At 50.4% G+C, this 114,334-nt stretch carries 110 protein-coding genes, 10 tRNA genes, 1 other RNA gene and 1 pseudogene (1 of these 122 cut by a window edge); 39 read left to right on the top strand and 83 right to left on the bottom strand.

Annotation, left to right across the window (positions count from 1 at the left end):
• The 6 genes from CWE06_RS00605 to CWE06_RS00580 form a co-directional block, all read right to left on the bottom strand.
• Positions 1-505: the start of an agmatine deiminase family protein gene (locus CWE06_RS00605; RefSeq protein WP_126790378.1), read on the bottom strand. Its footprint begins 575 nt before the window's first position; 505 of the gene's 1,080 nt are visible here — the first part of the coding sequence; its start codon is at positions 503-505; its stop codon lies off the left edge, out of view.
• The gene (gene rluB, locus CWE06_RS00600; RefSeq protein WP_126790377.1) at positions 505-1,626 is read right to left on the bottom strand and encodes a 23S rRNA pseudouridine(2605) synthase RluB; all 1,122 of its coding nucleotides are present in this window, start codon (positions 1,624-1,626) and stop codon (positions 505-507) included. The genes CWE06_RS00605 and rluB overlap by 1 nt, the downstream gene beginning before the upstream one ends.
• Positions 1,623-2,279, bottom strand: coding sequence for an SMC-Scp complex subunit ScpB (gene scpB / locus CWE06_RS00595; RefSeq protein ID WP_126790376.1), 657 nt, complete (start codon positions 2,277-2,279; stop codon positions 1,623-1,625). The genes rluB and scpB overlap by 4 nt, the downstream gene beginning before the upstream one ends.
• Positions 2,239-3,075 carry a segregation and condensation protein A gene (locus tag CWE06_RS00590; protein ID WP_198679023.1) on the bottom strand — a complete coding sequence of 279 codons (837 nt, stop codon included), beginning with the start codon at positions 3,073-3,075 and terminating at the stop codon, positions 2,239-2,241. The genes scpB and CWE06_RS00590 overlap by 41 nt, the downstream gene beginning before the upstream one ends.
• A 93-nt stretch (positions 3,076-3,168) precedes the next feature.
• On the bottom strand, positions 3,169-3,789 hold the full coding sequence (locus CWE06_RS00585; RefSeq protein WP_126790375.1) for an L-threonylcarbamoyladenylate synthase: 621 nt from the start codon (positions 3,787-3,789) through the stop codon (positions 3,169-3,171).
• Positions 3,790-3,836: 47 nt separating this feature from the next.
• Positions 3,837-4,697 (bottom strand): PHP domain-containing protein, encoded by an 861-nt coding sequence (locus CWE06_RS00580; protein WP_126790374.1) that lies wholly within the window; start codon positions 4,695-4,697, stop codon positions 3,837-3,839.
• Positions 4,698-5,181: 484 nt separating this feature from the next.
• On the opposite strand from CWE06_RS00580, the gene CWE06_RS00575 reads away from it, so the two are divergent.
• The 6 genes from CWE06_RS00575 to trpA are packed head-to-tail and all read left to right on the top strand — an operon-like array spanning position 5,182 to position 11,930.
• Complete coding sequence (locus tag CWE06_RS00575; RefSeq protein ID WP_126790373.1) at positions 5,182-6,801, top strand: anthranilate synthase component 1; 1,620 nt, start codon at positions 5,182-5,184, stop codon at positions 6,799-6,801.
• Positions 6,798-7,448, top strand: coding sequence for an aminodeoxychorismate/anthranilate synthase component II (locus tag CWE06_RS00570; protein ID WP_126790372.1), 651 nt, complete (start codon positions 6,798-6,800; stop codon positions 7,446-7,448). The genes CWE06_RS00575 and CWE06_RS00570 overlap by 4 nt, the downstream gene beginning before the upstream one ends.
• Positions 7,441-8,445: an anthranilate phosphoribosyltransferase gene (gene trpD, locus CWE06_RS00565; protein WP_126790371.1), complete on the top strand. Its 1,005-nt coding sequence runs from the start codon at positions 7,441-7,443 to the stop codon at positions 8,443-8,445. The genes CWE06_RS00570 and trpD overlap by 8 nt, the downstream gene beginning before the upstream one ends.
• Entirely contained in the window at positions 8,442-9,896 is a 1,455-nt protein-coding gene (trpCF, locus tag CWE06_RS00560) for a bifunctional indole-3-glycerol-phosphate synthase TrpC/phosphoribosylanthranilate isomerase TrpF (RefSeq protein ID WP_198679001.1), read from the top strand. The genes trpD and trpCF overlap by 4 nt, the downstream gene beginning before the upstream one ends.
• 10 nt (positions 9,897-9,906) lie before the next feature.
• Positions 9,907-11,127 carry a tryptophan synthase subunit beta gene (trpB, locus tag CWE06_RS00555; RefSeq protein ID WP_126790370.1) on the top strand — a complete coding sequence of 407 codons (1,221 nt, stop codon included), beginning with the start codon at positions 9,907-9,909 and terminating at the stop codon, positions 11,125-11,127.
• Complete coding sequence (gene trpA / locus CWE06_RS00550; RefSeq protein WP_126790369.1) at positions 11,124-11,930, top strand: tryptophan synthase subunit alpha; 807 nt, start codon at positions 11,124-11,126, stop codon at positions 11,928-11,930. The genes trpB and trpA overlap by 4 nt, the downstream gene beginning before the upstream one ends.
• A 57-nt stretch (positions 11,931-11,987) precedes the next feature.
• Here the strand turns inward: trpA and CWE06_RS00545 are convergent, their stop codons facing one another.
• Positions 11,988-12,305, bottom strand: a complete 318-nt coding sequence (locus CWE06_RS00545; RefSeq protein WP_126790368.1) for a hypothetical protein — start codon at positions 12,303-12,305, stop codon at positions 11,988-11,990.
• A gap of 160 nt (positions 12,306-12,465) precedes the next feature.
• Here CWE06_RS00545 and CWE06_RS00540 point away from each other — a divergent pair, with 160 nt between their 5' ends.
• Both CWE06_RS00540 and CWE06_RS00535 read left to right on the top strand, forming a co-directional pair.
• Complete coding sequence (locus CWE06_RS00540) at positions 12,466-12,711, top strand: type II toxin-antitoxin system CcdA family antitoxin (protein WP_126790367.1); 246 nt, start codon at positions 12,466-12,468, stop codon at positions 12,709-12,711.
• A complete protein-coding gene (locus CWE06_RS00535; protein ID WP_126790366.1) occupies positions 12,711-13,028 on the top strand; it encodes a CcdB family protein in 318 nt (105 codons plus the stop codon). The genes CWE06_RS00540 and CWE06_RS00535 overlap by 1 nt, the downstream gene beginning before the upstream one ends.
• A 62-nt stretch (positions 13,029-13,090) precedes the next feature.
• Here CWE06_RS00535 and CWE06_RS00530 read toward each other — a convergent pair whose 3' ends face one another.
• The 3 genes from CWE06_RS00530 to CWE06_RS00520 all read right to left on the bottom strand — a co-directional run bounded on the left by CWE06_RS00530 (position 13,091) and on the right by CWE06_RS00520 (position 15,225).
• Entirely contained in the window at positions 13,091-13,393 is a 303-nt protein-coding gene (locus CWE06_RS00530; RefSeq protein ID WP_126790365.1) for a type II toxin-antitoxin system RelE/ParE family toxin, read from the bottom strand.
• Complete coding sequence (locus tag CWE06_RS00525) at positions 13,390-13,671, bottom strand: type II toxin-antitoxin system Phd/YefM family antitoxin (protein WP_126790364.1); 282 nt, start codon at positions 13,669-13,671, stop codon at positions 13,390-13,392. Before CWE06_RS00525 ends, CWE06_RS00530 begins: the two co-directional genes overlap by 4 nt.
• A 432-nt stretch (positions 13,672-14,103) precedes the next feature.
• Positions 14,104-15,225 carry an AI-2E family transporter gene (locus CWE06_RS00520; RefSeq protein WP_126790363.1) on the bottom strand — a complete coding sequence of 374 codons (1,122 nt, stop codon included), beginning with the start codon at positions 15,223-15,225 and terminating at the stop codon, positions 14,104-14,106.
• Positions 15,226-15,336: 111 nt separating this feature from the next.
• Between CWE06_RS00520 and CWE06_RS00515 the strand changes: the two genes are divergently transcribed.
• Positions 15,337-16,242, top strand: a complete 906-nt coding sequence (locus CWE06_RS00515; RefSeq protein WP_126791467.1) for a TIGR01777 family oxidoreductase — start codon at positions 15,337-15,339, stop codon at positions 16,240-16,242.
• 94 nt (positions 16,243-16,336) lie between these two features.
• Here CWE06_RS00515 and CWE06_RS00510 read toward each other — a convergent pair whose 3' ends face one another.
• Both CWE06_RS00510 and CWE06_RS00505 read right to left on the bottom strand, forming a co-directional pair.
• Entirely contained in the window at positions 16,337-18,835 is a 2,499-nt protein-coding gene (locus CWE06_RS00510; RefSeq protein WP_126790362.1) for an ABC transporter permease, read from the bottom strand.
• A complete protein-coding gene (locus CWE06_RS00505; protein WP_126790361.1) occupies positions 18,825-19,505 on the bottom strand; it encodes an ABC transporter ATP-binding protein in 681 nt (226 codons plus the stop codon). Before CWE06_RS00505 ends, CWE06_RS00510 begins: the two co-directional genes overlap by 11 nt.
• A gap of 96 nt (positions 19,506-19,601) precedes the next feature.
• Here CWE06_RS00505 and CWE06_RS00500 point away from each other — a divergent pair, with 96 nt between their 5' ends.
• Positions 19,602-20,213 carry an arylesterase gene (locus tag CWE06_RS00500; protein WP_126791465.1) on the top strand — a complete coding sequence of 204 codons (612 nt, stop codon included), beginning with the start codon at positions 19,602-19,604 and terminating at the stop codon, positions 20,211-20,213.
• Positions 20,210-20,548 (top strand): annotated as a pseudogene (gene folK / locus CWE06_RS12455) (2-amino-4-hydroxy-6-hydroxymethyldihydropteridine diphosphokinase); the annotation flags it as partial. The gene CWE06_RS00500 and the pseudogene folK, both read left to right, overlap by 4 nt.
• A gap of 111 nt (positions 20,549-20,659) precedes the next feature.
• On the opposite strand, the gene CWE06_RS00490 reads toward folK, so the two are convergent.
• From CWE06_RS00490 to gltX, 8 genes are all read right to left on the bottom strand, one after another.
• Complete coding sequence (locus CWE06_RS00490; RefSeq protein ID WP_126790359.1) at positions 20,660-21,382, bottom strand: SDR family NAD(P)-dependent oxidoreductase; 723 nt, start codon at positions 21,380-21,382, stop codon at positions 20,660-20,662.
• 93 nt (positions 21,383-21,475) lie between these two features.
• A tRNA-Glu gene (locus CWE06_RS00485) sits at positions 21,476-21,551 on the bottom strand.
• 29 nt (positions 21,552-21,580) lie between these two features.
• A tRNA-Glu gene (locus CWE06_RS00480) sits at positions 21,581-21,656 on the bottom strand.
• Between the two features lie 76 nt (positions 21,657-21,732).
• Positions 21,733-21,808: transfer RNA gene (locus CWE06_RS00475), tRNA-Glu, on the bottom strand.
• A 30-nt stretch (positions 21,809-21,838) separates the two neighbouring features.
• Positions 21,839-21,914: transfer RNA gene (locus CWE06_RS00470), tRNA-Glu, on the bottom strand.
• A 26-nt stretch (positions 21,915-21,940) separates the two neighbouring features.
• Positions 21,941-22,016, bottom strand: a tRNA-Ala gene (locus tag CWE06_RS00465).
• Positions 22,017-22,167: 151 nt separating this feature from the next.
• Positions 22,168-22,815, bottom strand: coding sequence for a carbonate dehydratase (gene can / locus CWE06_RS00460; RefSeq protein WP_126790358.1), 648 nt, complete (start codon positions 22,813-22,815; stop codon positions 22,168-22,170).
• A complete protein-coding gene (gene gltX / locus CWE06_RS00455; protein WP_126790357.1) occupies positions 22,816-24,225 on the bottom strand; it encodes a glutamate--tRNA ligase in 1,410 nt (469 codons plus the stop codon).
• Between the two features lie 150 nt (positions 24,226-24,375).
• On the opposite strand from gltX, the gene CWE06_RS00450 reads away from it, so the two are divergent.
• Positions 24,376-24,768, top strand: a complete 393-nt coding sequence (locus tag CWE06_RS00450; RefSeq protein WP_126790356.1) for an MAPEG family protein — start codon at positions 24,376-24,378, stop codon at positions 24,766-24,768.
• Between the two features lie 58 nt (positions 24,769-24,826).
• On the opposite strand, the gene CWE06_RS00445 is transcribed toward CWE06_RS00450, so the two are convergent.
• The 5 genes from CWE06_RS00445 to CWE06_RS00425 form a co-directional block, all read right to left on the bottom strand.
• Positions 24,827-24,902, bottom strand: a tRNA-Val gene (locus CWE06_RS00445).
• 39 nt (positions 24,903-24,941) lie between these two features.
• A tRNA-Val gene (locus tag CWE06_RS00440) sits at positions 24,942-25,017 on the bottom strand.
• A 39-nt stretch (positions 25,018-25,056) separates the two neighbouring features.
• A tRNA-Val gene (locus CWE06_RS00435) sits at positions 25,057-25,132 on the bottom strand.
• Between the two features lie 110 nt (positions 25,133-25,242).
• Positions 25,243-27,276, bottom strand: coding sequence for an excinuclease ABC subunit UvrB (gene uvrB / locus CWE06_RS00430; protein ID WP_126790355.1), 2,034 nt, complete (start codon positions 27,274-27,276; stop codon positions 25,243-25,245).
• On the bottom strand, positions 27,266-28,690 hold the full coding sequence (locus CWE06_RS00425) for an MATE family efflux transporter (RefSeq protein WP_126790354.1): 1,425 nt from the start codon (positions 28,688-28,690) through the stop codon (positions 27,266-27,268). The genes uvrB and CWE06_RS00425 overlap by 11 nt, the downstream gene beginning before the upstream one ends.
• Before the next feature lie 194 nt (positions 28,691-28,884).
• On the opposite strand from CWE06_RS00425, the gene CWE06_RS00420 reads away from it, so the two are divergent.
• The 3 genes from CWE06_RS00420 (at position 28,885) to CWE06_RS00410 (ending at position 31,033) form a co-directional block, all read left to right on the top strand.
• Complete coding sequence (locus CWE06_RS00420) at positions 28,885-30,087, top strand: pyridoxal phosphate-dependent aminotransferase (RefSeq protein ID WP_126790353.1); 1,203 nt, start codon at positions 28,885-28,887, stop codon at positions 30,085-30,087.
• Positions 30,088-30,841: 754 nt separating this feature from the next.
• Positions 30,842-30,918 (top strand) — tRNA-Asn (locus CWE06_RS00415).
• A gap of 38 nt (positions 30,919-30,956) precedes the next feature.
• Positions 30,957-31,033: transfer RNA gene (locus tag CWE06_RS00410), tRNA-Asn, on the top strand.
• A 169-nt stretch (positions 31,034-31,202) separates the two neighbouring features.
• On the opposite strand, the gene CWE06_RS00405 is transcribed toward CWE06_RS00410, so the two are convergent.
• Complete coding sequence (locus CWE06_RS00405; protein ID WP_126790352.1) at positions 31,203-31,727, bottom strand: phosphatase PAP2 family protein; 525 nt, start codon at positions 31,725-31,727, stop codon at positions 31,203-31,205.
• A gap of 224 nt (positions 31,728-31,951) precedes the next feature.
• Between CWE06_RS00405 and rsxA the strand changes: the two genes are divergently transcribed.
• From rsxA to CWE06_RS00355, 10 genes are all read left to right on the top strand, one after another.
• Positions 31,952-32,536: an electron transport complex subunit RsxA gene (gene rsxA, locus CWE06_RS00400; protein ID WP_126790351.1), complete on the top strand. Its 585-nt coding sequence runs from the start codon at positions 31,952-31,954 to the stop codon at positions 32,534-32,536.
• Positions 32,533-33,135, top strand: coding sequence for an electron transport complex subunit RsxB (gene rsxB / locus CWE06_RS00395; protein WP_126790350.1), 603 nt, complete (start codon positions 32,533-32,535; stop codon positions 33,133-33,135). The genes rsxA and rsxB overlap by 4 nt, the downstream gene beginning before the upstream one ends.
• Positions 33,132-34,937, top strand: coding sequence for an electron transport complex subunit RsxC (gene rsxC, locus CWE06_RS00390; RefSeq protein ID WP_126790349.1), 1,806 nt, complete (start codon positions 33,132-33,134; stop codon positions 34,935-34,937). The genes rsxB and rsxC overlap by 4 nt, the downstream gene beginning before the upstream one ends.
• Positions 34,934-36,010, top strand: a complete 1,077-nt coding sequence (gene rsxD / locus CWE06_RS00385) for an electron transport complex subunit RsxD (RefSeq protein WP_126790348.1) — start codon at positions 34,934-34,936, stop codon at positions 36,008-36,010. The genes rsxC and rsxD overlap by 4 nt, the downstream gene beginning before the upstream one ends.
• Position 36,011: 1 nt before the next feature.
• Positions 36,012-36,689: an electron transport complex subunit RsxG gene (gene rsxG, locus CWE06_RS00380; protein WP_126790347.1), complete on the top strand. Its 678-nt coding sequence runs from the start codon at positions 36,012-36,014 to the stop codon at positions 36,687-36,689.
• Positions 36,679-37,377, top strand: a complete 699-nt coding sequence (locus CWE06_RS00375; RefSeq protein ID WP_126790346.1) for an electron transport complex subunit E — start codon at positions 36,679-36,681, stop codon at positions 37,375-37,377. The genes rsxG and CWE06_RS00375 overlap by 11 nt, the downstream gene beginning before the upstream one ends.
• Positions 37,378-37,384: 7 nt before the next feature.
• Positions 37,385-38,020, top strand: coding sequence for an endonuclease III (gene nth / locus CWE06_RS00370; RefSeq protein ID WP_126790345.1), 636 nt, complete (start codon positions 37,385-37,387; stop codon positions 38,018-38,020).
• Entirely contained in the window at positions 38,020-38,646 is a 627-nt protein-coding gene (rnt, locus tag CWE06_RS00365) for a ribonuclease T (RefSeq protein ID WP_126790344.1), read from the top strand. The genes nth and rnt overlap by 1 nt, the downstream gene beginning before the upstream one ends.
• Before the next feature lie 79 nt (positions 38,647-38,725).
• Positions 38,726-38,908 (top strand): type II toxin-antitoxin system HicA family toxin, encoded by a 183-nt coding sequence (locus CWE06_RS00360; RefSeq protein WP_126790343.1) that lies wholly within the window; start codon positions 38,726-38,728, stop codon positions 38,906-38,908.
• A 35-nt stretch (positions 38,909-38,943) separates the two neighbouring features.
• Positions 38,944-39,363: a type II toxin-antitoxin system HicB family antitoxin gene (locus tag CWE06_RS00355; RefSeq protein ID WP_126790342.1), complete on the top strand. Its 420-nt coding sequence runs from the start codon at positions 38,944-38,946 to the stop codon at positions 39,361-39,363.
• A 106-nt stretch (positions 39,364-39,469) separates the two neighbouring features.
• On the opposite strand, the gene prpF is transcribed toward CWE06_RS00355, so the two are convergent.
• From prpF to grxD, 7 genes are all read right to left on the bottom strand, one after another.
• Complete coding sequence (prpF, locus tag CWE06_RS00350) at positions 39,470-40,645, bottom strand: 2-methylaconitate cis-trans isomerase PrpF (protein ID WP_126790341.1); 1,176 nt, start codon at positions 40,643-40,645, stop codon at positions 39,470-39,472.
• Between the two features lie 60 nt (positions 40,646-40,705).
• Positions 40,706-43,294 (bottom strand): Fe/S-dependent 2-methylisocitrate dehydratase AcnD, encoded by a 2,589-nt coding sequence (gene acnD, locus CWE06_RS00345; protein WP_126790340.1) that lies wholly within the window; start codon positions 43,292-43,294, stop codon positions 40,706-40,708.
• A gap of 74 nt (positions 43,295-43,368) precedes the next feature.
• Positions 43,369-44,493 (bottom strand): bifunctional 2-methylcitrate synthase/citrate synthase, encoded by a 1,125-nt coding sequence (prpC, locus tag CWE06_RS00340; RefSeq protein WP_126790339.1) that lies wholly within the window; start codon positions 44,491-44,493, stop codon positions 43,369-43,371.
• A gap of 12 nt (positions 44,494-44,505) precedes the next feature.
• Positions 44,506-45,387 (bottom strand): methylisocitrate lyase, encoded by an 882-nt coding sequence (gene prpB, locus CWE06_RS00335; protein ID WP_126790338.1) that lies wholly within the window; start codon positions 45,385-45,387, stop codon positions 44,506-44,508.
• Between the two features lies 1 nt (position 45,388).
• On the bottom strand, positions 45,389-46,069 hold the full coding sequence (locus CWE06_RS00330; protein WP_126790337.1) for a GntR family transcriptional regulator: 681 nt from the start codon (positions 46,067-46,069) through the stop codon (positions 45,389-45,391).
• Between the two features lie 205 nt (positions 46,070-46,274).
• On the bottom strand, positions 46,275-46,880 hold the full coding sequence (locus CWE06_RS00325; RefSeq protein WP_126790336.1) for a peroxiredoxin: 606 nt from the start codon (positions 46,878-46,880) through the stop codon (positions 46,275-46,277).
• Positions 46,881-47,006: 126 nt separating this feature from the next.
• The gene (grxD, locus tag CWE06_RS00320; RefSeq protein ID WP_126790335.1) at positions 47,007-47,372 is read right to left on the bottom strand and encodes a Grx4 family monothiol glutaredoxin; all 366 of its coding nucleotides are present in this window, start codon (positions 47,370-47,372) and stop codon (positions 47,007-47,009) included.
• 279 nt (positions 47,373-47,651) lie between these two features.
• Here grxD and sodB point away from each other — a divergent pair, with 279 nt between their 5' ends.
• Positions 47,652-48,233 (top strand): superoxide dismutase [Fe], encoded by a 582-nt coding sequence (gene sodB, locus CWE06_RS00315; protein WP_126790334.1) that lies wholly within the window; start codon positions 47,652-47,654, stop codon positions 48,231-48,233.
• Between the two features lie 77 nt (positions 48,234-48,310).
• On the opposite strand, the gene CWE06_RS00310 is transcribed toward sodB, so the two are convergent.
• Positions 48,311-50,356, bottom strand: a complete 2,046-nt coding sequence (locus tag CWE06_RS00310; RefSeq protein WP_126790333.1) for a S9 family peptidase — start codon at positions 50,354-50,356, stop codon at positions 48,311-48,313.
• Positions 50,357-50,405: 49 nt separating this feature from the next.
• A complete protein-coding gene (gene fadR, locus CWE06_RS00305; protein ID WP_126790332.1) occupies positions 50,406-51,116 on the bottom strand; it encodes a fatty acid metabolism transcriptional regulator FadR in 711 nt (236 codons plus the stop codon).
• A 138-nt stretch (positions 51,117-51,254) separates the two neighbouring features.
• On the opposite strand from fadR, the gene dsbB reads away from it, so the two are divergent.
• Positions 51,255-51,797 (top strand): disulfide bond formation protein DsbB, encoded by a 543-nt coding sequence (dsbB, locus tag CWE06_RS00300; protein WP_126790331.1) that lies wholly within the window; start codon positions 51,255-51,257, stop codon positions 51,795-51,797.
• Between the two features lie 6 nt (positions 51,798-51,803).
• Here the strand turns inward: dsbB and CWE06_RS00295 are convergent, their stop codons facing one another.
• From CWE06_RS00295 to CWE06_RS00250, 10 genes are all read right to left on the bottom strand, one after another.
• A complete protein-coding gene (locus CWE06_RS00295; RefSeq protein ID WP_241972432.1) occupies positions 51,804-52,307 on the bottom strand; it encodes a YcgN family cysteine cluster protein in 504 nt (167 codons plus the stop codon).
• A complete protein-coding gene (locus CWE06_RS00290; protein ID WP_126790329.1) occupies positions 52,300-53,106 on the bottom strand; it encodes a fumarylacetoacetate hydrolase family protein in 807 nt (268 codons plus the stop codon). The genes CWE06_RS00295 and CWE06_RS00290 overlap by 8 nt, the downstream gene beginning before the upstream one ends.
• A 4-nt stretch (positions 53,107-53,110) precedes the next feature.
• Positions 53,111-54,142 (bottom strand): lytic murein transglycosylase, encoded by a 1,032-nt coding sequence (locus CWE06_RS00285; RefSeq protein WP_126790328.1) that lies wholly within the window; start codon positions 54,140-54,142, stop codon positions 53,111-53,113.
• 27 nt (positions 54,143-54,169) lie between these two features.
• Positions 54,170-54,439, bottom strand: a complete 270-nt coding sequence (locus CWE06_RS00280; RefSeq protein WP_126790327.1) for a YcgL domain-containing protein — start codon at positions 54,437-54,439, stop codon at positions 54,170-54,172.
• An 11-nt stretch (positions 54,440-54,450) separates the two neighbouring features.
• Complete coding sequence (gene rnd / locus CWE06_RS00275) at positions 54,451-55,650, bottom strand: ribonuclease D (RefSeq protein ID WP_126790326.1); 1,200 nt, start codon at positions 55,648-55,650, stop codon at positions 54,451-54,453.
• Positions 55,650-57,305, bottom strand: a complete 1,656-nt coding sequence (gene fadD / locus CWE06_RS00270; RefSeq protein ID WP_126790325.1) for a long-chain-fatty-acid--CoA ligase FadD — start codon at positions 57,303-57,305, stop codon at positions 55,650-55,652. Before fadD ends, rnd begins: the two co-directional genes overlap by 1 nt.
• Before the next feature lie 107 nt (positions 57,306-57,412).
• Complete coding sequence (locus CWE06_RS00265; protein WP_126790324.1) at positions 57,413-58,318, bottom strand: alpha/beta fold hydrolase; 906 nt, start codon at positions 58,316-58,318, stop codon at positions 57,413-57,415.
• Entirely contained in the window at positions 58,315-58,989 is a 675-nt protein-coding gene (locus CWE06_RS00260) for a Slp family lipoprotein (protein WP_126790323.1), read from the bottom strand. The genes CWE06_RS00265 and CWE06_RS00260 overlap by 4 nt, the downstream gene beginning before the upstream one ends.
• A gap of 51 nt (positions 58,990-59,040) precedes the next feature.
• Positions 59,041-59,817 carry a tRNA (adenosine(37)-N6)-threonylcarbamoyltransferase complex dimerization subunit type 1 TsaB gene (tsaB, locus tag CWE06_RS00255; RefSeq protein WP_126790322.1) on the bottom strand — a complete coding sequence of 259 codons (777 nt, stop codon included), beginning with the start codon at positions 59,815-59,817 and terminating at the stop codon, positions 59,041-59,043.
• Complete coding sequence (locus CWE06_RS00250; protein ID WP_126790321.1) at positions 59,814-61,739, bottom strand: DNA repair helicase YoaA; 1,926 nt, start codon at positions 61,737-61,739, stop codon at positions 59,814-59,816. Before CWE06_RS00250 ends, tsaB begins: the two co-directional genes overlap by 4 nt.
• A gap of 18 nt (positions 61,740-61,757) precedes the next feature.
• Here CWE06_RS00250 and CWE06_RS00245 point away from each other — a divergent pair, with 18 nt between their 5' ends.
• The 9 genes from CWE06_RS00245 (at position 61,758) to hisIE (ending at position 71,620) form a co-directional block, all read left to right on the top strand.
• The gene (locus tag CWE06_RS00245; protein WP_126790320.1) at positions 61,758-63,785 is read left to right on the top strand and encodes a YfiR/HmsC family protein; all 2,028 of its coding nucleotides are present in this window, start codon (positions 61,758-61,760) and stop codon (positions 63,783-63,785) included.
• 405 nt (positions 63,786-64,190) lie between these two features.
• The gene (gene hisG / locus CWE06_RS00240; protein ID WP_126790319.1) at positions 64,191-65,087 is read left to right on the top strand and encodes an ATP phosphoribosyltransferase; all 897 of its coding nucleotides are present in this window, start codon (positions 64,191-64,193) and stop codon (positions 65,085-65,087) included.
• A gap of 4 nt (positions 65,088-65,091) precedes the next feature.
• Positions 65,092-66,450 carry a histidinol dehydrogenase gene (hisD, locus tag CWE06_RS00235; protein ID WP_126790318.1) on the top strand — a complete coding sequence of 453 codons (1,359 nt, stop codon included), beginning with the start codon at positions 65,092-65,094 and terminating at the stop codon, positions 66,448-66,450.
• Positions 66,447-67,604 carry a histidinol-phosphate transaminase gene (gene hisC, locus CWE06_RS00230; RefSeq protein ID WP_126790317.1) on the top strand — a complete coding sequence of 386 codons (1,158 nt, stop codon included), beginning with the start codon at positions 66,447-66,449 and terminating at the stop codon, positions 67,602-67,604. The genes hisD and hisC overlap by 4 nt, the downstream gene beginning before the upstream one ends.
• 2 nt (positions 67,605-67,606) lie before the next feature.
• Positions 67,607-68,680 (top strand): bifunctional histidinol-phosphatase/imidazoleglycerol-phosphate dehydratase HisB, encoded by a 1,074-nt coding sequence (gene hisB / locus CWE06_RS00225; protein WP_126790316.1) that lies wholly within the window; start codon positions 67,607-67,609, stop codon positions 68,678-68,680.
• Positions 68,677-69,300, top strand: coding sequence for an imidazole glycerol phosphate synthase subunit HisH (gene hisH, locus CWE06_RS00220; RefSeq protein WP_126790315.1), 624 nt, complete (start codon positions 68,677-68,679; stop codon positions 69,298-69,300). Before hisB ends, hisH begins: the two co-directional genes overlap by 4 nt.
• On the top strand, positions 69,294-70,031 hold the full coding sequence (gene hisA, locus CWE06_RS00215; RefSeq protein ID WP_126790314.1) for a 1-(5-phosphoribosyl)-5-[(5-phosphoribosylamino)methylideneamino]imidazole-4-carboxamide isomerase: 738 nt from the start codon (positions 69,294-69,296) through the stop codon (positions 70,029-70,031). Before hisH ends, hisA begins: the two co-directional genes overlap by 7 nt.
• On the top strand, positions 70,013-70,786 hold the full coding sequence (hisF, locus tag CWE06_RS00210) for an imidazole glycerol phosphate synthase subunit HisF (protein ID WP_126790313.1): 774 nt from the start codon (positions 70,013-70,015) through the stop codon (positions 70,784-70,786). The genes hisA and hisF overlap by 19 nt, the downstream gene beginning before the upstream one ends.
• 204 nt (positions 70,787-70,990) lie before the next feature.
• On the top strand, positions 70,991-71,620 hold the full coding sequence (hisIE, locus tag CWE06_RS00205) for a bifunctional phosphoribosyl-AMP cyclohydrolase/phosphoribosyl-ATP diphosphatase HisIE (protein ID WP_126790312.1): 630 nt from the start codon (positions 70,991-70,993) through the stop codon (positions 71,618-71,620).
• Between the two features lie 79 nt (positions 71,621-71,699).
• Here the strand turns inward: hisIE and CWE06_RS00200 are convergent, their stop codons facing one another.
• The 22 genes from CWE06_RS00200 to CWE06_RS00100 all read right to left on the bottom strand — a co-directional run bounded on the left by CWE06_RS00200 (position 71,700) and on the right by CWE06_RS00100 (position 93,306).
• Entirely contained in the window at positions 71,700-72,710 is a 1,011-nt protein-coding gene (locus CWE06_RS00200) for a type II toxin-antitoxin system HipA family toxin (protein ID WP_126790311.1), read from the bottom strand.
• Positions 72,710-73,060 (bottom strand): HipA N-terminal domain-containing protein, encoded by a 351-nt coding sequence (locus CWE06_RS00195; RefSeq protein WP_126790310.1) that lies wholly within the window; start codon positions 73,058-73,060, stop codon positions 72,710-72,712. The genes CWE06_RS00200 and CWE06_RS00195 overlap by 1 nt, the downstream gene beginning before the upstream one ends.
• Complete coding sequence (locus CWE06_RS00190) at positions 73,053-73,370, bottom strand: helix-turn-helix domain-containing protein (protein ID WP_126790309.1); 318 nt, start codon at positions 73,368-73,370, stop codon at positions 73,053-73,055. The genes CWE06_RS00195 and CWE06_RS00190 overlap by 8 nt, the downstream gene beginning before the upstream one ends.
• A gap of 256 nt (positions 73,371-73,626) precedes the next feature.
• The gene (locus tag CWE06_RS00185) at positions 73,627-76,155 is read right to left on the bottom strand and encodes a DUF305 domain-containing protein (protein ID WP_126790308.1); all 2,529 of its coding nucleotides are present in this window, start codon (positions 76,153-76,155) and stop codon (positions 73,627-73,629) included.
• A 172-nt stretch (positions 76,156-76,327) separates the two neighbouring features.
• Complete coding sequence (locus CWE06_RS00180; protein ID WP_126790307.1) at positions 76,328-77,683, bottom strand: MATE family efflux transporter; 1,356 nt, start codon at positions 77,681-77,683, stop codon at positions 76,328-76,330.
• A gap of 32 nt (positions 77,684-77,715) precedes the next feature.
• Positions 77,716-78,900, bottom strand: coding sequence for an aminotransferase class V-fold PLP-dependent enzyme (locus CWE06_RS00175; RefSeq protein WP_126790306.1), 1,185 nt, complete (start codon positions 78,898-78,900; stop codon positions 77,716-77,718).
• 11 nt (positions 78,901-78,911) lie between these two features.
• Positions 78,912-79,808 (bottom strand): alpha/beta fold hydrolase, encoded by an 897-nt coding sequence (locus CWE06_RS00170; RefSeq protein ID WP_126790305.1) that lies wholly within the window; start codon positions 79,806-79,808, stop codon positions 78,912-78,914.
• Positions 79,809-79,832: 24 nt separating this feature from the next.
• Positions 79,833-80,222, bottom strand: a complete 390-nt coding sequence (locus CWE06_RS00165; protein WP_126790304.1) for an MAPEG family protein — start codon at positions 80,220-80,222, stop codon at positions 79,833-79,835.
• A gap of 154 nt (positions 80,223-80,376) precedes the next feature.
• Complete coding sequence (adk, locus tag CWE06_RS00160; RefSeq protein ID WP_126790303.1) at positions 80,377-81,021, bottom strand: adenylate kinase; 645 nt, start codon at positions 81,019-81,021, stop codon at positions 80,377-80,379.
• A 173-nt stretch (positions 81,022-81,194) separates the two neighbouring features.
• Positions 81,195-83,111, bottom strand: coding sequence for a molecular chaperone HtpG (htpG, locus tag CWE06_RS00155; protein ID WP_126790302.1), 1,917 nt, complete (start codon positions 83,109-83,111; stop codon positions 81,195-81,197).
• A 114-nt stretch (positions 83,112-83,225) separates the two neighbouring features.
• Positions 83,226-83,828, bottom strand: coding sequence for a recombination mediator RecR (gene recR / locus CWE06_RS00150; protein ID WP_126790301.1), 603 nt, complete (start codon positions 83,826-83,828; stop codon positions 83,226-83,228).
• Positions 83,829-83,892: 64 nt separating this feature from the next.
• Positions 83,893-84,225 carry a YbaB/EbfC family nucleoid-associated protein gene (locus CWE06_RS00145; RefSeq protein WP_126790300.1) on the bottom strand — a complete coding sequence of 111 codons (333 nt, stop codon included), beginning with the start codon at positions 84,223-84,225 and terminating at the stop codon, positions 83,893-83,895.
• Between the two features lie 86 nt (positions 84,226-84,311).
• Positions 84,312-86,936 carry a DNA polymerase III subunit gamma/tau gene (gene dnaX / locus CWE06_RS00140; protein WP_126790299.1) on the bottom strand — a complete coding sequence of 875 codons (2,625 nt, stop codon included), beginning with the start codon at positions 86,934-86,936 and terminating at the stop codon, positions 84,312-84,314.
• A gap of 37 nt (positions 86,937-86,973) precedes the next feature.
• Positions 86,974-87,531 (bottom strand): adenine phosphoribosyltransferase, encoded by a 558-nt coding sequence (locus CWE06_RS00135; RefSeq protein ID WP_126790298.1) that lies wholly within the window; start codon positions 87,529-87,531, stop codon positions 86,974-86,976.
• A gap of 10 nt (positions 87,532-87,541) precedes the next feature.
• Positions 87,542-87,922, bottom strand: coding sequence for a response regulator (locus CWE06_RS00130; RefSeq protein ID WP_126790297.1), 381 nt, complete (start codon positions 87,920-87,922; stop codon positions 87,542-87,544).
• A 69-nt stretch (positions 87,923-87,991) separates the two neighbouring features.
• On the bottom strand, positions 87,992-88,117 hold the full coding sequence (locus CWE06_RS12555; RefSeq protein ID WP_275065560.1) for a hypothetical protein: 126 nt from the start codon (positions 88,115-88,117) through the stop codon (positions 87,992-87,994).
• A gap of 148 nt (positions 88,118-88,265) precedes the next feature.
• Entirely contained in the window at positions 88,266-89,588 is a 1,323-nt protein-coding gene (locus tag CWE06_RS00125) for a tetratricopeptide repeat protein (RefSeq protein WP_126790296.1), read from the bottom strand.
• A gap of 3 nt (positions 89,589-89,591) precedes the next feature.
• The gene (locus tag CWE06_RS00120; protein ID WP_126790295.1) at positions 89,592-90,206 is read right to left on the bottom strand and encodes an energy transducer TonB; all 615 of its coding nucleotides are present in this window, start codon (positions 90,204-90,206) and stop codon (positions 89,592-89,594) included.
• Between the two features lie 2 nt (positions 90,207-90,208).
• Positions 90,209-90,610, bottom strand: a complete 402-nt coding sequence (locus CWE06_RS00115) for an ExbD/TolR family protein (protein WP_126790294.1) — start codon at positions 90,608-90,610, stop codon at positions 90,209-90,211.
• A gap of 12 nt (positions 90,611-90,622) precedes the next feature.
• The gene (locus tag CWE06_RS00110) at positions 90,623-91,150 is read right to left on the bottom strand and encodes a MotA/TolQ/ExbB proton channel family protein (RefSeq protein WP_126790293.1); all 528 of its coding nucleotides are present in this window, start codon (positions 91,148-91,150) and stop codon (positions 90,623-90,625) included.
• A 3-nt stretch (positions 91,151-91,153) separates the two neighbouring features.
• The gene (locus CWE06_RS00105; RefSeq protein ID WP_126790292.1) at positions 91,154-92,521 is read right to left on the bottom strand and encodes a MotA/TolQ/ExbB proton channel family protein; all 1,368 of its coding nucleotides are present in this window, start codon (positions 92,519-92,521) and stop codon (positions 91,154-91,156) included.
• A complete protein-coding gene (locus CWE06_RS00100) occupies positions 92,518-93,306 on the bottom strand; it encodes a DUF3450 domain-containing protein (RefSeq protein WP_126790291.1) in 789 nt (262 codons plus the stop codon). Before CWE06_RS00100 ends, CWE06_RS00105 begins: the two co-directional genes overlap by 4 nt.
• 94 nt (positions 93,307-93,400) lie before the next feature.
• Here CWE06_RS00100 and CWE06_RS00095 point away from each other — a divergent pair, with 94 nt between their 5' ends.
• On the top strand, positions 93,401-93,691 hold the full coding sequence (locus CWE06_RS00095) for a hypothetical protein (RefSeq protein ID WP_126790290.1): 291 nt from the start codon (positions 93,401-93,403) through the stop codon (positions 93,689-93,691).
• A 158-nt stretch (positions 93,692-93,849) separates the two neighbouring features.
• Here the strand turns inward: CWE06_RS00095 and CWE06_RS00090 are convergent, their stop codons facing one another.
• The 7 genes from CWE06_RS00090 to CWE06_RS00060 form a co-directional block, all read right to left on the bottom strand.
• Positions 93,850-96,630 carry a TonB-dependent receptor plug domain-containing protein gene (locus CWE06_RS00090; protein WP_126790289.1) on the bottom strand — a complete coding sequence of 927 codons (2,781 nt, stop codon included), beginning with the start codon at positions 96,628-96,630 and terminating at the stop codon, positions 93,850-93,852.
• 388 nt (positions 96,631-97,018) lie between these two features.
• Positions 97,019-97,300 carry a primosomal replication protein PriC gene (gene priC, locus CWE06_RS00085; RefSeq protein WP_126790288.1) on the bottom strand — a complete coding sequence of 94 codons (282 nt, stop codon included), beginning with the start codon at positions 97,298-97,300 and terminating at the stop codon, positions 97,019-97,021.
• On the bottom strand, positions 97,300-98,385 hold the full coding sequence (locus CWE06_RS00080) for a tryptophan 2,3-dioxygenase family protein (protein WP_126790287.1): 1,086 nt from the start codon (positions 98,383-98,385) through the stop codon (positions 97,300-97,302). The genes priC and CWE06_RS00080 overlap by 1 nt, the downstream gene beginning before the upstream one ends.
• Before the next feature lie 125 nt (positions 98,386-98,510).
• Entirely contained in the window at positions 98,511-99,494 is a 984-nt protein-coding gene (locus tag CWE06_RS00075; protein ID WP_157981098.1) for a ketopantoate reductase family protein, read from the bottom strand.
• Positions 99,491-101,179, bottom strand: coding sequence for an AmpG family muropeptide MFS transporter (locus CWE06_RS12450; protein ID WP_420808504.1), 1,689 nt, complete (start codon positions 101,177-101,179; stop codon positions 99,491-99,493). Before CWE06_RS12450 ends, CWE06_RS00075 begins: the two co-directional genes overlap by 4 nt.
• 3 nt (positions 101,180-101,182) lie before the next feature.
• A complete protein-coding gene (locus CWE06_RS00065; RefSeq protein ID WP_126790285.1) occupies positions 101,183-101,794 on the bottom strand; it encodes a peptidylprolyl isomerase in 612 nt (203 codons plus the stop codon).
• A gap of 106 nt (positions 101,795-101,900) precedes the next feature.
• Complete coding sequence (locus CWE06_RS00060; RefSeq protein ID WP_126790284.1) at positions 101,901-102,464, bottom strand: YajG family lipoprotein; 564 nt, start codon at positions 102,462-102,464, stop codon at positions 101,901-101,903.
• A gap of 119 nt (positions 102,465-102,583) precedes the next feature.
• Between CWE06_RS00060 and CWE06_RS00055 the strand changes: the two genes are divergently transcribed.
• Positions 102,584-103,672 (top strand): ketoacyl-ACP synthase III, encoded by a 1,089-nt coding sequence (locus CWE06_RS00055; protein ID WP_126790283.1) that lies wholly within the window; start codon positions 102,584-102,586, stop codon positions 103,670-103,672.
• Positions 103,673-103,772: 100 nt separating this feature from the next.
• On the opposite strand, the gene CWE06_RS00050 is transcribed toward CWE06_RS00055, so the two are convergent.
• The 9 genes from CWE06_RS00050 to upp all read right to left on the bottom strand — a co-directional run bounded on the left by CWE06_RS00050 (position 103,773) and on the right by upp (position 113,460).
• On the bottom strand, positions 103,773-104,516 hold the full coding sequence (locus tag CWE06_RS00050) for an enoyl-CoA hydratase-related protein (RefSeq protein ID WP_126790282.1): 744 nt from the start codon (positions 104,514-104,516) through the stop codon (positions 103,773-103,775).
• Between the two features lie 209 nt (positions 104,517-104,725).
• Positions 104,726-104,822, bottom strand: an RNA gene (gene ffs / locus CWE06_RS00045) — signal recognition particle sRNA small type.
• Positions 104,823-104,913: 91 nt separating this feature from the next.
• Positions 104,914-106,029, bottom strand: a complete 1,116-nt coding sequence (gene ribBA, locus CWE06_RS00040; RefSeq protein WP_126790281.1) for a bifunctional 3,4-dihydroxy-2-butanone-4-phosphate synthase/GTP cyclohydrolase II — start codon at positions 106,027-106,029, stop codon at positions 104,914-104,916.
• A gap of 12 nt (positions 106,030-106,041) precedes the next feature.
• Entirely contained in the window at positions 106,042-107,316 is a 1,275-nt protein-coding gene (ribD, locus tag CWE06_RS00035; RefSeq protein WP_198679000.1) for a bifunctional diaminohydroxyphosphoribosylaminopyrimidine deaminase/5-amino-6-(5-phosphoribosylamino)uracil reductase RibD, read from the bottom strand.
• Entirely contained in the window at positions 107,309-107,758 is a 450-nt protein-coding gene (gene nrdR / locus CWE06_RS00030; protein ID WP_126790280.1) for a transcriptional regulator NrdR, read from the bottom strand. Before nrdR ends, ribD begins: the two co-directional genes overlap by 8 nt.
• A gap of 35 nt (positions 107,759-107,793) precedes the next feature.
• Positions 107,794-109,059, bottom strand: a complete 1,266-nt coding sequence (gene glyA / locus CWE06_RS00025) for a serine hydroxymethyltransferase (RefSeq protein WP_126790279.1) — start codon at positions 109,057-109,059, stop codon at positions 107,794-107,796.
• Between the two features lie 50 nt (positions 109,060-109,109).
• A complete protein-coding gene (locus CWE06_RS00020) occupies positions 109,110-110,966 on the bottom strand; it encodes a TonB-dependent receptor plug domain-containing protein (RefSeq protein WP_126790278.1) in 1,857 nt (618 codons plus the stop codon).
• Positions 110,967-111,079: 113 nt separating this feature from the next.
• Positions 111,080-112,747: an energy-dependent translational throttle protein EttA gene (ettA, locus tag CWE06_RS00015; RefSeq protein WP_126790277.1), complete on the bottom strand. Its 1,668-nt coding sequence runs from the start codon at positions 112,745-112,747 to the stop codon at positions 111,080-111,082.
• Between the two features lie 83 nt (positions 112,748-112,830).
• Positions 112,831-113,460: a uracil phosphoribosyltransferase gene (gene upp / locus CWE06_RS00010; protein ID WP_126790276.1), complete on the bottom strand. Its 630-nt coding sequence runs from the start codon at positions 113,458-113,460 to the stop codon at positions 112,831-112,833.
• A gap of 145 nt (positions 113,461-113,605) precedes the next feature.
• Here upp and CWE06_RS00005 point away from each other — a divergent pair.
• A partial coding sequence (locus tag CWE06_RS00005; RefSeq protein WP_133306998.1) for an RNA-guided endonuclease InsQ/TnpB family protein occupies positions 113,606-114,334 on the top strand: 729 nt, incomplete at its 3' end.

Raw genomic sequence — 114,334 nt, 5'->3', positions numbered from 1 at the left:
GGTAAAGAATGCTCCCGGTGCATAACAGTGCGGTGCCTTCACCGTCATGATGAATCGCACCACCTTCAAGCACCATTGAACGCGATGTCAGCGGTAGTTGCAGGGCTTCGGCAAGCCAGTCGCGCGCTTGTAAATCTTTGGCAAATTGGTCATCAATGCCGCCCCAGCCATCAAATTCATAGGCCAACGCCTGCCATTCTCCGCTTGCAGCTTTGGTCAAGAATGGCGCGCAATCACGCAACCAAATCTCACCAAAGTCACATTCATGCAGCTTCAATAATGCAGCATCAGCAAGTTGCCCAAGCTGTTCACGCAGACGCGTTTCTGCGTCAGTAAAACTGGCCGGTTGTACTTGCAAATTAACCGGTACTTGGCGTTCAATGAGCGCTTGAATTAAGCCACATAATTCATCTTGCGCAGCAGCGCCTCGCTGCGGCCAAATATCGCTACGACTTGGCCAACGTAACCAAACACTTGCTGCTGCTTGCCACTCTGTTGCTAACATTACTGCTGACCCTTCCCATGACTACGTTTGGTATCTTTTTTTCGCGGAGCTTCGCGCTTGCTAGCAGCTTCGCCACTGCTTGGCGCTGCACGCCCACTACCCGCTCGCGTTGGCTTTTTCGCTGTGTTCGGCTTTTTACCACCGCGCGCGTTTTGCGGTTTTTTTGCCCCGGTTTTGCCAGCACCTTCTGACCGCTCATGTTTTTTATTTGCCGCCCGCTCAGGCTTTTTATCGCCGCGCTCAGGCTTTCGATCACCGCGCTCATGTTTTTTATCGCTGCGCTCAGGGCGCTGATTGTGCCGTTTGCGCTGAGCTTTACGTGCGCGCTTCAACGCCCGCTCTTGATCTTCAATGGTAATCACTGGTGCCGACTCAATCGGATCCAGTTCCACCAGCTTGCGCAAATAGTTCACATCGGTCATTGGCAGCTCCATCCAGCCGCCTTGCACTAGCCCTTTCGGCAGTGTCAGTTCACCCATGCGCACTCGAATCAAGCGACTAACCGTTAAGCCTTGCGACGCCCACAGGCGCCGAACTTCACGGTTGCGTCCTTCAGTCAAAATAACGTGGAACCACTGGTTCAAACCTTCGCCACCACGGCGACGAATCTTCTTGAAGCGTGCCATGCCGTCTTCTAGCTCAACACCCTTCAGCAGTTTTTGAATCTGGCTCTCGGTTACTTCGCCAAACACCCGTACAGCGTATTCACGCTCAACTTCGTAACTGGGGTGCATCATCCGATTGGCAAGTTCACCATCGGTTGTCATAAGCAAAAGTCCCGAGGTATTGATATCGAGTCGACCAATTGCAATCCAGCGCGCACCACTAAGTGGTGGTAAACGCTCGTATACCGTCGCACGCCCTTCTGGGTCCTTGCGGGTCACCAACTCGCCTTCCGGCTTGTGGTACAACAAAACCCGACAATGCTGCTCTTCAGCGTCGCGCGTTTTCACTTTATGACCGTCAATGCGAATCACGGCATCAGGTTCGACTCGCTCACCTAATGTGGCAATATGGTCGTTTACGCGAATCCGCCCTTCACTAATTAAGGCTTCAATTTCACGTCGTGAGCCATGCCCTGACCGTGCTAACACTTTTTGTAACTTTTCGGTCTCTTTCACGCTTTGGTTTCCTCTTCTGCGTCACGCTCCCGCGTGTCTGTAAGTAACTCGGCTTGGCCACTTTGTGGCGCAGCTGCCTCGTCAACATCAATCAATTCTGGCCGCTCTTGTGCTAAAGCAGGCAGATCACTGATAGACGTTAACGAGAAATAATCTAAAAATGCTTTCGTTGTTGCATAAAGCGCTGGCCGACCGGGCACTTCTTTGTGTCCGACGATTTTCACCCAGCCCCGTTCTTGCAAGGTTTTCATAATCTGGGTGCTAACTGACACCCCACGTACTGCTTCAATTTCACCGCGCGTAACCGGTTGTCGCCACGCAATCAGCGCCAAGGTCTCAAGCAAGGCAGCTGAATAGCGAGGCGCCCGCTCTGGCCACATATGTACCAGTGCCGGCGCTAATTCAGCCCGAGTTTGAAAACGATAGCCAGATGCGACCTCGACTAACTCAATACCGCGGTCGCGATAATCATTTTGTAGTGCTTCAAGCGCTTGGCGCACTCGCGGTCGGTTTAACGAAAAATTCGCCAATACCCCCGACAACAATTGGTCGACAGTCACAGGTTGTTCCGCAGTAAAAACCGCGGCTTCAATAAGTTGTTTGAGCTGCTGTTCAGAAATCACGCGATTCGTCCTGTTGCCATGGGCTTGCATCGACCCGTGTCGCTTTCCGCACGTATAGTTGCGAAAAGTTTTCCGCTTGCGTCAATACAATCAAGCCTTCTTTATTCAATTCCAATAAGGCTAAAAAGCTCACTACAACACCGGAGCGCCCTTCCTCTGGTGAAAACAGCTGTTGAAACTCTAAACTTCCTTGGTCGTCGAGCCGACTGAGAATAATCGACATTCGTTCGCGGGTCGACAAGTGCTCGCGTTTAATTTGATGATGCGCTTGCACTTCCACAAGCTGCATCACTTTTGCCAACGCCAAGCCTAATTCCTCTAAAGAAACCTCCGCGGGCGTTTGCCCCGCAAAGTCACGTGCGTCGGTGTACGCCTGAGCAACAAAATAATCACGTTCTTGCTGCGGCTGTTCATCCAGTTGTTGGGCACCAGCACGAACAATTTCGTACTCCTGTAAACGCCGCACCAATTCGGCGCGCGGGTCACCCTCGTCGTCGTCATCATCGTGCTTCTGTGGCAACAACATGCGGCTTTTAATTTCAGCGAGCATAGCTGCCATTAATAAATAGTCCGCCGCCAACTCCAACTTGAGCTCGCGCATCATGTCCACGTAGACCATGTACTGCTCGGTAATTTTCAAAATCGGCAGATCAAGAATATCCATTTTTTGCCGGCGAATCAGATACAGCAGCAAGTCCATTGGCCCGCAAAATAAATCCAGCATGAGCTCCAATGCTTCCGGCGGAATATATAAGTCTTCGGGCTGATCAAAAATGGGTTCACCACGGACAAAACCCAGCGGTAATGAGTGCTGGGTGTCAATCATTGCTTGTTCATCCGTTATGGTTTCTATTTCTGCCAAATGACTATCCACTGAAAATCAATCTTGCTCTTGCTCGAGCACTCATCAACCCATGCCTTAATTAAACGGCGATGGATCGCCTTCACCAACCCGAATCACTTCAATCTCGTCGTCGACCATATCCACAACCGTGGTTGGCTTCTCCATCAAGTGGCCACCGTCGATAATGAGGTCGACCAACTTTTCTAACCGTAAGCGAATTTCGTATGGATCGGGCTCGGCAAACTCCTCGCCCGGAAAAATCATGGTCGTCGACATCAATGGCTCGTTCAGCTCAGCCAACAAACCTTGAGCAATTCGATTATCGGGCACCCGCAAACCAATCGTTTTACGTTTCGGATTTAATAAACGCTTCGGCACTTCTTTCGTACCGCGCAACACAAAGGTGTACGGGCCCGGCGTATTATTCTTCAACAAACGAAATGCCTGATTGCCAACTTTGGCATAAATTGACAACTCGGAAAGGTCCCGGCAAACCAAGGTAAAGTTATGTTCGCTTCCGAGCTGACGAATGCGCAAAATACGCTCAACCGCATCTTTATTCTGTATCTGACAGCCCAATGCGTAACCCGAGTCGGTCGGATACACGATCACCCCACCGGCGCGCACTATGTCAGCAGCTTGCTGCAACAACCGCACTTGCGGATTATCTGGATGAACCTGAAAAAACTGACTCATGAAGGACGTCCCCTTTTGACTTTCTAACTCACTTAAATGCTTGGTCATTATTGCATATTTGCCCAGTCATACCAGACCGGCTGAACACTTTCTGGCAAATTTAAATTACGCCCCAGCTCTCGAAATCGACTGGGCTTGTGAAAGTCTGAGCCAACGCTTCCGAGTAGCTCATAGTCCGTCGCTAATTCAGTTAACCATTGCCGTTGTGCTGGCCCTTGTTGCGACATACTGACTTCAAGGGCGTCACCGCCATTTTCTTTAAATTCAATAACGAGTTTGCGCAGCCATTTGTTGCTGAGATCATAAGCCAACGGATGAGCAATCGAAGACGAACCACTCGCAGCTCGAATAGCGGTCACCGCTTCTTCGATACTGCACCAATTTGGTGCAACATAAGCACACTGGCCTTTGCCGAGGTAGCGGTCAAACGCTTGCTGAACGTCACTCACATAACCATGACGCTCTAAAGCTTCAGCAAAGTGCAAACGGGTCAAAACAGCGGCTGAGTCGCCAGCAACTACAGGCAAGTCATTGCTGGCAATGCCTTGCTTAATTAATTTCTCACGAATTGCCTCAGCACGTTCCTTGCGACAGGCTTGTTGGCGTGCCAATAAAGCGGTCAGCTCAGGGTGCTCTGGATCAAAATTCCAGCCTAATATGTGAATTTCAAAGCCTTGCCAGCGGGTACTTATTTCGACGCCAGGAATTAATTTCATACGCGGCGCAACTCTCGCTTGCGCAGCACAAGCCGCTGGCCAGCCGGCCACCGAGTCATGGTCGGTAATCGCCAAGACATCCACTTGCATCACGCTCGCCCGCAACACCAATTCCGCTGGCGTTAACTCACCATCAGACATGGTTGTGTGACAATGTAGATCTATTTTTGTCGCTGTTGCGTTCCCACTCATACATACACTCAAAATAAATTGCTTATAAGCTGAAGTTTACCACTAAAGCCGAAGAAAAATGTCAAAATTAATATTGACACTATCGAGAAGTCGTTTTAAGGTGCAACTGTTTATTTTTGACATACAAGATTATTTAAGTTGTATAACCTTTTGTCTGTTCACTCAGTCGTACCAGCGCTCTAGCAGTCGACGTGTTACAGCATTCATGTCTTGAATTAAACAAGGTTTGTAACAACTCAAAAAAATGTTTCCAAGTGAGAAAGAAAGGACCGAAACATGACGACTTTACGCTTTGCTCAAAGCAATACCATGCACCGTTGGTGGTGGCACTTCCCATGCGGGTAAGTGGTCGTTGTTGTCTGTGTCTTTTCATATGACAGCTTAGAAACCGATAAGCCCGCTGCGAACCAGCGGGCTTGTTTTTTTACATCCCGCAATCAGCAGTACCAAACCCAAAATCGTTTAGTTTTGCAGGATGAACCGAATGTCAGGTCAACAACCAGAAATACCCAAGCTCGGTGATATTTTTTCAGTTTCACTGAATACCCGTTACCAAGCTGACCCCGTCGAAGTACTCCGTTGTCTCGCCGACAGCAGTCGCGAGCATATTTTGCTCGAATCTGCGGAGATTAACTCACGCACCAACTTAAAAAGTTTGTTATTGGTCGACCCCGCATTACGAATTGTCTGTCGCGGTCATCAAGTCGACATCAGTGCATGTTCAGCCAATGGCGAAATTTTAATCCCATGGTTGAACGAGACACTCTCCGAGCAGGTTCCGGGAATTAAGACCAACACAGCCACTGACGGTCACTTGCGCCTCACCTTTCCAGCGGCGGAAACCCAGGCCACTGAAGACGAACGCCTCAAGCAACCCGGTAACTTAACGCCGTTGCGAGTCCTGCAGCAGCAGCTCAACAACCTAACCGACCAACCGTTTGCGATTTTTCTTGCGGGGGTCTTTGCCTATGACCTTCTCGCCACCTTCGAGCAACTCCCTGATGTTGCAGAAGGCAATAATGACTGCCCGGATTATCAGTTTTATCTCGCTGAAACCTTAGTGGTCATTGATCACCAAGCGCAGTCGACTGACATTATCGGTGTTGTTCCTGGTGGCGACCAATTTTCGCTGCGCCACCAGCAGGTTTGTCAACGGATTGGTGAGCTGATGGCTCGTTTACAACAACCACAACGCGCACCACAGCCAACCAAACTACCCACCCAGCCCGTTGATTTTAAGAATTATTTCAGCCAGCCAGACCGACCGCGCTATGCCGAAATTGTCGAGGATATGAAAGAGCATATCCGTGCGGGTGATATTTTTCAGGTGGTTCCTGCGCGCGAATTTCATCTGCCGTGCCAAGGTGCACTCGCCAGTTATGCAGCCTTGAAGGAAAGCAACCCAAGCCCATACATGTTTTATGTGAAAACCCTCGACTTTGAACTATTTGGCGCTTCGCCGGAGTCAGCACTGAAGTTTTCCGCTGCCACTCGCCAAGTCGAGCTTTATCCGATTGCCGGAACCCGCCCGCGGGCTCGCGCAGCAGACGGAACGATACTGGCCGACCAAGACTCACGAATTGAATTGGCCTTGCGCCAAGACACAAAAGAAATGTCTGAGCACATGATGCTGGTTGACCTTGCCCGCAATGACTTAGCTCGCATTGCCACGGTCGGCAGTCGTTATGTCGCTGACTTACTCAAAGTCGACCGCTACTCTCACGTCATGCATTTGGTTTCGCGTGTCGTTGCAACCTTGCGCGAAGACTTAGATGCCCTCGACGCGTATCGCGCCTGCATGAACATGGGCACCCTAGTTGGTGCGCCAAAAGTCAGTGCCGCAACCCTCATTCGTCAAGCCGAACAAAGTCGGCGCGGAAGTTATGGCGGTGCGGTTGGCTATTTAACCGGCCAAGGTGATATGGACACATGTATTGTGATTCGTTCCGCATTCGTTAAGAATCAAAAAGCCATTGTACAAGCCGGAGCTGGTGTGGTCTTCGACTCCAACACCGAGGCTGAAGTGAACGAAACCGAACAGAAAGCCAGCGCGGTTATCGCAGCCATTGTCCGTGCGAATCAGCTGCAGGAGGCAATGTCATGACTGGTCACATTATTTTTATCGACAACGTCGACAGTTTTACCTACAACCTCGTCGACGAGTTTAAACAACTTGGATACAGCCTCGATATTTACCGCAATACCGTTAGTGCAGCGACGGTTATTCAACGTCTCGAAACCTGTGCCGCGCAAGGTCCGGTGATTTTATGCTTGTCACCCGGCCCAGGTCACCCGAGCCAAGCGGGTTGTATGCCCGAAGTCATTCGTTATGCCCAAGGTAAATATCCTATGCTTGGCATTTGCTTAGGCTTCCAAGCTTTAGTTGAGTTGTACGGCGGTGTGGTCGACCGTTGCCATGAAACCATGCATGGGAAAACCAGCCTGATGGATTGTCAGCCGCATCCGATTTTCACCAATTTACCGCAACCTCTCCCGGTTGCTCGTTACCACTCATTGCAAGCGATCCGTGTGCCGTCATCGTTGGAGGTCATTGCCAGTGTGCAACAGATTCCCATGGCTATTGCTGCAAACACCGATCGCGTGCTCGGCTTTCAATTTCATCCAGAGTCGATTATGACGACTGCCGGCACCCAGTTGCTGAAACAAAGTATTGAATTTTTAGCCCAACCCGTTTCATCCGAACTAGCATCAGCTAACCCCTCAGCCACGAAAGGAGCTGCACATGCGTGAGTTGCATAAATTACTGAACCGAGAATGTTTGTCCGTTACTGAAACAGAAAAATTATTTCAGTATTTAATTCGTGGCCAACTGACCCAAAACCAAATCGCCGCCATTCTCGTCGCCTTAAAAGTACGCGGTGAAACCCCAGCGGAAATCGCCGGCGCAGCAAAAGCCTTATTAGCTGGCAGTAAAGCCTTTCCAGCCCTGGATTACCCAGTCGCCGACACCTGCGGTACCGGTGGCGATGGCAGCAATACCATAAATATTTCCACGGCAGCTGCTTTAGTCTGTGCGAGTATGGGCATGAAAATCGCCAAACACGGTAATCGCAGCGTTTCATCCCGTTCCGGCTCTGCCGACGTGCTGGAGTCGATGGGCATTCCACTTGATTTGTCACCTGACGAGAACAAAGACTTACTTGATCGTTTTGGCTTTTGCTTTTTGTTTGCACCGCACTATCATCCGGGCGTACGCTATGCCATGCCCGTCCGCCAAGAGTTGAAAACGCGAACCTTGTTCAATCTCCTCGGGCCGTTAATTAATCCAGCCCGTCCGAGCGCTCAGTTATTAGGCGTTTACACGCCTGAGCTGTGCCGCCCATTAGCTGAAACCTTGCAAATGCTCGGCTGTGAGCGTGCAATGGTCGTACATGGTAATGGCTTAGACGAGTTTGCGCTGCATGGTGCGACGCAAGTTGTCGAGGTAAATGGTAGCGACCTCCTTGAATATAGCTTAACGCCAGAAGATTTCGGCTTGCAGCGTGCGAGTATTGACAGACTGAAAGGTGGTGACGCCGAACACAATGCACGTTTATTACAGGCCGTATTCCGCGGTGAAGGCGTTGCTGAGCAGCGCGACGCCATTGCCATGAATACCGCTGCGGTGCGCTATTTAACCGGCGCTGCAGCCACATTAAAAGAAGCTTGCGCTGAGAGCCTCGATCACATTCGTAGCGGCAACGTTGCCCGCCATGTCCAAGCTTTGCAGGAGGCCTTTGTTAAATGAGTGATGCAAACCTGCAGTTCATGCCGGAGGATACACCATCGATTCTGCGCACCATCGTTGAGCAGCGCCAGATACGCTTAAGCGAGCTGCAACAACAATTGCCAGAAGCCGAAGCCCACCGGCTTGCGACTGCCAGTACACGACCCGTGCGCGATTTCCATGCGGCTCTAGCGCAGGGTAATACCCAGTTTATTCTCGAGTGTAAAAAGGCCTCACCATCGAAAGGCGTGATTCGCGCTGATTTTGATCCGGTTGCCATTGCTCGGATTTATCAAAGTTACGCTGCGGCGATTTCGGTGTTAACTGAGCCGGACTTCTTTCACGGCGACTTTAGTTACCTGCAAGCGGTTAGCCAGCAGGTGCATTGCCCTGTGCTGTGCAAAGACTTTATCTTTTCCACCTACCAAGTTGCGCTTGCGCGCTACTATGGTGCCGACGCCATCCTGCTCATGCTCTCGGTACTTGATGATGCCACCTATCAAGAACTGGCAACCTATGCCGAATCACTTGGCTTGCATATCCTGACCGAGGTCAGTGATAGCAACGAAATGCAACGTGCAAATACACTTGGGGCTAAGATTATCGGCATTAACCATCGCAATCTGCGCGATATGTCGATGGATCTAAATCGCAGTCAAGAACTGGCACCACAAGCACACAGTAACGCCTTGATTATTGCCGAGTCAGGTATCGAGAATCACCAACAAGTGCGCGCGATTGCCCCCCATGTCGATGCCTTTTTAGTCGGTGGTTCACTGACCGCCGAAGCTGACATTGACCTGGCCTGCCGCGAGCTTATTTACGGTACCAATAAAGTGTGTGGCATCACCTGTATTGAACACGCGTTTGCCGCTCGTGATGCAGGCGCCAGCGCTTTAGGTTTGATTTTTGCGCAGCGCTCACCTCGACGCGTCACCCTTGCCGAAGCGCAAACCATTAGTCAGGTTCGCCATGTGCGCTATACCGCCGTGATCAGCGCCAACGACTATGACGATAGCGCAGCAATGAACGCTGCAGTCGTTGCATTGTGTCAACAACTACCACTGCATGCGGTACAAGTGCACGATCTTGCGCTTGAGCAAACAGATGCAATTGCCGAACTAAAACGCGCATTGCCCGCACACATTCGTTTGCACCTTGCCGTGCGTGGCGACCTAGCAACGACCATGAGCACATTAAACGCAATGGTCATGAGTCCAAATTCAGCCGTTGACCGTTACTTAGTGGATAACGGCCAAGGCGGCAGCGGCCAAGCTTTTGACTGGTCGACGCTGACACCGGAAGTTGCCGGTAAAGTCATTCTTGCCGGTGGCCTCAATCTCGATAATTTGTGCGCAGCACTTGCTCATCAATGCTACGCACTCGATTTAAATTCTGGCTTCGAACGCGCGCCCGGTCGTAAAGACCCGGCCCTGTTGCACCAAGCCTTTCAACTGATTCGCAGCTATTAAGGAACCTCTCATGTCTACAGCCAAGATAAATCCGTACTTTGGCGACTTTGGTGGTCAATTTGTCCCCGAGATTCTGCTTCCGGCCCTTGACCAACTCGAACAAGCATTTCTGGACGCCCAGAACGACCCAGCTTTCCAAGCCGAGTTTAAGAATCTGCTACAAACCTATTTAGGTCGACCAACGCCGCTGACCCTTTGCAAGAATCTAACGGCGGGTTCACCGGTTAAAATCTACCTCAAACGCGAAGACCTCTTGCACGGCGGCGCTCACAAAACTAACCAAGTACTTGGCCAAGCCCTACTTGCCAAGCGCATGGGTAAAAAGCGCATTATTGCCGAAACCGGAGCCGGACAACATGGCACCGCGACAGCCCTCGCTTGTGCCCTGCTCGACCTTGAATGTGTCATTTATATGGGCCGCAAAGATGCTGAACGGCAACAGCCGAATGTGTTCCGTATGGAGCTCATGGGCGCAACCGTGATTCCTGTCGACGCTGGTAGTGGCACACTGAAAGACGCAGTTAACGAAGCCATGCGCGACTGGACCGCAAGTTACCCAACGACGCATTACTTGCTGGGTACTGCCGCTGGCCCACATCCGTTCCCAACGATAGTGCGTGAATTTCACCGCATGATCGGCGCCGAAGCAAAAGAACAAATTCTCGCCCAAGAAGGTCGTTTACCCGACGAAGTCATCGCCTGCGTAGGCGGTGGTTCGAATGCAATCGGTATGTTTGCTGAATTTATTGACGAACCAAGTGTCCGCTTAACCGGTGTTGAGCCAGCTGGTAAAGGTGTCGACACCGGCCATCATGGCGCCACCCTCACCGCCGGTAAGCCGGGTGTTCTGCACGGTTGCCGGTCTTTCTTAATGCAAGAAGACGACGGCCAAATTGAAGAAAGCTACTCAGTGTCCGCGGGACTTGATTATCCGGGTGTTGGCCCACAACACGCACATTTAAATGCGATTGGTCGTGCCGAGTACACCAGTGTCACCGACGACGAAGCTTTGGCAGCATTTAAACTGCTGTCTCAAGCCGAAGGCATTATTCCCGCGCTTGAGTCCGCCCATGCCCTTGCATACGCAGTGAAACGCGCACAAAGCAGCGATAAGCCCGAAGTGTTATTAGTCAACCTGTCGGGACGCGGCGACAAAGACATCGACCATGTGCGGAAAATTTTCGCCGCCGAAGAGCAAGAACGCGCAGCAAAAGGAGGAGCTTCGTCATGAGCCAGCGTTATGACCAATTATTTAGTCAGTTAAAAGCTAAAGGCGAAGGCGCATTTGTGCCATTTGTCACCATTGGCGATCCGGACCTTGAACTGAGTGAGAAAATCATTCGCTGCCTGATAGAAAATGGTGCCGACGCCCTTGAACTCGGCCTGCCATTTTCCGACCCAGTCGCTGACGGACCAGTCATTCAAGCCGCGAATATTCGTGCGCTCAGCCAGCCCTTGAAGATTCAGCAATGCTTTGACCTGATTGCACGCATTCGCGCTGATTACCCAGACGTACCAATCGGTTTGTTGGTGTACTGTAACCTGGTGGTCTCGAATGGCACGGACCAGTTTTATCAACGTGCAAAAGCCGCTGGGGTTGACTCAGTTTTGATTGCAGACGTGCCGTTACGGGAAGGCAAGCATTTCTCTGAAATCGCCAAAACACATGACATTGCACCGATTTTCATTGCACCACCAGACGCCAGTGAAGCTACGCTTAAAAGCGTCGCAGCTGCCAGCGAAGGCTATATCTATCTGCTTAGCCGTGCCGGTGTCACAGGAGCCAACGACACCTTAAATGCACCAGCCGAAGCACTGCTTAGCACCTTGCGTGACGCAGGTGGCGCGCCTGCCCTACTGGGGTTCGGTATCGCCCAACCTGAGCACGTTCGCCAAGCCATCGCTGCTGGTGCAGCCGGTGCCATTAGTGGCTCAGCTGTGGTGAAAATTATCGAAAACAACCTCGAGCAACCCGCCCAACTGCTTGAGCAACTCGGCGCGTTCATAGCGAAGATGAAAGCCGCGACACGCTGATAAACTGGTATTGCTAGAAACGAAAACGCCTTGAGTGTACTGCACTCAAGGCGTTTTTTATCTGAATACTAGAACAAATATTAGCAACACTAGGTATATATTAAATGCCCACTGCGCAATCCAGCCTACCCAGTATAAAGCGAGGGCATGCTTCCTGACGCTTTCATTCAAGTAGCCTTGAAATTCTTTTTTGAAAATAAAATTCATATAAGGCTTATTAAATAAAGACCAAGCCCTGAACCTTAATTGTTGATAGAGCTCAGGATCTGTATTTTTTACCAATGGAAAGAACTTAAACCATAAGAACACTGTAATAATTAGCCCTATAGCAAAGGCGCCGGCAAATACTAAAGCGATATCAAATACGTAATCCATTCTTGTCTATCCTGTTGACGTAAAGCTTTGCGGCAATTGTGGAGTCGCGAAGCGGTGGAAAAATTGTCCGGCAACAGCGACTGGTTAAATGCCCTTGCATGCGCACGCCAATGCGCATACACTACTCGGGAGCTTACAACAGCTCCAAGGAGACCCCATCATGCAAGAACTCTTCAATAAAGATGCACCTAAAAAAGCGACAAACCTGTCAGTTAACAGTGACTTGCTACGCAAAACCCGTGCTCTGAACATTAACCTCTCAGCCACCCTTGAGCGAGCACTGAGAGAAGAGCTTGCCAAACGCGAGGCTGCCCAATGGATTGAGGAAAATCGTTCTGCGATCAAAAGCTACAACGAATTCGTCGAGCAGCATGGATGCTTCGGTGACGAATTTCGGGAGTTTTAATGGCACAGTTCGATGTTTACCCTAACCCAAGCAAAACCAGCAAAGCCCACTACCCGTACCTTGTAGACATTCAAAGCTCACTCCTGACCAACCTGGCATCCCGAATCGTTGTTCCACTTGGCAAACACTCAGCCTTTGGCGATCAAGCGATGCGCGGGCTCACGCCAGAAATAACATTCGACGGCCAGGAACTGCTGTTGCTCACTCCGCAAGTTTCTTCGGTGCCAGAAAAGCACCTGAAGAACCCGATTGGCTCCCTCGCACATTTTAGGGACCAGATTATTGGAGCACTCGATCTCGCGATCACTGGCATTTAACGCTGAGGTAACCGGCGTGCGTTAGCAAGTCCGGCGCCATAGGTGCGCAGTTAATTGACTTGTTATGTTTCATCAGCACCAAGCTCAGAGGTTTTCAATAAATGACTGCTGCGACGAACCGTTAAAATATCCACCTGGTTGGTTACGCTGTAGATAACACGGTAAGAGCCGAACACTACTTCACGAATACGCTGCAAACGCACCTCAGGAACGACTCGCCCGCTCTCCGGAAATTCAACTAAGCGATCGACGCAAGAAAATAACGAACTAACCCAGTTTAATGCCGCACTTGGCTTATCTTCGGCGATGTACTTCGCAATACTCTCTACTCGCTCTAATGCAAGTGGGGACCAAACTATCTTCATTGAGCTAACTTACTCAAAATGCGTAATTTCGCATCCTCATGCGAAATCCCAGCACCACTAGCAATTTGCTCTTCAGCTCTGTAAACCTCTTCGAGCACTTCCAAGCGCTCTTGCATCTTTTCGTACTCTCGAACATCAAGCAGCACAGCTACCCCACGGCCTCGTTGTGTTAGCACCATCGGTCGTCGCGTTTCATGAATTTGCTTCACAAACTTTGCAACTCCGGCGCGAAATTCAGATAAAGGTCGAATATCTTCATCAACACGAAATCTCGTCATCGCTATCACCTACGTACAATAAAATGTACTTATAAGTGTACGTTAGAGTTTTGGGATTCGCAAGGTGGGGATTTGCGTTAGCATAGCCATATATATCAGAGACTTACATGAATCAGAAAAACAAACACGAAGTCGTAAATTACACCCTTGGTATTGCTGGGTTTGCAACTTTGGTTGCTTTGCTAAAGTCTGTGACTCAGTCAAAAGCACTGACAGCTATGGTTTTGGTGGGCGTACTTTCTGTAATAACCTTTTTCTATTTTCTCTTAAATTCAAATAGTGTGTGAAGCGACGGCTCATGAGACGCTTTAACAACCATCGCAATCTGCCCTACCCGACACTTCACTCACTTAATTCGACCATTCACTGAGAGAACGAATGACACAAGGTCTATTCACGCCATAATAGGTCCAGCAAGTCACGCACTAATGCCTACCGATCATTCTTCGGCTCATCCGCACCGCTCGCTTCCACAGCCTCTGGTGCATGCCGCGTGACTTCATCGCCTGACAATAGAATCGCCAACCAACGAGTGCTGGGGTTTTCTTCAAAACCAATTTTAACCGCCATGGTTAACGGCACTGACAGTAACATGCCGACTGGGCCAAGTAGCCAACCCCAAAACAGTAAACTTAAGAACACTACCAGTGTTGACAGGCCAAGGCCTCGTCCCATCATGCGCGGCTCAATAATATTGCCCATAAAAACATTCACAATCACATACCAAAGCGCAACCACACCGGCCATCACCGGATGGAATTGAATCAGTGCCATAAGAATTGCTGGCACCGCCGCAATAATGGAACCGATATTCGGAATGTAATTGAATAAGAAAGCAATCACCGCCCACAAGACATAATGGTCAAGCCCCATGAGCCACAAACCAAACCCAACGACTATACCGGTGACTAAGCTAATCACAGTTTTCAAAGCAAGGTATTTATTGATAGCCATGAGTAAATTGGTCATTTGCGACATTTTTTTCTCAGGGCTTGGGAATGCCATTTGAATTTTCTTCGGCATTAAGGCCGCTTCTCCGAGCATAAAAGCAACAATCAGCAAGATAAGAATGGTATTCGTCATCATATTGCCAACACTCGACAATAAGTTAACCGACATTGATAAAATGCGCGAAGGATCGAGCTGTTGCTGCAACAACTCTTGATTCAAATGAATATTGAAGCGTTCGGCAAACGCGACTAAGTCACTAAACTGTTCCGTTAGTTTGACCCGATACTCTGGCAGCTTGGCAGTAAATTCCGTCAATGACTGAATGATTAGCCCAGTTAAGCCAAAACCAACAATGAAAATAAATACGAAAATTGCCGCTATCGCCACCACAGTGGGCAAGTTTTTCATGCGGAACCAGTAAATAATCGGCTGGAAAATAATCGCTATGAACAAGGCGAGTAAAAACGGTACGACAATAACGGTCGCTGTTTTAATACCTGCTAAAACGACAACGATTGCCGCAAACACCACAAAAAATCGACTTATGGACGGCCAGCGATCGTCTGTGTGATTGAAACCTGCGGCCTTTTTGTCATCCGCCATACTATTTTCTCCGTATGAATAATTCCTGCTAAACTAAAAACATACGTGATCATACGCATTTCAGCAATCACCGTTTTAGTGGCAACCACTCGGCGGCAAGAGGAAAGAATGATGAGAATCTTAATGACCGGTGGAACTGGCCTCATCGGTTCCTGTTTTATTCAGCGCTTTTCTGCAAGTCACGACTTCACCGTGCTCGCCAGAAAACCCCAAGCGGCTGCACGCAAACTCTGCAAAAACGTACGTGTTCTCGCCAGCTTAAGTGAGCTCGAACATCTCGACCTCTTTGATGCGGTGATTAACTTAGCCGGCGAGCCGATCGCTGATAAGCGCTGGAGCGACGCTCAGAAAGAGCGAATTCAGAATAGCCGCTGGCAAACCACCCAAAAGCTTGTCTCGCTCATTCAAGCCTCGGCGCGACCACCTCGTATCTTTATTTCTGGTTCAGCAATTGGTTATTACGGTCGCCAAGGCTCTGAGCCGGTTACTGAAACCCAGGGTGTCCCGCATGATGAATTTAGTCATGAGCTTTGCGCCCGTTGGGAACAAATTGCGAATTCAGCAGCAAGCGCCGAGACGCGTGTGTGCCTGTTGCGCACTGGTGTCGTTTTAGCCAAGCACGGTGGTGCCCTTAAAAAAATGCTGCCACCCTTTTACTTCGGTCTTGGTGGGCCAATTGGCCACGGCCAACAAATGATGTCGTGGATTCATTTGCATGACATGGTCAACGCCATTGAGTTTTTGCTGACTCACGATGAATGTGCGGGTGCTTACAACATGACAGCACCAAAACCGGTCAGTAATGAAGTATTCAGTAAAACGATTGGACAAGTGCTCAATCGCCCGACGTTTATGCGCGTCCCCGCTGCCGCCATGCGGCTAATTTTTGGCGAAATGGCTGAAGATCTTCTGCTTAACGGCCAAGCTGTACTACCTGAGCGTCTGCATGAAGCTGGCTTTGAGTTTACCTACCCCGAGCTTGAGCCGGCGCTACGTCAACTGTTAAAAGGCGAATAGCGCACAACAAACAAGGAAATAAAAAACAGCGGTTGTTTTTAAGCAACCGCTGTTTATTTTCAACTTCCTGCAGGACTCACTTCATGCTGCCGGATTAACTCAGTTTACGAATCAGCTGCCCGGTACTTTGCCGCAGCATCCGCCAACACACTGACCAACCAAGCAAGGCGACGATACCTGCGCCAAGCACTGGACCAAGCACCCAGAACCGCCAATGTAATGAAGCCGGCATATTAAATACCTGAGTTTGCAGAACATAAATTGAGACCTCCATCGCTAACGTAGCAATGAGACCGGCCAATGCACCGAGCACGATAAACTCATAGCTTACGGCCTGCGTCAGGAGCTTCGATTTCGCCCCCAAAGTTCGCAGAATCACAAGCTCTTGTTGCCGCTCTTCCAGCGACGCTTGTACTTGCGCGATAAGCACAAGACCACCAGCGGCAATAACCAACACCATGACAAAGGTAATCGCGAGCGACACATGGTTAATGACATCACGCACCTGCTGCAAGATATCTTCCACATCAATTAAGCTTGCTTGCGGGAAGTTACGGAACAACTGATAGAGTTCAGGACGTCGATCCGGCGGCAGGTAAAAGCTCGCAATATAGGTTGCTGGCATGTCTTCAAGTAACTCAGGACTGAAGATCATGAAGAAGTTCGGCTGCATGGTATTCCAGTCAACATCGCGAATATTCGTCACCGGTACCGTGAACTCGTTACCACCAACCCGGAAACTAAGCTCATCACCTAAGCCGATGTCAATTCGCTCAGCGACCTGAGATTCCACCGAAACACCACGCTCACCCGGGGCAAACCACTGCCCTGCTCGCAAGGTGTTTTCAGCAGGTAAATCACGCTGCCAAGTTAATTGCAGTTCACGACCGAAGCCCTCACGATATTCGCTATCATCGCGCTCCTCTTTCGTGACTTCATCGCGCACTGGGGTGCCGTTAATCGCAGTGAGTCGTCCCGGAATAATCGGATACAACTGCGTCGCCCGAATCGACTCCCGCTCAAACATGGCTTGCATCGGCTCAACCTGATGTCCTGCCACATTAACGACAAAATAATTTGGTGCGTCGTCCGGTAACTGACCACGCCAGTCCTCGAGCAATTCATGGCGCAAGGCCAACACCAGTAAAAACAACATCACCGCAACCGAGAAGCTGAGCATTTGTAAGCTATTCTCGCGCGAGCGCCGTTGCATACCCGCCATCGCTAACCGCCAACTACTTCCCGCCTGCATACCGGCCTGGCGACTGGCACGAATAAACAGCCGGCTAATACCCAACAGAATGAGCATGGCTAATATGCCGCCAACGAACAATGCGAACGATAAAATCACACTGCCGCTATATAGAACCATTAGCAAGAACACTGTGCCACCGGCTAAGCACCAATGTAACCACCGTGACAAACCGCTTGCGGTCAGCTCCCGGCGTAACACTCGCAGCGGCGGCACTTTCATCAGACGTAAGAGTGGGTACAAACTAAACATCAGTGCACACAACAGACCGGTACCAATCGCTAACAGATACGGTCCATTCCCAGCCGCAGGCAGTTCATAGCCCAATTGCGAACTGACATACCAGCTCACGACGGCTTGCAACAGCACGCCAAGCAAGACGCCAACCGCAACACTCGCTGCAGTGAGTAACAATAAATGTAGCGAGAAGATACGGGCGATTTGCGGCGTACGACCACCTAAGGTTTTCATCACTGCAACCGCATCATAGTTGCGCTGTGCGTAGCGCTGCGCAGCGACTGCAACCGCTGTTGCGGCTAACACCACACCTAGCAAGCTGGCTAACAGCATAAACTGCTCCGCCCGCGTTAAGGCCGCCGATAATGGCGAGTCACCGTCTTGAATGTTTTGCCAACGCTGGGTCACCGAATCAAGCTGCGGCAACAACCAAGTCTCAAAGCGCTGCAAGGCTTGCGGCTCACCGGCAAACAGATAGTTATAATTCACTCGACTACCCGGCTGAATGAGCCCGGTTGCTGCAAGGTCGTCATTGTGGATTAACACGGTCGGGCTGTCGGTAAACACACTAAAACCGGAGTCCGGCTCATGGCTAAGAACTTGCGTCACTACAAAGGTTGAGTCGCCGACTTCGAGTTCATCGCCAAGCGCTAATCCAAGTTGCTGAAACAGTGAACCTTGCACCCAAGTTTCACCGCGCCCAGGTAACCCATCGGCAACCACGCCTTGGGTAAATGGTGCATCGGCAATTTCCAAATGACCACGCAATGGGTAGCCATCGGTAACGGCTTTCACATCAACTAAGGCCATATCGCCGTTGGCAAAGGCCATTGAATTAAAAGTCACCCGCCGAGCACTGGCCACACCTTCAACTTCAGCGCGCTCGAGCCATTCGGTTGGAATCTCACCACCACGACTGCGCAGCACACGGTCGGCCGCTAAGAATTCCGCACTGCGCTCCATTAAGCCTGCTTGCAAGCGCTCACTGAACATCGACAACGACAACACAGCACACACTGACAACACCAGCGCTGCGGCCATAATCGTGAGTTCACCCCGACGCAGCTCGTGCTTAAGCAAACGCCAAGAAATCTTATGCCACATCCGCGTGCTCCAGAATTTGTCCGTCTTCAATGCGCAAAATACGGTCACATTTTTGTGCGAGTCTTTCGTCGTGCGTCACCATAATCAAGGTTGTGCCAAACTCACGATTTAACTCGAACAGCAGATCTTCAATCAGTGCCCCGGTTTTTCTATCGAGGTTGCCTGTTGGTTCGTCAGCAAACAAAATTTGTGGCTGACCAATAAAGGCACGCGCAATGGCAACGCGTTGCTGTTCACCACCAGACAATTGATTCGGGTAATGCGTTAAGCGCTCGCCCAAGCCAACTTTCGCCAATAACTCACGTGCTTGCTCCTCGGGCTTTTTGGCGCCAGCAAGCTCCGCAGGCAACATGACGTTCTCGAGTGCGGTTAAACTTTGAATGAGTAAGAATGACTGAAAGATAAAGCCAATCTTCTCGCCACGTAAAATTGCACGTTGCTCTTCATCCAAATCATTCAGTTTTACGTTATCAATAAGGATTTCGCCGCTTGATGGTAAATCAAGACCGGCTAACAACGACAGCAAAGTCGACTTACCAGAACCGGAGGCACCAACAATCGCAACCGCTTCGCCAGCCTCAATGGCTACACTTAAAGTCGACAAAATTTGCAATTCACCCGCAGTCGTCGCAACATTGCGAGAAATAGATTTAGCTTCAATTAGGGACATATGAACAGTCAATTCCTTTTCAAATTACGCCTCAGTGGCGCAAATGGCGTTAATAGCGTTTGGCGTCAAACCAGTAAGCTCATAGTGCTGTGCGCAATGAGTTTGTTACTGATGTTTCATTCGTTTCATGTACGCAGTGACAACGAAAATGTATCACTGTTGATTCTCGGAGACAGCCTCAGTGCCGGCTACGGAATTGCCGAAGCGGACGGCTGGGTTGCCGAAATTAGCCGCCGCTGGCAAGCGGAACACCCTCAACTGCAGATCATTAATGCCAGTATTAGCGGCGAAACGACCTCCGGCGGGCTTGCTCGCCTTGAATCACTTCTCGACCGCCATCAACCCACCATGGTCTTTATTGAACTCGGTGGCAATGATGGCCTGCGTGGTTTCAATCTCAACACAATGGAGAACAATTTACGGGAGATGATCACAATTCTCCAGTCCAGAAACGTTCAAGTTGCGTTAAGTGAGGTTGAAATACCGCCAAACCTCGGTCGTCGATACACCAGTATGTTCCGCGACGTTTTTCCGCGCGTGGCAAAAGACTTTGATATTCCGCTCGTGCCATTCTTTATGCGCGAAGTGGCCCTCAATCCAGACTACATGCAGAATGACGGCATTCACCCAAACCTTGCCGCACAACCGGTGATTGCAGACCTGATGGAGCCGAAGCTACGGGCGTTACTGAAAGAGCTGTCGTCATGATTTATTGTCTCAGTTTGGGCAGTAACATCGCACCACAAGAGCACATTGGTCGTGCCCTAGCGCAGCTCTGTCAGCAGTTTCACGCAGCGATTGTTTACCCGGTATTACGGACCTCTCCCTGTGCGATCGAATCTGAGCGCTCATTCTTAAACACGATTGCGGTGATTGACAGCGATTGGACGCCAGAACAGTTGAAGCAATGGCTTAATCAACTGGAAGAAGCGCACGGCCGCAACCGCGCCGATCCAGAGCGCAGTCACAAAGATCGCACGCTCGATATCGATATTCTGACCACGCAAAAACAACTCAGTTGGCTCAAAGCTAGCGAGTTCACTGAACCCTATGTGCAAGCATCGATCCACGCGCTGCAAACACCAAGTCCGCAGAGCGTGATTGTCCAGGTCGGTGATAGCTCTTTAGGTGATAGCTCTTTAGGTAAATGTTCTTTAGGTAACCGACCGGCCACCATCTACACGAATCACAGCAGCGGTCATATATTCGTTGTCGAGGATACTCTCGATGGCCTTCTGCAATGCTTCAAAACCACCCTCAACCGGCAGCAGCGTCTCGCTTAGTACCTGCTGCTGTTCAGCGCTTGAATGCTCAGGCAGAAACTTGATTGGACCAGGTTGAATGGCATTCACACGCACGTGTGGTGCCAACTGTTTGGCAAAGCTCAGCATCAGATTTTCTAAGCCCGCTTTGGTCGAACAGTACAAGGCGTATTCAGCATTCGGGTTTGCCGCGTAAATGTCCGTTACATGAATCACGTTGGCCGTTGGCCGCACTGAGTTAGTCAACAAACTCTTTAAACCGTAGTTAAGCAGCGCAGGAAACTTCATGTGCACTTTGTAGAGATCATCGTAAAACTGGCCGAGGTGACTCGCGTGTTTACTGTCTTTCTCATAGATGGAAGCGTTATGAAGAATAAAGTCGAGGTGGTCATAGCGTTGTTTGATCAAGCTAATCGTCTGCTCGACACTTTCGTCGTTGAGTGCATTACAGGTGACAACATCAAGCGCCACGTCGGTTTCAGCCAAAGCGGCAAGCTCACCAATACGGCTGCGTGTCAGTGCGACGACGTGCCAACCTTGGTTTAAAAGACTGCGGGTCATGTGCAGACCCAATCGCCGGCCGGCACCCGTAATTAAGGCAATCGGTTTTGTCATTCGTTATCGCTCCAGTCTAAAAACTTGATAATAGACAAAGCTTAACGGAAAACGCACAGGATGCGATCAAAAAAATCAGGAAAAGAAAATAGATGGCGTCCCCTAGGGGATTCGAACCCCTGTTACCGCCGTGAAAGGGCGGTGTCCTAGGCCTCTAGACGAAGGGGACCCTGGACTTGCATGAAGTGTTGAAATGAATGGCGTCCCCTAGGGGATTCGAACCCCTGTTACCGCCGTGAAAGGGCGGTGTCCTAGGCCTCTAGACGAAGGGGACGCAGAACTCATTTCGGTCTTACAGTGTTGATACCAAGCTCCTGTTCGGTACGCCTGCTTCTTACTTTCCTAAGAAGTGGCGTCCCCTAGGGGATTCGAACCCCTGTTACCGCCGTGAAAGGGCGGTGTCCTAGGCCTCTAGACGAAGGGGACCCGGAACAGTCTGGTACAACTTGAATTGAATGGCGTCCCCTAGGGGATTCGAACCCCTGTTACCGCCGTGAAAGGGCGGTGTCCTAGGCCTCTAGACGAAGGGGACGCAACGACAATTCAATATTCGAAAGTTGGTGGAGCTAAGCGGGATCGAACCGCTGACCTCTTGCATGCCATGCAAGCGCTCTCCCAGCTGAGCTATAGCCCCACTTTCGAGATCACGGCCAAGGCCTTGAGCCCCGACAGCGAGGCGCATTCTATGAATACGCCGCTAAAGTGTCAACTTTTTTTTCGGAAATCCACGCTGTTCGGCTATTTTTTTACCAACCCGAACACTATTTCAACAAAACCCAAAAATCCTAGTCGTCAGACTCTTCGTCACGACAATACTGATAAATTGGGTCTAGCCCCTCTTTACCTGTGATTGTCACGCCAAGATCCCGCACTAAGCCGTCACGGACACTGTAGCACCAGCCATGAATGCTTAATTTTTGACCACGATCCCAAGCTTCTTGAATAATGTGGTTCTTGGACAAATTATGAACTTGTTCAATCACATTCAGCTCACACATTTTATCAAAGCGTTCGTTGAACGGCAGCTCACATAAATGCGGTTGGTTAATCCGATAAATGTCTTTGATCGGGTGCAGCCAATGGTCAACCAGACCATGCCGCTGCGTCTCCATGGCTGCAGCAACTCCGCCACAACCATAGTGACCAACCACCAGAATATGCTTCACTTGTAAATTCAAAACCGCAAACTCGATTACTGCTAAGCAATTAAAATCGGTTTGAATCACTTGGTTGGCAACATTACGGTGCACAAACACTTCGCCCGGTGCCATGCCAACGATTTGGTTTGCTGGCACCCGACTATCTGAACAGCCGATCCATAAGTATTCTGGCTTTTGTTGGTTCACCAAGCGATTAAAGTAATCCGGATCTTGGTCAACTTGGGCTTGTGCCCATTCTTTATTATTCGCCAGTAACTCACGTATTTTTGGCATTTATTGGTTCCCCTCGCGCGCAGCAATAAATTCCAGAGCCAGATCGATACGTTCAACAACAGTGTGACGTGGAATCAGCGCTAAAGTCACGTCTAACGACGGCGAGTTACCACCACCTGTTGCCGCCACACGCAGTGGCATCCCTACTTTACCCATGCCAATATCAAGTGCCGCGCAGGTGTCTTGAATAGCTTGGTGAATGGTTTCCGCTGACCAATTACTTAACGCGGCAAAACGGTCGCGCACATCTTGCAATGCATCTTTGGCAACTGGACGTAGGTGCTTTTTCGCTGCTTGTTCTTCGAATTCTGTCACTGGCTCGTAGAAATAACGGCTAATTTCAGCCATCTCTTTCAGGGTTTTTACCCGATCCGCCTGCAGTTTAACAACCTCGACCAGTGCAGGTCCGTCTTCTGTAGCTACACCAATCCGAGCAAAATGCCATGCTAACTCAGCTGCAACCTGCTCAGCCGGTAAGGTTTTCATATAATGCTGGTTCAGCCAGTTGAGCTTTTCCGTATTGAACGCAGAGGCTGCTTTGTTGATGTCGCTCAGTTTGAAAATTTGAATAAGTTCGTCGCGACTAAAGATTTCCTGGTCGCCATGTGACCAACCCAAGCGAACAAGGTAATTGATCATGGCTTCCGGCAAGTAGCCATTATCGCGATACTCGGTCACACTCACCGCACCGTGACGTTTTGACAGTTTCTTACCATCATCACCAAGAATCATCGACACATGCGCATATTCAGGAATTGGCGCACCAAGCGCTTGCAGAATGTTAATCTGACGCGGCGTATTATTAATATGGTCTTCGCCACGAACAACATGCGTAATACCCATGTCCCAGTCGTCGACAACCACGCAGAAGTTGTAGGTCGGCGTGCCATCGGTACGGGCAATAATTAAATCGTCGAGCTCTTTATTCGCAATTTCAATGCGGCCACGAATATGGTCATCAAAAACCACTGAGCCCTCTTGTGGATTGCGGAAACGAATCACGTAAGGCTGGCCTTCTTGCTCCGCTTGATCACGGCATTTACCGTCATAACGCGGCTTTACACCGGCAGCCATTTGCTCTTCACGCATTTTCTCCAAACGTTCATGCGAGCAGTAGCATTTATAAGCTTTGCCTTCAGCTAAAAGCTGATCGATCAGCTCTTTATAACGATCGAAGCGTCTGGTTTGATAAATCGGCTCTTCATCCCAGGTCAAACCAAGCCATTGCATGCCTTCAAAAATCGCATCTATCGCCGCCTGCGTCGACCGTTCCCGATCGGTATCTTCAATACGTAACACGAATTTACCACCAGCAGCGCGGGCAACAAGCCAAGCATACAAAGCTGTTCGGGCGCCGCCGACATGCAAATAACCAGTAGGACTTGGGGCGAAACGAGAAACAACGGACATGAATTATTTTCCTGTGGGTGGTCAATGAACAAAATTGGGTCGATTATATCAGAAGATTACAGCCACGACAGCGATCGCTTTCCGACGATTATGCGTAACTGCAATGATGAAATATTAACTTCCCATAATACTATAAGAAGGAAATCCACCATGAGTGCCCTGCTCACCACATTATTGATTGCGATGTTTTTGCCGTATTTGGCAAAATTACCACTGATGAAGGCGATGCACGAACGGGGCGGATACGACAACCGTCATCCCCGCCAACAGCAAGCCGCGCTTGAAGGCTTTGGTGCCCGTGCAAACGCGGCTCATTACAATAGTTTTGAAGCTTTAATGGTTTACGCCAGCGCCGTTTTCATTACCGTTAGCTTGGGTGCGGTTGATGCCGTTGCCATTGCGCTAGGTTGGACCTTTGTGGTCGCCCGAATTGGTTACATGGTCTGCTATTGGCTCGACAAAGCTACGATTCGCTCATTGATCTGGCTGGTGAGCATGATCGCAAGTTTTGGCATGGCAATACGCGCCATTCTCATCAGCTAAACAGCGCGGACTAGAAAAGAAAAAACTCGCTGTAGCCGAAGCTAAGCGAGTTTTGATCTGGTGGATGGTACTGGGTTCGAACCAGTGACCCCCGCCTTGTAAGGGCGGTGCTCTCCCAGCTGAGCTAACCATCCGAAGCTGGTGTGATTCACGCCTATGCGTCAATCGAAATATGGTGGATGGTACTGGGTTCGAACCAGTGACCCCCGCCTTGTAAGGGCGGTGCTCTCCCAGCTGAGCTAACCATCCAGAGCTGGTGCAACAAACGCTTGAGCGTCATAAAAGAATTGGTGGATGGTACTGGGTTCGAACCAGTGACCCCCGCCTTGTAAGGGCGGTGCTCTCCCAGCTGAGCTAACCATCCACGTTTCGCTGAGTTGCAGGCGGGTATTATAGGGCTGCCGCCTGCCCTGTCAACCAGAAATTTTAACCAACCGGTCTAACTGTTGAAATTTAACTCAGTTCGTTGGCAATTTAACCATAGGTTTTCAGTTGTTCGCGCAGTTCATGTAACTGATCGCGAATTTTCGCTGCTTTTTCGAACTCGAGGTTCTGTGCTGCCGCATACATGGCTTTCTCTTGCAGCGTGATTTCCTGAGCAATTTCTTTTGGATCCCGATACTTCGGCAAGCGAATTCCCGCTGCAGCAGCTTTCACTCGTTCTTTGTCGCGGCGGCGTTTGTCAGCGTTACCGCCCAAGTCCATGACATCGGTAATCTTCTTATTCAATCCCTGAGGTGTAATGCCCTGCTCAAGGTTGTGGGCAATCTGTTTGTCGCGACGGCGCTTGGTTTCATCCAACGCGCGTTGCATCGAGCCGGTAATTCGATCCGCATACAAAATTGCACGACCATTAATGTTTCGTGCTGCCCGACCAATAGTCTGAATCAACGAACGTTCAGCCCGCAAAAAGCCTTCCTTATCGGCATCTAAAATCGCTACTAACGAGACTTCCGGCATATCCAGACCTTCCCGCAGCAAGTTAATGCCCACCAGCGCATCAAACTCGCCTAAGCGTAAATCACGAATAATCTCCATGCGCTCAACCGTATCGATATCCGAGTGCAAATAGCGGACTTTAATCCCATGATCGTCAAGATAATCAGTTAAGTCCTCAGCCATCTTCTTGGTCAAGGTGGTAATTAACACCCGCTCATTGCGCTCTGCTCGGGCACGAATTTCTGACATGACGTCATCGACTTGGGTGGCCACCGGGCGCACTTCGATTTCTGGGTCAATCAAGCCTGTTGGCCGCACGACCTGTTCAACGACTTCATTCGCACATTTTTCTAATTCATATTTGCCCGGTGTCGCCGAAACATAAATCGTCTGCGGTGAAATCGCTTCAAACTCATCGAATTTCAATGGCCGATTGTCTAGCGCCGAAGGTAAACGGAAGCCATAGCCGACCAAGTTTTCTTTACGAGAACGGTCGCCTTTATACATCGCGCCAACTTGTGAAACCGTAACGTGCGACTCGTCAATAATCAGTAATGCGTCGTCAGGCAAGTAGTCCATGAGTGTCGGTGGTGGCTCGCCGGGCGCACGGCCGGACAAATAACGCGAATAGTTCTCGATGCCCGAGCAATAACCAAGCTCTAACATCATTTCGATATCAAATTGAGTGCGCTCGCGAATCCGCTGCTCTTCAATTAATTTACCAGCGTCCAAAAATTGCTGGCGACGCTCTTTCAGTTCTTCTTTAATCCGATCAATCGCGTCAATGATTTTTTCTCGCGGCGTCACATAGTGAGTTTTCGGATACACGGTAAAACGCGCAATATCGCCCTGCAATATCTGCCCTGTTAGCGGTTCAAACAAACTAATGCGCTCGATTTCATCGTCAAACAACTCAACACGCACCGCAAGGTCGTCCGACTCTGCCGGAAAAATGTCGATCACTTCCCCACGTACTCGGTAAGTACCGCGGGTAAATGCCGCGTCGTTACGGGTGTACTGCAAAGTCGCCAAAGTACGCACAATATCCCGTTGGTCAATCATGTCACCGCGACGTAAGTGCAGCATCATCTTCATGTACGAGTCAGGGTCGCCCAAACCATAAATAGCCGACACTGACGCAATCAAAACCACGTCACGACGCTCCATTAAAGCCTTGGTCGCTGACAAGCGCATTTGTTCAATATGCTCGTTAATCGACGCGTCTTTCTCAATGAAGGTATCGGTGGTCGGTACGTATGCTTCCGGCTGATAATAGTCGTAGTAGGAAACAAAATATTCCACCGCATTGTTGGGGAAGAACTCTTTCATTTCACCATACAACTGAGCCGCTAACGTCTTGTTGTGCGCCAGAATTAAAGTCGGACGATTGGTCTTTGCAATCACATTGGCCATGGTGAAAGTCTTACCGGAGCCCGTCACCCCGAGCAGGACTTGCTGCGCAAGACCCGCATCAAGGTTCTCGATGATCTTCGCAATGGCGGTCGGCTGATCACCTGCGGGTTGGTAATCGGACACCAATTGAAACTCTCGCGACTGCTCACGCGCCATGACTAGACTCCTGTGCTTTTGCTGCCTTTGCTGCCTTTGCTAACGCTGCTGGGGGTATCTCACCACGCAGGTCGTTGGTTAAACGCATAAACCAACGGTAGGCGATCACTGCGGTAAGAATGTTGGCGATGACCCCACCGGCAAATAGTCCCGGTAACCCAGCTAACTGATTGCCGAGCCAAGACAATGGCACGAACATCACAAACAAGCGAACGAGGCTTAAACTGAGTGCCTGCATTGGACGGTGCAAGGCATTCAATGATGAATTGGTCAGAATAATACAGCCCTGCACACCATAGCCAAGTGGCATGATCCAGACAAACCACGCCAAGACTCGTGCAACCTCGGCATCTCGAGCAAAGGCCATCTGAATCACGGGTAAGAGCAAGAGCATCAGCACATAGGCCACCGCCTGCACTGCTATCACCAGCTTCAAGGCCACTTTATAAGCGTCTTGCACCCGGTCCATTTGCCCAGCGCCAAAATTCTGACTGATAAAAGGTGGCAAGGTCATCGACAATGCCAGAATCACGACCGACGCGATAGATTCCAACCGCGCCCCAGCACCAAATGCGGCAACAGCCGGTGCGCCATGGGTCGCAACAATTGCCGTCAGTACCCCAAGTGCAAGTGGCGTTAACATATTCGCACTCGCTGCTGGAAGACCAATGGACAATAACTGCCGCGATTGCTGCCAGAATGCCAGCACACTCTCGGGCAATGGGTCAATTAAACGACGGCGCCAAATCAGTAAATAGATAATCGCCGAGAAGCCGACGCTCCAAGAAATCACGCTGGCGATCGCAGCGCCTTGAATACCCAGTGCCGGAATCGGACCTAAGCCAAAAATAAGAATCGGATCGAGCACAGCGTTCATGAGACCGCCGAGCGCCATGATCAGCGACGGTGTTTTAGTATCACCGGCTGCACGCAACACGCTATTACCGATCATCGGAATCACCAGCAGCACAGCGCCGAGAAACCAGATATTCATGTAACTGTCGATCAGCGTTTTAATGGACGCTGATGCGCCCAGGCGACTAAAAATAAAATCCGAACTCAAGTAACCAATCGCGGCGAGCAGCGCCACCAGTCCTGCGGCTAACCACAGCGCTGAACTACCAGCATGACGGGCACCCTCGTGATCATCGGCCCCGAGTTTACGGGCAATCACGGCTGATGTGCCGATACCCAAACCAATCGTTAAACTAATAACAGTGAATGTAACAGGAAAGGTAAAACCAATTGCGGCGAGTTCTTCAGTACCCAAAAGGCTAATGAAAAAGGTATCAACCACATTAAAACTAATCAGGGTGGCCACACCAAAAATCATTGGCCAGGTGAGTGACCAGAGTGTCGGCGCGATCGGCCCGGTTAAGATTAGCTTCGATTTTTCTTGGGCACTGACCGACATCTAGGTTCCTTAACTCTCAAGCCCTTAACAACCGTTTCAGGAGAAGCGCGGAGTATACCAAAAAACCCTCAAAAATACCACGAACTCGGCCGCTGAAAGCAGCTCCCCTCGCTAGACTTTTAAGTTGATTCCACATATAGTGTGGGGCACAAAAATCCCCCTTGAAAATCAACATTTACCCATACAGGTGCCTTGTGGATAATTCAGTAAAATACCCGCTGTCTCAACGCGTCAATGCCATTAAACCGTCGCCCACACTTGCTGTGAGTCAAAAAGCAGCCGAGTTAAAAGCCGCTGGCGCTGACGTTATCGGTTTAGGGGTGGGCGAGCCCGATTTCACAACACCTGAATTCATTCGCGAGGCAGCAAAGCAAGCTATCGATGCTGGCCATACTCGCTATACTGCGGTGGATGGAATTCCAGAGCTTAAAAAAGCAATTTGTGCCAAGTTCGCACGCGACAATCAGCTCAGCTATGAGCCAAGTGAAGTACTTGTGTCCGCCGGTGGCAAACACAGTATTTTCAACCTGCTCACGGCCTGGCTCGATGAAGGCGATGAAGTGATTATTCCTGCGCCCTATTGGGTTTCGTACCCAGACATGACGTTATTAGTTGGCGCAATCCCAGTGGTCATCGAAGCTGGCATTGACCAAGCTTACAAAATCACTGCGGCGCAGCTTGAACAAGCCATCACACCAAAAACCAAGCTGCTGTTCTTAAATAGCCCATCGAACCCGACCGGTATGGCCTATTCAGCTGATGAGCTGAAAGCATTAGCGGAAGTCTTGCGCAAACACCCTCGCGTGTTAATTGCAACAGACGACATGTATGAGCACATTCTTTGGACCGAAGAGCCATTCGTCAATTTACCGATGGTCGCCCCTGACTTAAAAGATCGCACAGTCGTTCTTTCCGGTGTTTCTAAAGCCTACGCGATGACAGGTTGGCGCATTGGTTATGCCGCAGGTCCGAAGCCACTGATTGCGGCAATGAAAAAAGTGCAATCACAAAGCACCTCGAACCCTGCGTCTATTTCCCAGTACGCAGCCCTTGCCGCATTAACCGGTGATCAAAGCTTTATCGGCGAGATGGTCAGCGAATTCCGTACACGCCATGACCGTTTAATTGCAGGTTTAAGTAACATTCCAGGCCTCAAGGTTCGCCCAGGCGACGGAACCTTCTACGCGTTTCCAAATATCGAAGGGTTAATGCAAGCGGTTGGGGTCGACACCGACGTCGAACTCTGTGAACGCTTACTGAGTGAAGCCAATGTGGCGCTCGTTCCGGGTTCAGCATTTGGTGCACCAGGTCATTTCCGCCTATCGTTCGCCGCCAGTCGCGATACGCTCGATGAAGCGGTTCGCCGTATCGCTGAATTTGCCGCGAAATATGCCTAGTTTAAGCTTATAGCTAAGCTTACCCCTTAACTAACCCTGAAAGCCTCGCAAAACGAATTTGCGGGGCTTTTTTGTTTGCAAAACCCATCCATCTAACGCCGACATCCGTGTCATGCGTCCAACCAGTTAAAACTATACCTTTTAGCCTGATTTTTTCACTCGAAAGCGAATGGAATATTTCAACCAAAGTCAAGCTGTCATATTTAGCAAATAGTATAGTTTTTCATCGATGTGAGTGGTTACTCCGGTCTAAGCTACTAAATTCACAATAAGTTATGTGGCTAAAATTAAGTGGTTTTTTAAAAATAATACACAAGCAATTTACATTAGCGCCGAAAAATCAGGCGAAACCTGTGCAAAATACCGACTTCGTAGGAAGGTTTTTGTAACTCACTGATTTTAAAAGATTATAAAATTCATGCCACTTTTTAGCCAGCACCTAAAATCCGCTATAACCCCCATCCTAGTTGCTCACTCACATACTTTCCCACAGGTTTATCCACAGAAATAGTGGATAAGATCGGCTAAGCCACGGAACACGTGACCTCTTCCTTGGTGTGGATAAAATGTTAACCAAGTGTGAACGTTCAATTTCCGCATTAACGGACAAAAGTTTGCCAAAATAGACAGAATTGAACACTTCTAAGACAAGACGCTCAAAATCCATGCAGTTAAACAAAATTAGGCAAATTTGTCGGCTGAACATGTTGACTTCAAGGCAAGAGACAATTAACATTCCGCCCCGTTGAACGATTCCCCAGTAGCTCAGTTGGTTAGAGCGGTGGACTGTTAATCCATGTGTCGTTGGTTCGAATCCAACCTGGGGAGCCAATCATTCAACGCCAGTTAGATTACATATCATTGTCGATTCCCCAGTAGCTCAGTCGGTTAGAGCGGTGGACTGTTAATCCATGTGTCGTTGGTTCGAATCCAACCTGGGGAGCCACTTTTCGACAATAGCACAAGCGCCTCAGGCGCTTTTTTTGTGCCTTTTTTTCGTGTTTATAGTTGCTGAGTTATAGTTTGGTGCTGACGTTGCGATGTGATGTTGTGATGCGGTTTTGCGATTCGGTTTTGGCTTGGCTGAAAAACTGCTCTAAAACAAACAGTAACGACTACTGCAGAATCGCAACCACGAGCGCAGCGATTGACGTGCCAAGAATAGCGCCAGCAATCACATCACTTGGGTAATGCACACCCAAGGCAACGCGCGATATCGCGACTAATGTAGCCCAACCATAAAACAATGGCGCCCACACCGGAAAGCTAGCAATTACCAAAGCAGCAAACAAAAATGCTGCCGTGGCGTGGCCTGACGGAAACGAAAAGCGATCCGCAGGCTTTATCACTGGTTTGAATTTAAGCCGTAGCCACGGTCGGTCTCGCCGTAAGATGTTTTTTAAACCAATAAATAAAGGGATTTCGATAGCGAAAGCCAATAATGCGCGTTGGATAAACAGCATGCTGCCTTCAATAGCAGCAATTGCTGAAAATAACGCAAACAACGCATAATACGGGCCATCACCACTGCGCGATAACCAAAATGCCAAACGGCTTTTACGCAACCCACTGGTGGCTTGATAAAGCCAGTCGAAGGTGCGTTCATCGAGCGTACGAAGCCGCTGAAAGATTGATGTCAAACTCGAATTCCTATGGCCTAATTGACGGTTCTACAGACAACCGCAAACGCGCTATGTTACTTGAATTTCCGCAATGCTGCATAAAAATCCATGCGGCTGTTGTCATTTAAACGCTCAAGTGCATAAAAAACCTACATTCTGTAAGTTGTTTCTCAACGCTTAAACCCTGATAATAGCAGGTCGCAGCCATCTCGACTTAATGTTCGCAAATCCGGATAGGACGAATGACCGAAATCATCTTGCTATTAGTTGCTACCGTACTGGTGAATAACTTTGTACTCGTGCAATTTCTTGGTTTATGCCCGTTCATGGGCGTCTCAAACAGATTAGAGACGGCCATCGGCATGTCACTTGCGACCACCTTTGTGTTGACGCTTGCGTCTGTGAGTAGTTATTTAGTTAACCAATATATACTGGCGCCGCTCGACTTAATGTCGCTGCGAACCTTAAGTTTTATTTTGGTCATTGCCGTCGTTGTGCAATTCACCGAAATGGTCGTACATAAAACTAGTCCGACCCTTTATCGCCTTTTGGGAATTTTCTTGCCGCTCATTACCACCAACTGCGCTGTGCTCGGTGTTGCGCTATTGAACGTGAATGAACAACATAACTTTATCCAATCTATCGTCTACGGCTTTGGTGCCGCAGTTGGTTTTTCACTCGTTTTAGTTCTCTTTGCAGCGCTGCGCGAACGCGTTGCCGCAGCCGACGTCCCTTCGCCATTTAAAGGTGCCGCCATTGGGATGATCACTGCAGGCTTGATGTCGTTAGCATTTATGGGCTTTGCTGGCTTGGTGAGCGCATCATGAGTTGGTTGTTAGGCATTCTTGCACTTGCGGTACTGGCTCTTGTTGCTGGTCTCATTTTAGGCTTTGCCGCCATCCGCTTTCGGGTGGAGAGCGACCCGATTGTCGAGCAAATTGATAACTTGTTGCCGCAAACTCAGTGTGGACAATGTGGCTACCCCGGCTGTCGCCCCTACGCCGAAGCAATTGCTAACGGCGACGAAATTAACAAGTGCCCTCCTGGTGGCCAAGCGACCATTGACAAGCTTGCCGATTTACTCGGTCGTGAAGCCAAACCATTGGACGCTGCCCATGGCGAGGAAGACGTCAAAAAAGTCGCTGTAATTCGCGAAGACGAATGTATTGGTTGTACTAAGTGTATTCAAGCGTGCCCGGTCGATGCCATTTTGGGCGCCGCCCGCCAGATGCATACAGTCATTGCCGACGAATGTACCGGCTGTGACCTTTGTGTCGAGCCGTGTCCGGTTGATTGTATTGATATGGTCGCCGTAGCCGTGAAACCAGAACGCTGGAAATGGAATCTCGATCAGATTCCAATCCAAGACATTACCGCAAGCAGCGAGCATTCAAATTCTGAAGACAAGCAGGTTCAGACGCAGTGATTGAAATTACCGCCACAAGTCCATTACATCACTTTCCTGGGGGCATCCATCCGCCGGAACAAAAAGCGCTTGCTAATCAAACGCCGATTCAGCGACTGCCGCTTGCGCCCATGCTGTATATTCCATTGCGCCAACATTCTGGTCCTGCGGGCGAGCTTTGTGTGCAAGTTGGTGACCACGTACTCAAAGGCCAGGCATTAACTCAGCCGGGCGTCGATAACGGCCTGCCAGTTCATGCCTCGACGTCGGGGACAATTGTTGCAATTCAAGACCACCCGCTGAACCACCCGTCGGGGTTCAGTGGCCCCACTGCTTATCTGCAACCGGATGGCGCAGAACAATGGATTGAGCGGCAACCGATTGATGATCTCAGTCGCCTGTCACACCGTGAGATTTTAATGCACCTTCAGCTCATGGGCATTGCAGGCCTCGGCGGCGCAGGTTTTCCAACCGCCCGTAAAGTTGCCGGTGCCCAAGGCATCGACCTGCTGATTATCAACGGTGTTGAATGTGAGCCGTACATTGTCGCTGACGATCGACTCATGCGAGAACACGCCGCAGAGATTGTTCGCGGTAGTCAATTATTGCAAACCATTACCGCTGCGAAGCAAGTCGTCATTGCCGTCGAAGATAACAAGCCAGAAGCAATTGCCGCATTCGAAACGGTACTGGCAGCTGACGCCAATGTTACCAACACAATGATCTTACGCGTGGTTCCGACCCGCTATCCTTCGGGTGGTGAAAAGCAGCTGATTCAGGTTTTGACTGGCCTACAAGTGCCCGCAGATCAGCTACCAGCCGATATTGGTATTCTCGTTCAGAACGTGGGAACTGCTTTCGCTGTCGCGCGCGCAATTGATCATGGCGAGCCGTTGATTGAGCGAGTCGTAACAATTACCGGCCAAGCACTAAGTAAACCGGGTACCGCCTGGATACCGCTCGGCACACCAATCGACCACATCCTCAGTGTCAGTGGCTTTCAACCAGCCAATAAACAACGCGTGATCATTGGCGGTCCAATGATGGGTTATACGATCGCGTCATTGCAGGTGCCGGTGATTAAAACCACCAACTGTATCCTGGCACCGAGCGCCAAAGAACTAGCGCCGCCTGAGCACGAAATGGCATGTATCCGCTGTGGCGCTTGTGAACAAGTTTGCCCGGCCTCATTGCTACCACAACAGCTGCAATGGTTAGCCAAAGCCAAAGATTACGACGGCCTCAAGCAGCATCACTTAGCCGACTGTATTGAGTGTGGCGCCTGTGCTTATGTTTGCCCAAGCGAAATTCCCTTGGTGCAGTACTATCGCCAAGCCAAAGCAGAAATTCGTGAGCAGCTGATTGAACAGCAAAAGTCAGAAATCGCTCGTCAGCGTTTTGAAGCACGTCAGGCGCGCCTTGAGCGTGAAAAAGAAGAGCGCTTAGAGAAACATCGCAAGGCTGCCGAAGCCCGTAAAGCTGCTCAAGCGGCGCGCGCCGATAGCGGTGAAGAAGATCCGGTCAAAGCTGCTTTAGCGCGAGTGAAAGCCAAAAAGGCTGCGCAGCAAGCTGCTGAACCTGCTAGCGAATCAACCGATGCGCCAGCAGACGACAAAAAAGCCCAAGTCGCTGCTGCCGTTGCTCGTGCTAAAGCCCGTAAAGCTGAACGCGAAGCGGCTCTGGCCCAAGCTGATGACCAACAGAAAGCCGACGACGACAAAAAAGCCCAAGTTGCTGCTGCCGTTGCTCGCGCCAAAGCCCGTAAAGCTGAACGCGACGCTGCCGCACAACAAGAAAAACAAGAGGACGGTGAATCATCATGAGTTTCTTTATAGCGTCTTCACCACATAACCATCAAAAGCGCACCACCTCAAGGCTGATGCAGTTAGTTTTGCTTGCCATGGTACCGGGTGTACTTGCCCAATTTTATTTCTTTGGTTGGGGCATTGTTTGGCAGCTACTAATTGCCGGCTTCACTGCTGTTTGTGCTGAATCGCTTTGCTTAATCGCTCGCGAACGCTCGCCATTACGTGGTCTGCAAGACTACTCGGCCTTAGTCACAGCCGCCTTACTCGCAGTGAGTATTCCGCCGCTGGCTCCGTGGTGGGTGATTGTCATCGGGACAATCTTCGCCATCGTCGTGGTCAAGCACCTGTTCGGCGGCATTGGACATAACATTTTTAACCCAGCCATGGCCGCTTACGTGCTCTTACTGATTTCCTTTCCGGTGCAAATGACCAGTTGGTTACCACCCGTAACCCTCAGTGGTGAAAGCATCGGTTGGTGGGACTCATTGCGCTTAATCTTAGTGCAATACACCAGCGCTGGTTACAGCGTTGATCAAGTGCGTGCCGTCGCAACCGGTCAATTATTTGACGCCGTGGTTATGGCAACACCGCTCGATCAAATTAAAACGGATCTCGCCCAAGGGTTGACGCTGAGCGAAAGCTTAAGCAAACCAATTTTTGGTGCCTTTGCCGGACATGGCTGGCTGTGGGTCAACGTCGCCTACTTATTTGGTGGCTTGATGTTACTCCAGCAGCGGATCATTCAATGGCATATTCCTGCAGCACTACTCGGTGCCTTAGCCGTCGCCGCCATTATCGGTAGTCTTGCCGCGCCAGATGCCCTACCCGGCTTAAATATTCATTTGTTTAGTGGCGGGACCATGTTAGCGGCATTTTTCATCGCCACTGACCCGGTTTCAGCTGCAACGTCAAATCGCGGCAAACTCATTTACGCCGCCCTCGTCGGCGTGCTGATTTATGTTATTCGTAGCTTTGGTGGTTATCCAGACGCCATCGCATTTGCTGTGTTATTGGCGAATTTGTGTGTGCCGGTGATCGACCAATATACCCGCCCAACAGCGTACGGACAGGCCGGAGGTCAACGCTAACATGCTAAAATCGATGCGTAAAAACGGTCTCATTTTAGGCGGATTTGCCGTGGTGGCGACAGCTCTCGTTGTGACCACCCAGGTTCTCACCGCCGACCGAATTGCTGAACAACAGCGCAACGAACTCATGCGCACGCTCAACGAGCTCATTCCACCCGCCTTACATGACAATGATCTGTATCGCGATTGCGCTCTGATTCAAGCACCAGAAGCCTTAGGCTTAGCCGAACAACCGGTCTATCGCTCACGCTTGGCTAGCGAGCCGAATGCTTTAGCGATTCGCACCACCGCCCCCGACGGCTATAGCGGCGCCATTCACTTACTTGTTGCAGTAAACCTGCAGGGCCAAATTAAAGGCGTTCGCGTCCTTCAGCATCGCGAGACACCTGGGCTGGGTGACAAGATCGAAGTGCAGCGCGACGATTGGATTTTGTCTTTCAATGGCGAGCGTGTGCGTACAGAAAATGACGCCCGTTGGCGAGTCCGTCGTGACGGCGGCATGTTTGATCAATTTACTGGCGCAACCATTACCCCCCGTGCAGTTATCGCTGCGGTACAACGCACCGCTTGGTATGCCCAAAACAATATGGATAGCCTATTCGCAGCGCCAGCAAACTGCATTGGCGAGCCTTTAGCCAACGATCCTTTAGGCAGAGAGGAGCAACCGTATGAGTACTGAGTATCAAACGCTGGCAAATGACGGCTTGTGGGAAAATAACCCCGCTCTCGTGCAGTTACTCGGCTTATGTCCTTTATTAGCCGTAACAGGCACGGTGACCAACGCCTTAGGTCTTGGCATTGCGACTATGCTTGTTCTCGTCGGTTCGAACATAACGGTCTCATTAGTGCGCAACTGGGTGCCGAATGAAATTCGTATCCCAGTCTTCGTGATCGTCATCGCGACGTTTGTAACCCTCGTTGAGCTAACCATGAACGCCTTTACTTATGGCTTGTTTATGGCATTAGGTATTTTCATTCCACTAATTGTCACCAACTGTGCGATTATTGGTCGAGCGGAAGCCTATGCATCGAAAAACAATTGGTATAACTCAGCGTTCGATGGCCTGATGATGGGACTCGGTTTTACGTTGGTGTTAGTCGCTCTCGGTGCCCTACGCGAGATACTCGGCCAAGGAACCTTGTTTGCCGGCGCCGAACTCTTACTCGGCGAGTGGGCGCGCGATTTAAAAATACAATTATTCTCGTTTGACTATCCCCTCCTGCTCGCTATTTTACCGCCGGGCGCATTTTTAGGGATGGGCTTCCTGATTGCCGGCAAGAACTGGATTGACGGTCGCCGCAAAGCCAAGCTTGCCAAAGCACCGATTGAGAAAGCTCAACGTGCACGAGTAACGACAGTGAATTAAACAGGTTATGAATCAACAAAAACGTATTGAAATATTAACACGGCTGCGTGACAACAATCCGCACCCAACGACGGAGCTTAATTTTAGTAATCCTTTCGAATTGCTGATTGCTGTGTTGTTGTCCGCCCAAGCGACCGATGTTGGCGTTAATAAAGCCACTGGGCCACTCTTCGACGTCGCCAATAATCCCGCGGATATGCTCGCGCTCGGCGTCGACGGCGTTAAACATTACATTAAAACCATTGGGCTGTTTAACACCAAAGCCGAAAACGTAATTAAAACGTGCCGCATTTTAGTTGAACAGCATGGCGGCATTGTCCCAGAAAATCGCGAAGCCCTCGAAGCGCTGCCAGGGGTCGGCCGGAAAACCGCCAACGTGGTTTTAAACACTGCATTCGGTTGGCCAACGATTGCCGTCGACACGCACATTTATCGGGTTAGTAACCGCACCAAATTTGCGCCCGGCAAAACCGTCGACGCTGTCGAGAAACGCTTACTTAAAGTCGTTCCCGCAGAATTTAAAGTCGACGTACACCATTGGCTCATTCTCCATGGCCGCTACACCTGCATCGCACGTAAACCGCGCTGCGGCTCTTGTTTAATTGAAGATCTTTGTGAATTCAAAGAGAAAACGGAAATTTAATGTCTGCTAAACCTGCTATCAAAGACCGTTTTCGCGGTTATTTACCGGTTGTCATCGATGTCGAAACCGCCGGCTTTAACCCGAAAACCGACGCCTTACTCGAAATTGCGGCAGTGATTGTCGACTTTAACGACGACGGCGAGCTTGTGCCTGTTGCCACCCATCATGCCCATATTGAACCTTTTGAAGGTGCCAATATCGAGCAAGCGGCAATTGAGTTTAACGGCATTGATCCGTTCAGCCCCCTGCGCGGCGCACGCGCAGAAGGTGAAGCCTTGCGCGACATTTTCAAAGCCATACGCAAAGCGCAAAAAGCAGCAGGCTGTCAGCGTTCAGTCCTCGTCGGTCATAACGCCAATTTTGACCACAGCTTCGTCATGGCTGCTGCCGAACGCGCCAGCCTCAAACGTAACCCGTTTCATCCGTTTGTCAGCTTTGACACGGCTTCCATGGCGGCACTGACACTCGGCCAAACCGTGCTGGTCAAAGCCTGTCACGCCGCTGGCATCGCTTTTGATGGCAAAGAAGCCCACAGCGCAGTGTATGACACCGAACGCACTGCCGAGCTGTTCTGCTGGATGGTTAACCGTTATCAGAGTTTGGGTGGCTGGCCGATAGTTAAATAGCTTATCGACGTATGGTTAGAGCTTGCAATATACACACATGTGTGTATATTTGTATTGAGGTGCAAGGGCAAGGACGCACATGAATTCAAAGGAATTAATAAAGCAGCTGAAAGCCAATGGGTGCGAGTTTGTCAGGCATGGCAAAGGTGACCATCAAATCTGGTATTCCCCTTTAACAGGGAATAAATTTTCGGTGCCTCATCCAAAAAAGCACATGCCCATCGGCACTTTAAAAAGTATACGAAAGTTAGCCGGCATTTAGCAGTCTAATTTAAATGGTTTAAAAGTGAGGTCTCTATGTTATTTATGGTTGGAATTGAGCGACCACAAGAGGACACCTCGTGGGGTATTGTGGTTCCGGTGTTTGAGCAGTTTGGTTACGGTTGTGTGTCTGCCGCTGACGAGCAGAAGGAAATCCTCTACCGCGCCAAAGCCGCGATATTGGAAATGGCCGCAGAAATGGTAGCTGATGGCCATAATTTAGCATCTTTAGACGTAGGCTATACTGATTACCGCAATGACTACCCTGATTTTGATGAATGGCTAGCTGTTGAAGTGCCCGTAGAAAGTTTAAAAGGAAAACAAAAGCGCATTAATATTACCTTGGCAGAACCCTTAATCGCTCGTGTAGACGCATATGTTAGTTTTCATCACGAGTTTAAAGACCGCTCTGATTTTTTAGCAAAAGCAGCGGATAAGTTAATGCAGTCAGGTTAGCTTAGGCGTGACTTCCTTGATAACTAGTTTTAACGGTCGGCCGTAAAACAAAAACTCCCGCAAATGCGGGAGTTTTTCTAACAGCTAACATCTTGTCAGTCATCTTTTAAAAACAATCACCTGGCACTCGTACCCAGCCTTCCATCAGCACGCGTGCACTGCGGCTCATCAGGGCTTTTTTCACTATCCACTCACCGTCAACGAGTGCAGCTTCGGCACCAACGCGCAGCGTGCCGGACGGGTGGCCAAAGGTCACTGCCGTACGTTCGCCACCACCGGCAGCTAAGTTCACTAAGGTGCCCGGAATCGCAGCAGCAGTGCCAATAGCAACCGCTGCGGTGCCCATCATGGCATGATGCAGCTTGCCCATCGACAGCGCACGCACGTTCAAGTCGATGTCGTTCGCTTCCACTACCTTTCCGCTCGACGCACTGTAACTTGCTGGCGCTGCCACAAAGGCTACTTTCGGTGTATGTTGGCGGCTTTCCGCTTCAGCGATGTCTTTGATTAAACCCATTTTCACCGCACCATAGGCGCGAATGGTTTCGAACATCGCCAATGCTTTCGGGTCTTCATTAATCGCGCCTTGCAGCTCCGTACCGCTGTAGCCGATATCTGCCGCGTTGACGAAAATGGTCGGGATACCTGCGTTAATCAAGGTCGCAGGAAACACCCCAACACCCGGGACTTCAAGCTCATCAACCACGTTACCGGTCGGGAACATAGCGCCCTCACCGTCGGCTGGGTCAAGAAACTCAATGGGCACTTCGGCAGCTGGGAAGGTCACACCGTCCAGTTCGAAATCACCGGTTTCTTGCACTTCCCCGTTCGTGATCGGCACATGGGCAATAATGGTTTTCTGAATGTTCACTTGCCAAATGCGGACCACCACCGTGCCATTTTCTGGAATACGATCGGCTGGTACGAGACCCGCGCTCACGGCAAACGAACCGACCGCTGAAGTCAAGTTGCCGCAGTTGCCGCTCCAATCAATAAACGGCTTGTCGATTGCGACCTGACCAAACAGGTAATCAACGTCATGATCCGCTTGCTGACTCTTCGACAAAATAACGGTTTTACTCGTACTTGAGGTTGCTCCGCCCATGCCGTCGGTGTGTTTACCGTATGGGTCTGGCGAGCCAATCACACGCAATAAGATAGCGTCGCGCGCGGCTCCTGGTTGCTGCGCTTCGGCCGGTAAATCATCCAACCGAAAGAACACCCCTTTACTGGTGCCTCCACGCATATACGTGGCAGGAATCTTAATCTGTGGTTTAAACATAGTTACTCCAACGCTAAAAAATGGGAGCAGTTGCCTGCTCCCATTGCCTAGTCTTACGTTTTAAGCGTTTGCTAAGAAGTCTTGTGCAAAGCGTTGCAACACACCGCCTGCCTCATAAATTGAGACTTCTTCGCCAGTGTCGAGACGACATTTCACTGGCACGTCAACTCGCTCACCATTGGCACGATGAATAATCAAGGTCATTTCCGCACCCGGTGCAATCTCACCTTCCACATCGTAGGTTTCGGTGCCATCGATGTTTAAGGTTAAGCGTGTAGTACCCGGCAAGAATTCCAATGGCAACACACCCATACCAATCAAGTTGGTGCGGTGAATCCGCTCGAAACCTTCAGCAACAATCGCTTCGACACCGGCTAAGCGCACACCTTTAGCAGCCCAGTCCCGTGACGATCCCTGACCATAGTCAGCGCCAGCAATGATAATCAACGGCTGTTTGCGTTCCATATAGGTTTCAATTGCTTCCCACATGCGCATCACTTTGCCTTCTGGCTCAACTCGCGCTAACGAACCTTGCACCACTTTGCCGCTCTCGTCCTTCACCATTTCATTAAACAGTTTCGGGTTGGCAAAGGTTGCGCGCTGTGCGGTTAAATGATCACCACGGTGGGTCGCGTACGAGTTAAAGTCTTCTTCCGGCACACCCATTTTTGCTAGGTATTCACCAGCCGCACTGTCCGCCATAATCGCATTCGACGGTGACAAATGGTCGGTGGTAATATTGTCACCAAGCACCGCCAACGGACGCAGGCCTTTTAAGCTATTCGCACTCGCCAATGCGCCTTCCCAATACGGTGGACGACGAATATAAGTGCTTTGTGGACGCCAGTCGTACAACGGATTCGTTTTCTCACCCATGTCGACGGAAATGTTAAACATCGGGTCGTAGACCTTACGGAACTGTTCTGGCTTCACTGCTTGCTTCACAATCGCGTCGATCTCTTCGTCGCTCGGCCAAATATCTTTCAAGGTCACCGGGTTGCCATCTTGGTCATAACCGAGCGCATCTTTTTCGATGTCAAAACGAATAGTACCGGCAATCGCATAGGCCACAACCAGCGGTGGCGACGCCAAGAACGCTTGTTTGGCATACGGGTGAATACGGCCGTCAAAGTTACGGTTACCCGACAATACCGCCGTCGCGTACAGGTCACGCGCAATAATTTCTTCTTGGATTTTCGGGTCTAAGGCACCGCTCATACCGTTACACGTGGTACATGCAAAGGCGACGACACCAAAGCCTAACTGCTCAAGTTCTGGCAGTAGCTCCGCATCTTCCAAATACATTTTTACAGTTTTCGAACCCGGTGCTAACGAGGTTTTCACCCATGGCTTACGGGTTAAACCTAATTTATTGGCGTTACGGGCAATCAAACCGGCGGCAATCATATTGCGCGGGTTCGAGGTATTGGTACAGCTAGTAATCGCCGCAATAATACAAGCGCCGTCCGGCATTTTGCCTTCTTCGTTCTCAACTTTACCCGAAATGCCGCGAGCTGCGAGTTCTGACGCAGGCAGCAATGCGTGCGGATTCGAAGGGCCAGCTAGGTTACGTTGTACTTTACTCAAGTCAAAGCTGAGTACGCGCTCGTACTCGGCCGTTTTCAGGCTGTCTGCCCACAAGCCGGTCTCTTTTGCGTAAGCTTCCACTAACGCAACCTGTTTCTCGTCACGGCCGGTCAGCGTTAAGTAATCGATGGTTTGCTGGTCAATGTAGAACATTGCGGCAGTGGCGCCATATTCTGGCGTCATATTGGAAATTGTCGCGCGATCACCAACGGTCAGTTTGTCTGCGCCTTCACCATAAAACTCGAGGTATGCGCCAACCACCCGCTCGCGACGTAAAAACTCGGTCATCGCGAGGACTAAGTCGGTGCTGGTAATGCCTGGCTGCAATTTGCCAGTCAGCTCAACACCAATAATGTCCGGTAAACGCATATACGAGGCACGGCCAAGCATTACGCTTTCCGCTTCTAAGCCACCGACACCAACGGAAATAACACCAAGCGCGTCGACCATTGGCGTGTGACTATCGGTACCCACACAGGTGTCTGGGAATGCCACACCGTCACGAATCTGCACCACCGGTGACATTTTTTCTAAGTTGATCTGGTGCATAATGCCGTTACCCGGCGGAATCACGTCAACGTTTTTAAAGGCCGTTTTTGTCCAGTTAATGAAATGGAAACGGTCATCGTTGCGGCGATCTTCAATCGCCCGGTTTTTCTCAAAGGCGTCTTTTTCAAAACCCGCATGTTCAACAGCCAGCGAGTGGTCGACAATTAACTGGGTCGGCACTACAGGGTTTACTTTGGCTGGATCACCGCCTTTAGCAGCAATGGCGTCACGTAAACCGGCTAAGTCAACCAATGCGGTTTGACCCAGAATGTCATGGCACACGACGCGTGCAGGGAACCATGGGAAATCCAAGTCGCGCTTGCGTTCGATAATTTGCTGCAAAGACGCGGTTAAGCGGCTCGGTTCGCAACGACGAACTAAGTTTTCCGCCAAAATCCGTGAAGTGTACGGGAGTTTTTCATAAGCGCCTGGCTGAATCGCTTCGACCGCTGCGCGGGTATCGAAGTACTCAAGATTCGTGCCAGGAAGCTGTTTGCGATATTCAGTATTCATAATGAACCACTAACTAGTCGTTGAATTGAATTTAGCGAAAAAAGGGAGAAGCGCTCGCTTCTCCCTTGGCTATTTTAGCGCTCGTTAATTGCAGGCACTGGGCGTGGACCTGGGCCGGTGTAGTCCGCACTTGGGCGGATAATCCGGTTGTTCGCACGCTGCTCTTTCACGTGTGCCGTCCAACCTGTCACGCGCGACATCACGAAAATCGGCGTAAATAATTTGGTTGGAATGCCCATGTAGTGATACGCCGAAGCGTGGAAGAAGTCCGCATTTGGGAACAACTTCTTCTCGCGCCACATCACTTCTTCACAACGCACAGACACGTCATACAAACGGCTGTCACCAAACTCTTTCGAGAGTTTTTCTGACCATTCTTTAATAATGTCATTGCGCGGGTCAAACTCACGGTAGATGGCGTGACCAAAGCCCATGATTTTCTCTTTGCGCTCTAACATGCCCATTAGGGTTTGCTCAGCGTCGTCCGCATCTTTCATATTCTCAATCAGTTCCATAGCGGCTTCGTTCGCACCGCCATGCAATGGCCCACGCAGTGAACCAATCGCGCCAGTCACACACGAGAAGATATCCGACAAGGTCGAGGCACAAACACGTGCCGTAAAGGTCGACGCATTGAATTCATGCTCTGCATACAGAATCAACGAGGTATTCATAACTGCGGTATGCAGTTCGCTTGGCGCTTTGTCATGCAATAAATGCAAGAAGTGTGCACCAATTGAATCGTCATCCGTTTGCGTTTCAATGCGCACGCCATCGTGGCTGAAACGGTACCAGTACAACAAGATACTTGGGAATGCTGCTAACAAACGCTCAATTTTCGCATCAGCTTGGCTAAAGTCTTCTTCTGGCTCAATGTTGCCAAGGAATGAACAACCGGTACGCATAACATCCATTGAGTGTGCGTCTGCAGGGATACGCTCAAGCACGTCTTTCAATGCCTGTGGCAAGCCGCGCTGTTGCTTTAAGCGAGCTTTGTAGTCAGCAAGTTGCGCTGCGTTCGGTAACTCACCTTTCGCCAACAAATACGCCACTTCTTCAAAACTAACTTTGTCGGCCAACTCTTTAATGTCATAGCCATAATACGTGAGGCCAGAACCGCTTTTACCAACCGTACATAACGCAGTTTCGCCAGCAACTTGTCCGCGCAAACCTGCGCCACCTAATTTCTTCTCAGACATGATTCGTTCCTCTTATTTTTTCGAAAACAGGGCGTCTAATTTTTCTTCAAACGAGTGATAGTTCAAAAAGTCATACAGCTCGGCGCGGGTTTGCATGGTCTCGACCACGTCTTTCTGATCTCCCTTCGCCAAAATATTTTCGTACACATTCAGCGCCGCTTTATTCATGGCACGGAAAGCACTCAACGGATACAACACCATTTCTACGCCGACGCCAGCGAGCTCATCTTTGTTGAATAGTGGCGTAGCACCAAACTCAGTAATATTCGCCAATACCGGTACATTCAGTGCGTTGGTAAACGCTTGATACTGTTCTAAGGTGTGTACCGCTTCAGCAAAAATTGCATCGGCACCGGCTTCAACACAGGCTTGAGCACGCTCAATGGCGGCTTCTAAACCTTCTTGTTGCAGAGCGTCGGTGCGCGCCATAATTAAAAACTGGTCGTCAATACGGGCATCCACCGCGGCTTTTACCCGGTCAACCATTTCACCTTGTGACACAATTTCTTTATTTGGGCGGTGACCACAGCGTTTTTGCGCAACTTGGTCTTCAATGTGAAAACCAGCTGCACCAGCGCGGGTCATTTCTTTCACGGTCCGGGCAATGTTAAATGCACCACCCCAACCGGTATCCGCGTCAACTAATAAAGGCACGTCAGTTGCACCAGTAATTCGGCGAATGTCTTCGCAGACGTCATTCAGAGAAGTCATGCCCAAGTCAGGTAAACCAAATGAGGCGTTCGCCACACCAGCACCTGACAAGTAAAGCGCTTTGTGACCAACTCGCTCGGCCATCATGGCGGTGTACGCATTAATCGTACCAACGATTTGTAATGGCTTTTCTGACTGAATCGCTTGGCGTAATTTGGCGCCAGCACTGTGCATTTGTGTCATGTTACTTCCCCATCTGTTGCAATTGTATTTCAATATGACGACGCGACGCGGCAATGTGCCGGCGCATCAATAAATCAGCAAGTTCACCATCGCGATTCGCAATCGCTTGGATAATTGCCTTGTGTTCGTCAAAGGCTCGCGACACCCGCGGTCCGTTCATGCCAAGCTGGACGCGATACATACGCATCAAGTAGTACAGCTCATCGCAAAGAATATTAATCAAATACTGATTTTTGCTGCCAAAAATAATCCGGTAATGAAAGTCTAAGTCGCCGGCTTCTTGGTAATAGCTCTCACCTTCCCGCACCCGCTGCTCTTGCAGGTGTTGGTCGAGTAAGCGGCGCATGTCGGCAATTTCATCATCGGCCATGTGCTCTGCTGCGAGGCGACAGGCCAAGCCCTCGAGCTCTTCGCGAATCTCATACAAGGAACGCAGCCCAGCCGTCGACAGGGTCACCACGCGGGCTCCTGCGTTCGGGGTGCGCTCAATTAAATGACAACGCTCGAGTCGCGCCAATGCTTCACGTAGTGGCGCTCGGCTCACCGCAAAACGGCGCGCAAGTTCAGGCTCACTGATCTTACTGCCAGCCGGAATTTCACCCGCTACGATAGCTTGTTGAATTTCCGCTAAAACGCGATCGGATGCTGTAATTGGTGAACGCCAAACGGGACTTTGAATCATAAAATTGTCGACAGCAAAAATGGAAAACCAATTTTAGATGGGAATTTAGCCAACTTCAAGGCGATATTAAATTATAATTGTCGACAATCTGCTAAGTTGTTGAAACTTTGACCTTGCGCAAAGCCTGATCAAAAAACCCAGCCACGAAGGACTGGGTTTTGACTGTTCAGTACTCGGTTACAGTACTCGGTTAGAAAACCGCGACTTACAGTTTATCGCTGTTCTTTGACAGGTAGTCAGCAACGCCTTTGGCATCTGCTTTCATACCTTCTTGACCAGCAGTCCAACCCGCTGGACATACTTCGCCGTGCTCTTGGTGGAACGCTAAAGCGTCAACCATGCGCAGCATTTCGTCAACGTTACGACCAAGTGGCAGGTCGTTGACGACTTGGTGACGCACTAAACCGTCTTCGTCAATTAAGAAAGAACCACGGAAAGCGACGCCCGCTTCTGGGTGCTCAACGTCGTATGCTTTACAAATTTCGTGCTTCACGTCAGCGACCAATGGGTATTTCACTTCACCAATACCACCTTTGTCCACTGGCATTGCACGCCAAGCATGGTGTGAAAACTGAGAATCGATAGAAACACCGATAACTTGTACGCCACGGCTTTCGAATTCTGCTAAACGCTTGTCGAATGCAATCAGCTCAGAAGGACAAACAAAAGTGAAGTCCAGTGGGTAGAAAAACAGAACCGCTTTTTTACCTTTGATGTGCTCGCTCAGCGTGAAGTTTTCAACAATCTCACCATTACCCAATACTGCGGCAGCAGTAAAATCAGGGGCTTGACGACCTACTAGTACAGCCATTGTTCTCTCCGATTAATAGTTAATATAAAAACAAGCCAGCTAGAAAGTTTCCCGCCTAGCTGGCTCGATTCAATTGGTTCGTGACTATGATGGGGCTGAAAAAAAACTTTTCAACCCTAAGGAAGGTTAATTGCTTTCTTTTTCATCAACTTCCGGTGAAGCTTCAGCAATGAGTGGCTGCAACTCGCCTTGTTGGAACATTTCGAGAATAATGTCACAGCCGCCGATTAACTCGCCGTTCACCCATAATTGCGGGAACGTTGGCCAGTTGGCAATTTTTGGCAATTCAGCACGAATGTCTGGGTTTTGCAAAATGTCGACATAAGCAAACGGTTTTCCACAGGCCATCAGAGCTTGCGATGCTTGCGCCGAAAAACCGCAGCTTGGAAGTTTAGGAGAGCCTTTCATGTACAACAACACTGGATTCTCAGCGATTTGCTGACGGATCCGAGTTTCTGTATCTAAATTCTGTTCAGTTTGGTTCTCTTGCATGAAAAACTCCTCGACACCAAGGTCAATAAACTCATTAACAAAACGCTATTGTATCACAGCTAGAAAATCGGGTTGAAGCCCCAACCGAAATTCCTGAGTAATTCTATCAACTTCTACCCCTTGAAATCCAAATGGACTACCTCCATGTATATAGAACAGAGCGGCGAAAGCATTTCATTTCCAATGAAGTCCGCTATAATGAATCGATCTTTGACATTAGCGTCCATCTCAATTTCTTTTGCTAGTGTCGCCACATGACAACCAATGGAGAAGCACATTATGGCTTTTGAATTACCTGCACTGCCTTATGAGAAAAATGCACTTGAGCCACACATTTCTGCTGAAACGCTTGAGTATCATTATGGCAAGCATCACCAAACGTATGTCGACAAGCTCAACGGTTTGGTTGAAGGTTCTGAGTTCGCGGGTAAATCACTTGAAGAGATCGTGAAAACTTCAAGTGGCGGTGTGTTCAACAACGCAGCACAGGTATGGAACCACACGTTCTACTGGCATTGCTTAAGCCCAAATGGTGGCGGTGAGCCAACAGGCGCTTTAGCTGACGCGATCAACGCCAAGTGGGGCTCTTTCGACAAGTTTAAAGAAGCCTTCGCCACCAGCGCTATCAACAACTTTGGTTCAAGCTGGACTTGGTTAGTGAAGAAGTCTGACGGCAGCCTCGACATCGTCAACACCAGCAACGCGGCAACGCCACTGACTGACAGCAGCTTGACGCCAGTATTGACTGTTGACCTGTGGGAACACGCTTACTACATCGACTATCGCAACGCACGTCCAAAATACATGGACGGCTTCTGGGCGTTAGTTAACTGGGAATTCGCGAGCAAAAACTTCGGTTAATTCGCAGTTTTAAACCTCCCAAACAAAAGGCACTGTCATCGACAGTGCCTTTTTTAATGGTGAACTCTCACCTGCGTTTAATCTTTATTCCGATACTTCTCGAACCAATAAATCACATAAGCCGGTTTTGCCATGTGGTTACTTGGCCGTGTGTGCAGCGCATGCGACGCACCCGGTACCCGCACCATAGCGGTGTCGACACCACGCAGCTGCAGCGCCTGATAATACTGCTCGGTTTCCGAAATCGGTGTCCGATGGTCGGCCTCACCCGTGAACAACAAGGTTGGCGTGTTGACGTTACCCACATAAGAAATTGGCGAGTGCTTTAAGTAATGCTCTGGATTTTCCCATGGCAAGTCTGGGAACCAATACTGACTGAAGTAGTTATACATGTCGGCATTGAGCACAAAGCTATACCAATTAATTACTGGGTTAATCGCAGCTGCTGCACGGAAGCGGTCCGTATGGCCAATCGACCAAGTGGTTAGCACCCCACCGCCACTGCCGCCGGTAATAAACAACTCGTCTTCGTTAATAAAGCCCTTCGCAATCACGGCATCAACGCCATCCATCAGGTCGTCGTAATCATGACTGGGGTAATTGTGATGAATCAAGTTGGCGAAGTCTTCACCATAACTAGTCGACCCACGTGGGTTGGTATACAACACCACATAACCCTGCGCTGCCATCAGTTGTAGCTCCATGGCAAAGTAAGGGCCATAGGCCGTGTGCGGTCCACCGTGAATTTCCAAAATCAGCGGGTACTTTTTGCTCGCATCGAAGTTCGGTGGGTAAATAATCCAGCCATGAATGTCGCGATTATCCACTGACGATGAATACCAGATTTCTTCTACCTTTCCAGGCGCCCGTTTGCGCAGTAAGTCGCGGTTCAAATGGGTTAATTGGCTACCGGTGCCATTCATGGTCACGACCGCAAGTTCAGCCGGTCGCTGTGTACTGGCTTGGGTGTAAACCACGCGCTGGTTGTCAAGCACGGCAAACTGGCCACCCGAATACGGCCGACTATAGGCGAGCCCGCCAAGGTCATCGGTGAGCACGCGCCGCTCACCTTGCAATGGCTGATAGGCAATTTTGCCAGCGCCGCGGTCGTCATAGTTAATAAACAAGCCATTGCCATTCGGTGCCCATTCAAAGCCACTAATATGTTGGTCTAAATCTGCCGTTAAGCTGCGCACACCTGAGCCGTCACGACGCATGACATATAAACCATGGTTCTGATGAGCCAGTTTACGGTCATCGACACCCGTGAACGCAATCCATTCGCCGTTCGGTGATAAGCGCGGATTGTTATCCGGGCCATAGCGATCGGTCAGTTGGGTAATCGCCCGCGATTCAATATCTAAACGATAAATTTCGCTATTTAACGGCTGCTTATGCTCGTCTTCACGGCGGTTAGCGGAAAAGTACAGTGCGCTGCCGTCTGGCGCCCAAGATAAAGGGCCAGAATGATGATACGCACCGCTAGTTAATTGAATCGGCGTGCCGCCGTCAGCGGCCATCAGGTAAATATGGCGATAGCCGGCGGGTAAATAGCCCGCGCCATCCGCTCGATACTGACGACTGTCGATGTAAATTGGTGCTTCAGCCCAAGTCGCTCCAGGTGGCTTGCCGGGCAAACTCACCGGTGCTGAACGTTGCTCTGGGGTGAACATAATAAATGCCAACCATTCACCGTCCGGTGACCAACTGACATTACTCGGACTACTCGGCAGTTGGCTAAGTTGCCCACTTCGGCCAGAGTCGGCCCAATACATGTGCAATTGACCATCGGCATTATAAGCCAGACGCGATCCGTCCGGAGACCATACCGGTTGGCTCGCATTTTGTTCTAATGGGGTTAGCGGTTGTAGCTGGCTGCCGTCTTCCTGCATTTGCCATAGACGTGAGCGGCGGCGATCGGTTTGCCGATCCATCCAGTTACGCACAAAGACAATGTCCGCGGACTGTGGGCGCGGAGCAGGATCCGAGGCGAATTCAAGTAGGAAAACATCATCATATTGCAGTGCAGGCCGAGATGTTTCGGCCCAAGCAGAAGCTGCGGCAGTTAATGTCGCTACAGCCACTGTTGCGGAATAAAGACAGGTTTTTTTTATGGTTAGCATCGTGCGTCTCTTGTTGTTGGTCGAGTCGCACGATGACTAATCAGACGTGCTAGTCGACAAGATTCTCAGGAATTGAGTCGCGAAGATCTTTCCAAATTGCGGCCGAGTCATAACCATACTGACGGACTAAACCGAGTGCGCCATTATAGTCTTTCGCTTCAACCAACTTTAAAAGCTCTTCATAGTAATTACGTGCAAGCTCACGGCCTTTACTTTCAGAAAAGTAAAATTGGCCAATGCGCGCATACAGTCCCTTGAACCCATTTAATACCAGTACATAAATCGGATTGCCAGAGGCAAGTGCCAATTCGTGGTTGAGTTGATAGTCAAAATCGGCGAACGCCTTGGGACTGTCTTCTAAGGTTTGGGCTGCACGCAATACTTCTGCGGCGCGCTCAGGATTGTGGCGAATGGCTTGGCGGATATAAATCGCACTGATATTCGTGCGCGCTGACAATAAATGGTCAACTAAATCCGGCATACCTTCTTCGTCAAGACGCGCAAGCGTTTCGAGAATATTCAAACCTGAGGTTTCCCAAAAGTTGTTCACCCGAGTTGGCTTGCCGTGTTGAATTGTCAACCAGCCGTCGCGCGCCAAGCGCTGTAATACTTCACGTAATGTGGTACGCGTCACGCCGATGAGTTCAGACAACTCACGTTCAGCCGGCAGGATCGAGCCCGGCGCAAAGTCACCTTTCCAGATCGACTTTACGATAAATTCCTCTGCAAACCCTGCAGGACTTTTTGCTTTAATAAACATAAGTGCCTTTCTTTGCTACAAATTTCAGAATACATTAAGGGCAATATCGGATTGTAACTTGCTCACAATGGTCGGACAAGTTTTATGATAGCATGTTTCAATTAATCGCCACTGAGTTTCTTAACGAAGATTACAGATATGAACATCAACTCGAAATCAATTCTCGAACATTTAGGCTCATGGCCGCAAAAACGTTGGCCTTGGCTGCTCTTAGCTGCGGCTGCGACAGGCTTGGTGTTAACCGCGTTGTACATGCAGCACGTCAACGAGCAAAACCCCTGTGAGCAATGTATTTACCAACGCACCGCCATGATTGGTATCGCGTTGTTTGCGTGGCTAGGCGCTGCGGCACCGCAATATTTTGCGGTACGTCTTGTGGCCTTTACGGGCTGGATTGGCAGCGCTTGGGCGGGCTTGTCGTCTGCTAACTACCATTTATGGTTTCAGCGCGAAGCAAACCCGTTGTTTACCAGCTGTTCTGCTTATCCGAACTTCCCCAGTTGGGCGCCTTTGCATGAATGGTTACCGAGTGTGTTTGCCATTACTGGCATGTGTGGTGATGACGGTTGGCGTTTATTCGGCCTGAATATGCCCGAGTGGATGCAGATTATTTTTAGTATTTTTCTTGGCCTAGCCGTTGTCGTGATAGCGGCGCGTTTGTTCGCAACTCGGCGAATTTAACCAAACTTAATCACAGTCGTGCAGCGGCCAAGTCACAATGGTCGCTTCGCTTGGCTCATCCCGTTCATCACTGGTTACGGGATAACCTGTAACTGCCATTCCGGCTGCTTCCATCGCTGCCCGCGAACCATCATGTAACAAGGGGTGCCAACTTGGTAAACCGCGGCCTTCGTGTAAGCGCCGATAAGCGCAACTTGGCGGCATGTAATGAATGCTGTCGAGGTCATCAGCAGTGAGCTGCACACAACCGGGCACAAAGCGATGGCGAATCGGGTAATGACGACAGCCGCCCTGCTCGGTATTCAGGAGTTTGCACGCAACGTGGGTGTAATGTAAATCTTCGCCAAGCTGCATAGGCGCGTCTTCCGGCAGGTCATCGCGCTCGTCTAACAGCTTATGTAAACAGCACTTGCCACAGCCATCACACAGCGACTCCCACTCTTGCGGTGTCATGTCTGGCAGTGACTTAGTTTGCCAAAACGCTGCGGCATTCGGTTTTTCGCTACTCACCTTGCCGCTGCCCCTGCGCGTTAGTGGTGGCTGTAGCGTTAGCGGTGGTGTTAGCAGCGTTAGCGGTGGTGTTAGCAGCGTTAGCGGTGGCATCCGCAACGTGTGCCTGCCAAGTAAATTCCTGTTCACCTGCCTGCAATGCTAGCACTAGTTCATCGCCCGCATGCAAAGCACTAACGCCAGCCGGTGTACCGGTAAAAATAATATCGCCCGGTTGCAAGCTAAATGTTGTGGCTATATCGAGGACTAACTGCGCAATCGGGAAGATCATGTCACTGACTTTGCCATGCTGCTGCAACGAACCGTTGCGGTGCAAGGTAAAGCTCAGCTCGTCAAGGTTAACACCAAGGTCTTCAACCGCAATAAACTCGGTAAGCGGCGCACTGCCAGCAAAAGCCTTTGCCCGCTCCCATGGCTGTCCTTGTCGTTTCAGTTGCTCTTGCAGGTCGCGTAAGGTTAGGTCGAGCCCTAGGCCAACACCTGCAATGGCTTTCAGTGCGACATTTGCTGTCGCAGCTTGTGCGGAGATTGAATCAGAACTTAAATGCTCACCAATGAGCAGTGTCAGCTCAAGCTCATGGTGACAGGAGCCCAGTCCCTGCGGGATATGCACAATATTTGTCCGACGTTGGCGCTCAGCGTCCTTACCGTCGACAAAGCCATACAGCGGCTGCCACGCGCTTGCGGGCTTCATAAACAGCAAGGGTTGCTCGGGAATGGCATTGCCAAGCTCGGCAGCGTGGGCGCCATAATTGCGCCCAACACAGACCATTTTCCCAATAGGCAGCGGTGCTAACATGCACTTACAGTCCCATTTGAATGCGATCGGCAAGCGTACCAACCGCAGCAACGAAGTAATTCGAGCGGTTCCAACGCATCAGCACGTCCCAGTTGTGATAAGCCAAGTAAATACGGCCATCAACGCCGTCAGGCATAATCACAGACGCTTGAATATCTCGAGTCGGTAACGCTGAGCCGTCATAGCGACGAATGCCAAGCTCTTGCCATTCCGCCAGTGATTTTTTGGTGTTAAGGCCAGCTAACTCGGTATCAAAACCAGCCGGTAAACGAACTTGCCGTCCCCAGGTTTTGCTGTCATCCCAACCCACTTGAGCTAAGTAGTTCGCCGCAGATGCGAACACATCAGGGAAGCTATTCCAAATATCGATTTTACCATCGCCGTCACCATCAACCGCATACGACAAGAACGAACTTGGCATAAACTGGGTTTGGCCCATCGCTCCTGCCCACGATCCGCGCATTTGCTCTGGTTCGATATGGCCAGCGTCAATAATTTCTAGTGCTTGCATTAACTGACGTTTAAAGAACGCTTCACGGCGACCTTCGTACGCTAACGTTGCTAACGCAGACACCACTTTGAAGTTGCCGGTGAAACCACCATAGTTGGTTTCGACACCCCACAAGGCGACAATAAAGCGTGGCTGTACGCCATATTCAGCACCAATTCGCTCGAGTAGTTCACGGTGCTCACGGTATTTACGTACGCCCTGCTGGACTTTCCAATCAGGAACAGCGCGCGGCAAATAAGTGTCGAGGGTAATGGTAAACTCTGGTTGGTTGCGGTCGGCACTTACTGCTCGCTGATAAAACTCAACATCAGTAAACGCCCGCGCAATGGCATCTGCCGAGATGCCGTGTTCACGAGCTTCAACTTTTAATTGTTCGACATAGTCAGGAAAACCCGCAACATCGACGTCATTGGCTTGCGCCTTCCCACTCACTAGGGCTTTGCCTGCAAATATCAATAACGAGAACACCAGTAGTAGCGCTACATGTCGCAAAACATGACCGAACTGAACACCGAATAACCGCATAAATCTTCCTCTCTTCAGAACAACGAACTACCGACGGTCTGCTTTGTGGCTGTCGAGCAGATTCTCAACCGGCAGTGGCATTTGCAAATAGTACCCGGGGTCTTCTAGGTGTTCCAGCAACTTTACACCACTAATGCGGGCAAATTGACGGTTTGGGCTGATCGCCATGCGGGTGACTTCCAATTCAGGAATAAACAACTGTTGCAGCGGCAAAGGTAAATCACCAAGCTCTGCGTCCATCGGCAAATACAAGTAAGTATCGGCTTTACGGGGAGACTTCAAAATACGACAAAACATTGCGGTTATTCCTAACGCTTACTTTCGGCCAATAGTGCTTGCAAACCATCCACCAATAAATCGGCGCGCCAGCCACTACAGAGATCCGGCTTGGCAATCAAGGATTTGCTCGCCTCACTGGTAAAATGCGCATACACAAAGACGTCGTTAATTTGCTTACGAGAACCAAGCAACGACACTGGGATACCAGTTTCTTCAGCCACGTCTGCAAACAGCGCCTTGGCTGCTTTAAAAAAGCGTTTATAGCCAGGCAGTTGATCATAACGCGGAATATCTTCCGGTTGCTCACTTGCGGGAACAGCCTCTCCTGCAGCCACACAGGACAATACCGCATCGCCATACAAACGCAGCGAACGCGGGTGAATATCAGCAATTTGCCCTAATTGATGGCGATTTTGCGGGCGCGTTCGCGCTATCTCAACCATCACCGGATCACGCAGAATAAAGGGTAAAGCGACATCATTGGTCCGTGCTGTTTGCAAGCGCCAAGCAGCAAGTTCACGCAGAATTGCACGACCAGTGCCAGGCAATAAGCTAACACCGCCAATATCGCGCCAAGCAACCTGAGGCGCCACATCGCGCGCACGCTTTTGCACTTGCTCACGACACTCTTGCCACACCAAGTCGGCAAATGGCAGTTGTTCAACTTGTTCCTTCAACTCGACTTGCAAGCGTTCCAGATAAATGACATCCGCTGCCGCATAATCAAGCTGCGCTTTACTCAATGGGCGCTGCAACCAGTCTGTGCGGCTTTGGCTTTTATCGACTGCAATCCCGAGCATCTTCTCAACTAATCCGGCATAACCAATTTGACTGCCGTCCGTTAAGAACGCATGTGCGACTTGGCTGTCAAACAGCTTTTTGGGTAATGCGTCGTAACGATGGAACAACTCTAAGTCTTCACCGCCCGCATGCAGAATCACTTCCACACCACTGCTAAGCAGTTGCCACAAGGGTTGCAAATCCACGCCGTTGAGCGGGTCAATCAGCACGGCTTCACCGGCGCAACTTGCTTGCACTAGGCCTAACTGCGCATAGTAAGTGCGTGTGCGCACAAACTCGGTATCGACGATCACATAACCTTTCGCAGCCGCTCGATCGCAAAACGCCACCAGTTCCCCAGTGGCGTTTATCATCCGATAATCGGACATGCGGTCGTCAGTTGCAGACTCGGCCGCTGAGGCCGAGTTGTCTTGACTTGCACTTGTCATTAATCATCCCGTAATTCACGACGCAGAATTTTGCCCACGTTCGTTTTCGGTAATTCGTCACGGAACTCAACGAGTTTCGGCACTTTATACGCCGTTAAATTCTCGCGGCAGAAATCAATCAGCTCTTTTTCAGCAAGCGATTGGTCTTTCTTCACAACGACAATCTTGACGACTTCACCTGACGACTCGTGCGGTACACCAACTGCGGCAACTTCCAATACCTTCGGATGACTTGCAACCACGTCTTCAATTTCATTCGGGTAGACATTAAAGCCTGACACCAAAATCATATCTTTTTTGCGGTCAACAATGCGGAAGAAGCCATGCTCATCCACAGTCGCCATATCACCGGTTGCGAACCAACCGTCTTTGATCGCCTTGTCAGTGTCTTCCGGACGTCCGAGATAACCCGCCATGACCTGCGGACCTTTCACCCACAGTTCACCCGGTTCACCCATTGGCAACTCATTACCGTCTTCATCGACGATTTTACAGTCAGTCGAAGGCAATGGAATACCAATGGAGCCCGTATAATGCTCAATATCAAACGGGTTCGCAGTCACGACCGGTGAGCATTCGGTCAAACCATAACCTTCTAACAGCGCAGTACCGGTGACTTTTTCCCAGTTTTCTGCGACCGCACGTTGCACAGCCATACCACCACCTAAGGCGATTTTTAAATGAGCAAAGTCAAGGTCTTTGAAGCCGGGAGTATGTAACAAGCCGTTAAACAAGGTATTTACACCGGAAATCATGGTGAACTTGTGCTTGCCGAGTTCTTTCACAAACGCAGGCATATCGCGCGGATTGGTGATCAAGATATTCTTGCCACCAAATTTCAAAAACGCCAAGCAATTCGCCGTTAACGCAAAGATGTGGTACAGCGGTAACGCAGTAATGACCACTTCTTTACCGTCACTTAAGCGAGGCAGAATAAAGGCTGAAATTTGATCAAGGTTGGCGACCATGTTGCGATGAGTCAGCATCGCGCCTTTCGACACCCCAGTGGTTCCACCTGTGTATTGTAGGAAAGCGAGATCGTCGCCTTTCACTTCTGGCCGTGAATACGAATTCTTCGCACCTTCGACCAGTACATCGTTGAACTCAACCGTGTTCGACAGGCTATAAGCCGGTACCATTTTCTTCACGTACTTGACGACTAAATTGACAATCCAACGCTTCGGCACTGGCAACATATCACCAATGCTAGTCAGGATAACTTTGTCGAGGCTGACGTCTTTTTCAATCTTCGCTAAGGTGTGGGCGAAGTTTTTCAGAATCACAATCGCCTTACTCTTCGAGTCGGTCAACTGATGCTTCAGTTCCCGCGCTGTATAGAGTGGATTGACATTCACAACCGTCATGCCCGCACGCAGAATCCCGAACAAGGCGACCGGATATTGCAATAAGTTTGGCATCATCACGGCAACTGGATCGCCCTTTTTCAAGCCGATTGATTGCAAGTAGGCAGCAAACTTCTCTGTTAACTGGTCCAGTTCACCATAGGTGATGTCTGTGTCCATGTTGCTGAATGCAACGTGGTCACGATATTTTTGTGCACTTTCTTCGAAAATTTCGACTAACGAAGCATAGTGATCCGGATCGATTTCTTTTGGCACCCCATTTGGATACCGTTCCAGCCAAATCTTATCCACCGTGAACGCTCCTGATTTACGTAATTTTTTTAAATAATAGTCACGAATAACACGTCATCTTCTCATATCCGACCAGTCGATCATAGCGTTAATCGGCCTTGATCGCCTCACGATCCTGCACGATCGAGCAAAATTCGTGCAATGTCAGCTGGGCTTTGCATATGTGCATGATGCCCGCCTTCTATCGTCAGTGTCGTCAATTGTTGAACATGATGTTGCCAGTTTTGAATCGCTTGATGCAAGTCGTTATGGCCGCTGTCGCCGAGCACAACGTGTAACGGACAGCGAATATTCTCTAACATATCGACCGCATGCGCTGCTGTAAAGCGAATTGGTGAGGGCAACCGAACTCGGGGATCAACACGCCACTCAAATCCGCGTTCAGTGGTCACCACGCTGCGCTCAATTAATAAACGCGCTAAATCTGGCGTCAGATCGTTTAACTCAGCACGCAGATTGACTAAACGTTGTAGGTCTTTATAGCAGGGAGCGGCTTTGCTGCGCAATTCGCTGCGCTGTGCGGTGGCTTTTTGCAGATGAGTGACAAGGTTGCCACCTTGGCCGAGCCACAATCCCATGGCTTCAATTGCAGTCACACGTTGCACTTGGTCTGGCAATGCTGCCGCCACGAGTTGTGCCACATAGCCACCCATACTATGGCCGAGCAATTCTAGATTCGACCACTGCTGTTGTTGCTGCTGTTGTTGAATTAATGCAATCACATCGGCAACGTATTCGGTGAAGTAATACCACGCACCTTGCGGCCGATGATCGGAATGGCCGTGGCCAGCAAAATCAAGTGCAATCAGGTCGAGGGTATGCGGTTGCGCAGCGGTTTCGGCTGTGGATTCCAGCTGGGCTTGAATTTCCAATTCTTGCAACAGTGGGGTAAAGCTTGCCGCATTGTCTAACCAACCATGCAGCGCCAGCACCGTCCGTGGTGCTGTACTCGGAAATTGCGCATGGACTCCCGCGAGTTGAATATACGGGAGGTTAAATTGAACCGCCCTCAATGCTGCTGCCGCACAGGTTCACGTTGCATCTGTGGCCGTTGCTGCGGTGCTTGCTGGGTCGGTGGACGCTGGTCGCGCTGGTCATCGACATGGCGCACACCATAAGGGAAGTAGTATGGGTGTACGCGGTACGGGCCGGTGCCGTACAAGCGGTGGCGATACCAAGGCGAATACATGTCATGATGCCAGACATCCACGCGCTGCGGCTCTTCTGACCACAAATGGACGCCCTGCGCGCGCACTAATGGAAAACGATAAACAAACTCGTCAATGGTGTCTTCGACCATGCTTTGGTAAGTACCTAGCACCGTAATCGAACGGCCACGGGCATACACTTCAGGGTCAGCAAAGCCTTCAACGCGCACCCGGAAACGGCCTGGAGTTTGGTCACTGACATACGGACGGCCCGTGCCACGCAAGGTGAAAAACACCACTTCGATTTCGGAGTGCTCGGCGCGGTTACGTACCTCGGCAATGACCCCGCCCCAGCGCACCAAGTCACCTTGAGTCGCTTCAGGGCTGGCCATCACGGTAGAAAAATTGGTCAGGCTTTCGTCGGTTGTACGAATATTTTCTGGTAACCGTGCAGCACAGCCGCTCAATAACAGCAGTGCAGCACTGGCACTCAGGATCCATTTCCAAAAACCAAAATTCAGGGTGTCGATTTTCATGAGCTACCTCCTCGGCAACAACCTTGCTCGCGCGCGTCTCGGCTCTTACGCCTAGCCACGCCCCGGCAGTTTCTGCCATGTCACTTCATTCCGGACATAATGCAGTTCAAATTCACTTGCTGGTACCGCCTGACCGCGCAAAAATGCGTCGCGACCAAGTGCTAACATATCAATCGCATGCGGGAAATGCACTGTTGCTTCTGCATGGGTTGCCACAACTGTAGCCCCCACATTGGCCAGTGCCTCAGCGAGTTCTGCCGCATAGGTGACAAAGCCCGTACCAACGCCATACCATTCACTACGTTGCTCTTTCTTGGCAGCTACATTGGCAGCTGTGTTGCCAGCCATGTTGCCAGCCATGTCGAGCGCAGTGACGATCGTATTTGGCGCGCACACCACTTCTGCATGCTGTGCAACCATCAGACCATTTTCAACCTGGTAGGTTCCCGCATACACCTCGCCCATGCGCGCATCAATAGCAGCAAGAACCTGTGACACTTGCCCTAAACGCCAAGCCTGTTGCGCCATCGCCTGCAAACTCGACACGCCAACTAAAGGAATACGTTGACTGAATGCCAGGCCTTGCGCAATCCCAGCGGCAATGCGTACACCGGTAAAGCTACCCGGGCCACGCCCGACAATAATGGCATCCAATTCAGCCAGGCTACTGCCCGCTTCTGCAAGAACTTGCTGAACAAACGGCAGTAATAAGTCCGCATGTTGCCGCGGTGCTTCTTGCCCGCGAAATACCAGCTGTTCACCATCACTATACGCAACCGAACAGTATTCGGTTGCACTGTCTATTGCCAATAACTTTGGCTCACTCATTCGACGTTCCTCAAAAACTCTAACGCTTTAGCGAGCGACCGCGTGCGCTGCATCGGCGGTAAACTCGCAATAAATGTTTGTCCATACTGTTTCGTGACCATTCGATTATCGCAGATGATCAAGACACCGCGGTCATTGACATCCCGCACCAAACGCCCCGCCCCTTGCTTCATCGCAATCACGGCCTGGGGAATTTGAATGGCGGCAAACGGGTCTTCGCCCTTCAAGCGACAATCTTCAACGCGCGCCTGCAACAGCGGCTCGTCCGGCGAACTAAAGGGGAGCTTATCAATAATCACACAACGCAACGCATCGCCACGCACATCAACCCCTTCCCAGAAGGAACTGGTACCCAGCAATATCGCATTTTCTGCCGCCACAAACTGATTTAACAACTCGCGCTTGCTCGAGGTTCCCTGCACTAAAACCAGCCGATCCGTATCGTTACGCAACGCTTTGGCGACCAGTTGCAACATCCGATGACTGGTAAACAGCACAAAAGTGCCGCCATGGTTCGCTGCCACAACTTCTTCAACTAACTGCACCAGCGCCTGACTCATGTCGCGCGAATTGGGTTCCGGCAAATAGCGCGGTAAACACAACAAGGCTTGTTTTTGAAAATCAAACGGACTGTCGAGCACCAGTGTATGTAGTTTTGCAGGTGTTAAACCAAGCCCTAAACGCTGATTAAAAAACGTGAACGAGCCATTCACGGTCAGCGTCGCAGACGTAAATACCCAGCGCGCTTCTTGTGCTTCAAGCTGGCGACCGAAAGGTTCAGCAACCGACAGTGGCGTGCGATGCACACTTAAATGCCGCGGTGTCGTTTCGTACCAATAACTGTAACCGGTAACCTGAGTATTTTGCAGTAATTGCCAACGCTTGTGAATGAGATCGAGGCGCTCATAGCACTGATCGAGTTCTTTACTCCGCCCCAACAAATTGCGGCAAATATCCAATGCCCGCTGCAGCATGTCCGCTAACCGTTGCACGGCCACACCGGTTTGTTCTGTCGCTAGCGCGTCGCGCCAATTACCGCGTTCTGGGTCTACCGCAAAGGTCAGACGTAAATCCCGAGCTGAGCGTTCAAGTTGATCGGCAATTTGCGACAATGGCCGGGCGTCGCGCACTTCAGTGCGGTACAACAGCTGCAGATCCTTACACAGGTCGACGATCATGCGCGTCGACACGGTTTCACTGAAATACTGACTGGCGATATCTGGGAGCTGATGTGCTTCGTCGAAAACAATCAAATCGGCGGCCGGAATTAACTCACCGAAACCGGTATCTTTTAAAACCAGATCAGCACAGAACAAATGATGATTAACGACAACAATGTCCGCTTCCAGTGCTTCTTTGCGCGCTTTCACCAAATAGCAGTCTTCGTACTGCGGACATTCCCGGCCAAGGCAGTTATCTATGGTGCTCGTGACTCGTGGTAATGCCGGCGAATCTTCCGCCAGTTCAGCAATTTCACCCAAATCGCCGGTTTTGGTCCGGTTTGCCCAATCGCGAATAATTTGCAGTTGAGCGAGGATCTCGCTATCGACTTCACCCGGATAACGAATAACCTGTTCCATCCGATTCAGACACAAATAGTTACTGCGCCCTTTTAGCAGCGCTGCGACTTTGCGTGGCGCTAACGCCGCGCGCAATTGCGGTAAATCGCGATGAAATAATTGTTCTTGAAGATTGCGCGTTCCGGTCGACAAAATGACCTTGCCACTTTGCAGCAACGCCGGTGCTAAATAAGCAAATGTTTTACCAGTTCCGGTTTCCGCTTCCACCACAAGCTGCTCGCCCGCTTTTTGCAATTGCGTAATCGCCGCTGCCATTTGCTGTTGGGCGGGGCGGGGTTGAAAACCGGGTAATGCTTTACTGAGTGCTCCCTCGGGTGCAAAAACTGCAGTAACCTCTGACATCAGGACGTCCTTTACGATATGCTAGGGGCATTATTTCATATTCAGACTTGGATGCCGACACTTATGCCGAGTAATTTCATTCATCAATTGCGCATTTTGCTGCTCATAGCCTGTTGCTCGTTCGGGCTAACGAGTGCAGTTGCACAGGCTCAAGGGCAAGCAACCACGCCTATATCGGCGGAAGAAATGCGTGCCGCCTATTTGGCGAATGTTGTTCATTACGTCACCTGGCCGAATGAATCCGTGCGTGAAAGCTTGACGATTGGGGTCCTCGGCAGCCCGCAAGTCTATCAAGAATTACGTAATTCGCCATTGGGCAGTATTCGCGGTTTACGCATTGAAGTCGTTGAAGTCACACGACCAAGTGGCGGCAGTGAAGTGGATGTTTTGTATATTGGTACCGGTGCTTCGCACTTGCTCAATAGTAGTTTCAATGCCGTGCGCGGCCGAGCAATTCTGGTGATCACCGAACACTCGCCAGTGCGCGATGACATGATGATCAATCTGGTCGTCACCACTCAGAATCGCCTCGGCTTTCAGGTTAATTCCGATCGTATTGAAAGTACCGGTTTGCGCGCCTCTGGCGACCTGCTCATGCTGCGCGGCAACGAGTTGGAAATGGCCGTGATGGCTCGCCGTGCGCAAGCGCGCGCGGCGGACTTACAACAACAGGTCAATGGTTTAACCAGCGAACTCGAACAAAGCCGCGCCGAAAATCGGCAACTATTAAATCGCATCGACTTACTCGAGCAAACCGTGCGCGAACGTGACAATGTGCTGCGAGCGCAGCAAGGCACGCTCGAAGACAAACAGCAGGTGATGGACTCCCAGCAAACTGCCTTACAAGAGTTACTCCGTGAGCTCGACGGTCAGCGACAGTTGTTATTTGAACGCGAAGAGCAGTTACGGCAAATTCAAATTACCCTGCGTCGCAGTGAGCAAGCGCTTGAAGAGCAGCAAGTGCAGCTGCGCCAAAAAGAGTTTCAATTGCGCCAAAAACAACAAGAAAGTGACGAGTTAGCCGAGCGCATTTTAGCCAACCGTAACGTCCTTGCAGTGCAACAACAGCAGCTGCGCGATCAGCGCACCGCCCTTGACGAACAATTGGCATTACTCGAGTCGCGCGAGCGCACGATCGACCGCCAACGCTTGTACCTGTGGGCCATTGGTTTTGCGTTTCTAATCGCCTTAGTCATGGCCGTCACAACCGTTGTCATGTTCCTGAATAAGCGGAAAACAGCAGGCAAGCTGTTGCTAACGCTCGATGAATTACGTGACGCCCAAGACAAGCTGGTCGAGTCTGAGAAAATGGCCGCACTCGGTAACCTCGTTGCCGGTGTTGCCCATGAGGTTAACACCCCACTCGGCGTTGCCATCACAGGTACCAGCATGGTGCATGACCGTCTCGCGATTTTGAAAGAGCAACTCGAACAGGGACAACTCACGCGAGACCAACTCAGTGGCTTTATCGAGCGCAGCACCGACAGCTTAAGCCTCACCCAGAAAAACCTGTCGCGGGTGGGTGAACTGATTAGTAACTTTAAGCAAATTGCCGTTGACCAAATGGTTGCTGAGAAACGTGAGATTAATCTCAAAACCTATCTCGAAGAAGTCATGTCGACCCTGTCGATCGAACTGCGACGTGCCGGTATTGTGTACAAGGTCGAGATGGCTGATGACATTGTCATGACCACCATTCCAGGGGCCATGGCGCAGATCATTACCAACTTAGTCACCAATGCCATTCGTCATGCATTCCATCAGCGCAGCGCCGATGAACCAGCCATTTTGACCTTGTCGGCCGAGACCGCCGCAGGTAATCAAGTGCGTTTGCGTTTTAGTGATAACGGCGTCGGTATGGACGAGATCATCTTGGGTCAAATTTATGATCCGTTCTTTACCACCAAGCGTAGTGAAGGCGGCACAGGTTTAGGTATGCCGATTGTGTACAACTTAGTTCGGCAAAAACTGAAAGGCGATATTTCTGTGGAAAGCACCGTAGGTGTCGGTACGACCTTCACGTTAATGCTGCCGCGCAAACTTTAAACTGCAAGAAAGTACTTGCAATCTGAACTTGAGTCGGTAAAATCCATACAACTTAAGCAGACTTGTTCAGATTTAAGCGGACTCCATGGCAGCAGTGCCAGCTAGCAGCAGTGCCAACTAAAAGATAGGAACGGAAATGAATTTATATGGTGCACAATCAGCAATGAACGCAAAACAGAGCCTCTGCTCTGGCGTTGCTGTGCATCACCATCATCATTTCCTCTAGCGGCCTTCTGCATGAGGAAGGTCCTTTGGTACCTTCCTGAGCCCCTTTGATTCTTGAGCCCCGGAAGCGTACCTTCCGGGGCTTTTTTCATGTCTTCGCCGCCCATAGCAGCAACACACGAATCGAATTTAACTTTTTATTGAAACAGTTTTGAAATCAAGCAAATAAGGTGAAACCCAATGAGCAGTGAACGTTTAACGATTGCAGTGCAAAAATCTGGTCGACTCAGCAAAGAGTCACTGAAGCTTCTTGAAGCCTGTGGCGTCAAGTTTAACCTTCACGAGCAGCGTTTAATGGCCCACAGCACCAGTCACCCAATTGATTTATTGCGTGTTCGTGACGACGATATCCCTGGCTTAGTGATGGACGGCGTTGTCGACCTCGGCTTAGTGGGTGAAAACGTGCTTGAAGAAGAGCGTCTCGAGCGCAGCATTAAGAATCAGCCAAGCAGTTTTCAGTCCTTGCGTCGGCTCGATTTCGGCTTCTGCCGGTTGAGCATCGCCGTGCCCAAAGAAACCAACTACCAAGGTTTAACTGACCTTAATGGCAGTAAAATCGCCACCACCTATCCACGCATTCTGGAAAGCTACTTGGCCACCCAAGGTATTCAAGCCAAGCCAGTCATGCTCACCGGGTCTGTTGAAGTCGCGCCGCGGGCGGGCTTAGCTGACGCTATTTGCGATTTAGTATCAACCGGTGCAACCCTGGAAGCCAATGGCTTAGTTGAGCAAGAAGTAATTTTCCGCTCCCAGGTGCAAATTATTCAGCGCAGCGAGTCATTAAGTGACGAGAAGCAGAAGCTAGTCAGCAAATTATTAGCTCGTCTTGACGGTGTGCAGCTCGCGAAAGAGAGCAAATACATTATGCTGCACGCACCAAAAGACAAACTCACCGAAGTCGAAGCCATTTTACCCGGCGCCGAGCGGCCGACTGTGTTGCCCCTAAGTCACACTGACGAGCAAGTTGCCGTACACGTGGTCAGTACCGAGAACTTATTCTGGGAAACCATGGAACAACTGAAAGCATTAGGCTGTAGTTCGATTCTAGTCATGCCAATTGAGAAAATGATGGGGTAAAACCATGGCAACCGACATTCAAGTGATCAACTGGCAAGACGCATCGGCGGCCGAACGCAGTGCGGCTCTTGCGCGCCCGGTGCAAGCCGTCAGTGCACGTTTGCAAGCACAAGTGCGCGACATTATCGACCGCGTTGCCAGCCAAGGTGATCAGGCGCTGCTCGACTACACCGCGCAATTTGACGGTGTGCGTTTAGCCAGTCCGGTGCTGCCGATGGCAACTGTTGCTGCCCTCGCTGAGCAAGCGAGTCCGGCAGTGCAACGTGCAATCGACCAAGCATACAACAACATTCGCCAGTTTCACCTCGCTCAGCAACCGCAAAACGTGCAGGTTGAAACCATGCCAGGTATCGTCTGTGAGCAACGCTTTCAGCCCCTTGAGCGCGTTGGATTATATATTCCGGGTGGCAGCGCCAGCTTACCAAGCACGGTCCTCATGCTCGGAATTCCGGCCCAAATTGCGAATTGCCAAGAACGCATTCTGATCAGCCCGCCAAGTGCCGGCGGTCAGCTTTCGCCGGCAATTTGTTATGCCGCAATTAAATGCGGTATCACCCAAGTTTGCTTAGGCGGTGGCGCGCAAGCGATTGCCGCATTAGCGTTGGGCACCGAAAGCATCACCAAAGTGGACAAAATTTTTGGGCCTGGCAATTCCTATGTCACCGAAGCCAAGCAGCAGGTCAGCCAAATTGCTGGCGGCCCAGCCATTGATATGCCTGCAGGACCGTCGGAAATTTTGGTTATCGCCGATGACAGCGCCGAGCCTGCCTTTGTAGCCGCTGATTTGCTTTCACAAGCAGAGCACGGCCCTGACTCGCAAGTGATTCTGTTGTCGCCGAGCCGCACGCTGATTGAACAAGTAAAAGTCGAGCTGAGTGAACAGCTCGCTGCATTGCCGCGGCAGTCCATTGCCCAACAAGCGTTAAGTGCAAGTGCGTTGATTCTTACCCGTGACCTAACCGAAGCGGTAGCCATTAGTCAAGCCTACGCGCCTGAACACTTATTGCTGCAATTTGACGATACCGACAGTTACTTACCCAAGTTAACCAATGCTGGTTCTATTTTTGTCGGTCACTATACCCCAGAGTCTGGCGGTGACTATGCCACCGGTACCAACCATGTGTTGCCAACGTACGGCTTCGCCCGCAATTACAGCAGTCTAGGTTTGCTCGACTTTTATCGCCGTTACACGGTACAAACCGTCTCAGCACAAGGCCTTCAAGATCTTGGTCAAACACTGATTGACCTAGCCGCAGAAGAGCAGTTAGACGCTCACTTACGTGCGGTTTCCTTGCGCCTTGAAAGCCCGCGCATGCAAGCTGACCTAGCCGCAGAGCAATTATCACAGGAGTCACGTTCATGAGCACCGCCGTTGCAAACTTAGTCAATACGCTCATGCGTGAGCACTTACGTTTGTTTACGCCCTACGCGTCAGCACGGCGCAGCATGTCCGGCGGCAGCGTCTGGTTAAATGCTAACGAGTCGCCCTACTCGCAAACCTACAGTGTCAAAACCGAAGGTTTGAATCGCTACCCCGACTTTCAAAACCAGGCGCTGAATCAGGCCTATGCCGACTATGCTGGTGTTGCCGCGAAGCAAGTAATCAGCCACCGAGGTAGCGACGAAAGCATTGAGTTACTCATTCGCACCTTTTGCGAGCCAGGTCGTGACAAAATTCTGATTTGCCCGCCAACCTATGGCATGTACGCCATTAGTGCGGCTATTAATAACAATGAAACCGTTGCTGTGCCGCTGCTTGCCGATACTTGGCAGCTGGACCTTGATGGTATTGAACAAGCACTCAACAACGAGCCTGGCATTAAAGTGGTGTTTTTATGTAACCCGTCGAACCCACTTGGCAATGCTTTGCAACGTGACAGCATGCAGCGCGTTATCGAGCTATGTCAGAATCGGGCTCTTGTGGTTATCGACGAAGCTTACATTGAGTTCGCCCAAGCGCGGTCACCGGCTGCCTATGCGAACTCCAATACGCTGCAGGGCAACTCGAACGTTTCGATGGTTGCGGCGATTGATCAAAACCCGCACGTGATTGTCATGCGCACACTGTCAAAAGCATTCGGCTTAGCCGGCATTCGAGTTGGCTTTACGCTTACTAACGCGGATTTAGTTCAGGCGTTATTGCCGGTTCTCGCGCCGTACCCATTGCCAGATTTAAGTATTCAGGTGGCGCAGCAGGCGTTGAGCTCGCAAGAACAAGCTCGGGTGCAAACAAATACCGCGCAAACCATTGCCGAGCGCGCTAAACTCGCACTAGCATTACAGGGTTATCCGTGGGTGAAACGGGTACACAATTCTGTGACTAACTTTATTCTTGTTAGCGTGAATGACGCCGATGCATTGATGCAACACTGTATTCAAGCCGGTGTTCTGATTCGTAATCAATCGTCGCAAGTTGGCCTCAGCAATTGCGTCCGTATTACCGTCGGCAGCGCCAGCGAAAATCAACAGTTACTGGCAGTCCTTGATGACTTTAAAGCCAGCAAGGCAGGAGCATAACCATGAGTCAGCAAAAAATTCTCTTTATCGATCGTGACGGCACCTTAGTGGAAGAACCAGCGGTCGACAAACAACTCGATAGCCTCGCAAAACTTGTGTACGAACCAGGCGTCATTAACGCCCTACAAGACCTCCAAGCTGCCGGCTATCGCTTGGTGATGGTCAGCAATCAAGACGGACTTGGCACCGACAGTTTCCCGCAGGCGGACTTTGATCCACCGCACAACGCCATGATGGATCTTTTTACCGCCCACGGTATTCGCTTCGACGACGTGCTAATTTGCCCACACTTCCCAGAAGACAACTGCAGCTGCCGTAAACCCAAGCTCGGTTTGGTGAAAGACTACTTGCAACAAGGTAAAGTCGACTTCACCACGTCCGCTGTCATTGGCGACCGTCAAACTGACCTTGAATTGGCAGAAAACATGGGTATCGCCGGTATTCGCTACGAGCGTGGCGTCAATGGTTGGGCGCAAATCGTTAAGCAATTGACCACCAAGCCACGCACTGCTGAAGTTGTTCGTACCACCCGCGAGACCGACATTCGTGTACAAGTAAACCTCGACGAAGCGGGTCCGGTGAAACTTGCGACCGGCATTGGCTTCTTCGACCACATGCTTGAGCAAATTGCCACCCACGGCGGATTTTCCTTACAAGTCACCGTCGACGGCGACCTCCACATCGACGATCACCACAGTGTCGAAGACACTGCGTTAGCGTTGGGCGAAGCATTACACAAAGCCCTTGGTGACAAACGTGGCATTGGCCGCTTCGGTTTTGTCTTACCAATGGACGAATGCCGCGCCGAATGTGTGCTCGATATTTCAGGTCGTCCCTATTTGGTTTTCGACGCCGACTTTAGCGCCGAGAACGTGGGTCAATTGGCGACGCAAATGGTGCCGCACTTTTTCCGTTCGCTGTGCGACAGCATGAAAATCTCGTTGCACTTAAGCACCACCGAAGGCAACGCTCACCACCAAGTAGAGGGCCTGTTTAAAGTCTTTGGCCGCGCCCTACGTCAGGCCATTCGGCGTCAAGGCAATGAAATGCCCTCGAGTAAGGGTGTTTTGGCATGAGTACGTCCGCCGTAAACAACAACTTGGTTATCGTCAATACCCGGGTTGCCAACTTAGCCTCGGTGGCGTTTGCATTTCGCCGCCTCGGCGTTGAACCCGTCATTAGTGCTGACCCAGAAGTCATCCGCAATGCAGAGCGTGTGGTTTTACCCGGCGTAGGCACTGCTGAAGCCGCCATGCGCGCCTTGCACGAGATCGACTTAGTCAGCACCTTGCAAAACTTAACACAGCCGGTGCTCGGCATTTGTTTGGGCATGCAAATGCTGACGCGTTATTCAACTGAAACTCGTGCCGCAGAGCCAGTGCCTGCACTTGGTGTCATTCCGACGCACATTGAGCGGTTACGCAGCCAAGCCGGTTTGCCTTTACCGCACATGGGTTGGAACCGCACTGAAGTCAGCGACCACCCTCTGTTTCAAGGTCTCGAACAGCCATGGTTTTACTTTGTCCACAGCTTTGCCGCACCGGTTGACGGCGCCACCATTGCCAGCTGTGATTATGGCCAACCGTTTGCTGCGGCCATTGCCAATGGCAATTTCCTCGGTGTGCAATTTCACCCTGAACGCTCTGGCGCCGACGGTGCGCGTGTTTTACAGAATTTCTTGGAGTTTACATGCTAATTCCAGCTCTCGATTTAATTGACGGTAACGTCGTTCGCCTGCTCAAAGGTGACTTTAACCAGCAAACCACGTACAACAGCAATCCGGTGGCTGTTGCACTGCAGTATCGTGATGAAGGCGCAGAATTTCTTCATTTAGTCGACCTCGACGGCGCCCGCGATACTAGTAAACGCCAGCTGAACTTACTCACTGAAATTGTCACCGTGACTGGCTTACCGATTCAAACTGGCGGCGGTATTCGCAGCCGCGACGACGTCGCTAACCTACTAGCCGCTGGTGTTCAACGCGCTGTGATTGGCTCGAAAGCCGTCACTGCTGTTGACGAAGTCTTAGGTTGGCTTGACGAGTTTGGCCCGGAAGCGATTGTCTTAGCGCTTGATATCAATATTGACCAGCAAGGCAACCGCTGGCTCGCCACCCATGGCTGGCAAAGCACCAGTGAAGTTCGTCTAGAAGACGTGCTCGACCGCTACCAAGTACGTGGTTTGAAGCATGTACTTTGCACCGATATCAGCCGCGACGGCACCTTAGCGGGTAGCAATGTCGAGCTTTACCGCGATCTCAAACGCGCCTATCCGAGCATTATCTGGCAAGCGTCCGGCGGTGTTGCTAGCTTAGCTGAGCTGGAAACATTAAAAAGCGCCAATTGCGACAGTGTCATTCTCGGCAAATCGCTGCTGACCGGCCAATTCACCTTACCGGAGGCACTCACATGCTGGCAAAACGCATAATTCCGTGCCTCGACGTCCGTGACGGCCAAGTCGTTAAAGGCGTGCAGTTCCGTAACCACGAAATTGTTGGAGACATTGTGCCTCTGGCGAAACGCTACGCCGAAGAAGGTGCTGATGAATTAGTCTTTTACGACATCACCGCATCGTCCGATGGTCGCGTGGTCGACAAGTCCTGGGTCAGCCGCGTTGCCGAAGTGATTAATATCCCTTTTGCGGTCGCTGGCGGTATTCAAAGTATCGAGCAAGCGCGCGAAATTCTGGCCATGGGCGCGGATAAAATCTCGGTCAATTCACCGGCTCTGCGCCGCCCTGAGCTAATTAACGAACTGGTTTCTGAGTTTGGACAGCAGTGCGTTGTCATTGGTATTGACAGCTTTTATAACCAAGAGACCGGCACCTACGACGTCTATCAATTCACTGGTGACGAGACTCGCACGCAGAAAACCAGCTGGCAAACCGCCGATTGGGTGCAAGAGGTGATCGCGCGCGGTGCCGGTGAAATCGTGCTGAACTGTATGAATCAAGACGGCGTGCGCAATGGCTATGACATTCAACAGTTAAAAGCGATTCGCGCAGCCTGCAATGTGCCACTCATCGCCTCTGGCGGTGCCGGTGCGGTTGAACATTTTATCGAGGTGTTTCAACACGCCAACGTCGACGGTGCGCTCGCGGCATCGGTTTTTCATAAAGGTGTCATTGCCATACGGGACTTAAAAACAGAACTGCGTAGCGCGGGCGTAATTATTAGGCCTTAGGGTATTAGGCCTTAGGGTATTAGGCCTTAGGGTATTAGGCCATAGGGGATTCGGCCTTAGGGGATTCAGCCTAAGGCGATTCGCTCGGCACAATCAGGCTCAGTCACACTTAGTTAGGCTCAACATGAGTTAGGCTCAACATGAATAATATTCACTTTATAGCAGGCCTAACCTGAACAGAATTCATTTTAGAAGGGAACCAACATGATTGTTGATGGTAAAAACCTCGACCAACTCGCTTGGCAAAAAATGGAAGACCTTTTGCCCGCAATAGTGCAAGACAGCATCAGCGGCCGTGTCCTCATGCAGGGCTACATGAACCGTGAAGCGCTGACCCATACCATGCAGAGCGGTCAAGTTACTTTCTTCAGCCGCAGTAAGCAGCGCTTGTGGACCAAAGGGGAAAGCTCAGGACACGTGCTGGAGCTGGTATCCGTCACTGCTGATTGCGATCAGGACTCACTGTTGGTGTTGGCCAAGCCACACGGCCCAACTTGCCACTTAGGCACTGAAAGCTGTTGGTTACCGCCGGAGTTCCCAGCCATCAGTGAATTGATCGAGCTGGAGAACACCGTCAAACAGCGCAAAGCAGAACTCGCCAACGGTGATGCGGGCAGCAGCTACACCGCCGAGCTACTCGCGAGCGGTATTCGCCGCTGTGCACAAAAAGTCGGTGAAGAAGGTGTCGAAGTGGCGCTCGCCGCCGTTGCCCAAGACGACGACGCCCTGCTCAACGAAAGCGCTGATTTGCTCTACCACTTAACTGTGGTGTTGCAAGCCCGCGACTTACAGCTCAGTGATGTCATCGACGTCTTGCGCGCACGCAAAAAATAGCGCTGCGCGCTTCCTTCTATGGACTTGGGTTAAAGGTAAACGATTAGAAAATCGAATCGTGATTGCATCGTAAGCGGGTTTAAAGCGCTCGTCGTAAGCAAGCAATTCGGTTTTCAATCTCTTCCATGATGACCCTTTGCATTGGTTCTGGCATCAGCGAAGCTTGGACAATTGGTTTGAGGTGTTTTTCAACCTTGTCGGTCAATACGGTCACAAACGCTGTCGCCGCCTTCTCGTTCAAACCGAGCGTTTGGCCAAGAGCAACAAAATCTTGTTTGGTGTAATAACCGAAGTGCTCATATTCCGGCGAGAAAGTCCCCGCTCGTTCTGCTTCGTTGAGTGACAACGTCAGGTAATCTGCAAGATTGTATTCGGGGTACGGGAAAACCGATAGCACATCATACATTGGAGTAAAGTCGAACATCGTGGTGCTGGCTGAGTTCGGCTTGCGGTACATCGCGAAGTTTTTTAGGTGCAAATCATTATTGCCCACCAAGTACGCGAACAGAACTTGCTGCAGTCCTTTCATGATAACCGGGGCTTTTCGACCCGCTGCTTCATACATGATTCGAATCGCCAATTCGTATGACCACATGTCATGGTCGCCTTTGTTCGATGAATGGGCCTGACACAGTGAAGCTGCGTCTTCAACGAAAAGACGTTGCCCATCCGCAAGCTTGTCAAATCGTTTGGTAATATAACCAAACTCTCCGTCCTCAAAGGGAATCACCGCACAATCCGGTGCGTGTAAGCCCACCGCACGAGCAAGGTTCATCATCGCATGTTCATTTTCTGGCAAATGAGAGATAGTTGGTGGCGTCGGCTTTAAAATGTAATCGCCATTGCCTTGAGCGGGTACAAGCTTATTCCCCTCAAGTCGCACCATCACTTTTCGCTGCACGCCAGAAATCGATTGCCCCTCAAGATAAGGTCCCGCTTGACGTTCGAACTCACTTGCAGTCATCGCAATGGTTAAACCGCCAACCGGCAGCGATGGCAATCCAAACATCGATTTAACGAACCGCCTGCTAAAGCCTTCGGTTAATTGCGAATCGGCGGTCGGTTTGAGCGTTCCGAGGCAAATACCCATCACGCCTCCTTTGGCTGCGGAGTGACACTGACAGCGCCAATCAGGTCGCGCCCGTTTGCTAACAAAAGGCCAAACGAGTCTTGCTTGTCAGTTCGGGCTTTTGCGCTTTGATAGCGTCGTATCCAACCTTCACTTGTCAGGTTTTCAAAGAATGGCGGTAATACATCAGATACAAAAGGCTGCTCTTGGAGTGGGAAATGATGGCCAATTGGACTGCCATTCAGGAGGTAATTTTGGTCGTATTGAAACTGGTATTCAAACCGCAAGCCATCGCTGACTTCGCTTAAAGTACCAGCCAGACGTCCATTCGCCCACACGAAGCCGACTCGTTCACGTCTGATCTTATTCATCGATCGGCCCCGCGTAGAGTGTCATGCCAAAAGACTGGAGGATGCTCATCAAGGTATCCACGCGCATCGATGTAGGCTCGTTCTCAAAACGACGCATGGTGTGCGGTGTCACGCCAGCCATTAAAGTAAAATCGCCTTTGCTCAAGCCATGCTCTTTTCGATAAACAGCGACCAACTCAGAGATATCGTCAATATGTGTAAACGGCCTATCGGCAGACGTCGCACTATGCCTAATCGCGTCTTGCACCGCTATTTTCAACTGTTCAAGCGCGTGCTCAATATTCTCGTTTACGTCGATTAACCGACTCATAAAAAGCACTCCAATTACATATATGTATAAAATATACACGAATTGGTAAGCTAAAGACAATTTTTAACTTTAATTGTTACTGAGATACCTTTTTTGCATGATTTAAATAACTATTGCGCACTTCGTTACAAATTCGGCAGTTTAACTCCGTTAAAAGTGATTAAAGCCCTAATGCCTATCTGACAAGCATTAGGGCATTGCCCAGCATTTTTTAGAGTAAGAAAAGTCAACGCGGTGCATCGCACCGCGCTAGTGATTAACGTAAGCGAGCAGCAAGCCCTTCGAGTGTCTCACCAAGGCCGTGCAAACGCTGGCGATCAATTCCTTCACGGGAATTTGCCTCACGCTTCATGTCCGCCGCCATACTATTCAGACGATTAGATAATCCGCGATTACGACGACCCCGCTCAAGCGCTTGCTCGGTTTCTTCAAGCATGCTGGTCAGTTGCGTCACTTGTGCTTCGCTAAGACGGTTAGAACGTTGCAGCTGGTCTCTGTAAGCGAGTGCAATCACTGGTTCAGCCGGCCAGCTCAGTGTTTCTTGCAACTGCGGATTAAACTCCTTGCCCTTATCAACCAACCGGGCAGCAGCAAGCTCGTTCGCGCTGATATAATCACTCGGTACCAGCTCAAGAACATCCAAACCACGGACAATTTCAGTACCGTAAACAAGGCCACGATACCAGTAGGTTGACCAATAACCACCGGTCACCAAGGCTTTCTCATCAATAGGGCCGCGATCGAAATACGCAATCTCAAACGGGTTCGATGAATCCGTGAAGTCAAACACCGAGACACCACCTTGATACCAGGCTTGAACCATGACGTCGCGACCAGGTACCGGCAAGAGCGAACCATTGTGCGCAACACAGTTTTCAGTGTCGCTTTGCGGTGCTGGCAGTTTGTAATAGCTGCGGAACACGAGCTGATTGTCGACAATGTCGTAGATGGCATTGGCGCCCCAGTGCATCGGGTCGGATGCACGGCAACGAGGACGAGTGCCACCACCCCACTCATCCGTGAAGATCACTTTGCTACCGTCGTTACTGAACGTTGCTGAGTGCCAATATGCAAAGCCTGGGTCAACCACATCGTCAATCCGCACTGGATTCACTGGGTCCGTGATATCAAAAAGAATACCATTCCCTGAACACGCACCGGCGGCGAGGTTCGCTGCTGGGAATACAGTGATGTCATGGCAATGATTCGTTTCATTCGTCGTTTGCGTACCCGGACCATGGTCACCACGCTCCCATAGACCTGCGAGGTTACCGGTGTTAGGGTCCGCAAAAACTGCTGGACTATGAATAATGCGTGAGTCTTGTGGGCGATCGATTGGAATCTCGATGACATCGATGCGGAACAACGCTGTGCGATCATCGCGGAATGGGTCTTTATTCAGACAGCCTTCGAGCTCTTCATCTTCACGCACAAAGCTGGTTGCTGAGTTATAAACAATCAAACGATTATCGTCGTTCGCAACGACCGTGTGGGTGTGTGAACCACGGCAGGTTTGCACCGCGCCCACTTGCACCGGCATGGTCAAGTCACTGATGTCGAAAATACGCAGACCGCGGAAGCGCTCTTCACTCACTTGCCCTGCGACACCACGTAATCCGCAATCTAAACGACCACTGCCTTGTTCAACCGACATAATCAGTAAGTCACCGACGATTGACACGTCACCTTGGCCACCCGGACAAACGACGGCACTGATGAGCTCGGGTTCACCATGACGACTAATGTCATAAATTTTGAAGCCGTGATAGCTACCCACGACAAGCGTGTTATCCGAGAATGCCATGTCGGTGTTGGCGAAATCGAGTAACGTCGGACGATCGCTTGAACCGCGTGAACGCGTTGGCGTTTCTCCTTCAGTATTTGCTTCGGCAGCGGCTTCAGTGCGCTCGGCATCATTTTCTTCAGCGGCTTTAGCAAGCTCACGTAAGCGGCTTGCAGGCAGGCCGGCTGGATTTTCTGGATCATAGAAGCCCGTTGGCTTCGGTAAGGCAGCAAGTAATTCCATGTTCCAAATGGCTTCACCAGCATCACGGAACCCCGCGGCGAGGCCGGCCCGTGGATCAGGCGAATAGCCAGCAAGCATAACAAGCATTCGCCCTATTTCAGCTTCTTGCTCGTTCTTAACTTCATTGACAAATTCAAATAACTCGGCTTCTTCCGCAGCACCTCGATGACGTAACAAATCACCCACCATGGTCAATGCACCTTCGTGGTGTTTGATCATGAGTTCAAGGAACATCCGGTCGAAATCAGGCCCAGTCGACGCGGCTAACGCCTCCATTTGCTCAGGCGTTGCCATCCCTTCCATCATTTGATGGCCGCTGTGCTCTTCATGACCGTGATGTCCGTGGTGACCATGATGACCGTGATCCGTATGTTCACTCCAATCGCGACTCGGCACAGTTTGTCCGCGCTCTGCAAGCCATTGCGTCATGTATTCAATTTCATCGACTTGCGTACGCTCGATTCGCGAAGCCAACTCGACCATGGCATTACTGCTGGTTCGTTCTGCAAGGAGAGCCGTCATATCCAACGCTTGCTGGTGATGTGGAATCATGTCTTGCATGAACTTCACGTCGGCAGTCGTGAACCGCGCAGACACCAGCTGAATTGCATCTTCAGCACTGATTTGACGACTGGGCTGCCCTGGGGCACCCGGTTGCACAAGTGGGACATCAGCAATTGCGACTGTCACACAAGAGGCCGCTGCGAGCGCGAGCACCAGCGGAGATAAACGTAGAGGAGAACGACGATTTTGTGGCATGAAACTTGACCCGTAGATTTAACAAAAATTCAATATACGGGGTACACCTCAGAAGGCCATAAATATTGCGTTTAAACAACGGAATTTCAGGATGAAAGCGATTTAGGCTTTAATCATTCGAATCATGAACATTCAGAGCCGCCAGTTAGTCACTGCCAGTGAGAGCGTGCTGCTAATTATGTTTCGCCACCCAAGCAGAGTGGACGCGGAACAAGCGCAAGGTCAACAGCACGGCCGCGACACTTAAGCCGGAAATAAAGCCAATCCAAAAGCCGGCTGCACCCATGCGCGGCACAATCAAATCGGTCAAAGCCAAGATAATCCCCACCGTCAAGCCAAACGGCCAATAGGCAATCAGCGTGACGACCATCGCCGCGCGGGTATCTTTATAACCACGCAGTGCGCCAATCGAAATCGCTTGGAAGGTGTCGGAAATGGTGAAAATCGCCGCTAAACCAAGCAAAGTCCCCGCCAACTGAATAATTTCCGTGTTTTCGGTGTAAAAACTTGCTAACCAACGTCCGCCCAGCCACATGCCCAGTCCATTAATCGTCGCAAAACTGAGGCCAAGCAGCATGGCCACTTTATAGGCATTCATGGCATCGTCCGGCTGCCGCGAACCGAGTGCAAAACCAACCCGCAAGGTCACCGCCATACTTAAACTGAGTGGGAACATATACACAATCGACGACACGTTTAAGGCAATCTGGTGGCCTGACACCATAATCGCACCTAATGGTGCTATTAAAATCGCCACCGCAGCAAACAATGAAGTTTCGAAAAACAACGACATTGAAATTGGAAAACCGATCCGGGTGAAGTGCCACATGTCGTCCCAATTCGGTGGATAAAAACGACGGAACGGCATCACTGGACGATAGCGCTTTGACAACACCACATAGAGCAACAAGCTCAATGCCATCCCCCACAGAACAAGCGCCGACGCAATGCCAGAACCAGCGCCACCCAATGCAGGCATGCCGAGCTTGCCGTAGATAAAGACATAGTTTGCAGGGATGTTGATAAGCAGGCCAATAACGCCAATCACTAACGACGGCATGGTATGCGACAAGCCTTCACAGAAGTTGCGCAGCACCACATACAGAACAAACGCTGGTAAACCCCACACAATATAGTGCAAATAGTCCAAGGTCATGCGCCGAAATTCTGGCTCGACGTCCATCACGGCAAGCACCGACGGCGCTAAATACATCAGTAGGCCGGTGAGTAGCGCGGCAATGATACACGTATAGAGATTCTGTTGCAGGTGGCGACCGAGTTGGGAACGGTCACCAGCACCATCACAATGCGAAACGACAGGCGCCAAGGACAAACCAAAACCAAAAATGATCAAGGTCAGCGGAATCCAGATCGCGCCGCCTACAGCCACCGCAGCTAGATCGGTCGGCCCCACTCGGCCTGACATCAAGGTGTCGACCACACCCATCATCATCTGGGTTAATTGCGCGATTAAAATCGGGCCAGTAAGTAAGCCAAGTTTTTTTGTTTCTGGCCAAAGATGTCGCATGACTTTGCATACCTCAAATCAACAAACGTGCGCTACCCGAGCAAAGCAAACGCTTTGCTTAAACCTTGCTGCAAGCGCTGAATGTCAGTCGCCTGATTATAAACACCGAGTGAAAAGCGCAAACAGCCTTGTGTCGTGTAATGCTGCACCAACGGCTGTGCGCAATGATGACCGCTACGTGCGGCAATCTGTTGCTGGTCGAGCAGCATAGCGAGATCATTCCGATGCACATCCGGATCGTCGCTGGTCACACTCACCACTGGAATCGTGCCATCGCCATGCGGCAACAGCCGTAATTGCGGAAAATCTTTAAGCATACTGAGCAACTGCTGAGTTAAATCGCGCAAGTAAGCATGGCTGCCCTGTGCGCGCGCCGCCGCAAGGAAGTCCAAGGCCGCCACTAAGCCAGCAATACCAACCAAATTCGGCGTGCCTGGCTCAAAACGCTGGACACCTTGCACATAGTCACTGTGCGTCGCACTGACCGTGCGCACAATACCACCACCCACTTGATACAGCGGTAACTCGGCTACCGCGCGCGGGCTCAACCACAGGGCGCCGATGCCGGTTGGCCCATACACTTTATGTCCAGAAAACGCTAAAGCATCGATACCCAAAGCCGTCGGCTCAAGAGTCAGATGTGCGGCCGTCTGAGCGGCGTCAACCACCACATAAGCGCCCACTGCTTGCGCTGCTGCAGTAATATCCGTCAGTTCGTTGACCACACCCAGCACGTTACTCGCGTGGGTCACCGCCACCACACGCGTGCGTTGGTCTATGGGCAGATTGGCGAACGTACCATCGGTTGCCAGCGGAATCACTCTCAGCTCAGCGCCTTTGGCGGCACACAACTGCTGCCAGGGTAAAAAATTAGCATGATGCTCTGCTAAACTCACCACCACATTGTCGCCTGCTTGCACCCGTTCAGCGAGGCCAGCAGCAAGCAAATTCAGACTATCCGTCGTGCCTTTGGTGAAGACAACCTGTGCAGCACTGCTGTTAAAAAACACTGCGACGCGCTCCCGAGCAGCTTCATACATGGCAGTCGCTGCTTGGCTCAGTTGGTAATTACCGCGGTGTACATTAGCATGGTGATAACGCAAATAATCGGCCATTGCTGTCACTACAACTTCAGGCACCTGACAGGACGAAGCGCTGTCTAGATAGACTAAATCCGGTTGGGCCTGAAACAGCGGAAAATCTGAACGAAGATTCATAGCTTGACTCGCTACCCGTCAACTGCGGCAGATTGCTGAACGCTGTGCGTTGACTCAGGGCTCGCACTCGCTTGCAACACATAACGCAAGCCGTTCACTAACAGCGGGTTCACCACTGTAGCCTGCGTCAGTGGCGCCATATGTCCTGCTGCCACATCTAAGTGCAGACAATGAGGTATTGTTGCTGCCAAGCATTGCGCCACAGTCTGACTCGACAATGGAGATTCGGTACCATGCACTAACACCACCGGCATGCGCAACGCAGCATAGTCAGCAAGCTCGGTTGCCTCATCCAGTAACGCATGGAAGTCCGCTTGTACTTTTGCTTGCTGCGTCACCATTTGGCTTCGCGCCCGCTCTGGTAAGCGAGCAAAATAGCCGGGGGTATTCCAATAATCGACAAAGCTCGCAGCAGCTTCGGCCAGACTTAAGTTGTCCATTTGCTCGGCAATCGCCACAATTTCGGCGCGTGCGGGACTATCGGCTGGCAAGACATGAAAACTAACCGGTTCATACAACACCAAACCACGCACTTGCTCTGGATAGCGCAACGCCCATTGCAACGCCAACGCGCCGCCATACGAGTGCCCAACTAACACGACAGGCTCTTGACCTGGGCGCGCAGCGAACGGCAGCTGTGATGAGTCAGCAGTCAGCGCTGCCAGCTCATCGGCAAGGCGAAAATCGACCGCCTCTTTGCTCACCGGCGCACCGCGACCATAACCGATTAAATCAGGGGCGAAAAATTCGTGTACCTGAGCTGTGCTTTTGCTAACCATGCTTGCAGTCGTCGTGCCCGCGTCAGCCGTTTCAGAGCCTGCAAGCAAACCCTCAACAAGCAACGCTTTGTGCAGGTTTTTCCACTGCCCCGAGTGACTTTGCGAGCTGTGTAATGCAACGATATTCATGCCAAACCTTGCCAACTTCTGCGCTTAAGCCAGCGCTAAAATAATCAAATGAATCGCTGCAATCAGCAGCATTAAGAACGTGCCTAGAACTCCGATAGTACGGTAAATACTGACACCAGCGGTTTTAGTCAGGCCAATCGCATGATTAACGCGGGCGACAAACAGCAAACCACCAAGCCCATACAGCCACAGTGCGCTTAAACCTTGCCATTCGAGCAGAGCTAATAAGATCAAAGCTAACGGCACATATTCAGTAAAGTTACCGTGAATGCGCACGGCGACTTTTAAGTCCAAGCTTTCACCGGTGCCAATGCCGACTTTGTCACGCCAGCGCAGGCGAATAATCCGAATTGACAGCACTAACAACAACAGCGTCAATAACCCTGCAAATAAACTTGTTATAGGTAAAATCATCACGTATTCCTTGCATCGTGCCGTTACTGCAGGCAATTAAAAAATGAAACCCGGACCAACCGAAGTTGTCCGGGCCTTATTCTACGCTTTCTTCGCAGCTAACTCGAGCACCAAGTCACAGCAGGTGCGTAACCGAGTTCGTGCCTGTGGCCAATTAACCTAAAAGGTCTTTCAGCTCAGCGCTTACCGCTTCAACTTTTTTGGTTCCATCAAGTTTGTGATAAGTCACCACGTTTTGCTTCGCCAAGTCTTGGTAATACGCTACCAACGGCTCGGTTTGCTCATGGTAAATAGCCAAACGCTTGCGCACCGTTTCTTCTTTGTCGTCATCGCGAATGACGAGGTCTTCACCGCTAACGTCGTCTTTGCCTTCTTCTTTTGGTGGGTTATACACCACGTGATACACCCGGCCAGAACCAGGGTGCACGCGACGACCCGCCATACGCTCAACAATCACGTCGTCGGCAACGTCAAATTCCAGCACGTAGTCGATTTTAATGCCGGCTTCTTGCATGGCGTCTGCTTGTGGAATGGTGCGCGGAAAACCGTCAAGGAGAAAACCGTTTTTACAGTCTTCTTGCGCAATTCGCTCCTGCACCAAGCCAATCATAATGTCGTCTGACACTAACTGGCCTGCATCCATCACTGCCTTCGCCTTTTGGCCAAGTTCTGTGCCCGCTTTGATTGCCGCCCGGAGCATGTCACCGGTCGAAATCTGCGGAATATTATAGGTATTCATCAGAAATTGGGCTTGCGTGCCCTTCCCTGCGCCTGGCGCCCCCAGCAGGATGATCCGCATGGTAATTCCCCTGTTATTACACAATTAAAAGACAAGTTTTAGAAAGTCTCGAAAATAATGCGCTCAACTTTACCTTTCAAGCCCTCAAATAACAAGGCCGACCATCGTCGCATATGGCGAAAAACCGCGACATGGCCGGCCTTAACCGTTGTACTTACCTCGAAAGCGGTAAGTTACATCGCCAACATCAGCTTATTCAAACGGCGAACGAAACTGCTCGGGTCTTTCAAGCTACCCCGTTCCGCTAACGTCGCTTGGTCAAGCAGGACTTCCGCCCACTCACCAAAACGTGCGTCGTCTTGCTCATTGGCAATGCGTTGGACGAGCGGATGATCCGGGTTTAACTCGAAAATATATTTCGTTTCTGGCACTTTCTGCCCGGCCGCTTCCATCAGCTTCGCCATTTGTGTCGACATGTCGTTCTCGTCGGTGACAATACACGCCGGTGAATCCGTTAAACGGTGCGTCACTCGCACTTTCTTCACTTTCTCACCAAGCGTTTTGCTGAACCGTTCAACCGTCGCTTCAAAGTCTTTCTCAAGCTGTTCGTGCTCTTGCTTCTCCGCCTCGTCTTCCATGCTGCCGAGGTCTAAATCACCACGCGTGACCGACTGGAATTTCTTCTCTTGGTACTCATCAAGATGGCTCATTAACCATTCGTCGATACGATCTGACAACAACAAGACTTCAACGCCTTTCTTACGGAAGATTTCCAAGGCTGGATTGTTCTTCGCAGCTTCGTAGCTATCCGCAACAATGTAGTAGATCTTGTCCTGGCCTTCTTTCATGCGCTCAATATAGCTATCAAGCGACACGCGCTGCTTGTCACTGTCTTCATGGGTACTTGCAAAGCGCAACAACTCACAAATTCGCTCAATATTCGCTTGGTCTTCAGCTGGACCTTCTTTTAGGACATTACCGAAGTTATCCCAGAAACTCGCATAAGCTTCTTGGTCATCACGCGCTAATTTCGCCAAGCTCTGCAACACTTTCTTCGTATTTCCGCTGCGCATAGCACGCGTGACTTTGTTGTCTTGCAGAATTTCCCGCGACACGTTCAACGGTAAATCATTCGAGTCAATCAAACCGCGGACAAAGCGTAGGTAGGTCGGCATAAACTGCTCAGCGTCGTCCATAATGAACACCCGCTGCACATAAAGCTTAATGCCTTTTTGATTGTCACGGTTCCATAAGTCCCACGGCGCTCGCTTTGGAATGTACAGCAAGCTCGTGTACTCATGCTTACCTTCGACCTTATTGTGTGACCACAGCAACGGCTCATCGAAGTCATGGGCAACACTCTTATAAAACTCTTTGTATTCGTCTTCGCTGATGTCCGCTTTCTCGCGCAGCCACAGTGCTTTACCGGCATTCACAGTTTCCCATTGACCCGGCTCTGCAGGGATTTTCTCACCGTCTGGGCCGTCGCGCTCAGGGGTTTCGTCCTGCCACATTTGCACTGGAATATTCAGATGGTCTGAATAGGTAGTCACAATCGAGCGGAGTTTCCAGCTGTCCAGAAACTCTTCTTCACCTTCCCGCAGATGCAAGGTGATTTCAGTGCCACGTGACGGTTTGTTTAATGCTGCAATGGTAAATTCGCCATCACCTTCCGACTGCCACTCGACACCTTCTGCCGCAGCAACTCCTGCCGCACGCGTGCGCACCGTGACGCGGTCGGCAACAATAAACGCCGAGTAGAAACCAACCCCGAACTGACCGATTAGCTGTGAGTCTTTCGCTTGGTCGCCAGACAATTGGCTAAAGAATTCTTTGGTACCCGACTTCGCGATCGTGCCGAGGTTGCTCATAACCTCGTCGCGGGTCATGCCGATACCGTTATCACTAATGGTTATCGTGCGTGCGTCTTTATCGACACTCAAGCGCACGCGCAGTTCTGCATCACCTTCAAACAGGTCATTATTCTGTAACGCTTTAAAGCGCAGCTTATCGGCCGCGTCAGAAGCGTTTGAGATTAATTCCCGCAGGAAAATTTCCTTATTTGAATACAGCGAATGAATCATCAGATGCAAAAGCTGTTTTACTTCCGTCTGAAACCCGTGTTTTTCAGCATGCTGACTATCAGCCATGGTGATTTCTCTCCTGAATAACTAAGTTGATTAACCCTAGTTATCACATGGGGATCAGCAGACCTTATTTCAAGCGAAAAATTTCAAGCAAAAATTTTCACGGAAAATTTTCAATTAGAACGTTTTGCGCCCAGAGAAGGCATGACCTAGGGTCGTGTGGTCGACATATTCGAGTTCTCCACCGACCGGGACGCCATGGGCAATGCGGGAGGTTTTAATCTGATAGCGGCGGGCAAGGTCGGCAATAAAATATGCGGTTGCATCGCCTTCCATGGTTGGATTGGTTGCCAAAATAACTTCGTCGATGTTGCCTTGTTCGAAGCGCTGTTCCAGTAAATCCAAGCCAATGTCAGCGGGGCCAATGCCATCGAGTGGCGACAGCCGCCCCATCAGCACAAAATACTGGCCACGAAACTGACTAGTTTGCTCAACCGCCAACACATCAGCTGGTGATTCAACAATACACAAGAGTTTTTCCTCGGCTCGCACTGGGTCAGCACAAATCGAGCAGATATCAGCTTCGGTGAGGGTTCGGCAAGAGGAGCAGCGCCCAACCACTTCGAGTGCATGGGATAGGCTATCTGCGAGCTTTGCTGCGCCGTCTCGTTGCTTTTCAAGCAACTGGAAGGCCATCCGTTGCGCCGTTTTTTGTCCCACACCCGGTAACACCCTTAGGGCGTCAATCAATGCTGAAATCGCTGGACTGTATGTTTTCATGAGTCAGACTTCTTCATGATGAAAGGTTACGGGAAAACGGCGACAAGGCCGGCCTAAGCGGCAATTAAAATGGTAGTTTCATGCCCGGCGGCAAACCCATACCACCAGCAATTGAGCCCATCTTCTCTTTGGTTGCTTCTTCAACCCGACGCACTGCGTCATTGGTTGCTGCAGCAATTAAGTCTTCGAGCATTTCACGGTCGTCTTCGTCACCAAACAAGTTTGGGTCGATAGCCACACGTTTAACGTTGTGGTTACCATACATGGTGACTTTAACCATGCCCGCACCCGCCTCACCAGTGACTTCCATACGAGCGATTTCTGCCTGCGCCTGCTGCATTTTTTCCTGCATCTGCTGCGCCTGCTTCATCATGTTACCTAAACCACCTTTGAACATGCTTTTTCTCTCTTCTTAATCAAAAAAATCTTCGGACAATGTGCTGAAAGCATACCACAGGGCCCTCATGGACGGAACGTCAACCGTTAATGCAGTACGCGTACGTCAGATATTTGGGCTGCCAGCTCCGATTGCAAGCGCTGAATAGCCGGGTGTTCGTCCAATCGCTGTTTTGCCGCTGCTAAACGCTGCGCATCAATGTCTTGTTGAATCTGAAATGGCGTTTTTTCGGGTTGACCGAGTTCAATGTGTAGCTGATTGGCATCGAGGACTTTACCGAGCTCATGTCGCAAACTCGCTTCCATATGCCCCGACAGTAAGGCACGTTGTGACTCGTCCACGACTAAACGTAAACCCTGTTCAGACCGCTGCAGGTAGGCGTTCAATAACACTTGTCGAGTTCGCCCAACAACCTCGAGACGATCAACCAATGCACTCCATTCGTCAACTTGGGCGGCAAAACGAATTTCGCCGTCGTCTGCAGTGCTTTTGGCTTGCTCGGTTGGCGCTTGCGCCGCTTGATCGTGCGTTGCTGTTATAGCAGTCGCCACCCCTGAGGCAGGCTTTGGCGAAGGTTTTGGCGAAGGCTTTGGCGAAGGTTTTGGTGAAAGCTCTGGCGCTAGTTTTGGTGCTGGCTCTGGCGAAGGCTCTGATGCAGTTTGCTCAGCTAACACTTGAACTTGCGCCACAGACTCGGATTTTGATTGTACTGCAGAATCAGGCTCTACTAACAGCTCCGCTGTTCCAGGCTTTTTCTGCTCTACTGCCGTTTCTGTAGCGTGCGTTTCAGGCTTTATCTGCTCTACTGCCGTTTCTGTAGCGTGCGTTTCAGGCTTTATCTGCTCTCCTGCGGTTTCTGGCACTTGCGCTGCAATGCGTTGCCCCGAATTCACGACAGTCGGTTCACGGCGATTCTTGCGAGACAGCGCATCACGCGTTGCAATTAAACTGGCCAAGCCTGAAGCCGTTGACCCGGAAGGCGTCTCGGGCATTGCTGACGACGTTGTTTCTGTTACCTGCTGAGCTGCTTGTCGAGCACCGCCTGCCGGCTTATGGTTCGCTGTAGCCTGTTGCTCTTGTGACTGCTGCTCTTGTGACTGCTGTGCTTGCGACTGCTGAGCTTGCATTTGGTAGGAATGAGCCTGCTGCTCTAGCTCTTGCTGTTGGGCATGCAAGGCCATCAAATCATCATCTTCGTCGTCATCAGCAAATGGAAATTCAGCTGCACTATCCTGCCTTGCTTCATGATCCTTCGACACTGGCTGAGCAGTTCCTGGCGCAACTGGAGAAGCTTGAACAGATGCCTGTTGAGCCGAACTCGTCATGACATCTTGCTTGGGTACTGTATCAGCGGTCGCAACGGTTTGAGGTTCTGCAGGTGCAGGCTCTGCTGTCGACTGCTCTAAAACTGCAGACTCGGCAACCGAAGGCGCTTTTTCTGAAGACTCTGTAACCTCAGACTCTGCAACCTCAGGCACCACAACCTCAGCCTCTGCAACTGCAGACTCTTCAACAGAAGGTGCGGCCGGTTTATCAGTCGCTTCAGCGTCATAATTTGTCGCAGGTTCAGCAACCTGCTTTTCTTCAACCTTTGCTGGCTTTCCCGGCGTCGTTGCCCCCGCAACCTGAGGACGAAACGCGACTAAGCGCAACAAGGTCATTTCGACCCCGCTCATGGTATCTGCCGCAAACGGCAACTCGCGACGGCCTTCAATAACTAAACGGTAATAAACTTGCAACGCCGGCGCCGGAATTTCTGCGGCCAACGCCTGTAGCTGTTCCCTTTGCGCCAATAACTCTGAATCGAGCAAGCTTGGCGCCACTTGTACCAGCGCAAGTTGATGCAATAGCCCTTGTAACTCCGCTAAAATTCCAGCCACATCCGGCACTCGCTGAGCTAACTCACGTAACATGGTCAACGTTTTAGTCACATCACCGCTATGCACGGCTGCAACCAACTCCAGTAAATTATGCGCATCAATCCGACCCAGCATTTGCGCGACCACATCTTCGCGTACGGCCTGATTGCCTTGGGCAATGGCTTGGTCGGTTAAGCTTAAAGCATCACGCATGCTGCCGTTCGCCGAGCGCGCTAACAGCGACAACGCAGCCGCGTCATACGGAATTTGCTCTGCTTGCAGAATATGTTCAAGCTGGCCACTAATTTCGTCTCGGGTGAGCCCGCGTAAATTAAACTGCAAACAGCGCGACAACACAGTCACTGGCAACTTGTCCGGATCGGTCGTCGCTAGCAAGAAAATCACATGGGGAGGCGGCTCTTCGAGGGTTTTCAACAGCGCATTAAAACTATGCCGAGAGAGCATGTGCACTTCGTCAATGAGGTAGACCTTGTAGCGGCCACTGGTTGGCCGGTACTGCACGTTCTCAAGAATTTCGCGAGTGTCTTCGACCTTGGTCCGTGACGCTGCATCAATCTCCATCAAGTCGACGAAACGGCCTGCTTCAATGTCGACACAGGATGAACATTCGCCACACGGGGTGGCCGTAATACCGATTTCACAGTTTAGGCTGCGTGACAGAATTCGAGCGATGGTGGTTTTACCGACGCCGCGAGTTCCTGTCAGTAAATAAGCATGATGGAGGCGCTGATGAGTTAAGGCATTCGTGAGTGCCTGCAACACGTGTTGTTGTCCAACCACTTCGGTAAAATTCCGTGGTCGCCATTTCCGTGCCAGCACTTGGTAACTCATGCCGCCTCCATTATTTTATGATTATTATCGGATTTTATTATTCGTCGAACGCACAAATAGCGTAACTGTTAATACCCATTTGATCGAGCTTTTTACGCCCGCCTAAATATAATAATTCACAGACAAACGCAGTTTCCATAATCGTCGCCGGTGTCTTGCGAACTAAATCCACCGCAGCAGAGATAGTCCCGCCAGTGGCGAGCATGTCATCCATGATGATAACCTTGTCACGCGGCTTCAGGGCGTCTTTGTGCAACTCGAGAACATCGTCGCCGTACTCGAGCATATAACTTGCCGAGAACACGTCACGCGGCAATTTACCCGCTTTACGAATGAGCGTTAAACCAATCCCCAAACGGTCTGCGAGTGCGGCAGAGAAAATAAAACCGCGAGCTTCCACGGCAACAACTTGGGTTAAGCCCATGTTGTCATAACGTTCAGCGAACAAATCGATACTGTTGCGCAATGCTCGTGGGTCTTGTAATGCCGGGGTAATATCGCGAAAACGTATACCCGGCTTCGGAAAGTTTTCAACCGGTGTGATGCGGCGCGCAATATAATTACTGCGCATATCGGCAGCGGTATAATGAGTCATTCGTAGTTACTCAGGCAACAACGCGTCGTTTGGTCAGATCGCGCAAATGAGAAATTAAAACATCGGCTTGCAAAGGCTTACCAAGCACCACGGTAGCGCCAAAGCGAACCGCTTTATCGGCCACTTGATTCGGCTCCGACGTCGTCATAAAAACTAAAGGCGTTGAGTCGTACTCAGGCTCCTCGCGGAGGTTTTTCAACAACATATAGCCGTCCATTAACGGCATTTTATGGTCAAGAAGCACGATATCGAAGCATTCTTTTCTTGCCCGGTTTAAGCCGTCTAATCCGTCGACGGCGACAGTCACTTGAAACCCTGAATTCGCCAGCATCTCTAAGATCTGCTCACGCGTCCGTGCGTTATCTTCAACCAATAACAAAGACAATGCCATGTCTACCCCTTAAGAAAGTGATTCGCTTGCGAATCAAAACTACTCAGTCGTCGGTTTGGACCGTATAACTTAAGCAGTGAATAATGAGATTAAGCGCAGAACTACTGGTAATAAAGCAATACCAACAAACACTAAGACTACGAGCAGCCAGTGTAAACCGCCGGTTTGCTCCTTAAAGTTTTCTTGCCCAGCCATTCATTAATCCTCAATTGAATTATTTATGTGGGTTACGATCATATCTGATCCTGAACATTTAAGAAAGTTCCCTCGCCTACCGAACAAATAACAAAAAGCCCTTGCGCTTACGCACAAGGGCTTTCAATTCGATCACTAGCTGTGAATATTAAATGCTTGAACCGCGACGTTCTGCAGTCGATTTAATATATTCAGCCCAGCTGCTCGCGTTACGGCGTGTGCTGCTAAAGCGAGTTGCGCTTTGTGCAGCTTGATACGCTTGGCGATACTGGTTGCTGTAGAAGTAAGCTTCCGCTAACGACATATACAAACGACCAGCGTCTTCACCTTGCGGTACACGGTTAATCGCTTCTTGGAAAGCCGGAGCTGCTTCACGATAACGCTCAGCTAACAACAACGCTTCACCAATACGGCGATAATAATCGCGAATATCAGACTCACTCTCGGCTACGCCAATTGCTTCACGGTACATTTCAGCTGCGCGACGGAACTCGCGGGCAGTGTGATATGAACGTGCAGCCATTGAGAAGTTCTGAGCTGTCTTGGTTACGTTGCCATTGTCTAAGTGACGGCGCATTAACTCCGCTGCGTGGAACGGCACACCGCTGTTGTTCAGTAACTGATACAAAGCACGGTAGTCGTTTTCACGAGTAAAGTAACCTGCGTCGTAGGCAATACGCATGGTAGACAAAGCGTTGTCATAGTTCTCGTTTAACATGTAGAACATGCCCAACTGCACCCACCAGCCTTTCTCCGCAGGAAGCACTTGTACACCGCGCTCCAACACAGAGATTGCCTGAGGGACCTGACCACTCTCGTAGTAAGCTGCAATCATTAACACATACGGGTTCCGGTTTGGTTCCGGCTGGTTAAGAATTGCGCGCTCAGCAAAAGGGATCACGCGGTCGTACTGCTTCAGTTCCATGTGTGCAGAGGCCATCCGGATAAGTACATCTGGATTCCACTCACCCACGAATTGCAGGTAACGACGGAACATGGTGATTGCGCCTTCAAAGTTCTCTTCAATTAGATAAAGATTACCGAGAAGTTGCAAAGCGTTCGACTGGTCACTAAAGCTTAACACGTCTGGAGCGACTGCTGTTTCCAACTCGCGGATCGCGCGCGGAATACCAGTTGGGTCATCTTCCAAGCCTGCTAACAAAGTACCTTTGAAACGCGCCACGTATGCGCGGTCATAATCTGTTGCGCCGCGAGTAGGAATTTGCTCAAGCTCATTCAGAGCTGTTTGCATATCACCTGCTTCGTACGCTTCAAACGATGCCATAACACGACGAGCGACACGCTCACCCAAGGCCTGCGAGCGACGGTTGTCCCGTGCACGTTGGACTTGTTCTGGCGTTGGGATATCAAACCCAACGTCAGGAGATGCCGCTTGTTGCGCCTGTGGTGCGGACAGAGTTAAACCCATCGCGAAGACCACAGCACCAATTGTCGATGTGATAGTTTTCATAGGTTAGTTCCCGTCCATTGTAAAGTCGAGTTGAACTGTCAAACCTTCTTGACGTTGCGGACGACCATCCACCACTTTTGGCGCATAACGCCAGCGTGCTAGTGCACGGCGAGCTTCTTGGTCAAATACCCGACGCGGATTCGCTTCAATAACTTCGATATCCGTTACGCCACCGGTTTCGTCAATCGTAAAGCGCAGTCTTACCCATCCTTCGATGCCATCTCGTGCCGCAGCCGGCGGATAACGAGGCTCTACCCGAACAATCGGTTGAGCATCACCATCGCGGCCTAAACCTGCACCTGGGTCACCCAGGCCAGTGTTCGCGCCACCGAGATCTACACCACCAATGTCAAGATTAAATGACACTGCATCGTCAGACGCTTGAGGTTCCTGAGGAGGACTCTCTGGCGGCTGCTCTGGCGGCTCCGGAGGAGGCGGCGGCGTCCGACGACGCGTAGACTCTTCCGATTCCGGTGGTGCACCGACAATATCGATCGTGGCAGGTGCTTCAGGCGGTTCTGCCCGCTGCGCCCCACCACTGATCAAAAATGCCATAAAGACAAACAGCAGGAAGGTAACAGCAGCGCCTAGTAGTATTGATACTAAGATGCGTACCATAATTAATCGTTCTCCGCTGCTATCGAAATTTGGGCAATGCCGGCTTCTTTAATTTGGTCCATCACCTTCACGACAATACCATGACGGGCATTTTCGTCTGCTTGAATAACCACCATATCGGTAGGCTGTTCAGCAAGGAGACGTTCCAAGTTAGCGGCAACCCGCTCGACGTCGACCTGGCGGCGATCCATCCATACCTCACCGTTTTCACGGATAGCGATAAAGATGTTGGCCGAAGGTTTCTGAGTCGCTTGTGCTGCTTCAGGACGATTTACATCAATACCTGCTTCTTTCACAAACGATGTTGTTACGATGAAGAAGATCAACATGATGAAGACGATGTCGAGCATCGGCGTCATGTCTAGTGTTGCTTCTTCCTCTTCGCGTAAACGTTTACGTGCCATAATTCTTCTCTCTTAATGATGAGGCAGACTATCAATTAATTGCTCTTTTGCCGCTTTCGCACGCGCATCAAGGCGCTGAGCAAAGAACATACCTGATAGTGCTGCAACCATTCCCGCCATTGTCGGAATTGTTGCCATTGAGATACCACCCGCCATAAGACGTGGGTTACCTGTACCTTGTACCGCCATAATTTCAAATACAGCGATCATACCAGTAACCGTACCAAGTAGACCGATTAACGGACAAATGGCAATCATTGTCTTCAGCAGCAGCATCCGCGCTGACAGTTTTTCGGACGCTTCGGAAACCCATGCATCACGGATTCTATGTGCGTACCAGGAGGTGGTGTCTTCTCGTGCATTCCACTCCTTGATGATGCGATCCCGCTCCTTCGGGAACACACCAAGGAGATACCACCAACGCTCGACCATAACGATCCACATGATCAGTAGCGCGATGAACACCAGGTATAAAACGTCACCACCTGTGCCAATAAAATCCCTGACAGTTTCCCATAGTCCCATCAGGTACAATTGCATAGCTTACGCTCCCTTCTTCTCTGCGTGAGAAGCGACGATGCCAGCTGCCTGCTCATCAAGAATGTGCAGAATTGATTTGCTCTTCGAAGCCACAATTGAGTGGATTACGATAAGCGGTAGTGCTGCAATCAGACCCATCGCAGTCGTTACAAGTGCCATTGAGATGTCACCTGCCATGATCCGCGGGTCACCAGTACCGAATAGTGTGATTGATTGGAAGGTACCAATCATACCAACTACCGTACCTAATAGACCCATAAGCGGCGCGATTGCTGCAAGGATCTTGATGATGTTCACACCAGCTTCAACTTTCGGCGTTTCACGTAGAATCGCTTCGTCAAGTTTCAGCTCAAGGTTTTCAGCATCAGTGTTCGGGTTCTCATGGTACACCTTCAAGATACGACCCAGTGGGTTCTTGTCTGAAGGGTTCTGAGGGTTCTTCAACTGACGACGGATTGCACCACCTACAGCAGTTAGGGTCACTAACTTGTAGATTGCGATCACGAAACCAAGGATAAGAACAACAGTGATTGCATAACCAACGGTCTGACCTTGGTGATAACGCTCAGACAATGTCGCTTTCTGCGTTAACAAGCTCAAGATCTGGCCACGTGAAGGGTCAACGAACACACCGGCAAAGCCAGAGTTGGTGTTTTCGAAGTTAGACGCTGCACGTAAAATGTGACCAGCTGGTTGACGAGCAATCGGCTGAATTTGTTGAGTGGCGTCGTTGTACAGTAAGTATTCACCGTCAGAAATCAGGTTGAATGCACCGATACGAATAACGTCACGAACTTCTGAACCACCGTCAAGCAGAGTAACTTCGCCTTGATAGCGAGCAACTTTACCTGATTCAGTCATTTCAGTTAGAAGTGCTAACCATAGCTCTTCGAGTTCACCGATGTTTGGTAACTCACGCGCTTGCGCTAAGCTTTCCAGAACCAAGTGACGGTCTGGGTACTGAGCACTTACGATAGACGTAGAGATACGACCGATAGTGTCAGAAGCGGCACCACGGATAACACCGAAGATTTCACCCAAAGTACCGACCATGTTATCAAGTTCGGTTTCTTTGTTAGCGATGTTAATTTCATTTTGTGCGTATTCTTCTTGCAGACGCGTGCTGCGTTGCTGCTCGTTACGCAGTTGTTGTTGCGCTTGACGCAAAAGTGCTTGCTTGTCAGCACGATCGCTCATGAACTCACGCTCACGGGCTTCATCGATACGCTGCATTGCTGCACGTTGTTGCTGAACTTGTTGCAACAACTGGTCAAGTGTACGCGCTTCTTGTGCCGAAGCACCGAAGGCTGCTGATGCCGCTAGGGTTAAACCAGCCGCGGCAACCATAAGGTTTTTAACTACTTGTTTCATTCTGCATTCTCCGCGGCAAAGATTGGCAGACGTACCACGTCATACGCAGTTTGACGACGTGACATACGGATAGCTTGAGTTAACGGGCTCAGGAATGAGTCATCAACACGAGTCCACTCACGGGCTGTGTTATCCCACAACCATGCATTACGCATATCGAGTGACTGAGCTAAGAATGCAACACGGCCAAGGTGGAAGTAATCAACCGCGATGTCTTGACCGCCGTAGCTCAGGGTACCCTGATACGCGATTAGACCAACGCCGTAATCCATCTCGATTTGGTATGCTTCAACGATTTGACGGAACTTCTCAGAGTCAGTCACGTTAGAACGAGTCATTAGGTCACGTAGACGCTCAACTCGACGCTCCCGCTGCTCACGGTGGATTGGAATATCCAGCTGAACGAATTCGTCTAATGAATCGATCATTTTGTACATCAAAGGAACCACGCCTTGACGTGTTTCTTCGATACCGTCGATTTGACGCTGCAACGACGCTAAGGTCGCGTTTTGGTCGTCAACCAACGCTTGTACGTGATCGTTATAAAGTTTCAGAGCTTCGAATTCCGCAACAACTGCACGGTATTCACCGAGTAGTTCACGGCTTTGCTCGAACAAAGAGTCGATACGCTCTTGAGAGGCAACCTGAGCGCGGTTAGTTTGCGTTTGCTCAGCTTGTAACTGTGACAAAGTAGGATTGCTAGCAGAAGCTAGTCCTACCCCTGTCAGCGCCATCACACCTACCACGGCGGCAGCGATTTTGCTTCGTTTGATTACTGTGGTCATAGTTCCCAACCAATTTGACTTAACTTCATCCGTTGCTTACGAGGTTTAGAACAAAATTGCGAACATCACCTGGTAAAGCTAAGGACCCAGTTGTGTGAGTGATGAAAAAGGTTTTTCTACACCAAATATACGCTATTTCGCGAAAATAGCATTGCCTGAATACTCCCACGAACCCGCCAAGCGTGTCAACCGGGCATTTTCAATCATTTTTCGGTTACTCAATCGAACCGGTAAAATTCCTTTGATTTACCCATGTTTATTCCTTGCTTTACACAAAATTGCGTGGTCTCCAGAGAATATTATGAACCTGCTCATCAAGAATAGTTCAAAATTTATGCAATCAGGCAAGTTTACGCCCTCTTTACTTGCCAGAGAGACACCATGATGAGGTTGAACGCATCAACTGGTAGGAGCACATTGGCAACGCCAAACGCCAGTCTATCGCATTTTTCTTAAATTTTTATGACAAAAAAACCGGCTCTCGAAAGAGCCGGTCTGCTTGTTTTATACCTGTTGCTTCAACTCACGAACGTGAGCGTCTGCTTAGAAACGCTGAGTGTAACGAACGTAAGTTACGCGACCAAACGCATTGTACAGGTTGAAGTTGTAGCCACGACCACCGAAGCCGTATTCTGGACCGTCGATCACGTCAATCTTCGGTAATTTTTCGAAGATGTTCTGTGCGCCAACAGTCACACGACCGTTCCACGGAGTGTTATAGCTTAACTGCAGATCGTGAGTTGTCCACGTACCCCAGTTACCACAACGAGCTGTGGTTACGCCTGCACCAGCATTAGTACAGTTCGGGAATTCGCCTTCAGCGTTACGCGCTTCAACGAAGGTGTACTGAGTACCGATGACGTTGATGTTCCACGCTGCAGTGAAGTCACCCCAAGAGTACTGGTTCTGCAAGGTGATACGCTGTTGTGGTAAACCACGGTCTTTCACTTCGTTACGGCCGCCGTCAGTTTTGTAATCAAAAATGTGCGACACGTTCAAGTTAGACGTTAATGCACCCATATCACCGAAGTCGAATTGAGTACGAACGTTAATGTCTAAACCAGAAGTTTCTAAAGTACCTGCGTTACCGAAACCAGCGTCGATGCGCGTGATACGGCCATCAGCACCACGAGTTACACCAAGACCATCAGGAATTGGGTCGCCCGCAGCTTCCGCGTCGATCAAGTTCTGTGAGGTGTATGAACGAATACGATCATCGATTTCAATGTTGTAGTAATCAACAGTGAAGTTCAACCACTCGATTGGCTGATAAGCCACACACAATGAGTACTGAGTTGATGACTCAGAGCTCAGGTCTGGGTTAGCAATGTAGAACGCGTTGATCTGACACGCTGCTGCTGGGTCACCTGATAAGATTTCACAAGTAACTGGATCGCGCACTGAGTCAGCTGAGAACGACGTTAACTGAGTTAACACGTCAAGCGTTGGTGCACGGAAACCTAAGCCATAAGAACCACGGAGCAACAAGTTGTCCATTGGCTGCCAGCGTACGCTCACTTTTGGTGAGAAGTCTGAACCGTAGTCAGAGTAGTCATCGAAACGACCAGCGACAGATAACTCAAGGTCATACGTCAATGGTGCTAAGATTTCGAAGTAAGCAGCAGTTACGTCACGGCCGCCACCTGCAGAACTACCTGCAGAACCACCAACCAAGCCAGCTTCTGACTGTGAGTCATACTTATCTTGATAACGCTCGTCACGACGCTCGATACCAACAAAACCTTGCATCATGCCACCGCCGATTTCAGCGATTTCGAAACCTGCAGACGCATAGATTTCATCGATGTCGAAGGTAGAGATACGTGAAATAGTTACAACACCAGCAGACAGTACGTCTTGTGGGTTGTTCGATGGGTTTTGGATGTCATAACCGAAGCGGCAAGACGCGTCAAAAGAACCATCTGAACAGTAACCTGGGTTAAAGTCATTTACGTTTGACCATGCAGTGGTTGCTGATAAGTACCCGTTACCAATGTCAGAGGTTTTGTTACGAACACGACGAACACCGAAGTCGATGTCCAGTCCGCCCCAACGACCTTCAGCACCGACTAAGAAGTCAACGTTTTCGTTGTCAACTTCGCTGTCACGGTTACCCATGGCAGCAAAACGGTGATAGAAGTAAACCGGTACATTTGGACCAACCAAGTCACGATCAAATGCAACTGCATTTGGGTTACGTGGGTCATATAACCACGCATCTGGGTTAGTTGGGTTATTATAGCTGCTTGCTGGAGTCACTAAGCTTGGGTAGAAGCCATTCGTGTCTGGGGCTGGAGCGTAACGACCGAAAGAGCTAGTACGAGCGATATTCGCGTTAGAATATAAACGCCAGTCGTTGTTGATGTCGTGTTGAACTTTAACAAACAACGCTTCGTTCGAAGTTGATGCTTCGTTCGCGTTAGTCGCGTTGAAGTTATATTGGCAACGCTCTAAACCACCAACTGTTAGGTTGAAGAAGTTGTCTTCGGCACAGCCACCTGGTACTTCCATAATTGGTGGAGCAATAGGGTTGCCTGTATCCGGATTCAGACCCCAATGGTTTTCCGGGTTAGTTGCTGCGAAGTAGTTGTTACCATACACAGATGAACCTGGCTGTACCCACGGGTAGTCACGCTCAAAAATGATTTCACGCTTGTTCCAAGAAACACCACCGATGATGCTAGTTGTGTCTGAAGATGCGCCAAATACCGCAGAACCGTTCTCACGGTCACCGCCGTCAGCTGGAACTGAAACTTGGCCGGCACCAATCGTTAACTCAGCACCGTTGAAGTCACGGCGAGTGATAACGTTGATTACACCACCGATTGCATCAGAACCGTAAACCGCTGACGCACCGTCAGACAGAATTTCGATACGCTCAATGGCACCCATAGGAATTGAGTTTAAATCTTGCGAAGAACCGGTTGAAGGAGACATCGTTAAACGACGACCGTCAACAAGTACAAGTGTACGGCTCGCACCAAGACCACGCATGTTAACCTGGCTCACGCCCTGCGCTGAAGAACCAGACTGCGGACGGAATGAACCAGCGCTGTTAAAGGTTGTGTTACGGATAAGGTCAGCTGCAGAAATCTCACCAGATAGTTCGATCGACTGACGGTCGATAACGGTTACTGGTAGTGCACCTTCCATGTCCGTACGTTGAATACGTGAACCAGTTACCTGGATACGTTCAACGCGCTCTGCTGCTTCTTCTTCCTGCTCCTGGTCCTGCGCTGAGGCAATGCCTGTCATCGCAGTAGCAGTCGCACCAAACATTAGTGCTAAGCGGATAGACTTAGCTAATTTATTATTGGTGTACATGTAGTTTCTCCCTGGATCACATTAAGTGATTTTTAGGTTTAGTTTACTGGCACATGCCGAGTAAACGGGTCGAAGCCTCGTGGCTCCTGTTGCTCTATTTTTTACTTTTCTGACACCCCGCGAACGGGATGACTCAAAAGTACACAAGGTTGTAACAAACTCTGTGAGAACTTTAAAGAAGTTAAATTGTCACAAAGATGTGGCAAATTTTCCTGCTTTTAACGCCCTCAACGACCTGACTATATCAAAACGTATAAGGTATGCAAGGGTAAATTTGCCTTTTTACGCAACCTATGTGAAGAAATCGTGAAGTAAATGTCGATAAATCGTAAAGAATTTGCGACAGCAGGCAAATAGCCCGCTAGGCCGAGGCTTTTAGATATGTTAGTCAGGAGGGTCGATAAAGGGCTTGTACTAAGGCGCTAAGCTGTTGTTGTACGACGTTATTCATGAAGCCATACACCGGCGAGTCGGCTCGTAATTCATGTAACGCTTGAGCGTTTTTTTCCGCTTCTGCCAAATAATCCATCACCTGGGTGCTGCGGGTTTTAAATAAACCCTGGTCAAACCACTCATGGGTTAACTCAGGCGGAAACAGGGCTGCGCGCTCACGTAAGCGCGCAAACACTGCTTCGGTTTTTCCTCGGGTTTCGTCAATTCCAGTAAACATTAACGTCCTCGTCGTAAGCTCGCGTGAACATTACGCGGTAATTCTGGCAATGTCTTCTTCGGTACTAAATACGTCGCCAGGTTCATAAAGTCAGCAAAAATTCGGTTTTTCTCCGTTGTCCGTTTCAGATAATCATGCCCTGACGAACCGCCTGTGCCTATCTTTGACCCTAGCATACGTTGCACCATCATGGCATGTCGATAACGCCAAATGGTTAGGTTTTCGTCGAGGTCAGTGAGCGCATTGAGTACTTGATACGGCAAGTTGAACGCTGGCTCTTCGCGATATAAGTGAATAAACAAAGCGGCTTGCATCGCTCGTTGTGACAGCCGAACGCGGCCGTCTTCTTGCATAGCCGTATATAAATCACGGTCAAACAGCGCAGCAAAATTCGCGCGACTACTAGCCAGTTCACTTAGTTCGCTCGCTTTTTCTTCGTCACTCAGCAGCGGATTTTCGCGAACAATATCCTCTTCATGCTGAATCTGACTTTCGATGGCCGCTTGATAATGTTGCCAGAACTTAAAGTCATCCTGCTCAAGAAACGGCATCCGAGCGAGCCACGCATCCACCATGGCGAACAAATCCGGTTTCTCTTCTAATTGTTCCAGATACGCGCGGTCTTGGTCATTAATCCGGTTATAAAAAGACGCTTGGTCAAAGGCGATCCGTTTGTCGCGCTTAACCCCTAAAGAGATTTCGATTTCCTTAAACTGAATACTTTGAAATCCAGACGCTGGCACTAAGAAATCTCGAAACTCGAGAAACTCCTGCGCCGTCATGGTTTCCATGACATTAATCTGTTGATTCAGTAATTCTTGAATGGTGACAATACGCTGCAGCCGGTGCACGAGCGTCATCAATTGCTCATCGGCAATTTCTGCTTGGCCAAAGATGCGCAAAATTGAACGTAGCTCATGAATAATCTGCTTAAACCACAGTTCATAGGCTTGGTGCACGATGATAAATAGCGTTTCTTCATGCGCTTCCGGACCGTATTTAGGGCTGACCGGCTGTTGTGCTGACAATAAGCGATCTAAACCTAAATAGTCACCGTAATACACTGGGTCATACTTCTTACTCATACTACCGTTTTCCTTTTTTCTTATTCGAATTATTTTTGGAAATCACCAAGTTAGTTATCGCTAGTAACATTTTTACACACATCAAATAACAAACAGCTAACAAATTAGTATAACCTTTGTTAAGTTTACTCAAGTGAGCGAACGCCTGATTTCAGCTCAAGCTGACGAATTCTCTCAGCAACTTCACAGTTGACGCGCGTAAAAACCTGCCGTTGTTGACCTTGTTCGCACACATAACCGTTTAGGTAATCTATTTCGGTTGCTCGTTGCGCTTCAATATCCTGTAGCATACTACAGCGATTGCCCGCAGTTGCTCGGATCACTTGCTGCACTTCGGCAACTAACTCGTCTGCATCGAGCATGGGATTCACATTTGCGATCTCTTCGCAAATTGCACGAATCTGCGCCCGTGCCTCTTCGCTGCGCAACACACCATTGACGCCACCGGCTAACGTCGCCAAAGGATTAATCGCGCAATTCACCGCCAATTTGCGCCAGCGCCGTTGCTCAATGTCTGCGTCCCACTGCAGTGGTGGCCATGCCGCTGCTAACTTGTCGAGCCAATGAGGCGGTTCTGATCCAGATACTGAACCTGCTGAGCTTTCAGTGCTAGCTGAGCTTTCAGTGCTAGCTGAGCTTTCGGTGCCAGCGCATGCGGTCGGTTGCCGCCGACCTATCCAACTTTGCCCTAATCCCGCTAACACCGAATGGTAACGATTCTGCCGCCAAGCACCATGGGTGGTTACCAAATCATACACCTGCCAATTCGGTTGCTGAGCCAGATACGCTTCGCCGGCGCCAAGGCCATTATGACTGACAATCAAAGTCGCGTCGTCGGCAAGCCCTTCACCTTGTAGCTGCCGTAACAAAGGCTCCAATTGCCAGGCTTTAACAAAGAGTAACCAAACTGCGTCTGCGCCAGCATCTTTGGCACTTTGACAGCGCGGCAAACTCAATTCACGTACTTGGCTATTTTGGGTTGTTTGCAGGCGCACCACAGCAGCCTCGCTGTCGCGCACATACAGGCTTACCGCTTCGCCACTATCATGCAAAGCTTGCGCCCACTGCATGCCTAGGGCGCCGGTACCAACCACAACCCACTGCGTCATAGTGAATCCCCATTCTCTTTGTCCCATGCCGCTTGCCGCTCGCGACTCGCATCTTCAAGGCGCTGCACATCACGGCGGATGAACCATAAGAATAGCAAACTCGGAATCACCATGACGGTGGTCAGGAGGAAAAACACCGCCCAATTACCATCGAGCCAGTCAACGACAACACCACTGTATGCCGCCAAAACCGTGCGCCCAAGGGTACCGATTGAGGCCATCAATGCATATTGCGTCGCCGTAAACGCACGGTTCGCCATTAAACTAATTAAGGCCACAAAGGCAACCGTCGACCACGCTGAGGTAAAACCGTCAGTAATTACCGCAGCCAATAAAAGGGTTTTATCCGGCCCCACCAATGCCAAAGCCGAGAACAGTAAGTTACTCGCAGCCATGGCACTGCCACCAATAAACAAGCCTTTGAGAATACCAATGCGCATGTTGACGTACGAGCCAATCAGCGCAAAAGCAATGGTTACCCACCAGTTCACCAATTTCGAGTACAAGCCAATCTCAGCATTGGTAAACCCGACCTCTTGGTAAAACACAATTGACATGCGCCCGAGAAACGCTTCACCAACTTTAAACAACAACACGAACAATAAGATCGACAGTGCAAAGCGCACGCCGTTGCGACGGAAAAATTCCGCCAAAGGCTCGACCAAAGTCACCACTAACCATGCCACCGTCCGATGACCGAGGCTAATCCGAACTGGCGTTGTTGTGATAGCGCCCGCAGTCGGCGTTTGAAAACGAACCAGTGTTTTTGCCAATGGCACCAAGGCGGCAACCATCAGCGCTAGCCAAAACAACCAGCCGACGCCGCCAACTTGCCCACTAATGGCTGCAATAATGAGCAGCAACATGGCCACGGCCAAGAGCATCAATGCCGCCATTTGCCGAGGTTGCGCTGCCGCAATTTGCTGATAGTGCAATTCCGCTTCGCGCTGTTTTGCGCCGCGCGCGGTTTTCGGCTCTTGGGCTAACCACACGCCCGCACTCAGCAACAGCATTACGACTGCAAGCCACTGATACACTTGCGCCCATTCCATGCCTTGCAAAAAGAAAGCTGAGGTACCCGACGTGTCCGTCAAAAAGAAAGGAATCGCTCCCAAGCCTGCAAAGCCCGTCCACCAACCTGCTGTGGCCATGGCTGCTGCTGCAGACTGCACGCGCGCTTCGTGCTCACCGACCGAATCAATTCGGTAAGCATCAATCGCAATGTCTTGGGTTGCCGAGAAAATCGCAATGGTCAGCGCCACCATACCGGCAAACCGCAAGCTTTCGGTAAAGTCGATATGTGCCAGACCAAAACAGGCTGCGGCTACACCAAACTGGCAAAACAAAATCCAGCCACGACGGTGGCCTAGCCAGTCGCTCAGCAGCGGTACTTTAATCCGGTCAACCAAAGGCGACCACAGAAAGTTGACCGAGTACGCCGCAAAGACTGCGCCGAAATAGCCAATGGTGGCGCGGGTGAAGCCCATTTCGTTCAGCCAGGCCGTCATCGATGAGCCGATCATCACCCACGGATAGCCACTGGCCATGCCGAGCAGGAAAATAGTCAGCAGTCGACGCTGACTATAAAACCGAAAGATGCTCGCCCAACCGACTGGCGCTCGACTGATATCGCCTGTACGCCCGGTGATTGGATCTGGCGTCGCTGTTGGATTGCGCTTCGACACTAATTATTCTGCCTGTGGTTCAGGTAACAACTCAACGCGCATTAAAACGATCGGCTCGACCGGTACGTCTGGGAAGTTAACTTCTTCGTTAAAATCAGTTGCAACCGCCATCAGCTCCCGCAATAACTCTTCGTTCTCGACCACCCGCCCAAACACGGCGTAGCCCCAACGGCGAGGATTTGGATTTAAGCTGTCGTTATCGTTGGTATTAAAATAAAACTGGCGACGCGCTGAATGCGGATCTTGCTGCCGCGCCATCGCAATAGTACCGAACCGGTTCGGTAGCCCATTGCCCGACTCATTAATCACTGTGTCCCCTTCTGGCAACGGCGTCCAATCGGTTTTGTAACCACCGCCCTGCACCACAAAGTTGTCCACCACACGGTGAAATAAGGTGCTGTCATAGCTACCTGACACCACATGGGTTAAAAAGTGATCGACAGTCACCGGTGCGCGCCAGCGATCTAGCTCAACAATCATCTCGCCTTTATTGGTGACAAACTTCACCCGCGGATAAAGATTGTCCTTCTGAATATCAACCGCTGCGGCAGGACTGCCAACGCTACTCAATGCAAGAGCGCACAGGGTGACTAAGCTAATAAAGAATGTTTTCATGCATGTCCTCACTCATTTTCTGAATACAAAGTAACTGTGAAGTAAGTCGGCTGTTAGGGTCAACCTCAGCGTGCGAGTGTCGCTAAACAAAGTCGCTAAACAGTCGCTACTGTGACTGTTGGCGCAGCCATTGTTGCAGTTCTGGATCATCCAGTAGTTGCTGAATCGTGTCCGTTAAACCTTGATTAAAACTTCGTTGCCAACGTTCGTAATCAGCGGTCCGCAGCGGCGCTCCCGTAATGACAGTTTGGTATCGCCGCGTAATGGTATGATTGCGGTGCTGCCCCTGTAAGCGCAGGCGGATGGTTTGGCTTGTTTGATATTCTTGATTAACGTGCTGCACTCGAATGAGTGCATCTTCAATATATAGCGTCAATTGCAACGGAGATTGGCTCGAAATTCGCCAATGTTTCGCCAGTTCCTCACTGATCAGAGTAGCCAGAGGGACGTTGGTCGTGGCAAACTCTGCATGATCTTGATTATGTTCCACACGCAATACATGGCTTTGCCCACGCTGATCTTGCACCTGCAATTGAATTAACGGTAAATGTTGTGTCGGTGAGGATAACCGCAAGGGTAGATTGATTTGGACGGTTTCCGGCATTTGCGGAGAAGTGGCACAACCGGCCAATAGCAAACCAGAGAAACAAACAGCGAGCAGTCGGCGCATTCGAGTTGTCCTTTTTTCTATTCGTTCGTTTTCTTATGGGCAATAAAGGTATACGATTGTTCCTGAAGAGTCACGCGCTGCACAGTTAAATCAGCGCAAAAGTAATGAAGGTAGTGTTCATGAAATTTGCAGAAATCACCGGTTGGGGTAAATGTGTACCACCAGCAGTTATGACCAATAACGACCTGGCGACATTTTTAGATACCTCCGATGAATGGATTCGTACACGAACCGGGATTGAAGAGCGGCGTGTGAGTGCAGTAGGCACCTCGGCCCTAGCTACTGTAGCGGCGCGTAATGCGCTGGCTGCTGCTGATCTCGACCCGTTAGAAATCGATTTAATCATCGTCGGTACCTGTACTGCCGACGAAATCATTCCCAATGTGGCGTCGAAAGTGCAACAAGAAATTGGCGCAAAAAATGCCGCCGCATTCGACTTAAACGCCGCCTGCAGTAGTTTTTTCTATGCCATGCACTTTGCCACATCGAGCATTCGCATGGGTATGCACAAAAAAGTACTGATTATTGGTGCCGAACGTCTCACCCGGATCCTCGACTGGACCAAGCGCGAAAGCGCCGTGTTGTTCGGTGACGGTGCCGGTGCCATGGTTCTTGAAGCCTCCGACAACCACGCTGGTTTATTAGCATCAAAAGTCAGTTGTGATGCCGATGCGCGTGACGTCTTGTCGCTCGACTTTGGCATGAGTTTCGACCGGTATAACTTTGATGGCGTTATGCCGTTCAACTTTATTGGTCAGGAAATCTTCAAGCGCGCCGTGAAAGGCATGAGCGCAGCCGTTGAAGCCGTGTTCCAAGAAACTGGCTTGAGTGTTGACGATATCGACGTACTTATTCCGCACCAAGCGAATAAACGCCTCATCGATTTCTTAGCGAAGATGTGTAAAGTCCCAGAAGAGAAAACCATGGTGAATATCCAAAAATATGGTAACACCTCTTCGGCAACCCTACCCATTGCCTATACCGAAGCGCTCGAAACCGGCATGGTGAAACCGGGTGACTCGATTATTTCGGCAGTCTTCGGTGGCGGCTTAACTTGTGGCGCAGGTCTGATTAAATGGGGCGAGCGCGTAACGCCACTGCAGAATAACCAAATGACCTTGGAACAAGGTGCCAACCAAAGCGCCTTAGACCTCATCCTGCCTCTATTCGAAGGCGCCAAAGCTGCAGCAGCTAAAGCAGAGTCTTAAGCAGAAAGTTAATCACGGTTATCCGTACACCTCATTAAAAAGGCAGTTCCAATTGGAACTGCCTTTTTCTATTTATCCAGCTTAGGTGAAAACCCACAGGCTATTTACGCTGTGCTTTCGCCGCAATAATTTGCTGAGTTTCTGCACTAGCCAAAACCGTCAGAAAATATTTTAACTCGCGCTGAATGCGTGCTGGTACGGCTTCCGGCTGAACTTTCATAAGTTTTTTGCTTAAACGCAACGACCGCACTGGCTTCGCTGCTAATCGCGCACTAACGTCTGCGATGGTTGCTGCTAGCTCTGATGCCGGCACAACCTGATTCACCATATTGAATTCATAAGCTTTCTGCGCGTCGATCGTCTCGGCCAACAGTAACAACTCCGCAGCCTTCAAGTGCCCACACAAAGCTGGCAGTAATTGACTTGAAGCGGCTTCTGGTACCAAGCCCATATCCACAAATGGCATCACAAACTTGGTGCCTTCGGCGGCATACACCAAATCACAATGCAGCAACAAGGTGGTTCCAATGCCAACTGCAGCGCCTTGCACAGCAGCAACAACCGTTACATCAACGGTCGAAATCGTCTGTAAAAATTGAAACACTGGCGAGTCTGGCTTGAGCTCACCGTGACGCAGAAAATCACCGAGGTCATTACCCGCGCAGAATAAGTCGCCCGCGCCAGAAAAAACCACCGCCGCAATATCATCACGCGCATTCGCATCTTGCAAAGCTTGCGTCATGGTCGCGTACATGGCTTGGGTTAATGCATTGCGTTTTTCTGGTCGATTAAGTTGTACCGTCAGGATTTTATTCGCTTCGGTGACAATGACATGCTCAGACATGAATGATTCCTCGTTGAGTTGCGGCTCGGCGAACGAATCGCGCACGCACACAAATAAATAGTCAATGGCAGCACCATAACACTGGTCAGTCCAGACAAACAAGGAGGAATTAAAGCAAAGAGGATTTTATCGTTCTGTTTCAGTGTGATATCGCTAAAGAGAGTGTGCAGCGGCGTGACATAACAATTCACACGATAGAAAGGTGATGACCCCACCAGCCACACCCCGGCACACATTACCCCAACTACGGCTGCTCCCTTCCGGGCCTGACCGGGTTCGCTGGTTCATGTTGCGAGGGGACCAATGGGGTCACCGCCGCGCATTATGCTTGAAAGCAGGCATAAACTCAACCTAACTCAAGCAAACTGCGCCTAACTGGCGAATAAGTCACCAGTCCTTACTTGTCTTCGATAAATTCGACCACTTCTAAGCCGAAACCAGACAGCGCTGAGTACTTCCGTGGCGAACTCAATAAGCGCATTTGGTGCACTCCGAGGTCAGCCAAGATCTGCGAGCCGACACCGACGTTACGTGACTCTTTGCTTTTCGTCGCCGAACGCTGCACTTCGCCTTTATCTTCTTGCTCAAAGAAACGGACCTGCTCAATTAAGTCTTGTGGACTTTGTTGTTTGCTCAACATCACAAACACACCACCTTCTTCGGCAATTTTCCGCATTGCACGGTACACCGGCCAACTGCGGCGGCTCGCGCGCTCCGTCGCTAATAAGTCGTTAAAGGTGTCTTGCAAATGCACCCGTACTAAAGTCGGTTGGTCGCCCTGCACTTCGCCACTGACAAGCGCAAAGTGTACTTGGCCATCGACCGTATCTTGGTAGGTGACTAAATCGAACTCACCATACGCAGTAGGCAGTTTACATTGCGCCACGCGCTCAACTGTGTGCTCTTTCATGGAACGGTATTCAATTAAATCGGCAATTGTGCCAATTTTTAAATCGTGTTCAGCAGCAAACTTCTCGAGGTCAGGACGACGCGCCATGGTGCCGTCTTCATTGAGAATTTCGACAATCACTGCGGCTGGCTCATAGCCTGCCATGCGCGCTAAATCACAACCCGCTTCCGTATGCCCTGCGCGGTTTAAAACGCCGCCTTGGCGGGCTTTTAAGGGGAAAATATGCCCTGGCATAACCAAGTCGGTTGGTTTCGCATCGGCAGCAACCGCAGCCAATACGGTTTTCGCCCGATCACTGGCAGAAATACCCGTCGTGACGCCATGCGCCGCTTCAATCGATACAGTAAAATTGGTCGCATACGGTGAATTGTTTTGCCCAACCATGAGCGGCAGACGCAACTGTTGGCAACGCTCTTCGGTCAGCGTCAAACAAATCAGGCCACGACCATAACGCGCCATAAAGTTGATCGCTTCAGGTGTAACGCACTCGGCGGCCATAATCAGGTCGCCTTCGTTCTCGCGATCTTCATCATCCATGAGAATGACCATCTTGCCCGCTTTCATATCGGCAATAATTTCGGCCGTACTATTCAAACTCGACATGCTACTTCACCCTCATTTAGCTAGTGCGCCGTCGGGGCGCATGGTAATTTTTAAATCTGGTCCCACTTGCTGACAAGCCACAACTTGCCATTCTTGCACTGCAGCCATTTTAGTTGGCCCAGTCATGGTTAATAACTCTTTTGCGCCGCTGCCTAAAAACTTCGGTGCTTGATATAAAATCAGTTCATCCACTAAATTGGCATCTAACAAAGCCCCTGCCAATCGCGCACCGCTTTCGACCCAAACCGACAGAATATTCGCTGTTGCAAGCTTTTCTAGCAGCGCTGGCAAAGACACTTTGCCATCTGCGCCAGCGGCAACGATGATTTCCTGCGCATGCGCTGGTAAAGCCACATCTAACGCCTGAGTACGTACGATCCAAACTGGGTTTTGGTCTTGAAAAATGCGTGCCTGTGGCGAAATTTCGCCACGATGATCAATGATCACCCGTAACGGTTGGCGCACATGTTTCGGCGCAACACCAGTTTGCGGCGCAAAGGCCTGCATCGATTTCTTCAACGCCGGATCAAGATGTTCGCTGCCACGCAGTTGTTCAGCCTGCGGCTGCTCTTGAAAATACAAAACATCCGCAGGGAATTCTTCAACCCGCACATTCAGGCTCGGGTCATCCGCTAATACAGTCCCTGCACCAGACAAAATCGCTCCCGCCTGAGCGCGTCCAACTTGCACATCACGACGCGCCTGCGGACTGGTAATCCACTTACTTTCACCGGAAGCCAAAGCGGTTTTACCGTCCATGGAAGCGGCAAGCTTGACCTGGACGAATGGGCGTTGCTTGGCCACTTTGGTAAAAAACGCCGCAGAAACAGCAAACGCTTCATCACTTAAAAGACCTACATCCACCTGAATTCCAGCATTGCGCAGCAATTCAATGCCACGACCAGAAACCGCCGGGAATGGGTCCTGCATCGCCACCACGACACGGCCGACCGCTGCCTTCAGCAGTGCTTCTGCACAAGGCGGTGTGCGTCCATGATGACTGCACGGCTCTAGGGTCACATAGGCAGTTGCGCCACGCGCCCGGTCACCGGCTGCCCGCAAAGCAAAGACTTCCGCGTGAGGACCGCCCGCGCGCTCATGAAAGCCGGCGCCAACAATGCAGTCTCGCCACTGCTGCGGACCGGCTGACAAATCAACCTGCTCAGCGGCGACAATCACACAACCAACATTTGGATTCGGATGCGTGGTAAAACGCCCTCGGGCGGCAAGCTCGAGGGCGTATTGCATAAAGAATTGATCAGCTGGCGTAAACGGCATGTTAGTCATCTAAACGCGCAATTTCCTCACCGAACTCACGAATATCCTCAAACGAGCGATACACCGAGGCGAACCGAATGTAGGCGACTTTATCGAGCTGCTTCAATTGGTCCATGACCAACGAACCAATCAGTTTGCTCGACACTTCACGCTCACCAGTCGCCCGCAGTTTCGACTTAATTCGGTTAATCGTTTGTTCCATGGCTTCGAGACTTACAGGCCGCTTCTCGAGCGAGCGCAGCAAGCCTGCACGCAGTTTATCTTCATTAAAGGGTTCGCGGGCGCCATTGCTTTTAATCACCCGCGGCATCACTAATTCAGCACTTTCGAACGTCGTAAAACGCTCTTTGCATGCATTGCACTCACGCCGCCGGCGCACCGACATACCGTCCGCGACTAAGCGTGAGTCAATCACTTTGGTGTCTTGTTCGTCACAAAATGGACAATGCATAGCAACCCTCTAGCCGTTAACCTAACCTGTTTAGCTTAGGCGTAAACAGGGAAACGTGCACACAACGCTTTAACTTCGTCACGCACGCGCGCTTCCACGCCTTCGCTGTCGCCAGCTGCAACTGCATCTAGCACGTCACAAATCCAATGTGCCACTTGCTCAGCTTCTGCTTCTTGGAAACCACGACGGGTAATCGCTGGCGTTCCTAAGCGTAAGCCAGAGGTAACAAACGGTGACCGCGGATCATTCGGAACCGAGTTTTTATTCACCGTAATATACGCACGTCCAAGCGCTGCATCGGCGTCTTTACCAGTAATGTCTTTGTCGATTAAATCAACCAAGAACAAATGGTTTTCAGTGCCGTTCGAAACAATCCTATAGCCGCGCTCTTGCATCACCCGCACCATGGCTTTGGCGTTCTTCAACACCTGCTTCTGGTACTCTTTAAACTCCGGCTGCAAGGCTTCTTTGAACGCCACCGCTTTCGCTGCGATCACGTGCATTAATGGGCCACCTTGGTTGCCCGGGAATACCGCACTGTTGAGCTTTTTGTGTAACTCTGGGTCGTCTTTACCAGACAAGATTAAGCCTGAACGCGGGCCAGCCAAGGTTTTATGTGTGGTTGTGGTGACTACGTCGGCAATTGGCACTGGGTTTGGGTACAAACCTGCAGCCACAAGGCCAGCAACGTGAGCCATATCGACCAACAAATAAGCGCCGACTTCGTCAGCGATTTCACGGAATTTCTGCCAGTCAACAATGCCTGAATACGCCGAGAAACCAGCGATGATCATCTTCGGCTTGTGCTCATGCGCCAGCTGACGCACCTGGTCATAATCGATTTCGCCAGTTGCGTCGTTCAGACCATACTGCACGGCATTGTAGTTGATACCAGAGAAATTCACGTGCGAACCGTGCGTTAAATGACCGCCATGCGCCAAGCTCATGCCTAATACCGTGTCACCTGCTTTACACAGTGCCATAAACGCCGCGGTGTTGGCTTGTGAGCCAGCATGTGGCTGGACGTTTGCGTACTTCGCGCCAAACAATTCTTTTGCGCGCTCAATCGCTAAATTCTCAGCAATATCGACATACTCACAGCCGCCGTAGTAACGCTTACCTGGGTAACCTTCGGCATATTTGTTGGTGAGCTGCGAACCTTGTGCTTCCAGCACGCGTGGGCTGGTATAATTTTCCGAAGCAATTAACTCGATGTGCTCTTCCTGACGCTGAACTTCGGCTTGCATAGCCGCCCATAATTCTGGATCAAATCCAGCGATAGTCATTGCAGAACCAGACATGCGAACTCCTCAAAAAATAATGCCGACAGCATGCGGCGTAGGGTCAATATTTAAGGCTGTATCATACCTTCTTTAGCACGGAAATGGTAGGAAATGCCAATACGGAACTGTCGACGCGGCTCGTTGTAGCCAGGTCGAAATTCGTACTCGTTATCGAAAATGTTGTCGAGGCTTAAATAGAACATCCACTCGCGGGAGAAAGCCTGCTCCCAACGCCCATTCAGCGTCCACGTGCCAGCTTCGCGGCCATTATCGAGCATCGACACACGACGGCTACCATGCGCCACGAAATCGAGCGACATCACGCCGTCAGCAAAGCCTTGGCTCACCGTGATGGTGCCAAAGCTGTGAGCGCGATTGAGCAAACGGGTACCCGTTGCTTTGTCCTCAGTGTCCTGCACCGTTGCGTGCGCACGCACACGCCATTGCCGCCAGTTATGTTCCCAACGTAAGGTTAAACCTTGGGCAGTCGCACCGCCGATATTAGCCGGCTGCCATAAACCACCCTCAGTGGGCGAATGCCAGACAATCAGGTTGCTAAAGTCCGAATAAAACAGCGACGCTTCCAACATACCGGCCCGAATATAATGCCGCGCATACGCTGACAAGGTATTCGAGCTTTCGGGTCGTAAGTCTGGATTACCAGAACCGGGCCAATACAAGTCATTAAAGGTCGGCGGGCGGTAGCCACTACTATGGCTAACCCCAAACTTCCACAGCTCAATAGGCATTAACGACAAGTCCACTGAGTGGGTAAGCTTACTGCCATATTGAGAGTTGTGCGCCAGCCGTCCGCCGGCGCTCAACTGCCAATCTGGATAGCGCCAAAAATAATCGGAGAAAACACTATTGGTTTGGCGCGACTTGCTACCGTAGCTCTCTGGCTGCATGGACGCTTGTTCGCGATCCCAGTCGACGCCATAGCTAATGGCTTGATTACCGCCTGCAAGCGGCACTCGGCGTTGCCAGTTAAAGGTCTGGCGCTCGGTGTCGAGCACGTCACTATAGCCTAACCAAGTTTGTGGTAGTTCGGCACCATCGGTGGTTGTCGAGCGCTCTTCAAAATGACCAAACTGAAACGTCTGGGTCACGCCCGATTGCAATTTTTGCTGCAATTGTGTTTGTAAGCCCTGCTGCTTCACGCGCACCGCTGGCAAACAATAAACCCGTTCAAAACTATCTGGGTCTAAGCAGTCTTGGTCATATTCCGCTCGCGAATTAATATCAAATAAACGCGCCGAAAACTGATTGTTGTCGTTCACCTGCCACTTCGCATTCCACGTTAAGTTGGTCGCGTGCGCGCCATCAAGCCCTTCGTTACCGAACTCGGTATCGGTGGTCAGGTCGTAGCCTTCATACCAACGTCGAACTAAGTTCACTTGTTGGTTAAAGCGTTCAGTACGGTGACTGGCAGTGAAAGCTGCTTCCCGGAAATTATAGGCACCATGACGAATACGTATACTGGCGGTGTTTTCTTGCGCTTGCCGGGTATAAATATGAATCACCCCAGCCATGCTGTTGCCACCATAGGTTGAAGCACGCGCACCGCGGGTAATTTCAATCCGTTCAATATCATCAGGATGGAGGTTTTGTAGCGACGCTGTACCGAGCGTCGGACTGGTAATCGGCTGGCCATCGATCAACACCAACACATGCGAACTCGCACCGCCTTGCATCATAATGCTGGTTTGGCCGCCAAATAAGCCGGTGGTCATCACATCGGCGCCAGCAATTTGCCGCAGCAATGGTGTAATTGCGCCGCCCTGCAAACGCGCGATTTCGTTTCGCGAGATCACTTGCACTGGCATCACCTCAGCCACCCGTTCGGTCGCCTGCCCCTTAATTTTTATGTGCTCTATCGCATCGTCACTTTCGTTTGCCAGTAGCAATACCGCTAGCCACCACATACGCGCCCCCACTTCATGGTGTTCGGATATAATCGTTATTGTTTAAAACTTGCTTGCGATAAATTGAATAAAAAAGCCAGAACATCACGTTCTGGCTTTTTTCTTAGCGCCAGTTATTTTGTGATTTTCTTATATTTCACGCGATGAGGTTCCATCGCATCGGCACCAAAAGTTTTCTTCATATACTCTTCATATTCGGTGTAGTTACCTTCGAAGAAGGACACTTTCCCTTCGTCGCGATAATCAAGAATATGCGTAGCAATCCGGTCAAGGAACCAACGGTCGTGTGAAATCACCATAGCCGCGCCCGGGAATTCCAACAAGGCCTCTTCCAATGCCCGCAAAGTTTCAACGTCAAGGTCGTTGGTCGGTTCGTCAAGGAGCAACAAGTTGCCGCCGGCTTTTAATAGCTTGGCTAAATGCACCCGGTTGCGCTCACCACCCGACAGCTCACCAATTCGTTTCTGCTGGTCGTTACCACGGAAGTTAAAACGGCCAACATACGCTCGACTTGGTACTTCATAGCTACCGATACGAATAATGTCTAAACCGTCAGACACTTCTTCCCACACGGTCTTTTTCGGATCCATATCGTCACGGAACTGATCAACCGACGCCAAATGTACGGTATCACCCACTTCAATCGTGCCCGCATCTGGCTGTTCTTTACCAGAAATCATCCGGAACAACGTCGACTTACCCGCACCGTTCGGACCGATAATGCCGACAATCGCGCCTTTTGGCATGCTAAAGCTCAAATCGTCAATGAGTACTCGGTCGCCATAGCTCTTCTTCAAGCCACTCACGTCTAATACTTTATCGCCAAGGCGTGGTCCCGGAGGAATATACAACTCGTTCGTTTCATTCCGCGATTGGTAATCACCTGACTGCAGCTCTTCAAAGCGTGCCAAACGAGCCTTGCTCTTCGCCTGACGACCTTTCGGATTCTGCCGCACCCACTCAAGTTCTTTCTTAATCGACTTCTGACGAGCCGCTTCGGTGCGCTCTTCTTGCGCCAAACGGGCATCTTTCTGTTCCAGCCAGCTCGAATAGTTACCTTCCCATGGAATACCGTAACCACGGTCAAGCTCAAGAATCCAACCCGCGACGTTGTCTAAGAAGTAGCGGTCGTGGGTAATCGCCACAACAGTGCCTTCGTAATCATGTAAGAAGCGCTCTAACCAAGCGACTGACTCGGCGTCAAGGTGGTTAGTCGGTTCGTCGAGCAACAACATGTCTGGTTTTTCCAGCAACAAGCGACAAATTGCGACGCGACGCCGCTCACCACCCGACAGGTGCTCGATTTTTGCATCCCACGGTGGTAACCGCAGTGCATCGGCTGCCCGCTCAAGGGCGTTGTCTAAGTTGTGCCCTTCTTTCGCTTGCAGAATTGCTTCAAGCTCACCCTGGCGCTTGGCCAAGGCGTCGAAATCTGCGTCTTCTTCGGCATAAGCCGCGTAAATCGCGTCTAACTCAGTCAGTGCATTTTTAACGTCAGCCACCGCTTCTTCAACGATTTCACGCACCGTCTTGCTCGGATCGAGCTGCGGCTCCTGCGGTAAGTAACCAATTTTGATACCCGGTTGTGGCCGCGCTTCACCTTCGAACTCGGTATCCACACCCGCCATAATGCGTAGTAACGTCGATTTACCGGCACCGTTTAAACCAAGCACACCAATTTTTGCACCTGGGAAAAAACTTAATGAAATATCTTTTAAAATTGTGCGCTTCGGAGGAACAACTTTACTCACGCGCAGCATACTGTAGATGTATTGAGCCATTGCCAAACAATTCCTTAATGAACAACTCGATAAGCGCTCGAGTGTATCACAATTGAATAAATATTTTGCCCTCGACGAGCGACTTATTTCGTGCCGAAAATCTTGTCACCGGCGTCGCCAAGACCCGGTAAAATATAACCATGTTCGTTTAAGCACTGATCATGCCCAGCAGCAAAAATGGTCACGTCCGGATGAGCATCAAGTACACGCTTTACACCTTCCGGAGCAGCCACTAACACCAGCACCCGAATTTCGCTACAGCCCTGCTCTTTGAGCATATCCAGTGTAGCGACCATGGTGCCACCCGTCGCCAGCATGGGGTCGATTACCAAGGCCATACGTTCGCTCATGTTACTTGCAAACTTAGCGTAATACGGCACTGGCTCGAGGGTTTCTTCGTCACGATACAAACCGACCACGCTAACCTTGGCACTCGGAATCAACTGCAAAACACCGTCGAGCATACCCATACCAGCGCGCAAAATCGGCACGACTGTGATTTTCTTACCTTTAATCTGCTTCACCGCGATCTGTTCGCCACTCCAACTTTCGATGGTTTGGTCTTCGAGTTCGAGGTCTTTGGTTGCTTCATAAGTGAGTAAGTTGCCCAGCTCATTGGCGAGTTCGCGGAACGCTTTGGTACTGATATCTTGCGCCCGCATCAAACCGAGTTTGTGCTGCACCAGCGGATGATTAATTACTTGCAAAGTCATAAGTCACCAAGGTTTTTAAGTTGGCAGAAGTGAATGCAGTTAGCAATTTCCGCGTAAACCCTCGCCCAATCGGGCGGGGATATAAGCGGATAACTGCTCGCAGTTATGGATTGTATCACACCAATTAACTGGTATTATATACAGTATGAACAAAGCCATTAAAGTGCGTATCTATCCAACACCTGAGCAGGCGGAATTTTTAAACCGCCAGTTCGGCTCTGTGCGCTTTGCATACAACAAGGCTTTGCATGTCATAAGTTCACAATACAAACGCCACGGACTTAAACTCAACGCCAAGAAAGACCTAAAGCCTCTGCTTTCTGTCGCAAAAAAGTCACGTAAGTATCACTGGCTCAAAGATTTTGATTCGATTGCACTCCAGCAGGCATGTATCAATCTGGATAAAGCCTTTCAACGTTTCTTTGATCCCAAACTGCCTTCTCGTTATCCCAAGTTCAAGCGCAAGCACAGCAGACAGTCCAGCTATCATTGCATGAGCGTTGATTGTGGTGATGACTGGATTAAAGTGCCGAAGTTAAAGCAGCCCATCAGAGCGCGTATTCATCGTAAGATTGAAGGAAAACTGAAAAGCATCACCCTGTCCCGTACCGTGACAGGTGAATACTATGCCTCAATACTGCATGACGATGGGCAAGAAGCTCCTGCGCCCATTCAAAGCCTGAATGCTGCTCAAGTGCTCGGATTGGATATGGGTTTAACACATCTTGCTATAGATTCAAACGGCACGAAAAAACCGAATCCACGCTTTTTGAAGAAAGCCAGTGCCAATCTGCGCCGAAAACAAAAAGCCTTATCACGCTGCAAGAAAGGTAGCAAAGGTCGTGCAAAAGCCCGACTTAAACTCGCTAAGGCG

The organism is Aliidiomarina haloalkalitolerans, assembly GCF_003987315.1.
Lineage (GTDB): Bacteria > Pseudomonadota > Gammaproteobacteria > Enterobacterales > Alteromonadaceae > Aliidiomarina > Aliidiomarina haloalkalitolerans.
The sequence above is the reverse complement of the archived record's forward strand: the minus strand, read 5'-3'. Positions and strand labels throughout refer to the sequence as shown.

Excerpts from the sequence above, each read along its gene's own strand:
- scpB (WP_126790376.1), bottom strand. The coding sequence starts at position 2,279 with ATGCAAGCCCATGGCAACAGGACGAATCGCGTGATTTCTGAACAGCAG.
- CWE06_RS00590 (WP_198679023.1), bottom strand. The coding sequence starts at position 3,075 with ATGATTGACACCCAGCACTCATTACCGCTGGGTTTTGTCCGTGGTGAA.
- CWE06_RS00585 (WP_126790375.1), bottom strand. The coding sequence starts at position 3,789 with ATGAGTCAGTTTTTTCAGGTTCATCCAGATAATCCGCAAGTGCGGTTG.
- CWE06_RS00580 (WP_126790374.1), bottom strand. The coding sequence starts at position 4,697 with ATGAGTGGGAACGCAACAGCGACAAAAATAGATCTACATTGTCACACA.
- CWE06_RS00575 (WP_126790373.1), top strand. The coding sequence starts at position 5,182 with ATGTCAGGTCAACAACCAGAAATACCCAAGCTCGGTGATATTTTTTCA.
- CWE06_RS00570 (WP_126790372.1), top strand. The coding sequence starts at position 6,798 with ATGACTGGTCACATTATTTTTATCGACAACGTCGACAGTTTTACCTAC.
- trpD (WP_126790371.1), top strand. The coding sequence starts at position 7,441 with ATGCGTGAGTTGCATAAATTACTGAACCGAGAATGTTTGTCCGTTACT.
- trpCF (WP_198679001.1), top strand. The coding sequence starts at position 8,442 with ATGAGTGATGCAAACCTGCAGTTCATGCCGGAGGATACACCATCGATT.
- trpB (WP_126790370.1), top strand. The coding sequence starts at position 9,907 with ATGTCTACAGCCAAGATAAATCCGTACTTTGGCGACTTTGGTGGTCAA.
- trpA (WP_126790369.1), top strand. The coding sequence starts at position 11,124 with ATGAGCCAGCGTTATGACCAATTATTTAGTCAGTTAAAAGCTAAAGGC.
- CWE06_RS00545 (WP_126790368.1), bottom strand. The coding sequence starts at position 12,305 with ATGGATTACGTATTTGATATCGCTTTAGTATTTGCCGGCGCCTTTGCT.
- CWE06_RS00540 (WP_126790367.1), top strand. The coding sequence starts at position 12,466 with ATGCAAGAACTCTTCAATAAAGATGCACCTAAAAAAGCGACAAACCTG.
- CWE06_RS00535 (WP_126790366.1), top strand. The coding sequence starts at position 12,711 with ATGGCACAGTTCGATGTTTACCCTAACCCAAGCAAAACCAGCAAAGCC.
- CWE06_RS00530 (WP_126790365.1), bottom strand. The coding sequence starts at position 13,393 with ATGAAGATAGTTTGGTCCCCACTTGCATTAGAGCGAGTAGAGAGTATT.
- CWE06_RS00525 (WP_126790364.1), bottom strand. The coding sequence starts at position 13,671 with ATGACGAGATTTCGTGTTGATGAAGATATTCGACCTTTATCTGAATTT.
- CWE06_RS00520 (WP_126790363.1), bottom strand. The coding sequence starts at position 15,225 with ATGGCGGATGACAAAAAGGCCGCAGGTTTCAATCACACAGACGATCGC.
- CWE06_RS00515 (WP_126791467.1), top strand. The coding sequence starts at position 15,337 with ATGAGAATCTTAATGACCGGTGGAACTGGCCTCATCGGTTCCTGTTTT.
- CWE06_RS00510 (WP_126790362.1), bottom strand. The coding sequence starts at position 18,835 with ATGTGGCATAAGATTTCTTGGCGTTTGCTTAAGCACGAGCTGCGTCGG.
- CWE06_RS00505 (WP_126790361.1), bottom strand. The coding sequence starts at position 19,505 with ATGTCCCTAATTGAAGCTAAATCTATTTCTCGCAATGTTGCGACGACT.
- CWE06_RS00500 (WP_126791465.1), top strand. The coding sequence starts at position 19,602 with ATGAGTTTGTTACTGATGTTTCATTCGTTTCATGTACGCAGTGACAAC.
- CWE06_RS00490 (WP_126790359.1), bottom strand. The coding sequence starts at position 21,382 with ATGACAAAACCGATTGCCTTAATTACGGGTGCCGGCCGGCGATTGGGT.
- can (WP_126790358.1), bottom strand. The coding sequence starts at position 22,815 with ATGCCAAAAATACGTGAGTTACTGGCGAATAATAAAGAATGGGCACAA.
- gltX (WP_126790357.1), bottom strand. The coding sequence starts at position 24,225 with ATGTCCGTTGTTTCTCGTTTCGCCCCAAGTCCTACTGGTTATTTGCAT.
- CWE06_RS00450 (WP_126790356.1), top strand. The coding sequence starts at position 24,376 with ATGAGTGCCCTGCTCACCACATTATTGATTGCGATGTTTTTGCCGTAT.
- uvrB (WP_126790355.1), bottom strand. The coding sequence starts at position 27,276 with ATGGCGCGTGAGCAGTCGCGAGAGTTTCAATTGGTGTCCGATTACCAA.
- CWE06_RS00425 (WP_126790354.1), bottom strand. The coding sequence starts at position 28,690 with ATGTCGGTCAGTGCCCAAGAAAAATCGAAGCTAATCTTAACCGGGCCG.
- rsxA (WP_126790351.1), top strand. The coding sequence starts at position 31,952 with ATGACCGAAATCATCTTGCTATTAGTTGCTACCGTACTGGTGAATAAC.
- rsxB (WP_126790350.1), top strand. The coding sequence starts at position 32,533 with ATGAGTTGGTTGTTAGGCATTCTTGCACTTGCGGTACTGGCTCTTGTT.
- rsxD (WP_126790348.1), top strand. The coding sequence starts at position 34,934 with ATGAGTTTCTTTATAGCGTCTTCACCACATAACCATCAAAAGCGCACC.
- rsxG (WP_126790347.1), top strand. The coding sequence starts at position 36,012 with ATGCTAAAATCGATGCGTAAAAACGGTCTCATTTTAGGCGGATTTGCC.
- CWE06_RS00375 (WP_126790346.1), top strand. The coding sequence starts at position 36,679 with ATGAGTACTGAGTATCAAACGCTGGCAAATGACGGCTTGTGGGAAAAT.
- nth (WP_126790345.1), top strand. The coding sequence starts at position 37,385 with ATGAATCAACAAAAACGTATTGAAATATTAACACGGCTGCGTGACAAC.
- rnt (WP_126790344.1), top strand. The coding sequence starts at position 38,020 with ATGTCTGCTAAACCTGCTATCAAAGACCGTTTTCGCGGTTATTTACCG.
- CWE06_RS00360 (WP_126790343.1), top strand. The coding sequence starts at position 38,726 with ATGAATTCAAAGGAATTAATAAAGCAGCTGAAAGCCAATGGGTGCGAG.
- CWE06_RS00355 (WP_126790342.1), top strand. The coding sequence starts at position 38,944 with ATGTTATTTATGGTTGGAATTGAGCGACCACAAGAGGACACCTCGTGG.
- prpF (WP_126790341.1), bottom strand. The coding sequence starts at position 40,645 with ATGTTTAAACCACAGATTAAGATTCCTGCCACGTATATGCGTGGAGGC.
- acnD (WP_126790340.1), bottom strand. The coding sequence starts at position 43,294 with ATGAATACTGAATATCGCAAACAGCTTCCTGGCACGAATCTTGAGTAC.
- prpC (WP_126790339.1), bottom strand. The coding sequence starts at position 44,493 with ATGTCTGAGAAGAAATTAGGTGGCGCAGGTTTGCGCGGACAAGTTGCT.
- prpB (WP_126790338.1), bottom strand. The coding sequence starts at position 45,387 with ATGACACAAATGCACAGTGCTGGCGCCAAATTACGCCAAGCGATTCAG.
- CWE06_RS00330 (WP_126790337.1), bottom strand. The coding sequence starts at position 46,069 with ATGATTCAAAGTCCCGTTTGGCGTTCACCAATTACAGCATCCGATCGC.
- CWE06_RS00325 (WP_126790336.1), bottom strand. The coding sequence starts at position 46,880 with ATGGCTGTACTAGTAGGTCGTCAAGCCCCTGATTTTACTGCTGCCGCA.
- grxD (WP_126790335.1), bottom strand. The coding sequence starts at position 47,372 with ATGCAAGAGAACCAAACTGAACAGAATTTAGATACAGAAACTCGGATC.
- sodB (WP_126790334.1), top strand. The coding sequence starts at position 47,652 with ATGGCTTTTGAATTACCTGCACTGCCTTATGAGAAAAATGCACTTGAG.
- CWE06_RS00310 (WP_126790333.1), bottom strand. The coding sequence starts at position 50,356 with ATGCTAACCATAAAAAAAACCTGTCTTTATTCCGCAACAGTGGCTGTA.
- fadR (WP_126790332.1), bottom strand. The coding sequence starts at position 51,116 with ATGTTTATTAAAGCAAAAAGTCCTGCAGGGTTTGCAGAGGAATTTATC.
- dsbB (WP_126790331.1), top strand. The coding sequence starts at position 51,255 with ATGAACATCAACTCGAAATCAATTCTCGAACATTTAGGCTCATGGCCG.
- CWE06_RS00290 (WP_126790329.1), bottom strand. The coding sequence starts at position 53,106 with ATGTTAGCACCGCTGCCTATTGGGAAAATGGTCTGTGTTGGGCGCAAT.
- CWE06_RS00285 (WP_126790328.1), bottom strand. The coding sequence starts at position 54,142 with ATGCGGTTATTCGGTGTTCAGTTCGGTCATGTTTTGCGACATGTAGCG.
- CWE06_RS00280 (WP_126790327.1), bottom strand. The coding sequence starts at position 54,439 with ATGTTTTGTCGTATTTTGAAGTCTCCCCGTAAAGCCGATACTTACTTG.
- rnd (WP_126790326.1), bottom strand. The coding sequence starts at position 55,650 with ATGACAAGTGCAAGTCAAGACAACTCGGCCTCAGCGGCCGAGTCTGCA.
- CWE06_RS00260 (WP_126790323.1), bottom strand. The coding sequence starts at position 58,989 with ATGAAAATCGACACCCTGAATTTTGGTTTTTGGAAATGGATCCTGAGT.
- tsaB (WP_126790322.1), bottom strand. The coding sequence starts at position 59,817 with ATGAGTGAGCCAAAGTTATTGGCAATAGACAGTGCAACCGAATACTGT.
- CWE06_RS00250 (WP_126790321.1), bottom strand. The coding sequence starts at position 61,739 with ATGTCAGAGGTTACTGCAGTTTTTGCACCCGAGGGAGCACTCAGTAAA.
- CWE06_RS00245 (WP_126790320.1), top strand. The coding sequence starts at position 61,758 with ATGCTAGGGGCATTATTTCATATTCAGACTTGGATGCCGACACTTATG.
- hisG (WP_126790319.1), top strand. The coding sequence starts at position 64,191 with ATGAGCAGTGAACGTTTAACGATTGCAGTGCAAAAATCTGGTCGACTC.
- hisD (WP_126790318.1), top strand. The coding sequence starts at position 65,092 with ATGGCAACCGACATTCAAGTGATCAACTGGCAAGACGCATCGGCGGCC.
- hisC (WP_126790317.1), top strand. The coding sequence starts at position 66,447 with ATGAGCACCGCCGTTGCAAACTTAGTCAATACGCTCATGCGTGAGCAC.
- hisB (WP_126790316.1), top strand. The coding sequence starts at position 67,607 with ATGAGTCAGCAAAAAATTCTCTTTATCGATCGTGACGGCACCTTAGTG.
- hisH (WP_126790315.1), top strand. The coding sequence starts at position 68,677 with ATGAGTACGTCCGCCGTAAACAACAACTTGGTTATCGTCAATACCCGG.
- hisA (WP_126790314.1), top strand. The coding sequence starts at position 69,294 with ATGCTAATTCCAGCTCTCGATTTAATTGACGGTAACGTCGTTCGCCTG.
- hisF (WP_126790313.1), top strand. The coding sequence starts at position 70,013 with ATGCTGGCAAAACGCATAATTCCGTGCCTCGACGTCCGTGACGGCCAA.
- hisIE (WP_126790312.1), top strand. The coding sequence starts at position 70,991 with ATGATTGTTGATGGTAAAAACCTCGACCAACTCGCTTGGCAAAAAATG.
- CWE06_RS00200 (WP_126790311.1), bottom strand. The coding sequence starts at position 72,710 with ATGGGTATTTGCCTCGGAACGCTCAAACCGACCGCCGATTCGCAATTA.
- CWE06_RS00195 (WP_126790310.1), bottom strand. The coding sequence starts at position 73,060 with ATGAATAAGATCAGACGTGAACGAGTCGGCTTCGTGTGGGCGAATGGA.
- CWE06_RS00190 (WP_126790309.1), bottom strand. The coding sequence starts at position 73,370 with ATGAGTCGGTTAATCGACGTAAACGAGAATATTGAGCACGCGCTTGAA.
- CWE06_RS00185 (WP_126790308.1), bottom strand. The coding sequence starts at position 76,155 with ATGCCACAAAATCGTCGTTCTCCTCTACGTTTATCTCCGCTGGTGCTC.
- CWE06_RS00180 (WP_126790307.1), bottom strand. The coding sequence starts at position 77,683 with ATGCGACATCTTTGGCCAGAAACAAAAAAACTTGGCTTACTTACTGGC.
- CWE06_RS00175 (WP_126790306.1), bottom strand. The coding sequence starts at position 78,900 with ATGAATCTTCGTTCAGATTTTCCGCTGTTTCAGGCCCAACCGGATTTA.
- CWE06_RS00170 (WP_126790305.1), bottom strand. The coding sequence starts at position 79,808 with ATGAATATCGTTGCATTACACAGCTCGCAAAGTCACTCGGGGCAGTGG.
- CWE06_RS00165 (WP_126790304.1), bottom strand. The coding sequence starts at position 80,222 with ATGATTTTACCTATAACAAGTTTATTTGCAGGGTTATTGACGCTGTTG.
- adk (WP_126790303.1), bottom strand. The coding sequence starts at position 81,021 with ATGCGGATCATCCTGCTGGGGGCGCCAGGCGCAGGGAAGGGCACGCAA.
- htpG (WP_126790302.1), bottom strand. The coding sequence starts at position 83,111 with ATGGCTGATAGTCAGCATGCTGAAAAACACGGGTTTCAGACGGAAGTA.
- recR (WP_126790301.1), bottom strand. The coding sequence starts at position 83,828 with ATGAAAACATACAGTCCAGCGATTTCAGCATTGATTGACGCCCTAAGG.
- CWE06_RS00145 (WP_126790300.1), bottom strand. The coding sequence starts at position 84,225 with ATGTTCAAAGGTGGTTTAGGTAACATGATGAAGCAGGCGCAGCAGATG.
- dnaX (WP_126790299.1), bottom strand. The coding sequence starts at position 86,936 with ATGAGTTACCAAGTGCTGGCACGGAAATGGCGACCACGGAATTTTACC.
- CWE06_RS00135 (WP_126790298.1), bottom strand. The coding sequence starts at position 87,531 with ATGACTCATTATACCGCTGCCGATATGCGCAGTAATTATATTGCGCGC.
- CWE06_RS00130 (WP_126790297.1), bottom strand. The coding sequence starts at position 87,922 with ATGGCATTGTCTTTGTTATTGGTTGAAGATAACGCACGGACGCGTGAG.
- CWE06_RS12555 (WP_275065560.1), bottom strand. The coding sequence starts at position 88,117 with ATGGCTGGGCAAGAAAACTTTAAGGAGCAAACCGGCGGTTTACACTGG.
- CWE06_RS00125 (WP_126790296.1), bottom strand. The coding sequence starts at position 89,588 with ATGAAAACTATCACATCGACAATTGGTGCTGTGGTCTTCGCGATGGGT.
- CWE06_RS00120 (WP_126790295.1), bottom strand. The coding sequence starts at position 90,206 with ATGGTACGCATCTTAGTATCAATACTACTAGGCGCTGCTGTTACCTTC.
- CWE06_RS00115 (WP_126790294.1), bottom strand. The coding sequence starts at position 90,610 with ATGGCACGTAAACGTTTACGCGAAGAGGAAGAAGCAACACTAGACATG.
- CWE06_RS00110 (WP_126790293.1), bottom strand. The coding sequence starts at position 91,150 with ATGCAATTGTACCTGATGGGACTATGGGAAACTGTCAGGGATTTTATT.
- CWE06_RS00105 (WP_126790292.1), bottom strand. The coding sequence starts at position 92,521 with ATGAAACAAGTAGTTAAAAACCTTATGGTTGCCGCGGCTGGTTTAACC.
- CWE06_RS00100 (WP_126790291.1), bottom strand. The coding sequence starts at position 93,306 with ATGACCACAGTAATCAAACGAAGCAAAATCGCTGCCGCCGTGGTAGGT.
- CWE06_RS00090 (WP_126790289.1), bottom strand. The coding sequence starts at position 96,630 with ATGTACACCAATAATAAATTAGCTAAGTCTATCCGCTTAGCACTAATG.
- priC (WP_126790288.1), bottom strand. The coding sequence starts at position 97,300 with ATGTTTACTGGAATTGACGAAACCCGAGGAAAAACCGAAGCAGTGTTT.
- CWE06_RS00080 (WP_126790287.1), bottom strand. The coding sequence starts at position 98,385 with ATGAGTAAGAAGTATGACCCAGTGTATTACGGTGACTATTTAGGTTTA.
- CWE06_RS00075 (WP_157981098.1), bottom strand. The coding sequence starts at position 99,494 with ATGACGCAGTGGGTTGTGGTTGGTACCGGCGCCCTAGGCATGCAGTGG.
- CWE06_RS00065 (WP_126790285.1), bottom strand. The coding sequence starts at position 101,794 with ATGAAAACATTCTTTATTAGCTTAGTCACCCTGTGCGCTCTTGCATTG.
- CWE06_RS00060 (WP_126790284.1), bottom strand. The coding sequence starts at position 102,464 with ATGCGCCGACTGCTCGCTGTTTGTTTCTCTGGTTTGCTATTGGCCGGT.
- CWE06_RS00055 (WP_126790283.1), top strand. The coding sequence starts at position 102,584 with ATGAAATTTGCAGAAATCACCGGTTGGGGTAAATGTGTACCACCAGCA.
- CWE06_RS00050 (WP_126790282.1), bottom strand. The coding sequence starts at position 104,516 with ATGTCTGAGCATGTCATTGTCACCGAAGCGAATAAAATCCTGACGGTA.
- ribBA (WP_126790281.1), bottom strand. The coding sequence starts at position 106,029 with ATGTCGAGTTTGAATAGTACGGCCGAAATTATTGCCGATATGAAAGCG.
- ribD (WP_198679000.1), bottom strand. The coding sequence starts at position 107,316 with ATGACTAACATGCCGTTTACGCCAGCTGATCAATTCTTTATGCAATAC.
- nrdR (WP_126790280.1), bottom strand. The coding sequence starts at position 107,758 with ATGCATTGTCCATTTTGTGACGAACAAGACACCAAAGTGATTGACTCA.
- glyA (WP_126790279.1), bottom strand. The coding sequence starts at position 109,059 with ATGTCTGGTTCTGCAATGACTATCGCTGGATTTGATCCAGAATTATGG.
- CWE06_RS00020 (WP_126790278.1), bottom strand. The coding sequence starts at position 110,966 with ATGTGGTGGCTAGCGGTATTGCTACTGGCAAACGAAAGTGACGATGCG.
- ettA (WP_126790277.1), bottom strand. The coding sequence starts at position 112,747 with ATGGCTCAATACATCTACAGTATGCTGCGCGTGAGTAAAGTTGTTCCT.
- upp (WP_126790276.1), bottom strand. The coding sequence starts at position 113,460 with ATGACTTTGCAAGTAATTAATCATCCGCTGGTGCAGCACAAACTCGGT.